The 115,343-nt window shown below is 38.8% G+C and carries 106 protein-coding genes and 1 pseudogene (2 of these 107 running past the window's edge); 38 read left to right on the top strand and 69 right to left on the bottom strand.

The window, feature by feature from the left end; genetic code table 11:
- Nucleotides 1-1,159: the 3' portion of a TonB-dependent receptor gene (locus AC07VK_RS21005; RefSeq protein ID WP_492962775.1), read on the top strand. The gene continues 893 nt to the left of window position 1, outside the view; only the last 1,159 of its 2,052 coding nucleotides appear in the window; its start codon lies off the left edge, out of view; its stop codon occupies nucleotides 1,157-1,159.
- A 54-nt stretch (nucleotides 1,160-1,213) separates the two neighbouring features.
- Here AC07VK_RS21005 and AC07VK_RS21000 read toward each other — a convergent pair whose 3' ends face one another.
- Entirely contained in the window at nucleotides 1,214-1,561 is a 348-nt protein-coding gene (locus AC07VK_RS21000) for a single-stranded DNA-binding protein (protein ID WP_492962777.1), read from the bottom strand.
- Between the two features lie 241 nt (nucleotides 1,562-1,802).
- Here AC07VK_RS21000 and AC07VK_RS20995 point away from each other — a divergent pair, with 241 nt between their 5' ends.
- The 6 genes from AC07VK_RS20995 to AC07VK_RS20970 all read left to right on the top strand — a co-directional run bounded on the left by AC07VK_RS20995 (nucleotide 1,803) and on the right by AC07VK_RS20970 (nucleotide 4,987).
- Nucleotides 1,803-2,168 carry a hypothetical protein gene (locus tag AC07VK_RS20995; protein ID WP_492962779.1) on the top strand — a complete coding sequence of 122 codons (366 nt, stop codon included), beginning with the start codon at nucleotides 1,803-1,805 and terminating at the stop codon, nucleotides 2,166-2,168.
- A 99-nt stretch (nucleotides 2,169-2,267) separates the two neighbouring features.
- Nucleotides 2,268-2,606, top strand: coding sequence for an avidin-fold protein (locus AC07VK_RS20990; protein WP_492962781.1), 339 nt, complete (start codon nucleotides 2,268-2,270; stop codon nucleotides 2,604-2,606).
- 88 nt (nucleotides 2,607-2,694) lie between these two features.
- Nucleotides 2,695-3,228: a MepB family protein gene (locus AC07VK_RS20985; protein ID WP_492962783.1), complete on the top strand. Its 534-nt coding sequence runs from the start codon at nucleotides 2,695-2,697 to the stop codon at nucleotides 3,226-3,228.
- Nucleotides 3,229-3,308: 80 nt separating this feature from the next.
- Nucleotides 3,309-4,148 carry a methylated-DNA--[protein]-cysteine S-methyltransferase gene (locus AC07VK_RS20980; RefSeq protein WP_492962785.1) on the top strand — a complete coding sequence of 280 codons (840 nt, stop codon included), beginning with the start codon at nucleotides 3,309-3,311 and terminating at the stop codon, nucleotides 4,146-4,148.
- Between the two features lie 6 nt (nucleotides 4,149-4,154).
- Entirely contained in the window at nucleotides 4,155-4,403 is a 249-nt protein-coding gene (locus AC07VK_RS20975) for an Ada metal-binding domain-containing protein (protein ID WP_492962787.1), read from the top strand.
- On the top strand, nucleotides 4,379-4,987 hold the full coding sequence (locus AC07VK_RS20970) for an alpha-ketoglutarate-dependent dioxygenase AlkB family protein (RefSeq protein WP_492962789.1): 609 nt from the start codon (nucleotides 4,379-4,381) through the stop codon (nucleotides 4,985-4,987). The genes AC07VK_RS20975 and AC07VK_RS20970 overlap by 25 nt, the downstream gene beginning before the upstream one ends.
- 20 nt (nucleotides 4,988-5,007) lie before the next feature.
- On the opposite strand, the gene AC07VK_RS20965 is transcribed toward AC07VK_RS20970, so the two are convergent.
- On the bottom strand, nucleotides 5,008-5,751 hold the full coding sequence (locus AC07VK_RS20965) for a hypothetical protein (protein WP_492962791.1): 744 nt from the start codon (nucleotides 5,749-5,751) through the stop codon (nucleotides 5,008-5,010).
- A gap of 32 nt (nucleotides 5,752-5,783) precedes the next feature.
- Entirely contained in the window at nucleotides 5,784-6,572 is a 789-nt protein-coding gene (locus AC07VK_RS20960; protein ID WP_492962793.1) for a hypothetical protein, read from the bottom strand.
- A gap of 259 nt (nucleotides 6,573-6,831) precedes the next feature.
- Here AC07VK_RS20960 and AC07VK_RS20955 point away from each other — a divergent pair, with 259 nt between their 5' ends.
- From AC07VK_RS20955 to AC07VK_RS20930, 6 genes are all read left to right on the top strand, one after another.
- Nucleotides 6,832-7,305, top strand: a complete 474-nt coding sequence (locus AC07VK_RS20955) for a response regulator transcription factor (RefSeq protein WP_492962795.1) — start codon at nucleotides 6,832-6,834, stop codon at nucleotides 7,303-7,305.
- Between the two features lie 257 nt (nucleotides 7,306-7,562).
- Nucleotides 7,563-8,105 carry a DUF4199 domain-containing protein gene (locus AC07VK_RS20950; RefSeq protein WP_492962797.1) on the top strand — a complete coding sequence of 181 codons (543 nt, stop codon included), beginning with the start codon at nucleotides 7,563-7,565 and terminating at the stop codon, nucleotides 8,103-8,105.
- A gap of 54 nt (nucleotides 8,106-8,159) precedes the next feature.
- Nucleotides 8,160-8,504 carry a DHCW motif cupin fold protein gene (locus tag AC07VK_RS20945; RefSeq protein ID WP_492962799.1) on the top strand — a complete coding sequence of 115 codons (345 nt, stop codon included), beginning with the start codon at nucleotides 8,160-8,162 and terminating at the stop codon, nucleotides 8,502-8,504.
- Nucleotides 8,504-9,028 carry a GNAT family N-acetyltransferase gene (locus tag AC07VK_RS20940; RefSeq protein WP_492962801.1) on the top strand — a complete coding sequence of 175 codons (525 nt, stop codon included), beginning with the start codon at nucleotides 8,504-8,506 and terminating at the stop codon, nucleotides 9,026-9,028. The genes AC07VK_RS20945 and AC07VK_RS20940 overlap by 1 nt, the downstream gene beginning before the upstream one ends.
- Before the next feature lie 75 nt (nucleotides 9,029-9,103).
- On the top strand, nucleotides 9,104-9,502 hold the full coding sequence (locus tag AC07VK_RS20935) for an META domain-containing protein (protein WP_492955395.1): 399 nt from the start codon (nucleotides 9,104-9,106) through the stop codon (nucleotides 9,500-9,502).
- A 75-nt stretch (nucleotides 9,503-9,577) separates the two neighbouring features.
- A complete protein-coding gene (locus AC07VK_RS20930) occupies nucleotides 9,578-10,501 on the top strand; it encodes a YihY/virulence factor BrkB family protein (RefSeq protein WP_492962803.1) in 924 nt (307 codons plus the stop codon).
- A gap of 31 nt (nucleotides 10,502-10,532) precedes the next feature.
- Here AC07VK_RS20930 and AC07VK_RS20925 read toward each other — a convergent pair whose 3' ends face one another.
- From AC07VK_RS20925 to AC07VK_RS20910, 4 genes are all read right to left on the bottom strand, one after another.
- On the bottom strand, nucleotides 10,533-10,967 hold the full coding sequence (locus AC07VK_RS20925) for a MarR family winged helix-turn-helix transcriptional regulator (RefSeq protein WP_057932573.1): 435 nt from the start codon (nucleotides 10,965-10,967) through the stop codon (nucleotides 10,533-10,535).
- A 132-nt stretch (nucleotides 10,968-11,099) separates the two neighbouring features.
- Nucleotides 11,100-11,519, bottom strand: a complete 420-nt coding sequence (locus AC07VK_RS20920) for an organic hydroperoxide resistance protein (protein WP_057932574.1) — start codon at nucleotides 11,517-11,519, stop codon at nucleotides 11,100-11,102.
- 171 nt (nucleotides 11,520-11,690) lie between these two features.
- Entirely contained in the window at nucleotides 11,691-12,281 is a 591-nt protein-coding gene (locus AC07VK_RS20915) for a porin family protein (RefSeq protein ID WP_492955397.1), read from the bottom strand.
- Nucleotides 12,282-12,293: 12 nt separating this feature from the next.
- The gene (locus AC07VK_RS20910) at nucleotides 12,294-12,590 is read right to left on the bottom strand and encodes a hypothetical protein (RefSeq protein WP_029277458.1); all 297 of its coding nucleotides are present in this window, start codon (nucleotides 12,588-12,590) and stop codon (nucleotides 12,294-12,296) included.
- A gap of 133 nt (nucleotides 12,591-12,723) precedes the next feature.
- On the opposite strand from AC07VK_RS20910, the gene AC07VK_RS20905 reads away from it, so the two are divergent.
- Nucleotides 12,724-13,878 carry a tetratricopeptide repeat protein gene (locus AC07VK_RS20905; RefSeq protein ID WP_492962806.1) on the top strand — a complete coding sequence of 385 codons (1,155 nt, stop codon included), beginning with the start codon at nucleotides 12,724-12,726 and terminating at the stop codon, nucleotides 13,876-13,878.
- On the opposite strand, the gene AC07VK_RS20900 is transcribed toward AC07VK_RS20905, so the two are convergent.
- From AC07VK_RS20900 to AC07VK_RS20875, 6 genes are all read right to left on the bottom strand, one after another.
- Nucleotides 13,875-14,336: a DUF4268 domain-containing protein gene (locus AC07VK_RS20900; protein WP_492955399.1), complete on the bottom strand. Its 462-nt coding sequence runs from the start codon at nucleotides 14,334-14,336 to the stop codon at nucleotides 13,875-13,877. The genes AC07VK_RS20905 and AC07VK_RS20900 overlap by 4 nt on opposite strands.
- A gap of 172 nt (nucleotides 14,337-14,508) precedes the next feature.
- Nucleotides 14,509-17,157, bottom strand: coding sequence for a family 78 glycoside hydrolase catalytic domain (locus AC07VK_RS20895; protein WP_492962808.1), 2,649 nt, complete (start codon nucleotides 17,155-17,157; stop codon nucleotides 14,509-14,511).
- A gap of 169 nt (nucleotides 17,158-17,326) precedes the next feature.
- The gene (locus AC07VK_RS20890) at nucleotides 17,327-17,911 is read right to left on the bottom strand and encodes a riboflavin synthase (protein WP_492962810.1); all 585 of its coding nucleotides are present in this window, start codon (nucleotides 17,909-17,911) and stop codon (nucleotides 17,327-17,329) included.
- Between the two features lie 133 nt (nucleotides 17,912-18,044).
- Nucleotides 18,045-19,550, bottom strand: a complete 1,506-nt coding sequence (gene accC, locus AC07VK_RS20885; RefSeq protein ID WP_492962812.1) for an acetyl-CoA carboxylase biotin carboxylase subunit — start codon at nucleotides 19,548-19,550, stop codon at nucleotides 18,045-18,047.
- 84 nt (nucleotides 19,551-19,634) lie between these two features.
- Nucleotides 19,635-20,333: a hypothetical protein gene (locus AC07VK_RS20880; RefSeq protein WP_492962814.1), complete on the bottom strand. Its 699-nt coding sequence runs from the start codon at nucleotides 20,331-20,333 to the stop codon at nucleotides 19,635-19,637.
- 48 nt (nucleotides 20,334-20,381) lie between these two features.
- Nucleotides 20,382-21,404, bottom strand: coding sequence for a threonine aldolase family protein (locus AC07VK_RS20875; protein WP_492962816.1), 1,023 nt, complete (start codon nucleotides 21,402-21,404; stop codon nucleotides 20,382-20,384).
- A 220-nt stretch (nucleotides 21,405-21,624) separates the two neighbouring features.
- Here AC07VK_RS20875 and AC07VK_RS20870 point away from each other — a divergent pair, with 220 nt between their 5' ends.
- The gene (locus tag AC07VK_RS20870; protein ID WP_167293179.1) at nucleotides 21,625-22,485 is read left to right on the top strand and encodes an N-acetylglucosamine kinase; all 861 of its coding nucleotides are present in this window, start codon (nucleotides 21,625-21,627) and stop codon (nucleotides 22,483-22,485) included.
- A 256-nt stretch (nucleotides 22,486-22,741) separates the two neighbouring features.
- On the opposite strand, the gene AC07VK_RS20865 is transcribed toward AC07VK_RS20870, so the two are convergent.
- Nucleotides 22,742-23,431, bottom strand: a complete 690-nt coding sequence (locus AC07VK_RS20865; RefSeq protein WP_051692040.1) for an NUDIX hydrolase — start codon at nucleotides 23,429-23,431, stop codon at nucleotides 22,742-22,744.
- 111 nt (nucleotides 23,432-23,542) lie between these two features.
- Between AC07VK_RS20865 and pfkA the strand changes: the two genes are divergently transcribed.
- The 3 genes from pfkA to gap (AC07VK_RS20850) are packed head-to-tail and all read left to right on the top strand — an operon-like array spanning nucleotide 23,543 to nucleotide 26,379.
- On the top strand, nucleotides 23,543-24,529 hold the full coding sequence (gene pfkA / locus AC07VK_RS20860; RefSeq protein ID WP_057932582.1) for a 6-phosphofructokinase: 987 nt from the start codon (nucleotides 23,543-23,545) through the stop codon (nucleotides 24,527-24,529).
- A gap of 1 nt (nucleotide 24,530) precedes the next feature.
- Entirely contained in the window at nucleotides 24,531-25,373 is an 843-nt protein-coding gene (locus AC07VK_RS20855) for a hypothetical protein (RefSeq protein WP_492955405.1), read from the top strand.
- 7 nt (nucleotides 25,374-25,380) lie between these two features.
- Nucleotides 25,381-26,379: a type I glyceraldehyde-3-phosphate dehydrogenase gene (gap, locus tag AC07VK_RS20850; RefSeq protein WP_029280245.1), complete on the top strand. Its 999-nt coding sequence runs from the start codon at nucleotides 25,381-25,383 to the stop codon at nucleotides 26,377-26,379.
- 604 nt (nucleotides 26,380-26,983) lie between these two features.
- Here the strand turns inward: gap (AC07VK_RS20850) and AC07VK_RS20845 are convergent.
- From AC07VK_RS20845 to AC07VK_RS20825, 5 genes are read right to left on the bottom strand one after another with little or no spacing between them, the layout of a single operon-like run.
- Nucleotides 26,984-27,499, bottom strand: a complete 516-nt coding sequence (locus AC07VK_RS20845; protein ID WP_492962818.1) for a hypothetical protein — start codon at nucleotides 27,497-27,499, stop codon at nucleotides 26,984-26,986.
- A 41-nt stretch (nucleotides 27,500-27,540) separates the two neighbouring features.
- Complete coding sequence (locus AC07VK_RS20840; RefSeq protein ID WP_492962820.1) at nucleotides 27,541-28,287, bottom strand: metallophosphoesterase; 747 nt, start codon at nucleotides 28,285-28,287, stop codon at nucleotides 27,541-27,543.
- A gap of 9 nt (nucleotides 28,288-28,296) precedes the next feature.
- On the bottom strand, nucleotides 28,297-28,857 hold the full coding sequence (locus AC07VK_RS20835; protein ID WP_492962822.1) for a hypothetical protein: 561 nt from the start codon (nucleotides 28,855-28,857) through the stop codon (nucleotides 28,297-28,299).
- Nucleotides 28,858-28,916: 59 nt separating this feature from the next.
- Nucleotides 28,917-29,339 (bottom strand): hypothetical protein, encoded by a 423-nt coding sequence (locus tag AC07VK_RS20830; RefSeq protein ID WP_492962824.1) that lies wholly within the window; start codon nucleotides 29,337-29,339, stop codon nucleotides 28,917-28,919.
- A 23-nt stretch (nucleotides 29,340-29,362) separates the two neighbouring features.
- Nucleotides 29,363-30,142 (bottom strand): DeoR/GlpR family DNA-binding transcription regulator, encoded by a 780-nt coding sequence (locus AC07VK_RS20825; RefSeq protein WP_492962826.1) that lies wholly within the window; start codon nucleotides 30,140-30,142, stop codon nucleotides 29,363-29,365.
- Nucleotides 30,143-30,208: 66 nt separating this feature from the next.
- Here AC07VK_RS20825 and AC07VK_RS20820 point away from each other — a divergent pair, with 66 nt between their 5' ends.
- Complete coding sequence (locus AC07VK_RS20820; protein ID WP_492955410.1) at nucleotides 30,209-30,760, top strand: 5' nucleotidase, NT5C type; 552 nt, start codon at nucleotides 30,209-30,211, stop codon at nucleotides 30,758-30,760.
- A 187-nt stretch (nucleotides 30,761-30,947) separates the two neighbouring features.
- On the opposite strand, the gene AC07VK_RS20815 is transcribed toward AC07VK_RS20820, so the two are convergent.
- From AC07VK_RS20815 to AC07VK_RS20775, 9 genes are all read right to left on the bottom strand, one after another.
- Complete coding sequence (locus tag AC07VK_RS20815) at nucleotides 30,948-32,303, bottom strand: glycine-rich domain-containing protein (protein ID WP_492962828.1); 1,356 nt, start codon at nucleotides 32,301-32,303, stop codon at nucleotides 30,948-30,950.
- A gap of 416 nt (nucleotides 32,304-32,719) precedes the next feature.
- Nucleotides 32,720-33,328, bottom strand: a complete 609-nt coding sequence (locus AC07VK_RS20810) for a Crp/Fnr family transcriptional regulator (RefSeq protein ID WP_494939823.1) — start codon at nucleotides 33,326-33,328, stop codon at nucleotides 32,720-32,722.
- A gap of 366 nt (nucleotides 33,329-33,694) precedes the next feature.
- Nucleotides 33,695-34,666, bottom strand: a complete 972-nt coding sequence (locus AC07VK_RS20805) for a PorP/SprF family type IX secretion system membrane protein (protein WP_492962831.1) — start codon at nucleotides 34,664-34,666, stop codon at nucleotides 33,695-33,697.
- A gap of 40 nt (nucleotides 34,667-34,706) precedes the next feature.
- Complete coding sequence (locus AC07VK_RS20800) at nucleotides 34,707-35,642, bottom strand: T9SS type B sorting domain-containing protein (protein WP_492962833.1); 936 nt, start codon at nucleotides 35,640-35,642, stop codon at nucleotides 34,707-34,709.
- Between the two features lie 32 nt (nucleotides 35,643-35,674).
- On the bottom strand, nucleotides 35,675-36,394 hold the full coding sequence (locus tag AC07VK_RS20795; RefSeq protein ID WP_492962835.1) for a hypothetical protein: 720 nt from the start codon (nucleotides 36,392-36,394) through the stop codon (nucleotides 35,675-35,677).
- A gap of 38 nt (nucleotides 36,395-36,432) precedes the next feature.
- Nucleotides 36,433-38,658, bottom strand: a complete 2,226-nt coding sequence (locus tag AC07VK_RS20790) for an Ig-like domain-containing protein (protein WP_492962837.1) — start codon at nucleotides 38,656-38,658, stop codon at nucleotides 36,433-36,435.
- A 436-nt stretch (nucleotides 38,659-39,094) separates the two neighbouring features.
- The gene (locus AC07VK_RS20785; protein WP_492962839.1) at nucleotides 39,095-40,531 is read right to left on the bottom strand and encodes an AAA family ATPase; all 1,437 of its coding nucleotides are present in this window, start codon (nucleotides 40,529-40,531) and stop codon (nucleotides 39,095-39,097) included.
- 179 nt (nucleotides 40,532-40,710) lie between these two features.
- Nucleotides 40,711-42,675 (bottom strand): 1,4-alpha-glucan branching protein GlgB, encoded by a 1,965-nt coding sequence (gene glgB, locus AC07VK_RS20780; RefSeq protein WP_492962841.1) that lies wholly within the window; start codon nucleotides 42,673-42,675, stop codon nucleotides 40,711-40,713.
- Between the two features lie 60 nt (nucleotides 42,676-42,735).
- Nucleotides 42,736-45,198: a glycoside hydrolase family 31 protein gene (locus tag AC07VK_RS20775; protein ID WP_492962843.1), complete on the bottom strand. Its 2,463-nt coding sequence runs from the start codon at nucleotides 45,196-45,198 to the stop codon at nucleotides 42,736-42,738.
- A 339-nt stretch (nucleotides 45,199-45,537) separates the two neighbouring features.
- Here AC07VK_RS20775 and AC07VK_RS20770 point away from each other — a divergent pair, with 339 nt between their 5' ends.
- Nucleotides 45,538-46,665, top strand: coding sequence for a TlpA family protein disulfide reductase (locus AC07VK_RS20770; RefSeq protein WP_492962845.1), 1,128 nt, complete (start codon nucleotides 45,538-45,540; stop codon nucleotides 46,663-46,665).
- Nucleotides 46,666-46,801: 136 nt separating this feature from the next.
- Here AC07VK_RS20770 and AC07VK_RS20765 read toward each other — a convergent pair whose 3' ends face one another.
- Nucleotides 46,802-49,726 (bottom strand): TonB-dependent receptor domain-containing protein, encoded by a 2,925-nt coding sequence (locus AC07VK_RS20765; RefSeq protein ID WP_492962847.1) that lies wholly within the window; start codon nucleotides 49,724-49,726, stop codon nucleotides 46,802-46,804.
- A gap of 196 nt (nucleotides 49,727-49,922) precedes the next feature.
- Here AC07VK_RS20765 and AC07VK_RS20760 point away from each other — a divergent pair, with 196 nt between their 5' ends.
- Genes AC07VK_RS20760 through AC07VK_RS20750 form a run of 3 tightly spaced genes read left to right on the top strand, consistent with a single transcriptional unit; the run spans nucleotide 49,923 to nucleotide 53,721 of the window.
- Nucleotides 49,923-52,352, top strand: a complete 2,430-nt coding sequence (locus tag AC07VK_RS20760) for a penicillin acylase family protein (RefSeq protein ID WP_492962849.1) — start codon at nucleotides 49,923-49,925, stop codon at nucleotides 52,350-52,352.
- A gap of 6 nt (nucleotides 52,353-52,358) precedes the next feature.
- The gene (locus tag AC07VK_RS20755; RefSeq protein ID WP_138820517.1) at nucleotides 52,359-52,718 is read left to right on the top strand and encodes a hypothetical protein; all 360 of its coding nucleotides are present in this window, start codon (nucleotides 52,359-52,361) and stop codon (nucleotides 52,716-52,718) included.
- Nucleotides 52,719-52,737: 19 nt separating this feature from the next.
- On the top strand, nucleotides 52,738-53,721 hold the full coding sequence (locus tag AC07VK_RS20750) for a LuxE/PaaK family acyltransferase (RefSeq protein ID WP_492962851.1): 984 nt from the start codon (nucleotides 52,738-52,740) through the stop codon (nucleotides 53,719-53,721).
- A 3-nt stretch (nucleotides 53,722-53,724) separates the two neighbouring features.
- Here AC07VK_RS20750 and AC07VK_RS20745 read toward each other — a convergent pair whose 3' ends face one another.
- Genes AC07VK_RS20745 through AC07VK_RS20710 form a run of 8 tightly spaced genes read right to left on the bottom strand, consistent with a single transcriptional unit; the run spans nucleotide 53,725 to nucleotide 57,934 of the window.
- Complete coding sequence (locus AC07VK_RS20745) at nucleotides 53,725-54,162, bottom strand: Fur family transcriptional regulator (protein WP_492962853.1); 438 nt, start codon at nucleotides 54,160-54,162, stop codon at nucleotides 53,725-53,727.
- A 20-nt stretch (nucleotides 54,163-54,182) separates the two neighbouring features.
- Complete coding sequence (locus AC07VK_RS20740; protein WP_492962855.1) at nucleotides 54,183-54,632, bottom strand: hypothetical protein; 450 nt, start codon at nucleotides 54,630-54,632, stop codon at nucleotides 54,183-54,185.
- Complete coding sequence (locus tag AC07VK_RS20735; protein WP_492962857.1) at nucleotides 54,629-55,066, bottom strand: hypothetical protein; 438 nt, start codon at nucleotides 55,064-55,066, stop codon at nucleotides 54,629-54,631. Before AC07VK_RS20735 ends, AC07VK_RS20740 begins: the two co-directional genes overlap by 4 nt.
- Nucleotides 55,063-55,503 (bottom strand): hypothetical protein, encoded by a 441-nt coding sequence (locus AC07VK_RS20730; protein WP_492962859.1) that lies wholly within the window; start codon nucleotides 55,501-55,503, stop codon nucleotides 55,063-55,065. Before AC07VK_RS20730 ends, AC07VK_RS20735 begins: the two co-directional genes overlap by 4 nt.
- 16 nt (nucleotides 55,504-55,519) lie before the next feature.
- Nucleotides 55,520-56,734 (bottom strand): ABC transporter permease, encoded by a 1,215-nt coding sequence (locus AC07VK_RS20725; RefSeq protein WP_492962861.1) that lies wholly within the window; start codon nucleotides 56,732-56,734, stop codon nucleotides 55,520-55,522.
- Nucleotides 56,734-57,360: an ABC transporter ATP-binding protein gene (locus AC07VK_RS20720; RefSeq protein ID WP_492962863.1), complete on the bottom strand. Its 627-nt coding sequence runs from the start codon at nucleotides 57,358-57,360 to the stop codon at nucleotides 56,734-56,736. Before AC07VK_RS20720 ends, AC07VK_RS20725 begins: the two co-directional genes overlap by 1 nt.
- Complete coding sequence (locus AC07VK_RS20715; protein WP_492955430.1) at nucleotides 57,353-57,511, bottom strand: hypothetical protein; 159 nt, start codon at nucleotides 57,509-57,511, stop codon at nucleotides 57,353-57,355. The genes AC07VK_RS20720 and AC07VK_RS20715 overlap by 8 nt, the downstream gene beginning before the upstream one ends.
- A gap of 27 nt (nucleotides 57,512-57,538) precedes the next feature.
- Nucleotides 57,539-57,934: a MerC domain-containing protein gene (locus AC07VK_RS20710; RefSeq protein WP_492962865.1), complete on the bottom strand. Its 396-nt coding sequence runs from the start codon at nucleotides 57,932-57,934 to the stop codon at nucleotides 57,539-57,541.
- A gap of 86 nt (nucleotides 57,935-58,020) precedes the next feature.
- On the opposite strand from AC07VK_RS20710, the gene AC07VK_RS20705 reads away from it, so the two are divergent.
- Complete coding sequence (locus AC07VK_RS20705) at nucleotides 58,021-59,223, top strand: GTP-binding protein (protein ID WP_492962867.1); 1,203 nt, start codon at nucleotides 58,021-58,023, stop codon at nucleotides 59,221-59,223.
- 365 nt (nucleotides 59,224-59,588) lie between these two features.
- On the opposite strand, the gene AC07VK_RS20700 is transcribed toward AC07VK_RS20705, so the two are convergent.
- Both AC07VK_RS20700 and AC07VK_RS20695 read right to left on the bottom strand, forming a co-directional pair.
- The gene (locus AC07VK_RS20700; RefSeq protein ID WP_492962869.1) at nucleotides 59,589-60,305 is read right to left on the bottom strand and encodes a LytR/AlgR family response regulator transcription factor; all 717 of its coding nucleotides are present in this window, start codon (nucleotides 60,303-60,305) and stop codon (nucleotides 59,589-59,591) included.
- Nucleotides 60,280-61,395, bottom strand: a complete 1,116-nt coding sequence (locus AC07VK_RS20695) for a sensor histidine kinase (RefSeq protein WP_492962871.1) — start codon at nucleotides 61,393-61,395, stop codon at nucleotides 60,280-60,282. The genes AC07VK_RS20700 and AC07VK_RS20695 overlap by 26 nt, the downstream gene beginning before the upstream one ends.
- Nucleotides 61,396-61,597: 202 nt before the next feature.
- Between AC07VK_RS20695 and AC07VK_RS20690 the strand changes: the two genes are divergently transcribed.
- A complete protein-coding gene (locus AC07VK_RS20690; RefSeq protein WP_492962873.1) occupies nucleotides 61,598-63,958 on the top strand; it encodes a TonB-dependent receptor in 2,361 nt (786 codons plus the stop codon).
- A gap of 1 nt (nucleotide 63,959) precedes the next feature.
- Here AC07VK_RS20690 and AC07VK_RS20685 read toward each other — a convergent pair whose 3' ends face one another.
- Both AC07VK_RS20685 and tyrS read right to left on the bottom strand, forming a co-directional pair.
- Nucleotides 63,960-64,337 carry a hypothetical protein gene (locus AC07VK_RS20685; protein WP_492962875.1) on the bottom strand — a complete coding sequence of 126 codons (378 nt, stop codon included), beginning with the start codon at nucleotides 64,335-64,337 and terminating at the stop codon, nucleotides 63,960-63,962.
- Nucleotides 64,338-64,351: 14 nt separating this feature from the next.
- Entirely contained in the window at nucleotides 64,352-65,638 is a 1,287-nt protein-coding gene (gene tyrS, locus AC07VK_RS20680) for a tyrosine--tRNA ligase (RefSeq protein ID WP_492962877.1), read from the bottom strand.
- Nucleotides 65,639-65,809: 171 nt separating this feature from the next.
- Here tyrS and AC07VK_RS20675 point away from each other — a divergent pair, with 171 nt between their 5' ends.
- The 6 genes and pseudogenes from AC07VK_RS20675 (at nucleotide 65,810) to AC07VK_RS20650 (ending at nucleotide 72,002) form a co-directional block, all read left to right on the top strand.
- Nucleotides 65,810-66,484 carry an ACP phosphodiesterase gene (locus tag AC07VK_RS20675; protein ID WP_492955438.1) on the top strand — a complete coding sequence of 225 codons (675 nt, stop codon included), beginning with the start codon at nucleotides 65,810-65,812 and terminating at the stop codon, nucleotides 66,482-66,484.
- A gap of 35 nt (nucleotides 66,485-66,519) precedes the next feature.
- Complete coding sequence (locus AC07VK_RS20670; RefSeq protein ID WP_492955439.1) at nucleotides 66,520-68,022, top strand: hypothetical protein; 1,503 nt, start codon at nucleotides 66,520-66,522, stop codon at nucleotides 68,020-68,022.
- 30 nt (nucleotides 68,023-68,052) lie between these two features.
- Nucleotides 68,053-70,068, top strand: coding sequence for an NAD-dependent DNA ligase LigA (gene ligA / locus AC07VK_RS20665; RefSeq protein ID WP_492955440.1), 2,016 nt, complete (start codon nucleotides 68,053-68,055; stop codon nucleotides 70,066-70,068).
- Nucleotides 70,069-70,155: 87 nt separating this feature from the next.
- Nucleotides 70,156-70,536 (top strand): annotated as a pseudogene (locus tag AC07VK_RS20660) (GxxExxY protein).
- Nucleotides 70,537-70,600: 64 nt separating this feature from the next.
- Nucleotides 70,601-71,488, top strand: coding sequence for a 4-hydroxy-tetrahydrodipicolinate synthase (gene dapA, locus AC07VK_RS20655; protein ID WP_492962879.1), 888 nt, complete (start codon nucleotides 70,601-70,603; stop codon nucleotides 71,486-71,488).
- A 223-nt stretch (nucleotides 71,489-71,711) separates the two neighbouring features.
- A complete protein-coding gene (locus AC07VK_RS20650; RefSeq protein WP_492962881.1) occupies nucleotides 71,712-72,002 on the top strand; it encodes a hypothetical protein in 291 nt (96 codons plus the stop codon).
- A 137-nt stretch (nucleotides 72,003-72,139) separates the two neighbouring features.
- Here AC07VK_RS20650 and AC07VK_RS20645 read toward each other — a convergent pair whose 3' ends face one another.
- The 17 genes from AC07VK_RS20645 to mraZ all read right to left on the bottom strand — a co-directional run bounded on the left by AC07VK_RS20645 (nucleotide 72,140) and on the right by mraZ (nucleotide 92,480).
- Nucleotides 72,140-72,622, bottom strand: a complete 483-nt coding sequence (locus tag AC07VK_RS20645) for a GNAT family N-acetyltransferase (protein WP_492962883.1) — start codon at nucleotides 72,620-72,622, stop codon at nucleotides 72,140-72,142.
- Between the two features lie 188 nt (nucleotides 72,623-72,810).
- A complete protein-coding gene (locus AC07VK_RS20640) occupies nucleotides 72,811-73,794 on the bottom strand; it encodes a helix-turn-helix domain-containing protein (protein ID WP_492962885.1) in 984 nt (327 codons plus the stop codon).
- A 302-nt stretch (nucleotides 73,795-74,096) separates the two neighbouring features.
- On the bottom strand, nucleotides 74,097-74,273 hold the full coding sequence (locus AC07VK_RS20635) for a BF3379 family histone-like protein (protein ID WP_492962887.1): 177 nt from the start codon (nucleotides 74,271-74,273) through the stop codon (nucleotides 74,097-74,099).
- Nucleotides 74,274-74,533: 260 nt separating this feature from the next.
- Nucleotides 74,534-75,775 carry an aminotransferase class I/II-fold pyridoxal phosphate-dependent enzyme gene (locus tag AC07VK_RS20630; protein ID WP_492955445.1) on the bottom strand — a complete coding sequence of 414 codons (1,242 nt, stop codon included), beginning with the start codon at nucleotides 75,773-75,775 and terminating at the stop codon, nucleotides 74,534-74,536.
- Nucleotides 75,776-75,940: 165 nt separating this feature from the next.
- Nucleotides 75,941-77,572, bottom strand: coding sequence for a cell division protein FtsZ (gene ftsZ, locus AC07VK_RS20625; protein WP_492963152.1), 1,632 nt, complete (start codon nucleotides 77,570-77,572; stop codon nucleotides 75,941-75,943).
- A 130-nt stretch (nucleotides 77,573-77,702) separates the two neighbouring features.
- Nucleotides 77,703-79,061 (bottom strand): cell division protein FtsA, encoded by a 1,359-nt coding sequence (gene ftsA / locus AC07VK_RS20620; RefSeq protein ID WP_055915204.1) that lies wholly within the window; start codon nucleotides 79,059-79,061, stop codon nucleotides 77,703-77,705.
- Nucleotides 79,062-79,066: 5 nt separating this feature from the next.
- Nucleotides 79,067-80,317, bottom strand: a complete 1,251-nt coding sequence (locus AC07VK_RS20615) for a cell division protein FtsQ/DivIB (RefSeq protein WP_492962889.1) — start codon at nucleotides 80,315-80,317, stop codon at nucleotides 79,067-79,069.
- Nucleotides 80,310-81,665 (bottom strand): UDP-N-acetylmuramate--L-alanine ligase, encoded by a 1,356-nt coding sequence (gene murC, locus AC07VK_RS20610; RefSeq protein ID WP_492962891.1) that lies wholly within the window; start codon nucleotides 81,663-81,665, stop codon nucleotides 80,310-80,312. Before murC ends, AC07VK_RS20615 begins: the two co-directional genes overlap by 8 nt.
- A 147-nt stretch (nucleotides 81,666-81,812) precedes the next feature.
- Nucleotides 81,813-82,916, bottom strand: coding sequence for an undecaprenyldiphospho-muramoylpentapeptide beta-N-acetylglucosaminyltransferase (gene murG, locus AC07VK_RS20605; RefSeq protein WP_492955448.1), 1,104 nt, complete (start codon nucleotides 82,914-82,916; stop codon nucleotides 81,813-81,815).
- A 107-nt stretch (nucleotides 82,917-83,023) separates the two neighbouring features.
- Nucleotides 83,024-84,217 (bottom strand): FtsW/RodA/SpoVE family cell cycle protein, encoded by a 1,194-nt coding sequence (locus AC07VK_RS20600; RefSeq protein WP_492962893.1) that lies wholly within the window; start codon nucleotides 84,215-84,217, stop codon nucleotides 83,024-83,026.
- A 15-nt stretch (nucleotides 84,218-84,232) separates the two neighbouring features.
- Nucleotides 84,233-85,621, bottom strand: a complete 1,389-nt coding sequence (murD, locus tag AC07VK_RS20595) for a UDP-N-acetylmuramoyl-L-alanine--D-glutamate ligase (RefSeq protein WP_492962895.1) — start codon at nucleotides 85,619-85,621, stop codon at nucleotides 84,233-84,235.
- A gap of 153 nt (nucleotides 85,622-85,774) precedes the next feature.
- The gene (mraY, locus tag AC07VK_RS20590) at nucleotides 85,775-87,022 is read right to left on the bottom strand and encodes a phospho-N-acetylmuramoyl-pentapeptide-transferase (protein ID WP_492955451.1); all 1,248 of its coding nucleotides are present in this window, start codon (nucleotides 87,020-87,022) and stop codon (nucleotides 85,775-85,777) included.
- Complete coding sequence (locus AC07VK_RS20585) at nucleotides 87,022-88,479, bottom strand: UDP-N-acetylmuramoyl-L-alanyl-D-glutamate--2,6-diaminopimelate ligase (protein ID WP_492962897.1); 1,458 nt, start codon at nucleotides 88,477-88,479, stop codon at nucleotides 87,022-87,024. Before AC07VK_RS20585 ends, mraY begins: the two co-directional genes overlap by 1 nt.
- Before the next feature lie 130 nt (nucleotides 88,480-88,609).
- Entirely contained in the window at nucleotides 88,610-90,709 is a 2,100-nt protein-coding gene (locus AC07VK_RS20580; RefSeq protein WP_492962899.1) for a penicillin-binding protein, read from the bottom strand.
- Complete coding sequence (locus AC07VK_RS20575) at nucleotides 90,699-91,121, bottom strand: FtsL-like putative cell division protein (protein WP_108199761.1); 423 nt, start codon at nucleotides 91,119-91,121, stop codon at nucleotides 90,699-90,701. Before AC07VK_RS20575 ends, AC07VK_RS20580 begins: the two co-directional genes overlap by 11 nt.
- A complete protein-coding gene (rsmH, locus tag AC07VK_RS20570; protein ID WP_492962901.1) occupies nucleotides 91,118-92,023 on the bottom strand; it encodes a 16S rRNA (cytosine(1402)-N(4))-methyltransferase RsmH in 906 nt (301 codons plus the stop codon). Before rsmH ends, AC07VK_RS20575 begins: the two co-directional genes overlap by 4 nt.
- Nucleotides 92,013-92,480 (bottom strand): division/cell wall cluster transcriptional repressor MraZ, encoded by a 468-nt coding sequence (gene mraZ, locus AC07VK_RS20565; protein ID WP_492962903.1) that lies wholly within the window; start codon nucleotides 92,478-92,480, stop codon nucleotides 92,013-92,015. Before mraZ ends, rsmH begins: the two co-directional genes overlap by 11 nt.
- Before the next feature lie 544 nt (nucleotides 92,481-93,024).
- On the opposite strand from mraZ, the gene AC07VK_RS20560 reads away from it, so the two are divergent.
- Complete coding sequence (locus tag AC07VK_RS20560) at nucleotides 93,025-94,596, top strand: PepSY-associated TM helix domain-containing protein (protein ID WP_492962905.1); 1,572 nt, start codon at nucleotides 93,025-93,027, stop codon at nucleotides 94,594-94,596.
- Between the two features lie 307 nt (nucleotides 94,597-94,903).
- Here AC07VK_RS20560 and AC07VK_RS20555 read toward each other — a convergent pair whose 3' ends face one another.
- The 5 genes from AC07VK_RS20555 to AC07VK_RS20535 form a co-directional block, all read right to left on the bottom strand.
- Nucleotides 94,904-95,878, bottom strand: coding sequence for a 3-keto-disaccharide hydrolase (locus AC07VK_RS20555; RefSeq protein WP_492962907.1), 975 nt, complete (start codon nucleotides 95,876-95,878; stop codon nucleotides 94,904-94,906).
- A 266-nt stretch (nucleotides 95,879-96,144) separates the two neighbouring features.
- Nucleotides 96,145-97,338, bottom strand: coding sequence for a phosphoglycerate kinase (locus AC07VK_RS20550; RefSeq protein ID WP_492962909.1), 1,194 nt, complete (start codon nucleotides 97,336-97,338; stop codon nucleotides 96,145-96,147).
- Between the two features lie 6 nt (nucleotides 97,339-97,344).
- Entirely contained in the window at nucleotides 97,345-97,782 is a 438-nt protein-coding gene (locus AC07VK_RS20545) for a GNAT family N-acetyltransferase (RefSeq protein ID WP_492955459.1), read from the bottom strand.
- A gap of 372 nt (nucleotides 97,783-98,154) precedes the next feature.
- Nucleotides 98,155-99,492: a paraquat-inducible protein A gene (locus AC07VK_RS20540; protein WP_492962911.1), complete on the bottom strand. Its 1,338-nt coding sequence runs from the start codon at nucleotides 99,490-99,492 to the stop codon at nucleotides 98,155-98,157.
- A gap of 28 nt (nucleotides 99,493-99,520) precedes the next feature.
- The gene (locus AC07VK_RS20535; RefSeq protein WP_494939822.1) at nucleotides 99,521-100,771 is read right to left on the bottom strand and encodes a paraquat-inducible protein A; all 1,251 of its coding nucleotides are present in this window, start codon (nucleotides 100,769-100,771) and stop codon (nucleotides 99,521-99,523) included.
- Nucleotides 100,772-101,125: 354 nt separating this feature from the next.
- Between AC07VK_RS20535 and AC07VK_RS20530 the strand changes: the two genes are divergently transcribed.
- Nucleotides 101,126-101,569, top strand: a complete 444-nt coding sequence (locus tag AC07VK_RS20530; protein ID WP_494939821.1) for a DoxX family protein — start codon at nucleotides 101,126-101,128, stop codon at nucleotides 101,567-101,569.
- Here the strand turns inward: AC07VK_RS20530 and gap (AC07VK_RS20525) are convergent.
- The 6 genes from gap (AC07VK_RS20525) to AC07VK_RS20500 all read right to left on the bottom strand — a co-directional run bounded on the left by gap (AC07VK_RS20525) (nucleotide 101,559) and on the right by AC07VK_RS20500 (nucleotide 108,256).
- The gene (gene gap, locus AC07VK_RS20525; RefSeq protein WP_492962917.1) at nucleotides 101,559-102,554 is read right to left on the bottom strand and encodes a type I glyceraldehyde-3-phosphate dehydrogenase; all 996 of its coding nucleotides are present in this window, start codon (nucleotides 102,552-102,554) and stop codon (nucleotides 101,559-101,561) included. The genes AC07VK_RS20530 and gap (AC07VK_RS20525) overlap by 11 nt on opposite strands.
- Before the next feature lie 711 nt (nucleotides 102,555-103,265).
- Nucleotides 103,266-104,345 carry an MraY family glycosyltransferase gene (locus tag AC07VK_RS20520; protein WP_492962919.1) on the bottom strand — a complete coding sequence of 360 codons (1,080 nt, stop codon included), beginning with the start codon at nucleotides 104,343-104,345 and terminating at the stop codon, nucleotides 103,266-103,268.
- Nucleotides 104,346-104,524: 179 nt separating this feature from the next.
- Nucleotides 104,525-105,265 carry a glycosyltransferase family 2 protein gene (locus tag AC07VK_RS20515; RefSeq protein WP_492962922.1) on the bottom strand — a complete coding sequence of 247 codons (741 nt, stop codon included), beginning with the start codon at nucleotides 105,263-105,265 and terminating at the stop codon, nucleotides 104,525-104,527.
- A 664-nt stretch (nucleotides 105,266-105,929) separates the two neighbouring features.
- On the bottom strand, nucleotides 105,930-106,502 hold the full coding sequence (locus AC07VK_RS20510) for a hypothetical protein (protein ID WP_492962925.1): 573 nt from the start codon (nucleotides 106,500-106,502) through the stop codon (nucleotides 105,930-105,932).
- Nucleotides 106,503-106,853: 351 nt separating this feature from the next.
- Nucleotides 106,854-107,300: a hypothetical protein gene (locus AC07VK_RS20505; RefSeq protein ID WP_492955467.1), complete on the bottom strand. Its 447-nt coding sequence runs from the start codon at nucleotides 107,298-107,300 to the stop codon at nucleotides 106,854-106,856.
- Between the two features lie 578 nt (nucleotides 107,301-107,878).
- Nucleotides 107,879-108,256 (bottom strand): hypothetical protein, encoded by a 378-nt coding sequence (locus AC07VK_RS20500; protein WP_492962929.1) that lies wholly within the window; start codon nucleotides 108,254-108,256, stop codon nucleotides 107,879-107,881.
- Nucleotides 108,257-108,648: 392 nt separating this feature from the next.
- On the opposite strand from AC07VK_RS20500, the gene AC07VK_RS20495 reads away from it, so the two are divergent.
- From AC07VK_RS20495 to AC07VK_RS20475, 5 genes are all read left to right on the top strand, one after another.
- Nucleotides 108,649-109,464: a polysaccharide biosynthesis/export family protein gene (locus AC07VK_RS20495; protein ID WP_492955469.1), complete on the top strand. Its 816-nt coding sequence runs from the start codon at nucleotides 108,649-108,651 to the stop codon at nucleotides 109,462-109,464.
- Entirely contained in the window at nucleotides 109,464-111,869 is a 2,406-nt protein-coding gene (locus AC07VK_RS20490; RefSeq protein ID WP_492962931.1) for a GumC family protein, read from the top strand. The genes AC07VK_RS20495 and AC07VK_RS20490 overlap by 1 nt, the downstream gene beginning before the upstream one ends.
- A 120-nt stretch (nucleotides 111,870-111,989) precedes the next feature.
- Nucleotides 111,990-112,493 (top strand): UpxY family transcription antiterminator, encoded by a 504-nt coding sequence (locus AC07VK_RS20485; RefSeq protein ID WP_492955471.1) that lies wholly within the window; start codon nucleotides 111,990-111,992, stop codon nucleotides 112,491-112,493.
- A 160-nt stretch (nucleotides 112,494-112,653) separates the two neighbouring features.
- Nucleotides 112,654-114,441, top strand: a complete 1,788-nt coding sequence (gene asnB / locus AC07VK_RS20480) for an asparagine synthase (glutamine-hydrolyzing) (protein WP_492962933.1) — start codon at nucleotides 112,654-112,656, stop codon at nucleotides 114,439-114,441.
- A protein-coding gene (locus AC07VK_RS20475; protein ID WP_492962935.1) for a glycosyltransferase family 4 protein crosses the window boundary here: on the top strand, nucleotides 114,431-115,343 show its 5' portion. Its footprint extends 275 nt past the window's final position; only the first 913 of its 1,188 coding nucleotides appear in the window; its start codon is at nucleotides 114,431-114,433; its stop codon lies beyond the right edge, outside the window. The genes asnB and AC07VK_RS20475 overlap by 11 nt, the downstream gene beginning before the upstream one ends.

Here is a 115,343-nt window from a genome sequence, read left to right as displayed (position 1 = left end):
TTTGTTTACCTCGTATACCGACTTCAAGAACCCGTTTATAACTAATTACGAACAGCGCTACGAAAGTACGCTTGGGTTAAGAACATTTTTAGAATACGCTCAGGCAAATGAAGACATTAAATTTAATGCCCAGATAGGACTAGAAAGTTCTGCTACCAAAAGTCAGATTAAAAACTTTAATAACAATAGTGGGGAAGCTACCTCAATGCAAGCTTCAGACCGCTTAAAAGCTGGTCAGGATTTTGCTTACTTCAGATTAAACTTCGACATCAACAATAAATTTCTGATCGAACTTGCATCGAGTTTAAACATTTTTAGCTACAACTATGAAAGCTACTTCCCTGTAACAATTGCAACAAGAGCGCGCAAGTTTAACGCCCAATTTATGCCAAAGGCTGCGTTATCTTACTTAATTGCAAATGACCTCTCTGTCAGGGCTTCTGTAAGTAAAGGTTATTCAACGCCTACTATTGCAGAAGTGAGGTCGTCTGATAACATCATCAACAATAACCTGCAAGCAGAGTCAGGCTGGAATTATGAACTGGGCTTAAGGTATAAAACGGGGAATAACCGTTTTTACGCCAACGGAAATGTATTCCATTACGAGTTAAAAAATGCTATTGTTAGAAGGCTAAATCAAAATGATGCTGAATATTTCATAAATGCAGGTGGAACAAAACAGGAAGGTATTGAATTGGAAACAGCCTTGTGGGTTATCAAAAACAATACTTCATGGTTAACAGGATTACAACTAAGAAGCAATTATACCTGGAGCCAATTTAAATTTGAAGATTTTGTAAGCGGCACTAATAATTACGCGGGTAACCAACTTACTGGCGTTCCAAAAAATATATGGGTTAATAGTATCGAATTTAACTTTAAAAAAGAACTTTACTTCTTTGCTCAACACAACTACACGTCAGCTATTCCGCTAAATGATGCCAATACCACCTTTTCTAAAAGGTACCATCTGCTTGAAGTAAAAGCCGGAATAAAAAACCTAAGGTTAAGCCGAACCCATCTTGATTTATTTGCAGGCTTAAACAATCTGCTAAATGTTGATTACAGCTTAGGCAATGATTTAAACGCCGCAAATGGGAGGTATTTTAACCCAGCCCCAGGAATTAATTTTTATACTGGCCTTTCTATTAGATTGTAATCTTTAAATCGCATCATATAAATCAAATATTTACATGATGCGATTATTCACAGGCTAAAAAGCATCCTGTTTTTCATTTTCTCTAATTACGACGTCACTAACTACTACATCTACTCCATAACGCTTTTTCCCGTCATGACCATCGTAACTATTAGCCTGTAACCTGCCCTCTACCCTTAAGCCTGTACCCTTTTTAACCTGAGCTTCGGCAATGTCGGCTTTTGCATTCCAGAAAGTTAAATTGAACCATTGTACTTTTTTTACGTCCTCGCCTGAAGCATTCCTATAGCTTTCGTTTATGGCCAGGTTAACCCTTGCTAATTTTTGATTTCCAAAAGTTTTAATCTCTGCATCTGCTCCTGCAAATCCGCTCAATACTACTTTGTTAATTGCACTTTCCATGATCTTTAAATTTTAAGTTTCTAAATGTTTAACGAACAGTCATCACCTCGATAACCGACAGGACAAAAGTGCCAAGATGATCAAAAATTAGTCGGATTGTAAACATTTATAGTCGGTTATAAACGTTTATACACGGAAAACATGCATTTAAAGCTTCAAGAGGATGTTTTATATTTTTTTTTATTCCACCATTTTATTTTATAAATTAGGTCATCATCCCATAATAAAAAAAGAAATTATTATGGAACGTTTATGTTTAGACTGCGGAACCCTGATTAGAGGAAGGGCCGATAAAAAATACTGCGATGATTCTTGTCGCAACAATTACAACAATCGTTTAAAGATTGAGAATAATCTCGTGATTAAAAGGGTAAATAGCATACTCAGAAAGAATCGTGCTATCCTTGCTGCGCTTAATCCAAATGGTAAAACCAAGGTTACCGGTAAAAAGCTAATTTCGGCAGGCTTTAATTTTGAATACCATACTTATAGTTATAAAACCCAGAACAGTAACACATACATTTTCTGCTATGAATACGGTTATTTAATTTTAGGTGATGACAGGTACCTGCTGGTAAAAAGGGAGGAAAAGCTTTGGTTGGCCTAGGTTAAAACGCTTTGGTTTGCTAGGTTAAACACCTAAAATTGTAGAAGGCTCATCCTATGATTTTTTTATTCTGGAAGAGATGATTAGTTTTATCATCTTATGATAAACTATAACAACAAGCTTTTTAAACCGATCAATAATACAGAAAATGGTGAAACATCAAATGAAACCGTTTTTAGCTATAAACAAACCGGAAATATCCTTACTGCTGAATATACAGGCGGAAAAATTATTTCCGGTCATTTAATTGGCTTAGTTGATGAAAACGGCAACATCGAAATGCGCTATCACCAGGTAAATAATCAAGGGGAACTCATGACCGGGATTTGCCATTCAAAGCCAGAACAATTAGCAAATGGCAAAATCAGGCTTCATGAAACCTGGCAGTGGACATCAGGAGATAAATCGAAAGGAAAATCGATCATCGAAGAGCAATAAGCGCTGGGCTATTTAAACAGCTAAGATCAATCAGATAAAAACGTCTTATTTTCGTTCAGTTTCTTTCACCCCCTATTTTTTAACTAACATGTCGATAACTAAATTACCCTTGATATTACAAACTGCATCAAATTTAGTTTACCACCCGTTAGGCTATCAAATAAATAATCTGCAAACAGAAAGTGAAAGTTGGGAATATGTGGCCTGTACTTTTGAATTAAACAGGTTAAAAATCAAACATCGCCTTTCTAAAATCACCCCAACTAAAACCGGGCAATTTGTAACCATATGGAAGCGGAATGAAGCAGGAATTACTACACCCTTTAATGATCAGGATGAATTCGACCTATTAATAATATCTGCCAGTAGTGTTGACCGATCTGGCCAGTTTATTTTTCCAAAAGACATATTGATACAACATAAAATTATTACCAAAAATGGAATAGAAGGTAAAAGAGGGATTAGGGTTTATCCGCCCTGGGATACGGTAACAAATAAACAGGCAGAGAAAACCCAACAGTGGCAAGCGCCTTATTTTCTTCAGATTGATATCAATGGAAATATCGATCTTGCAAGGGCGGAGAAATTAATCAGCAACGAAATTAAACAAACAGGATTTTAAAATCCCGGTTCAACTTAGCAAGTTTCGGGTAGTTTACCGTTTCTTTCCAAACTACTTTTGGATATAAATTATTCAAGACCATGAAAGCACAAGAAGAAATCAATTTCAATCGCATAGCCGATGCCATTGGCTATATCAAGGCGAATTTTAAAACACAGCCTGGTTTGGAAGAAATTGCAGAAAAAGTAAATTTAAGCCCTTTTCATTTCCAACGATTATTTAGCGAATGGGCGGGCACTACGCCTAAGCGTTTTTTGCAATACATTAGCATTGGTTATGCCAAAGAAATGCTGAAAGAAAACCAAAGTTTATTCGATACTGCATTAGAAACCGGTTTATCGGGAACCAGCAGACTGCACGATCTTTTTGTAAACATTGAAGGCATGACGCCCGGAGAATATAAAAACGGTGGCGAAAACCTCCACATCAATTATAGTTTTGCAGAAAGTCCGTTTGGCAACATTATTGTAGCCAGTACCACAAAAGGAATCTGCCATATCGCTTTTTATGACGACGAAAATATTGCTTTGGCGAATTTGCAACGCCAATTCCCAGCGGCTCAATATCAGCAGATATTAGATAAAGAACAACAGAACGCATTATTTATTTTCAGTCACGATTGGAACAAATTGCACCAGATTAAACTGCATTTAAAAGGTACTGATTTCCAGTTAAAAGTTTGGGAAGCTTTGTTAAAAATCCCTATGGGTAAATTGGCCACTTATGGTAACATTGCCAAAAAATTAAAAAATCCTAATGCATCCAGAGCAGTGGGCACTGCAATTGGCGATAATCCGGTTGCGTTTCTCATTCCTTGTCACAGGGTAATACAATCGAGTGGTGCCTTGGGCGGCTACCATTGGGGAGTAAACCGAAAAACAGCCATGATTGGCTGGGAGGCTGCAAAAACTAATGCTTAATGCCGTATGATCAAACATGCAGATATTTCAACGGAGGAACTCAAAAAACATTTAAAAAACAAAGATATTTGCCTTGGTGGAAATGCCAGATTGAAGATTTACGAATCACTTAGATGTACATCAGGAAAGCGGATGAAGAAAGAAAACCGTGTATTTTTCCGTTCTGTAGATGAAGCACTTCAACATGGCTACCGCCCTTGCGGGCATTGCTTAAAAACAGTATATAAACAATGGATTTATTCAACACCACAATAGATGTTAATCAAAATCTGCTCCCATACGGCGGAACAGTAAATTATTACGGCAAATTATTCCAGGTATCCGAAGCCGATCATTATTTTGATGTACTGATGAATACCATTGAATGGAAAAATGATGAGGCTTTTATTATGGGCAAACACATCATTACCAAAAGAAAAGTTGCCTGGTACGGAGATGAAGCCTATTCTTATACCTACTCCAATAAATCGAAAATGGCCTTACCATGGACAAAGGAGTTACTGGATTTAAAAAAAATTTCAGAGGAGCAAACAGGTACCACTTTTAACTCTTGCTTACTTAATTTATACCACAACGGTGATGAAGGAATGGCTTACCACAGTGACGACGAGAAAGCCTTAGCTGAAGATTCTGCCATTGCATCATTAAGTTTCGGTGCAGAACGAAGGTTTCTTTTTAAACATAAAAAAACTAAAGAAACGGTAACTTTATTTTTAGAAAATGGAAGTTTATTGGTGATGAAAGATGAAACACAAACCAATTGGCTACACCGCCTTCCACCAACCAAAAAAGTAAATAAACCAAGGATAAACCTCACCTTTAGAACAATGGTGGTTTAACCTTGCCTAGTTAAAATGTCTTATATTTTCTGCATTTGAGGCTTTACTTTACAAAAGAATTCCTGAAATACCTTATTATCAGCATAAGGCATACCTGGAAATCCACAACTCTCAAAACAGATTCTCAAATAGTTGATAAATGTTGTGTCATTAGGTTCATTTAAAAACTTACTATCAATACTTCTTTCTTTATTTAACTGCAATGCATAGGGAGGACCACCGCTAACATTATCCTTATGAAGATCGTCAGCAGATAGATCCAGAAATGCAAAGCCAAAATCAGCATCCTGAATGTATTCTTCCATTTCTTCCAGCCAGTATTCATCGGTTACCTGCGAAACACAGTCGGTTAAAGGTGTTACCTGAATAGGATCTGCCATCTCCCATAGAATATCTGGATCATCTTGGTAATTCCACGCAAAATTGCACGAGCCAACAATTTGGTAAAACATTTTCATCGACACTGGTAGTTTACCTACCAGTTCTATGTTCTGCTCTAATATATTAAGTAGTTCGTCAGTATTAGAGAAGGGCATCAATAATGCTTCGTCATTTCCCGTATCATCTGCCCAGAAAACGTAATCAATATTCTTAAGTTCTTTGTAGATAATCTCAAGATTGAACCTAACCCGTTGGAAAGTCTCAATCAATACTTTTTCAACATCAGGATAGTAACTTGGAGAAAATGCCTCTTCTCCTAATTTTTCAATATCAGCATAAACACTATGCGATTCTCCGTTTTTATACCTGTCGTAAAAATTCATTATCTACACCCAAATGGAATAAGCAATATAGACTAGTGTTTAAACTCCTTAATATCTACAATGCGGTCATCATCAGCGTTTTTCTTTAAGAAAGATGTTCCATTTGCATTCGCTACCAAAGTATAATCTCTTTGAATATTTCCGACAAGAGTTTCAGGTTCATTTATTAATGCTGCTGGCAATGGCAGGTTAAAAGTTTCGCCTGTTGCCGTATTAACCTGGTACAAAGAATTAGCAGTTAAAAAAACCAGTGTGGTTTTATCACTAGAATACATAAAAAATTTCCCCTGGATACGTTCGTCAGGATTTTGTCTTTTAATAGGGTAAACTCTCGAATTTATAGTCGTAATAAAAAAATCGTTATTCACCAAAATATTACTACGTGTTAATTCTTCTAAACCGTTTGTATATTTTTTATCTTCGGCACCTTTTGATGGTTTATTCAAGCTCACCACTTCGGTTTTTCCATCATTAACAGAAATGATGTAAAACGGAGCCATTTTCCCTGTTTCATTAGCTACCTGTACTAATACAGCTGTTTTTTGTGTATTGATGAATGATGCAACAATAAATTTCTGCGCAGCGGCGTTTGGAGCATCGTCAACAATAATAGTGGTATCTTTATATTGAATGGCAAAGCGATCGGCTGCTGCCACAGTGCCAGAATCTGTTTTTAGGATAGTAAGTACATTTTTCTTCGATTTCGGGAAAACATTAAAATCGTCACTAACAGCAAATGGTCTTGCCTTGCAGGTTTTTTCAGATTTACCGCAGCCAAATAAAACAACGGAAAGTAAGAGTGCATAAAGCGTAATTTTCATAGATATGATTATTTTTTTTTTGCTAATTTATAATCTTTATTGCGCTTATTTTATCAAAGTCACCATAAAATTACCGCATCTGCTTAAAAAGCACAACAGATCGTGTTTTATACCGGTATCCCAATATCTGTTAATCATAAAAACCACATCCGCTTGCATTTGCATCTCCGTCAGATTCAAACGACTTAGCTTCTGTATTTAGAGGGCAGAATTTGACTACTTCAGACTAAATTCCTTATTTTTGATTAACAGATAACCGATGGCAAACACACCGAATTTTCTCGCTAAAAATAAAAGCGTAATCTTATATGGGGTTTTCCTGGCTGTACTACTGTTTTTGCTGAAGTGGCTTGAACTTCGTTTTATTATCATCGACCATGCCTTCGAAATTTATGCCGGTTCGATAGCCGTTATTTTTACCGCTTTAGGCATTTGGCTCGCGCTTAAATTAACCAGGCCCAAAACCATACTGATCGAAAAAGAAGTTTTTACGGAGAGACCTGAAACATTTATCCTCAACGAAAAAGAACTGACCAAACTCAACATCAGCAAAAGAGAGCTGGAGGTTTTGCAGCTCATGTCTTCGGGTTTAAGCAATCAGGAAATTGCGTTAAAGTTATTTGTATCTTTAAATACCATAAAAACACACAACGCCAGACTTTTCGAAAAACTGGAAGTTAAACGCAGAACTCAGGCCATAGAAACAGCCAAAAGACTCAGTATTATCCCTTAACGAACTAATACAGTGGTATTAAAAGGCTACCGATCTGAAAAATCACCCTAAAGTATGATGGTTAAAAAAAATAATCGAAGCAATTTTGTGGTGTAAACCTCTTAAAATTATAAACAGATGAAACCATCATGAGCAAACGCTCACAGACAGAGATGAACCGAGCCTGTGAGCTCTTGAACACAAAAAATCAAATAGAGACTGGTGAAAAATATTGCTCATGATAGTTTCATCACAATTAAAAAACAAACTATATACTGATGAAAAAGAACGTAATTGTATTCGGATTAATCGCCGGCTTAATTGTATCAACATTAATGGTGCTCTCTATGGCGAGATGTTATAGCGACCCGAACCTTGAGCATAGCATGCTTATAGGCTATGCCTCAATGGTATTGGCTTTTTCATTTATTTTTGTCGGCATAAAAAACTATCGCGATAAATACAACGATGGGTTAATCACTTTCGGCAAAGCTTTTAAAATCGGTGCATTGATCAGCTTAGTAGCTTCTACCATATATGTTATTGTGTGGTTGATTGATTATTATGTATTTATGCCTGATTTTATGGATAAATATGTTGCTCAGGCACTTAGAGAAGCCAAAGCAGATGGCGCATCCGCAGCTGAGCTGGCAACTAAGACAAAAGAACTGGCTTCCAGTCAGGAAATGTACAAAAACCCAATCATGGTGGTTCTATTTACCTATATGGAAATTCTGCCTGTAGGGATACTGATCTCGTTGGTAGCAGCACTCATCCTTAAAAGAAAACCAGACACTCCATTAAATGTAAAAACCACTTAAGATACCTGCTTATCTGATTTCCTTTTATTAATTATAAGCCATTAAAAAACAACTATGTATACGATACCCTTTACCAATATAGATTGGAGTCAGATAGAAAAAGTAGAATACCCTGGCGAAACAGGTATGGCAACCTGGCAAACCTTAAACCTGGATGGCTTAAGGATCAGGATTGTTACCTACTCTGCGGGCTACCTTGCCGATCATTGGTGCCAAAAAGGCCACATTGTACATTGTTTGGCGGGTAGCTTTGTAAGCGAAATGGAGAATGGAGCAACATTCGTGCTTAGCACGGGGATGACCTATGTGGTTTCTGACGATTTAAGTTCACACCGGTCGGTATCGCAGGAAAGCGTGAAACTTTTAATCATTGATGGCAATTTTTTAAAACCAAGTTAATGAAAATATTTATCGAAACCGAACGTTTAATTTTACGCGAATTGCTACCTACTGATGCTGAGGGCATGTTTGAAATGGACGGTGATCCTGAAGTGCACCTTTACCTGGGCAATAAGCCTGCAAAATCAATCGAACAGAGTATCGCAGAAATAGAATTTATCAGAAAACAATATATCGAAAACGGTATTGGCAGATGGGCTGTTATCGAAAAAGCAACGGGGAATTTTGTAGGTTGGTCGGGCTTAAAACTAATTAAAGAATCTACCAATAGCCATATCAATTATTACGATCTGGGCTATCGGTTCAGTAAACGGTTTTGGGGCAAAGGCTACGCTACAGAAACTGCAATGGCGGCACGGGACTATGGTTTTAATGAACTCAATCTAAATGAGATCATTGGCATAGCAGACATCGATAACCTGGGGTCTATTCATGTTCTGGAAAAAGTGGGCTTAAAACGGATCTCTATTTTCGATTACCGCGGCATAAAACACCACTGGATGAAGATTGAAAAACCAATTTAGCGTTTTCAAAAAGCAATTTTATCTTTATGGTTTAGTTTTTGATGTTAAAAAGGAAAATCATTTAAACCTTACATTATGAAACACCTTATGTTCTGCGGAATGCTGATCTTATTATTGAGTTCTTGTAAAGAAAAATTAGATCCGGCGAGCTTTACCAATACCAAATGGGAGTTAACAGCGCTGCCAGGTTTAACCTTACCTACAACAGCAAAAGCAACGCTAAACTTTGCCGACAGCCTTAAAATCAGTGGAAAATCGTTTTGTAACAATTACGGCGGCCAGGGAGAAATTGCAGATAATAAAATAACCGTTAAAAATGTTTTTGGCACAAAAATGTTCTGTCAGGAAACTGATGCAGCCGAACGTGCTTACTTACATGCCCTTAATCAGGTTAATGGAGCTAAAATAACTGATAATAAGCTACATTTGCTGAATGGCGATAAAACCTTACTGGTTTTCACCAAAACAAACTAGAATCTTTACATGCATAGAAAAGGCTGAATAAAGTATTTTTACTATTTTCGGCCTTTTGAGTTTAACGCAGGAGTGATGCCATCGATAACAGAAGATCTGAAGTTTTTTTTCTCGACAATAAGAAAAGCATTTAATTTATTTCAGCAGAATGATCCCTTACGTCTGGCCGGTGCTACTGCTTTTTTTACCAATTTTGCCTTACCCCCAATATTAATTATCCTCATCAGGCTGTTTGGTATGTTTACCGATAGGCGCTTATTGGCTACACACCTTTTCGAACGTTTGGCCAGTATTCTTGACGATGAGAGTATTTTACAGATCAGAACTACATTGCGAAACATCCGGGGTATCGATCAGGCCTGGTATGTTACATTCTTTAGTTTTATATTTTTCCTTTTTGTAGCTACCACCCTATTTAATGTGATTAAAAACTCTTTAGAGCAGATTTGGAATATCGGCCAAAAAGATAAAAAAGGGATTGTTAATACCCTTAAATCAAGAGCTGTATCCGTTACGATTATCTTATTTGCCGGCATATTATTTTTTATAGGCTTGCTGGCCGATAGTGTGCAGGCATATATTGGTGCCTATCTAAAAAACGGTTCTCCTTCTTTCGGATTGGTCTTAACTTCAATCATCAACCAATTGGTTTTTGTGATCATCGTAACCACCTGGTTTACCATACTTTTCAGGTATTTAACAAACGGGCGTCCTACCTGGCGGGCAGCTATTTCAGGAGGTCTGTTAACCGGATGCCTTTTTACCGCAGGAAAGTATATTTTAAGGATTTTATTGCCGTTGAGCAACATCAGCAATATTTATGGGTCAGCGGGATCGATTATCGTCATTATGCTTTTCGTATTCTACTCTTCGTTGATATTTTATTTTGGTGCATCTTTCATTAAAGCGCTCAGCATTGGCAGGGCAACACCTATTATACCCAAAAACGGATCGTTTGCTTACGAACTTACTGAGGTTGAAACGGGAAAAGAGGATTAATTCCGATTGGAACGAGCGTATACCAAATTACTTATTTGTTCAGGTTGAAAATTAACTTATCAAGAAGGCTTTTTAACTGGTTAATTTCTTCAAGGCTCACACCGAGGTTATCGCTCAGCTGAGCACGCAATACAGGGGCCTTTTCTTTTAAAGCACTGCCTTTTTCTGTCAGGGATATTACAATACTCCTTTCATCTTTTAAAGACCTAACGCGTTCAACCAGTCCGGTTTCCTGCATCCGCTTAAGCAACGGGGTCAAAGTATTCGATTGTAACATCAGTTTTTGTGAAAGTACCGTTAAACTAACCGAATCAGTTTCCCAAAGCACCATTAGCACAAGATACTGCGGATAGGTAATTCCCAAACTATCAAGTACCGGCTGATAACATTTAGTTACCAACCTGGAAGCAGCATAAAGCGGGAAGCACAATTGATTTTCGAGTTTAATAGCATCATTTATTTCCATCACAACTTTCTTTACTAATAATAACAAAATATTCAGCTAAGTAAATAATTTTTAACTGAAATTTTCTATCACGGGCCTAATCATTGAAATCGTTATTGCAGGATGCACAATAACGATTTCATTTTGATTCTATTAAATTACTTCCAGCTTAACATCGATGTTTCCGCGGGTGGCGTTAGAGTATGGACAAATTGTATGGGCTTTTTCTACCAGTTGCTGGGCTTGCGCCGCCTCAACTCCTGGTATATGTACCTGTAGCGATACACCAAGGACAAAACCTCCCTGCCCATTCGAATGAAGAGCAACATTTGCTTTAACCGTAGAAGGTTCTTCAGGTTTAACTTTTGCCTGGCCCATAACTAAATTAAGTGCACTATCAAAGCAAGCTGCATAGCCTGCAGCAAAAAGTTGTTCGGGGTTGGTATAGCCTTGCTCGCTTCCACCCAATTCTTTTGGCATTCTAACTTCTAATTCCAATGCACCATTTTCACTTGTTATTTTTCCATTACGGCCACCGGTTACGGTAGCACTAGTTTCATACAACGTTTTCATATTATGTCTATTTTTTTAAATCGCAAACGATTATATCGTTTGCGATACAAATATAAATATCTATTTATTAAAAACAAATTTTATTGCTAAAACTTATTTCTTTAAAATATTGGACACAAAAAAAGGTGTCCATTAGTTAATGAACACCTTTTAAATTTTTAATAAGTAGGCTTAAAAAATCCGGTAACCTAAGCCAACTGTAAATAAGTTTAACTTAGTTCCAGGATAACCTGCTTTATTAATTTTAGATAAGCCAAGTTCGTAACGTGCATCGAAGCTTAATTTTTTAAGGTCTAAACCTGCTCCAAACTGCCAGGCCAAAGCCTGATTTTTAAAGTCGGCCCTGAAAACGCTCCCAGCAGCCTGACCAAAACTTTGATTTTCATCTAATATCAATGAAAACATTGGTCCGGTGTTTAAACGGAGTCCAATACCAGCGGCACCAAACTTAGTACCTACCAATAATGGCACATCTAAACTTGTGAAACGTACTTTATTTACCTCTCCCGTTGACTCACTTACCAAATCTGCTTTCTTTCCCGACACATAAAGTTCAGGTTGGAAGTAAACGCCTGCCGCACCTACCCTGGCCCAAAGGCCACCGTAAAAACCAGCGCGGTTGTTACTGTTAAAAGTGTTCTCACTATCAAATTTCGAAAAATTTGCCCCAGCTTTAATGCCCAGCTGGAAAGATGGCAGTACCTGTGCGCTGGCGAATAAGCCAACAAGCAAAAAGGCAACGGTTAAAGATAAAAATTTCATATGCGATTAATTTTAGCTGGTGGCGTTGTTAATGGCTTCCTGTTCTTTTAAAGCATCAACATTGTTTTTATCACCAAAGTTTTGTGTTTTACCTGCAAAGTAATCTAAAATTCCCGAAATAGTATCTAAGTTATCAGCTAAATTTTGATGAATATCCGGTAAATCTTTTTCCAGGCGGTTATCGCCCAATTCGATATTATCGACTTCAATTTTACCAATTTTTTGAATAAGTGCCTGCTGAGAGTTTTGCAAATCTTCCAATTCACGCACGATCTTTTCCATTAATTCAAACTTCTTTAAAGTATTCATAGGTTCTTATTTTTAGTTAAACTATTCCTTATAAACCCCTTAGCGCTGGTTTTGTTTTATTTAGCCAATCTTTTAACAAAACAGATTTGGAAATACCGAAAACAACTAATAAATTAGTTTAAAATTATTTGTTATGAAAAACCTCCTTACACTATTGGTCTTATTTGGTTTAGGTTTAGCTGGTTACGCACAAAATATCAGCGCTGTAGATAAGGAGAAACTTTTCGATTTCTATCAGACCCAGCGTTACGGCGATGCCGCTCAATACCTCAAAGGTATTTATGGAGAGGATGTGAATGATTTTAAAAACCTCAGCCAGATTGGTTATTGTTTTTTAATGGCGGGCAATAATGTAGAAGCCGAAAAATTTTATGCCAAGGCCTATTCACTACAACCGCAGAACCTGCCTATTCTTTTCAGCCTCGGCAGTATTAATACAAAAAGGGGTAATACCGAAAAGGCTAAACTGTATTACAGTGAAATTGTAAAAATAGACAGCAATAATTTTAATGTGTATAAGCTGCTAGCCAATTTGTACACTTCTCCAAAAGATGATTCGCTCAAACTCGTTTACCTCTTAAAGGCTAGCCTGATCAATCCACTGGAAGGCGACGTTGCTGCTGATCTCGCGGAGATCCATTCTGCTTATCAACAATATGAAAAAGCTTATCACGTACTCGATGTTGCCATTAAGGGAGACAGTGATAACCTGGTGCTGCAAAGGGCGAAACTTCCCATTGCCAACCAGCTTAAAAAGTATAGTGAAGTGATCGCTTCAGGCGAGAAACTATTGAAAGATGGTTCCGATGCCGGAGTAATCAAGGATGTAGCCAAAGCTTATTATTATACTAAGAAATATCAGAAAGCAATCGATCTTTTTAAACAACTGGAGGCAGCAGCGATGGAAAATGAGGCGACCTTATATTATACTTCTCTCAGCTATAGGGCCTTAAAAAACTATCCGCAGGCAGCTATTTATACCAGAAAGACCATCGATGAGGCCATCTCACCCAATACTTCTAGTTATTATTCTTTATTGGGCTTGGTTTACGAAGAAAACAATCAACTGGCTTTGGCAAGCGCAGCCTACAAAAAAGGCCTGCAATTTAAAGCAACAGCAACTTTATATTATCGTTTAGCCGTATTTTACGATACCCGCTTAAAGCAGGGAAAAAATGCACTAAAATATTATAACCTTTATCTAAAAAGCAAACCGAGTTTAACAGATGATAAAGAAGAAATTAAATTTTCGAAGGATAGGATTGCTCAACTAAACCTGGCCGATTAAACCAGATCTTCGAAAACAGGTTTGACATTATCCCAAAATTCATCTAAGGCAATTATTCTGGGTTTAAAAAAGGAGATTAATGTAGACCAGTGCTGTTGATTAAAAATGCTCACTCCGGAAATGCTGATCGAAATCTGAGATACTGTTTTACCGAAATCATCGGTTGCATCTTTAATCCAATCCCATTCTTCGTTTACGGTATTGGTAAATAAGAGTTTAAATTCTTCAAACTGTTCGAAAATAAGGTGTCTGATATCAGTATCTGGATGTGATAACTGAATGCTGATAAAGGCCTTTTTACCATCAACATCCATTTTAAAGAAGATGTTCTTCACCCCCGTTTTGTAGTTCGTCCAGTTTACGGTAGAACCACTCGCCGAAGGGACGGGTTTCATGTATTGCCCGAAACTGATCCAAAACTGTTGGCGCAAGCGTGCTGCTTCTTCTTTACTGTACATTTAATATTTAAAATCGATAAGAGCTATATCATAAAGTTAATTTCAATTCGAATTGTCACGTTGAGCCTGTCGAAACGCCTACCATACATTATGCTGGTCCTTCGACAGGCTCAGGATGACAAATCTATAATATTTATATAATCTCTTTTAACGAAGCTGCAATTATAAGCGATTAATATTTATATTCAAAATGATAGCTACCTGAGCCTATTTCTTCCTTTTTATCGTTTTTTGGTAATATCACTGTAGCGGTTGCATTGGCAGGAACGGTTACATCGAGTTTAAAAACACCATCTGCAATCGTCCATGATGACTTAACAGTACCATACACCGTTTCCAGTTCTGCGGATGCGCTGGTTAATTTCCCGCCCGGTCTTGGTGCAATTAAAATGGTTTTGTAACCTGGTTGCGCAGATACCGGATTAATACCGGCAATATTTTTATACATCCAATCGCCGATAGCTCCGTAGGCATAATGGTTAAAAGAATTCATATCAGCCGTTTGGAAAGATCCATCTTGTTTAATACCGTCCCAACGCTCCCAGATGGTGGTTGCTCCCATTTTAACCGGATATAACCACGAAGGATAATTTTCCTGCAGTAACAGACTGTAAGCTACATCTTCATGTCCAAAGCGGCTCAATACGTGGCACAGGTATGGCGTGCCCAAAAAACCTGTCGTCAGGTGGTTTCCGTAATCTTTTACATTATCTACCAATCTTTGTGCAGCCTGTGCACGTAAGCTTTCAGGCAACATATCAAACTGTAAGGCCAAAACATATGCGGTTTGGGTGTTAGAGATCAGTTTGCCATTGGGCGTCATATTTTCCTTGATATAAGCCGCTTTAATCTGCTCCAATAGTGCAGTATATTTGGTTACATCATCTGTTTTGCCCAATACCTTTGCTGCATTTATAAGCAACTGTGTAGAATGCGCATAAAATGTTTGGGCAATCATATACTTATCTGTTACCGCGGCACGGCCATCATTATCATCATTAGGACGGTAAAACAACCAATCGCCAAAGTGGAAACCCGTGTTCCAAAGATTGTTCTTTGTTACCGAAGAAATATAATCGACCCACTTTTTCATGCTACCATATTGTGCTTCCAATATGCCTTTATCGCCGTACGAAACATACATATCCCAGGGGATAATAGTGGCAACATCAGCCCAACCAGCAGAACCGGCGTCATTTTGATTGAGCACATTCGGAACAACAAAAGGAACGCTGCCGTTTGGAAGCTGATCTGCAGAAACATCTTTTAGCCATTTGGTAAAAAAGCCCGATACATCCATATTATATGCTGCTGTTGTGGCAAATGCCTGTGCATCGCCTGTCCAGCCTAAACGTTCGTCCCTTTGCGGGCAATCTGTCGGCACATCAACAAAATTCCCTTTCTGTCCCCATGAAATGTTATGCTGCAATTGATTGAGCAAAGGATTTGAAGTCGTAAATTTTCCGCTTGTTTTCATATCCGAATAAACAGCTACCGCGCTAAGGTTTTCCAGTTTCAGTTCGCCAGGGTATCCATCTATTTTGACGTATCTAAACCCCTGAAAAGAAAAATGAGGTTCGAATACCTGTTCGGTTCCGCCTTTTAAAATATAATTGTTCTGTTGCTTGGCCGACCGGAGGTTAGTGGTATAAAAATTCCCTTCTTTGGTTAATACTTCAGCATGGCTAATGGTAATTTTGGTACCTGCTGCACCTTTGGCTTTTAACATTACCCAGCCCACTAAGTTCTGCCCAAAATCAACCACGGTTTCACCTTTTGGGGTTTTAAATATTTTTAAGGCTTTAAACGTTTCATGTTTGCTTACCTGCGGTCCGCTCATCCCAACCAGTTTTTCAGGGCCCTTGGCGAGTTCCGTCACGGGTTTCCAGGAAGTGTTTTCTTTAAAACCAATATTATTCCAGCCTTTGGACTCTAATCGGGCATCGTAGGTTTCTCCGTCATAAATATTAGAGGCAAGTATTGGCCCATAACCTGTTTTCCAACTGTTATCGCTTATAATGGTTTCTGTGGTTCCATCAGTATATTCCACTTCCAGTTGCAGCAATAAAGCCCTGGTATCGCCGTAAAATTGTTTTTGGTTACTAAACCCGATACGTCCCTTGTACCAGCCATCGCCTAACGAAACGCCAATTACATTGGCCCCTTTCTTTAGCGATTGCTTAACATCGTAAACCTGATACTGAATATGATCTTTATAACTTGTCCACCCTGGTGCAAAATAAGCATCGCTAACACGCCCGCCGTTAATATTGGCCTCATACAAACCCTTAGCCGTAATGTAAGCCATTGCAGACCTTACATTTTTTTTCAAGTTAAATTCTTTCCTGAACAAAGGACTGGCCAGGGAGGTATCTGTTCCTGCTACCGAAATCCATTTTGCACTCCAGTCTTCAGGTTTTAAACCCGTTTGAAAAAACTGAACAGGCGACCATGCAGATGCATTTCCGTGGTTGTCTTTTACCCTAACCTGCCAGTAATATTTAGTTTTTGAGGATAGCCCGGGGCCATCGTAGGCAATCAATACCGATTGATCATCTTTTACCGCCGCTTTCCATAAAACTTTGTTAATATTTGCTGTTGTACCCAGCCTGATTTCGTAATTGCGCTGTTTGGTATTTTTTAGATCCGAAACGATTTTCCAGCTAAATCTGGGTTTTGGATTATCAATACTAAAAGGATTTACTAAATGCTCAACAGTTAAATCTTTTACAGAGATTTTCTGTGCTAAAACATTCGTCGTAAATATAAGCAATAAGGTAAGGGTAGCTATTGTGCCTGAGTAACGGGAATTCTTGTTCATATTGGTTAGCGTTAATTTTTTAATCTTAACTGTACGATAATCAGAAATATTATTTATCCAACCATCCTGTACTGTTATGAAAAATTAAGCGTTAGCACAACGACAATAATTAACAAAATACTATTTATCAACCACTTACAAACACAAACTAATATTAAAAGAATATAGCTTATCGGTTCATTAACCGCGCAACATATTTGCCGATAATATCGAACTCTAAATTTACGGTATCGCCAACTTCAACTTCCTGTAAATTGGTATGTTCGAAGGTATAAGGGATGATAAATACCGAAAACTCATCTGGCACGGAATTTACGACAGTGAGGCTGATACCGTTTACACATGCAGAACCTTTTTCTACGGTTACATTTCCGGCCGAAGCATCGTATTTAAAGCGGTATTCCCAGCTTCCGCCCAATTCTTCGCGTTTTATACAAACGGCAGTCTGGTCTACGTGGCCCTGCACAATATGACCATCTAAACGGGCATTCATCTGCATGCAACGCTCAAGATTAACTTTACTGCCTATTTTTAAACCATCGAGATTGGTTTTACTTAGCGTTTCATCTATAGCGGTAACGGTATGTGTTCCATCATTTAAGGCCACCACTGTCAGGCACACTCCATTATGGGCTACACTCTGATCGATTTTCAGCTCATGGCTAATTGCAGAAGAGATGGTAAAGTGGATATTGGTATGGTCGTTTTTAATGGCAGTAACTTCGCCAAGTGTTTCTATAATTCCTGTGAACATTTTATATTTATTTACAATAAGGTCGTCATTTCGACTGGAGTGCAGCGAAATGGAGAAATCTATATTATTTTAACTTATAGATTTCTCCACTACGGTCGAAATGACGATCCCACACAATGACGATTCATTTATTCTAATATTTCAATCTATTTTTTCTCCAATCTGAGCCATTTTTAACCAAGCTATCACCCAACTTCACCTCTTTCTTTTCAAACAGCTTTGCTGCAATTACCGCAGCAATCAGGGCTTCAGTTTCATCATGTACCTTTAAGCTTTCTGGCTTAAAGTATTTACCTACAAAATGCGTGTCGAAATTACCTGATTTAAAAGCTTCATGCTGCATCACAAATTTACCAAAACCCAAAGTAGTTTCTATCCCGGTAATATCATATTCTTCAATAGCCCTCACCATTCGCTCAATCGCTTCTTCCCTATCCTTCCCATAAGTGATGAGTTTGGCAATCATCGGATCATAATAAATCGGGATTTCCATGCCCTGCTCAAAGCCATCATCAACCCTTACGCCATTGCCTTTGGGCATACTGTAAGTCTGCAAAGTGCCAATATCAGGCAGGAAATTATTGGCTGGGTCTTCCGCATAAACGCGAAGTTCTATGGCATGTCCATTGATTTTCAAATCCTCCTGACTAAAGCTCAGTTTTTCGCCAGAGGCAATTTTTAACTGCTCTTTTACCAGATCTATACCTGTGATGAGTTCGGTTACCGGATGTTCTACCTGTAAGCGGGTATTCATTTCCAGGAAAAAGAAATCGAGGTTCTCATCCAAAATAAACTCAACGGTACCTGCGCCGGTATAATTAACCGAACGGGCCACATCTACCGCACATTTACCCATCTGTTGCCTGATTTCCTCGGTTAAAACCGATGAAGGCGCTTCTTCCACCACTTTCTGGTGACGGCGCTGTACAGAGCATTCCCGTTCAAAAAGATGAACAATATTGCCATGGGCATCGCCCAAAACCTGTATTTCGATGTGCCTTGGTGAGGTAACATAACGTTCGATAAAAACGGCCCCATCACCAAATGCCGAGGTAGCTTCACTCACGGCAAGCTGCATCTGTTCTTCAAAATCTTCAGCCTGCTCTACAATACGCATTCCTTTACCTCCCCCGCCTGCAGCTGCTTTGATCAAAATCGGAAAACCAACTTCAATAGCACGTTGTTTTGCTTCGTTTACATCCTGTATCGCTTCTTCCGTTCCCGGTACCATAGGGATGTTATATTTTAAAGCGGCTGCCTTTGCCGAGAGTTTATTACCCATCGTTTCCATCGCTGCCGGTGAAGGACCAACCAAAATCAGCCCTGCATCTGCAACCATTTGTGCAAAACCAGCATTTTCTGATAAAAATCCATAACCAGGGTGAATGGCTTCTGCACCCGTTAATTTACAGGCATCAATAATCTTCTCTCCTACCAGATAACTTTGGTTAGATGGTGCTGGCCCGATGCAAACCGCCTCATCGGCATAACGTACATGCAGTGCATTACGGTCAGCTTCAGAAAAAACGGCAACTGTTTTTACACCCATTTCTTTCGCCGAGCGCATGATACGCAAAGCAATTTCGCCACGGTTAGCGACGAGGAGTTTGGAGATTGGCTTGTTGGTTTGCTGACTCATTCGTTTGGCATTTTTCGTTGTTTCTTTTTTCTAATTGCACCATTTAAATAATGTATGGACTTTTTAAAACATCCATTTTATTTACTATTTTGACCAAAATTGCCACCAGGGCCGTTTAGCTTTTAATTCTTCTACTCTCGTATTAGCGCTATTATCAATATTTCCGATCTGAAAGGTGATAGGTACTGATGAGGAATCTGTACTTGTACTAAAACTGAGTTCATATTTTGTAATGCCACTATCCGCTACTATTTGTTTTGCAATTTTATGATCAGGCAGTATTTCTTTGAGTTGAAATACACATGTTGTTTTGTTATTTTGAGAAAATCCTGCAAAATTCTCTTTGATAAAATTGAGCACATAGAATGTATGCTGTTCAATCAAAGCCAGGTAACCTAAAAATGATAAGGCAGCTCCACTTTCAGTTTCATCAGCACTATAAATCTTACTAGCAGCATAGTGCAAGTTTTCGTGGGTGAATAATTTACCAATTGATATGCATAATTGTGAAGGCATTGGAAGCGGGTTCTCATTTTCTGATAAAAATCGTTGACAGTAAATAAAAATGTCAGTTACTTGATTCAGATTTTCGTTTTTAAATCGATTACGCAAGCTGGCGACCGCTTCTTTTCGAACATCTTCGTCCTTTGTTCCTTCAATAAGCTCAGTAGTGTTAACAATATCATCATACAAAGCCATATTAATATTTTCAATTGACTTTTCATGCTGTTGTTTTAAAATTCCTAGAAATCCATCCAAAGGTGATTGATTGTTTTCACTCATAATAATGATGTTTACATTTGGTTATAGCGACAAAATATAAGTTTCTGATTAAAGGTGCAAAATTATTTCGATAGCCTGATCGATCATTTCAGTACTAAGATCCAGGTGTGTAACCAAACGGATCGTACTTGCACTGGTGGTATTGCAATGCAGTCCTTTTTCTTTCAATTGGTGTACAATTTTCTCTGCCGCTCCCTTTTCTACTTCAAAAATAACAATATTGGTCTCAACAGGCATGACCGATTTTACATATTTTGCCCTGGCCAGTGCATTTGCCAAAGCCTGCGCATGGGCATGATCGTCTTTTAAGCGTGTTACATGATGGTCTAAGGCATAAATGCCAGCAGCTGCCAAAAAACCTGCCTGGCGCATACCTCCGCCAAAAGCTTTTCTAATTTTCCTGGCTTTATGGATCATTTGTTTGCTGCCCAATAGCACAGAGCCAACTGGTGCACCAAGTCCTTTAGATAGGCAGACCGAAATCCCATCAAAATATTTCCCGTACGCTCCCGCCTCGTCGCCTGTAGCCACAAGTGCATTAAAAATACGCGCACCGTCTAAATGCAGTTTCAATCCTTTTATGTTACAGAGGTGATGGATTGGGGCAATCTGTGATAAGGTATAACAGCTTCCGCCACCTTTATTTACCGTATTTTCTAAAACAACCAAACTGGAGTTGGGATAGTGGATATTATCTTCGTTGATTTCAGGTTCAATCAACTCTGGTGTCAAAATTCCGTGCTCGCCATACAACAACCTTACCGATGCGCCAGAGTGATAGGCAATGCCTCCAATTTCGTAGCGGTAAACATGTGCGGTCTGATCGCAGATCACCTCGTCCATGGGCTGGGTAAAACATTTGATTGCAATCTGGTTGGTCATTGTTCCAGATGGACAAAATAATCCGGCTTCCATGTTAAAGGTAGAAGCCAGTTTTGTCTCTAACGCGTGCACCGTTTCGTCTTCACCAAAAACGTCGTCGCCCACTTTTGCATTCATCATGGCATCCAACATTCCGGCAGTAGGTTTGGTTACCGTGTCACTCCTGAAATCTAAAAATCTGTTATTCATTTCGCTATCTGGTTGTAAAATATTGTTGATGTTCAAAAAAAAGACCAATGCCTTTTCTGGTATAATTTTAAGGTTTTTAGGCGATTAAACACCCTATATAGTGTATTTTTTACACACTTAATTTTCGACAACAACAAATTGTTAAAAAATTATTAAAAAAAAGGATACAAAATATAAGACTTTTTATACTTTTATCGTGCTAAAACCAAAAATAAATAAAATGATAGTAATTGCAGACGGCGGATCTACCAAAACAAATTGGTGTTTGATTAACGAGGCCGGCAGAAAAATTTACTTTAACACCGAAGGTTACAATCCATATTTTTCAAAAGGAGAGTACATTGTAAAGTCTTTGAATGAGACTCTTCCAGACCACTTGGAAAGAGAGAAATTAACAGCAGTTTATTACTACGGTGCCGGCTGTTCTACACCTGCAAATGTTAAGATTGTGGCCGATGCCATGCAACTGATCTTTACCAATGCAACCATTTTTGTAGGCCATGATTTACTTGCTTCATCTAGAGCACTCCTTGGAAACGAGCCAGGATTTGCTGCTATTTTAGGTACAGGTACAAATTCATGCCTTTATGATGGATCTGAAATTACCATGAATATCGATTCATTGGGTTATTTCCTGGGTGATGAAGGTAGCGGATCGTACATCGGTAAACGCATTTTAAGCGATTACATGAAAGGTTACATGCCGAAAGGGCTACGTGAAGCTTTTTACGATAACTATGCTTTAACCAACGAAGATATTTTCGACAACATTTACAATAAGCCATTGCCAAACCGTTTCTGCGCAAGCTTTAGTAAATTCTTATACGATTTTAAAGATAACTATGAGGATTATGCCTTTGCTACCATTGATTATGCTTTTACTGCATTTTTCGAAGCTTTGGTCATCCACTACCCTAACTACAAAGACCACAAATTGAACTGTGTGGGTTCAGTAGGTTATAGTTTCCGTGATATTTTAAGTATTGTAGCCGACCGTTACGAAATGGGCGTGGGCAAGATTATCCGCTCACCTATAGATGATCTGGTACATTACCACCTGGAGCTAGCGCCTAAGGCTTAGTTTTCAGTTTGGAGTTTCCAGTTCTGATCCCAAATTCAGAGTCTTAAGTCTTAAGTCTTGAGTCTTTAGTCCGGAGTCAAATACGAGTTACAATAAAAATCCCCGATTTGAAATTCAAACCGGGGATTTTTTTGTTTATAATTGATTCAGTTACTTTGGTCTTTAAGCGCTCCGCTATCTCACGTCTCAAATCCATTATCTCACTTCTAACTTTACTTTAGCGCTATGCCCTCCGCTCAACGCCAAACGCGCTCCGCTAGAACGAAATCTCCTTACCAAAAAGCTTCGCGTACTTACGCTTATCAAAACGGTATAAAGTAGCCGCCCGGTAAGAAACACCTTTTTGTTTTTCATCAAGCTCTTTCAGCACACCAAAACTCACAATCTTCTTTCTAAAGTTCCTTTTATCGAGTTTTTTACCCAAAACCAGCTCATAAACATGCTGCAATTGTGTTAAGGTAAACTTCTCTGGCAAGAGTTCGAAAGCAATGGGTTGGTGTTTAATCCGGCGTTTTATTTTTTCTAATCCTTTATCGTAAATTTTCTGGTGATCGAACGCCAGTTTAGGCAGGTCGGTAATCGGCAGCCAATTGGCGCGTTTGGCATAAGTACTGATCGGGCGTAGCTCTTTATCTCCACCCAAACGGATCAAAGCATAATAAGCCAAAGTAATTACCCTTCCTTGCGGGTGCCTGTGCGGATCGCCAAAAGCATAATACTGCTCCATATAAATACCGCGCAAACCAGTAAGTTCGTACAAAATGCGGGAGGCTGATTGATCTAAACTTTCATCAGGGCCAACAATGTTACCGGGCAATGCCCACCAATCTTTAAACGGTTCTTCATTCCTTTCAATTAGTAGGATTTTTAATTCCTTACCATCAAATCCAAACAAAACGCAATCTATCGAGAATACAGAATCTAAATGAGGTAAAATTTGTTCCAAAGTAAAATTTAGTTATTTTAAGCAGATAAAGGTATGACTTTCAATATTAAGTAAAAAAAATAAAATAAATTACTTAGTGTAAAAAATACACACTATATTCGTGTTATAAAGATGGAGCCAAATATAAAAAATATAGCTGTATTAACTTCTGGAGGCGATGCCCCAGGAATGAATGCTGCAATCAGAGCTGTTGTACGTACCGGAATTTACCATGGCATTAACATGTTTGGTGTAATGCAAGGTTACCAGGGTTTAATTACCGACAACATAAAACCAATGGACGCCCGTTCTGTAAGTAATATTTTACACTTGGGCGGTACCATATTAAAAACTGCACGCTGTTTAGAGTTTAAAACAGACGAAGGTCAACAGATTGCCTACAATAACTTAAAGAAAAACGATATTGATGGACTAGTGGTAATCGGAGGTGACGGAACATTCACCGGAGCGAAACGCTTTTCAGAAACTTTTGGCGTTAAGGTAATCGGTATACCGGGTACAATTGATAATGACTTAGTTGGATCTGATTTTACCCTGGGTTACGATACTGCTATTAATACAGTAATCGAAGCGATCGATAAAATCAGGGATACTGCCGATGCCCACGACCGTTTATTCTTTATAGAAGTAATGGGCCGCGATTCGGGATGTATTGCACTAAGAAGCTCGATTGCAAGTGGTGCCGAAGCGGTTTTGTTACCTGAAAAGGAAACCAGCGTTAACGAATTGATTAATAAACTGGCCTTAGGCGCAGCTACAAAAAAATCATCGAGTATTGTTATTGTGGCCGAAGGCCATAAACAAGGTGGCGCTTATGATATTGCCAAAAAGGTAAAAGAAACTTTTGATCATTACGACACCAAAGTAACTATACTTGGCCACCTTCAACGCGGCGGTAGCCCAAGCAGTTTCGACAGAATTTTGGGCAGTCGTTTAGGTTTTGCCGCGGTAAATGCGTTAATTGCAGGCGAAACGGAGCAAATGGTAGGCTTAAAAGGAAACGAAATAAAATTAACCAGCATAAGAGAGGCTTTAACCGCTCATTCTTTTAAACTCGAGCCCGATTTAATGGAAATGACAGAGGTACTTTCAATATAATATGATAGCAGTTGTTTATAGCGGATCGAAAACAGCATTTTGGAAAATAACACAAAATGGACAGGTAGTGGCACATTGCAACACTACCGGCTTAAACCCCTGCTTTGTTGATCCAAAAACGATCTTACAGATCTTAAACAAAAAAGTTGCTTTGGTTAACAATGCAGAAAACATCAAGAAAATTTATTTTTTTGCAGCCGGAGCATCATCAGCAGACAGAAAAGAGGAATTGGCCAAAACCCTTGCATCATTTTTTAAATACAGCAAAATTGTTGTAGAGAATGATTTATTCGGTGCCGCCAAAGCCGCCTGTTATGATCAGCCAGGTATTGTTGGCATGCTGGGCAGTGGAGCACATTGCGCTTACTTTGATGGAAAAAAGCCAATAAACAATAACTTTGGATTAGGCTATATCTTGGGCGACGAAGGTTCTTCAAATTACTTTGGGAAAATACTCCTTAGGGAATTCTTGAGCCTTAAAATGCCTAAAGACATTGAAACCAAATTCACATTAACCTACAATCTAGACCGCCCCCAAATATTAGAACGTATTTACAATAAGCCACAGGCGAATATATTTTTAACTTCATTTTTCGATTTCTTTACCCAAAACAGTAAACACGAATATATCCGCAAGCTTATTGACGGAGGGTTTGAAAAATATATGGAAACTTATGTTTTACCGATGGCAGAAAAATACAACGACCGGGAAATACATATTGTAGGTAAGGTAGCTGCCGAGCTCGAAGACCGGTTAAGGCTGGTAGCAGACAGGTACGACATAAAAATTAAAAGCATTATCAAAGAACCAATACAAAATTTATTAAAACATTACATTAATTAACAGAACAATGAGCAAAATTGGAATAAACGGCTTTGGCCGTATTGGCCGACTGGTTTTCAGAGCCGCATTAAAAAGAGGATTAGATATTGTAGCGATCAACGATTTGATCGAGCCAGATTATATGGCCTACATGTTAAAATATGATACTACACATGGCAAATTTGATGGCACTATTGAAGTTGTTGATGGTAATTTAGTGGTTAATGGTAAAACAATCCGCGTAACCGCAGAAAGAAATCCAGCTGATTTAAAATGGGATGCTGTAGGAGTTGAAGTAGTAATCGAATCTACAGGTTTATTCTTAACCCGTGCTGATGCGGAGAAACACATCGCTGCCGGAGCTAAAAAAGTAGTTTTCTCTGCTCCTGCTAAAGATGGCGATATCCCTACTTACGTAATGGGCGTAAACCACCATAAATTAACTGCAGATCAAACTATTGTTTCTAATGCATCTTGTACTACAAACTGTTTAGCACCAATTGCTAAAGTGTTAAACGATAACTTCGGTATTGTTGAAGGTTTAATGAGCACAATCCATGCGGTAACTGCAACTCAAAAAACAGTTGATGGTCCTTCTGCTAAAGATTGGAGAGGTGGCCGTGGCGGTTTCTCTAACATTATCCCTTCTTCTACCGGCGCTGCTAAAGCAGTAGGTATGGTTTTACCTGAATTAAAAGGTAAATTAACCGGTATGTCTTTCCGTGTTCCTGTTGCTGACGTTTCTGTTGTGGATTTAACTGCACGTTTAGAAAAACCAGCTACTTATGAACAAATCAAAGCAGCTATGAAAGCAGCTTCAGAAGGTGAATTAAAAGGTGTGTTGGCCTATACTGAAGACGAAGTTGTTTCTTCTGACTTTATTGGTGATGACCACGCGTCTATTTTTGATGCAAAAGCAGGCATCTCACTGAACGATAATTTCGTTAAAGTGGTATCTTGGTATGATAACGAGTGGGGATATTCTTCTGCACTAGCTAAATTTGTAGAATATTACGCAAGTTTGTAACAAAAAAAGTGCTTTAAGCACTTTTAAAATATATATAAAAGGCAACATTATTCATTTAATGTTGCCTTTTTATTTTAAACACAATTTTCACCTATAAAATTCCATTCCAAAACTATATCGAAAATTTATTTTATTCAATTTTTACATCAAAAATTCACTTAATCACTTACAAAAACTAAAAAATCGCCAATAAATTTCAAAATAACCACTTTTAATCAGGAATTAAACAAACGTTTGCCTAAATCGTACCATAAATTGACAATATTTAACAATTACTTAACATATTTTTCTGCTATATTTGCAACACAGTCGTTTTAAACATCAAAATCTCCTACAAAAGGGTCGGTAAATAAAAAATGACAAAAAAAATACTTAAAATTTTCTTAGTGTATTTTTTACACTATCAAATTTTTTACTATATTTGTAGAGTAATAAACGGAACGATGTTTATCACCACAAAAAAAGATAAATCATTTTCTTGAAAAACCCCGGTTTAGATAGAAGATTAAAGACAAAGCCTGGCTCATAACAGGTTTATATTTGGTTAGAAAAAAGAGACAAGTCTGGATAGATTGTCTCTTTTCTTATTTAAGGGGAAATTGAATTAAGATTTATTTTTTAACCATTCATTAATTCTTACTTCATCAAACGCCAATCTATCTTTAAAATTTGTCAACATTAATAAGTAGTCTTTTTTATCGAAGTTTAGTTCTTCTATTTTATCAAACCATTCAACACTAGTACCAATCTTTTCAGGTTCCCATTCCTTTGTTTGATCTAAGCCTACTCTCTTCCATTGTACGAGGTTACCACAATTTCTAATCTCTGCGACAATTAAAGTACAGGAAAAATCATTATCATCAGGACACATTAAAACTGGACAGATGGTTGTTTGGTTTTCTTCTGGCAGTATCCGTTTCCAGACCACAGCTTTTTCTGTTTCGATCTCCATCCAATATACAAGTGTCGGAATGAGCCCTTTGTACATATTGTTAGGATATAGCTCATCGATTTTTTCATCTAACCAATAACCGTCAATAAAATAATTTATAAAATCCCAATGGCCTTCATAATCACTTTTATCTAATAGTCCTTCAATTCTGTTAATTAAACAATCCATAACATTTATTATTCTAATACGCACATGTCCTAATTGCAGTCCTATACTTCTATTATCAATTCTTTATCATAACCATTATATTTTTCACTAATATACCCATGAGGATTACAAATAATCTCAGTTTCACCAAGATTATACCTTACCGGGGTATGGATATGACCGTGAATCCAGTAAGCAGGTTTGTATTTGATGATGACATCTTCAAGATCTGACGCATAAGCTGAAGCAACCGGATCCTTTCTGTACCCCTCTGGCACAGATATTATACTTGGCGCATGATGGGTAATCACAACGTTTTTATATGCCTTTGATTCTTCAAGGCTTTTCTGCAACCATTTTTTAGAAATCTGATGGATTTTATAGGTATCGATTGTCCTTAATTTTGAGTACGAAGGATCCCTTCTAATCATCCGGTAATCATTCATTTTGCCCTGACAGATTATACCATATTCTACAGGATTTCCGAATAGTGAAAAATCTGTCCATAAAGTAGCCCCATGAAATCTTATCCCTTCGAGTTCAATACTATCATTCTCCAGCACGCTAACATTAGAACCTCTTGACGCATCTATTATTTTATTGAGCGTGTTGGGATATGTTCCTTTATAATATTCGTGGTTGCCTAAAACATAAATTACAGGTTTTTCTGGAATATTTTCTTTAATCCATTCAATACCTTTTGTACCTAAATTGATGTCGCCCGCCAGAATAACCAGATCAGCATTTCCGAAAGATAATTCAGAAACACCAAATTCTTGATGTAAATCACTTATAATCTGTATTTTCATTTATTCGGTTTATCTCCCAATTGTTTTGTGTCGCCAAACAGCAATCACGTTGGTATCAGCATGGTGTTCTTCAGGATTATTTTCCAATAGAAGCTTCTTTATTTCATATGCTTTTTTAAAGTCGCCAATAAGCCCTTTATCGTTTAAATCTGACGGTAGAAATGATTCATCAAAACCGCCGCAATTGGTTAAAGCACTAATATCAAATTCCTGATCCAACAGTTCATAACCTACAAATTCATACCCATCAACCAAGATATCGCTACATGCCCGATCTGGTTCTACAACAACAGTCAAGAGATTAAATTTATTTCTAGGAGCCATTCGTCTGAAAACATAATCGAGTGTTGTAAAAAAGTTAGTCTGATAAAATTCTACAACATGGATAAAATCCCAATCTGATTCATTATTATAATCCGGCTCAACTAAAACATCATTTAACATACCGTCCAGCGAAACAAGCTCTGTTAAATGTGGCAGCCTGGCCCATTCGATATAGCTACCCCAAGACATCCCATCCCCATCATAATCTTTATCGTAAGTCCCTCTTGCAGTATATAAAAAATCCATTGATAAATCGTTTTCGGTAAGACACATCTCTAAAACTATCTTTTAAGATATAAAGACCATCATTGCCACAAAAGGCAATTGACATTGTACACCCAAACACTTTTGATCGGCTTACCCTTAATAACTGGGGCTTTCCATCCTTCCATTGTTAATAACCTAGCCTTAACTTGTTCTCTTTCAGCGTTAGGAAGATTGAGCAATGGAAAGCCAACATCGTAAACTTTACCTTTTTCATCTATAAACAGACTTATTCTTAATTTTGATGGTGGACTTTGATTCTTATGCTCAGTTACATATCTGTCTACAATAGGCATTATCGCTTCATCCAAATCTTTGTGGAGCAAGGACATTTTTCCATCTTTATAAACTGGCAACCTATTTTCGAAAGCAATCGGCTTTGTGGGTACTTTTTTCGACTGGGCATAACTTCTAAGAGAGCAAAAAACCATAAGACATAAAAGAAATAGAGACGCGCTTTTCATCTCATGAAGATATAAAAAAATCACTAAAGCACTTCAATGCCCAATTGTTTGTAAGGCTCCAGGATCGCATTATCAGGACCTGTTTCAGTGATAATTACATCTACATCGGTAACCGGGCAAACATAGTAAGGCTCCACGGTATTTATTTTCTCAAGCGCGGATAGCGCAATGATTTTCTGCGCCTGGTTAATCATGATATTGTTCAGCTGGGCATCTTCATATATTATGGAGGTAATGCCCATGCTATAGTGCAAACTACAAATGCCAAGCATACAGACATCAGCCCTGACCTTTCTAAAAGTATCGATGGTTTCTTGTCCCATAGTGGTAAATGCCGTTTTATGCAATCTTCCGCCGGCAAATATCACTTCGGCATTGGGATGGTCTTCTAAAATATTGGCAACTGGAAAGCTGTTCGTAATAATGGTGATTTTTAAATCTTTAGGCAATGCGGCAGCCAGCGCCACTACCGAGGTACCGCCATCGAAAAATAGCACCTGACCATCTTTCAAAAAGCCTAAGGCTTTGTTTGCAATAACCTGCTTGTGCTGCTGATTGTACTTTTCCCTATCCCGGTAATGCTGTGGAATGGGCGAATGGGAAATTGCGCCACCCCTAACCGCTCTGAGTAGCCCTTGCATATCGAGCTCCTTAATATCACGGCGTACAGTATCTTCTGATACATTTAACAACGCACTCAATTCGTTCAGCCGTACTTTACTGTCCTTTTCCAGGGTATTAATAATGATCTGCAGACGCTCTTCTTTTACCATAACAATGCAATATGTTGCAAATATATACATTTATCAAGATTATAATTTGCAATATATTGCAATATTAAATATTTTTGCTGCAAAATATAGCAGATAATGAGAAAATCAATAGGCATTGATATGGATGGCGTTCTCGCCGACATAGAAGACCATATACTTCAGACCTACCAGGCAGAAACAGGCATTTCGCTTACCCGCAATGATATAAAAGGTAAATCGGAAGAAGAACTTTTTCCGGATAGGGCAATGGTCATGAAGATATGCAATAGAACAGGCTTTTTCAGAAACCTGCCTGTTATGGAAGGTGCTGTTGAAGCCGTAAAAAAACTAATGGAAGACTACGAGATCTATATCGTTTCAGCCGCTATGGAATTCCCTTTATCGCTCTTCGAAAAACGCGAGTGGCTTGCAGAGCACTTTCCTTTTATCAGCTGGAAGAATATCATCTTTTGTGGCGATAAGCGCATAATAGATACCGATTATTTAATTGACGACCATTGTAAAAACCTTGATTTCTGTAAGGGAAAAGCCTTAATGTTTACAGCATTTCACAATGTAGAAAAAGATCATCACCAAAGGATAAATCACTGGAATGAGGTATCATCATTATTGAAGGAACTTGAAGAGACAAATCTTGCAATCGTCTAGTTAACATTTAGCCCTCTCATATCATATGCCAGGAATAAAAAAAGGATGTAACCATTGGCTACATCCTCTATCTAAATTAACGCTCTCAACTAGAAGTTGATATAAGGCTCTCACCCCTTATGCCCACAATATTACGGCAGAAAGATTAAGATTTGATGAAGATTTTGTTTTAAAGCAAAAAAAATTATTAGTCGCCTCCACAACCACCGCAGCTACCGCAAGAACTTCCACAGGATGAACCACAAGAACTGGCTCCGCCGCCGTCTCCCCCTCTACTCCTTTCGTAACTTACCAATGGAACAAGAGTTGCAGTTAACACAGCCGATCCATATAAAAAGTAACTCCATCGCCAATCCTGTTCATCTTTTATTGCAGGCAAAATTGCCGATTTATACAAATCAGGTATGGTACGGATGCAAAACTGCTGATTGAGTGCATAAAGGTGTTTAACCATAAAAATCACCAAAAATCCTGTCAGAAGTGCAATCTCAAAAGTGGGTTTATCCCTTATAATACCTGTTATCAAGCGAATGAGCGGAAACATAGTAAGTGTTGCAAAAACTGCAAAATTCAAGTAAAACAGTCGTGCAAACTGTTTCGACTGGCTGAAATACCATTTAAACATGTTCATACTTTTGGCAGTATTTCTGAAAATCGCTCTTGTCTGCAATTGCCCTAGCAGTTCTGGGTAGAAGACTTCGCCTTTATCTTTTAATACCGAAACAACCTGGAGCTGCTCTCCTGAAAGGCTATCTACTTCTTTTGAAATATAAATACGGCGACGGGCATTTACATTTAGTACACCTGCATGAATAAGTTCGCTTATGGCCCCGTTTATTACCTCGGCAAGTTTCTGTCTTTTAAGATAAATCAGTTCAAATGGTTTAAGGTGGTAAACGAACGACTGCCGATCGAAATCGCGCGCAATCTGTTTAAATCTGTTTTTGGTATATAAACTGAGTATTACATAGGCGGGAAGCGCCAACCCGAGAAAACCCAAAATAAAATAAGGGTTATCAATATGGATATAAACAGGTTTAAGCAAATAATAAAATGGAACAGAAAGCAAGATGAAAACCAGTACACCGTATAAGATAAAAAAACCAGTCTTAAGTTTGGCCGATTCAAGCTTCAAGCCGGCCAACATGGTATCATATTCCCAAATAGCTTTGGGCTGTGCGCCAAAATGATCAAGGTAAACGCGCTTCGTCTGTTCTTTTGCCAGCCTAAACTGCTCTGCCTGCTCTTTTTGATGTGTAGAGGGCACATGCTGGATCTGCTTACCAACCAGCGCACAAAAATCCTGATAAGATTGTGTAAAAATGAGGTGCTGATGCCAAACCGTATCGACAATGGCTGAAGGGGAAACCATTACATCAGAAATGGCAGCCAAATACATAAATTTTTTATATTCTAGTATGGCTTTTTCGGTAAAGTCTTTTGTCCATTGGTTTTCACTAGCCAACCTGATCGAAAAGCTATATTCGCCCGGTGGATGATCGAAATCAAATTGCTGTATGCTTTTCCAGAGGGTATCATTCATATCCAGATGCCACTTACTTTTCAAATTCCAGCCACTTCCCTATCTTTTTCCAGGGAATGCCAAGTAACATAATTAATAATCCAACTACTACTTCCATATATAAATATACTACTAATCAGAAACATTAACAATATTGAGTAAAGGCTTAACGTGTATATAAGCACTGGCAGGCTGAAACAAAATAAGCCTCCCTTAAAAGAGAGGCTTACGAGTGTAATCTAAATCGTCCCGTTGATTTAATTTTTACTTACCCAAATTTAAACACAAATATGATGTTTGGTATATGCAATTTAAGGTTGTACATCAATATGTAAAAAGTGTATAATGTATGTAAACATAGCGTTTAAAATGCATATTCTTTCCGCACGGATTTATCTAACCTGTTATGACCGACCGGGAAATAGTTTTTTAGTTAACTACACCAGCTCTCTTACCAGCTTACTTCGTATACGGCTAAGTGTTTCCAAACGCATACCTAAATAACTGGCGATGCATCTTAATGGCACTCTAGATATATCAAAAGAGTTCATTTCCAAGAATTTTTCATAACGCCTTTCTGCCGAAGGAATTCGAGCTATTATAGCCCGCTCTGAGGCGGCATGATACTGGAGCGCTAAAATCTTTCTGCCAATAACATTCGTTTCCTGGTAACTGGCGTAAAGCTCATCAATCAATAAGTGTGGGATGGCAACCAATTCTGAATTTTCCAATGCCTGCAAATATTCAATTGAGGGTTGGGTGTTTGCATCGGGATGTTGAATCGCTCCAATAAATTCATTACCTAAACTGATCCAAGTGGTAATCTCTTTATTACCTTCTTTAATAAAACCTCTTACCATGCCTGATACTACAAAAAAAACATAATCATTATTATCAATAGGCGATAAAATGTATTTATTTTTCTTGATTAGCAGCGCATCTACATTTTTTTCTATTTCCTGGATAAATCCAGAGGTTATAGGGCATAAACTGCTGAAATAATTTAATACAGCGTTCACTAAAAATACCTTTCGGGATTCGAGCATACACAAATAGGGATAGACTTTAGACCCTTAATAATAGTATTTTTTAACGAAATATAAAAATAAAGTAGATTATTGAGCCAATTATGATGTTTAAATACCTCTATAATGAGAATTTCTTAATATTTTGAAGCACAAACTGATTTATTCTAGCAAAAAATGCTAAGCTTAATCTTAAAGAACCCGAATAGAGTAAACATAACAGAAGCTGACCATCTTAATGTAACAGGTAAAGTAAAATATTTTTGCAACATTCATTTCGTTCATTTTTTTTTACAAAAAACAATGCATGTAGCCCATGCAGAGATAATAGACGTTCAGTAAAAAAGAAAAGAAATAAAGAAAGTCCGGACAGAAAGCACCCGATTATTAAAAGTAACATTTTGGCCTTCTGCTTTTTGCAGTTTGCAGATAATACCCAATAGATATTTCGTGCGAACCATAATCATAGCTGCCGAATTTATTTAAACTATAATCGTAACCATAGCCAATCCGGAGGTTTTCGCGGACAAAGAACTCGGTAATCAATCCGATGGCACTCCTTGCCCTTAAATCGCTTTGTAATGCTGGCTTAGGATAAAATTTTACGGAGGTCCTATAGGCAGCACCTAACCAAATTTTTTCTTTGATCATTAAAAAAGCATTAAGATCCAATGAGGTCGGCCCGTTCAAATCATCTTTAATCAAAAAAGTAGGTTTGAACATAAAATCATTGTTCACTGGAAATACCATTCCCGCCGTTAAATAAAAATGCGGCTTAGAAGTAATACTTAAGAGATTATTATCCCTAAAAACAGGAAGGTATTGTGTAAGCAGGTTATTGGCAGAGAAACCGATAAAGAATTTTTCATTCGAATAATGTACACCGGCCCTAATATCCGGTACAATACGGCTTTCATATCCTGTTGGAATCTTGTTATCGCCAGTTTCATTTGGATCTAACAAACTCCCGTTTAGCCCCATTTGCATTACGCCCACTCCAACGCCAAAAGCAAGTACATTGGTTTCGGTACGGTCTAGCTTAATGCGGTAAGCAAAATTCCCTGATAGGTTTAATGAGTTCTGTGCGCCAATTTTATCTTTCGACACCAATAAACCCAAACCTAAACTTTCTTCCTTAACCGCTTCATCTACCGATATGGAAAGCGTTTGAGGAGCGCCCTGAATACCCGTCCATTGAGCCCGGATAAAAGCCTGCATATATAGTTCTTCTTTGTAGCCCGCATAAGCTGGGTTGATGTATAAACCATTGAACATATATTGTCCAAACTGGGCATTCTGCTGAGCGAACAGACAAAGGAAAATTAAATTAAATAATGCCGTTACAACAATCTTTTTCATCTGTATAATTTAGTTTCATACCCTCATATTTTAAATCCACTTATCTGATTACAGTAACATAACCTTTAAATTCCTGCCATTGAGCACTTGCAGTTTTCACTTTAAGCACATAGAAATACGTTCCATCTACCAAACCGTTAGCTGTCCAGTCATTTAAATAACTATCTTTTTCATAAACAGTACTTCCCCAGCGGTTAATAATGGTAAGCTGGTTTTCGCTATAGCGGTCTAAGCGTTCAATAAAAAAGGTTTCATTTTTTCCATCGCCATTTGGCGTAAACACATTAGGTATTTTAAGCCCTGTAATTTCTTTGGTATCAACTGATGTATTATTAGACGGATCGGGATCTATTTCGTTGATGGTAACCCTGGCACTATTAACAACATTACCAGGTTTCATTGCCCTTACATTAATGATCAGCTCAACAAAACTGCCGTTGGCAAGTGATGGGATCGCCCAGGAAACTGTCTTGGTTTGATCGTTATAACTTGCGGTACCAACAATTGTAGGATCGACACTTACAAAGGTTAAATTTTCTGGAAGGTCATCCTTTACCTGTATGTTGGTAGCTTCACCAAGTCCGTTATTGCGCACCAATAAATTGTATTTAAATACCTCAGTATTGATTACCTGTCTGGTTTCAGATCTTTTAACTATGGAAACATCTGCTGATATGGCTGTCTCCATCACCACTTCCATTTCTTCTGACAGATCAGAGCTACAGCCACCCAAACTAAAAGTAATAACGGTATATTTCCCTGCGGTATTTACAACATAATCTTGCTCGGTAGCCCCCAAAATGGCATCTCCATTTCTGAACCATTGATAAGAGGTAGCACCTGTACCATTGGCCCTCAGTTTAACAGTAACGCCTGGTTTAAGATTAAGCGTATTCGGATTGCCAGATTGCGCAAAGCATGCTGCTGCAGAAAGCAGCAGCACGCCGAACGCAATTATCCTTAACCTGTTAAACATCACGATAGTTAAACCTTATAAACAATAACACCTTATGGCGCTACAGTGATAGTTGCTTTACCTGGTTTAACGGTAACGGTAATGGCTTTACTCGCAGTTGCAGTACAAGTTGTTGCAGGTACAATCTGAACACCACCTGTAGCATAACTTCCAATAGCAGTGAAAACATACGCACCTGGAGCCACGCCAGCTTTAAGTGTAAAGGTATCTCCAGAACTAGATGCCGTACCTAAAGTTGTAATGTCTGCTACGGCAGTACCGCCTAGCGTTGCAGACCAAACATAAGTCATGGTTACACCAGTTGGCAATGTTATTGAGGCATCCTTACTCGCTGTAATTACCGTGGCCGCTGTTTGATCGGTACAATAAACACTTCCTGGAGCTGCAACAGCGATAATAGGCGCAGGTAATTTTTCTACAACGGTATTGTCAGAGGCATCACTGGGACAGAGATTCGCATCCGCTGGCTGAACCTGAACAGAGTAAGTATGGTTTCCGACAGCCAATCCTGCTGCGATCTGATAAAAAGCATTTGTTCCATCAAATACAACTGGAGCTTGCGCAGTTCCATCAACGGTCCATACAATTTTATCGCCGTTAACAGGTGTATAACCAGTGAAAGTTGGATTCAATTTTACAGTACCTGTTCCGCACAGGTATACATTTGGCGCTTGTGCAAAGGCACCCAGCGGCAATAAAAACATTAAAAATACAAAGATTCTTAGGTTGCGTTTTGTAGATTTTTTCGTCATGATGTTAATTTGTTAGGGATGAATAATTTATTTTCTTTTTAATTAATAGATACTGTGGGTTTATGTGGCACAAGCTTTACCCTAAAACTAAAAGGGATAGCCCGTTCGCAGCCATTTGCATTTTTAATGGTCAATACCCCTTGATATACTGCTACCGGTGTATTTGATGGAACGTTGATCGTAATTTCATTTGGTGGCAAGGCTTGATTTGAAACATTCGAAATTGGTCCAGCCACCCAGGTGATGCTGTAGCTAACAGGATTAAAAACCGGATTAGTGTAAGCCATTTTGGTTGTATTAAGTCCCTCACAAATACCTGGATTTGATTCCAGCGTTAAATTTGGCTGCGGATTTACGGTTAAATTAAAATCCACTTTCTTCCCACAATAGGTAACATCATCAGCAATAGTGTAACTAATTACGGCACCGCCAGCGGCAACAGCTGTAACTTTTCCTGTAACATCTATCGTTGCAATGGTGGCATCACTAGTACTCCAAATGCCAGAAGGATTATCATTGGTTAAAGTTGTGGTAGTTCCTGCACAGATGGTATTTACGCCAATAATCGGATTTACAACAGCAATAGGTTTAACATTTACCAATACTGCTTTACGCCCCCCGGCATTCTTACAGCCTGTTAATGTATTAATGGCTTCTACGTAGTAGGTAGTATTCGCATTAAGGGCAGGTGTTGTATAGGTTGCCCCAGTATTAAAGGGTGTAACTCCATTGGCAGTGGTGTACCAATTGTAGGTATATTGGGTGATATCGGAATTGCTGACCGCTAACGTAGCCGTTGCTCCGCTGCAGATTGTTGTGCCCGGAACATCGAGCGGAGGTAACGGATTAACCTTTAATTTTACACGGAGCCTTTCAGAAACCCCTGTTACGCAGTAGGTTCTGCTACCTTGTACATAATAACTATAATCTCCGGCAAGTAGGGAGGATGGAGGAGTATAATTTTCTCCGGTATGCAACAAATTGCCTCCTGTTTCAGCATCGTACCATTTATATTCTGTACAGGCCTGTGGATTGTTAACGGAAAAGGTGGTGGTTTCTCCCTGACAGATGGCCCTGGCATCTTCAGCAATAGGATCGATCAATGTGCGTGGTTTAGCCAATTTTCTTTTAATATCGTAAACCTGAAGTGAGCCCAGCACACCGGCCAATCCACCGGTAGTAATTTCTAAACGGTCGTAAACCTCGCTAATCGGAAAGGTTAATATATATTTATCTGTGGAACCCGGAAAAAGCCTAAGATTTAGAAAAGTCCCTGTATTATCGAAAGCATTCCCCGCTTTGACTCCATTTAAATAAGGTTGAATGATAAATCCCGTAAGTAAACTCAGATTAAGTAATCCGCCCCCTGGCTTACCTATTATAATGCTCACAGAATCTTTCGGCTGAGAAGGTTTATTAAATATTGCCGTAAGGTATATTTTGTTTAATACCGAGACCCCAACATCCATCAGCGCATAGCTATCTTTATCGCTATCTATTGAATTGAAAGGATCAGTTACCTTTCCTGTTGCATTTAACACCCCACCAATAACAGTAGGCTGTACTCCCGATAAAACATCAATTACTTCATCACAATCAATCTTATCAGTAGTCGTTTCCATAATGTAGGCATGGAAAAGCTTTGTAGACAATACTACCGAAAGTAAATTGCCCGATACCTTTACATAAATCCCGTTATATATCTGGTTGGGCGTGAGTGTAATCTCAACCTCTCCCGAACCGCTAATTACACCGGCTATATTGGTAGCGTTATAAATTGGAACAGTAGTTGCCTCATATCCCGCATCATGGCCTGGACCAAGCAATCCCAATAATGGCCAATCAGCAGCAACAGTATGCAAACCTGTAAATGTTCCTATCTCTACACCGCTTAGAACGCTTAACACTTCGGTGGGAAGTGAAATTTTAATTGTAACGGGAGTATTTGCAGGAATTGATCTGGGTGAACCTCCAGCAGCACTAAACTGTAAGAATTGTGTCGAAGATGCCAAGCCTGCCAAGCCAAGTCCAACGCCCAATGTTGATGCATCTTTAACCTGTCCGTTAACAGCATTTGCAGCATCTGAAATGGTACCCATAATTAAAGACCCGCCTAATACCTTAAATCCGTATTGGATCGATCCTTGAAAATCTGCGTAAGTACGCTTTGTATTTTCACACTGTGCTACAACCTGCGCACGCAAATACGTGGGCACAAGAAAAAGCACAAGCACCAAGAAAGATAGACAAGAGCGTCTTTTCAATTGCTTAAAGTAAAGGGAAAAATAAATAGTTTGTTTGCTCGTTGATACAAAAGTACAGCGGCGCAGAGGCAAATTTTCCGTTCACTTCATTCATTACCCCTCCCACAGCACTGTAAAAGCCTGTTTTATTGATATTTATCAACAAAACTAAAGAACTTAAAAATTACGGACATCCTTGTAGATGGTTAATGTTGAAAATATTCCAACAAGTGAGCATAACCGATATTTTTTTACTGGTAATGAAAGAACTTAAAATACCAATCGGCAGGAATAATTGATGGCTAAGAGACTGCCATATTTTTTTAGTAAATAATACTTGCAAGAAACAATGGTTATTGTATCTTTGCACCCTCTCTGGAAGCTTCCACTCCAGAGTTTAAGAAAGCCTTCCAGCAATGGGAGGCTTTTCTTATTTTAAATTGACTGATCAGTTTGGCTAATCATCAAACAGCACATCCATTGTAATCTCTTTTTGTACCAAACCTGGGTAGCGTCCGCTATTTGCGATTCCATAAGTTGTAATCATAGTCAAGAACAGTGCTTTTCTTGTTCTGGTTTGATATTGAAATACCTTTAGTTTGCTGGCTAATTCCTTTTCATAAGATTTAGTAATTTCAAAAGGCACAATAGAGAATTTAACTTCACATATATTTATACAAGAATCATTTCGATCAATAAGCAGATCAATCTGTACACCTTGTTCTTCTCTGTTTTTTGGCAAATAACGCCAAACAGATATTTCGGTATAAACATTATCTATCCCTATTGCTTTTTTAATCTGAGCGGTATGTTTCATGCAGATACTCTCAAAGGCATACCCGCTCCAGCTTTTCCATGATGTACCCGAATAAAATTTCAACCAGGTTCCAGCGCCCGTTGCTTTATTTCCGTCAATAAATTTGAGATAAAATATCGAATACTCATCAGTTAGTTTGTACAAAGAGTCTTTACTATTTTTACCAAAGGGAATATAAGGCGTAATAAAACCAGATTCTGCAAGTTCTGCAAGTAGCTGTGTAGCGTAACCGCCGCTGCTTAGCTTACAGGCATTAATAATTTCGGTACGTGTTAATCCTTTGCCTTTTTTTGCCAATGCCTGAACAATATCAATGTGATTTTCTGCCTTATCGAACAATGAATAATACAGGTTTTTAAATTCTTCAAGAAGCAGCCCATCTTTGGTAAAAAACAGCCTGTCTATAATCTGAGCCACACTCTCGCCAGGTTCTATTTCTTTAAGATACTGTGGTATGCCCCCCATAGCCATGTACACCTGCAAGAGCTGGTACTTATCGAGCTTTATTTTTCTGTATTTAAGGTATGCTGCGGTTTCGCCAACAGTAAAAGGAAGAAGTCTTATCCTCCTCGTTACACGGTTATGCAATCCTCCTCGGTTATTAATCACCTTATTGATCATCCAGGAAGCTGCAGAACCACAGATAACAACGATAAGTTTTTTTTGCCTTGAAGCCCAGCTGTTCCAAAAATTTTCAAATGCAGGCAAAAATCCTGAGCGGGGCGTATTAATCCAGGGAAATTCGTCAATAAAAATGACTGTTCTTTCTTTTTTTACTAAGGGCGTGAGGTATTGGACTAGCATTTCAAAAGCAGCTATCCAACTTTCTGGTTTGGCTAAAGGAAAACCACCTGTTACTTTTGTAAGTGCCAAACTAAAGTTTTCTAACTGCTGATTTAATGTTGCATGATGAATGCCAGAAAATTCAAATGCAATTTCTTTAGTAAAACCATTTCTAATTAAGTAAGTCTTTCCTACCCGTCTACGTCCATATACAGCAATCAATTCACTTTCACCAGATTTCTCGATCTTGCTTAACAGCAATTTTTCTTCAGTTCTTCCTACAACCTGTTCCATAAACATTTAATTTACAGTAACAAATATAACCAAAAATTGAGTTTTGGCGTAATATAAAAATACATATTACGCCAAAACCATGTTTTTATATGTAGTTTTGGCGTAATATAAAAATGTATATCACGCCAAAACTATGTTTTTACATGTGGTTTTGGCGTGATATAGGAACCAATAATATTTTACTTGCTCTTAAAAATTGTTACAGCCAAAGGTGGCAGATCGACAACGACCGAGTATTCCTGTCCGTTATAATTTTCCAGATCAGGGATGATATCCCCTCTATTATTAATGCCGCCTCCATAATAAACAATGTCATCGGTATTAAAAATTTCTGTCCATTTGGTTTTAAAAGGCACCCCAATTCTATAATTCTCACGCACTACCGGCGTTAAGTTTATTGCAATAACCAAAGTATCTTTTGCTTTTGGTCCTTTGCGCATAAATGTGAAGACAGATTCGTTTGCATTATCGGCATCGAGCCATTGGAAGCCTTCGTAACTAAAATTGAAATGATACAATGCGGGTTCTTTGCGGTACAGAAAGTTTAAAGCCTTAACCGTTTCCTGCATGCCCTTGTGCGGTGCGTATTGAAGCAAATGCCAATCTAGCGATTGCGTGAAGTTCCATTCGTTGGTTTCGCCAAACTCATTCCCCATAAAAAGCAGTTTTGCTCCCGGATGGGTGAACATATAACCATAAAGTGCCCTTAAATTCGCAAATTTCTGCCAGTCATCTCCAGGCATTTTATACAACATTGGCGATTTACCGTGTACGACTTCATCATGAGAGAAAGGCAACATGAAATTTTCGGTAAAGGCATAAGTCATGCTAAAGCTCAACTGATGGTGGTGGTGTTTCCGGCCTAGGGTTTCTACTTTGAAATACTTTAAGGTATCGTTCATCCAGCCCATCATCCATTTCATGCCAAAACCTAATCCGCCGGCATGTACCGGATGGGTTACACCAGGGTAAGTACTGCTTTCTTCAGCAATGGTCTGTACGCCCTCGAAATTTCCATATACGGCAACATTCAGATCCTGCAAAAACTGTATGGCCCCAAAGTTTTCACTTCCACCATATTCGTTTGTTGCGGCATCTCCATCTTCTCTGGAGAAATTGAAATATAACATTGATGCCACTGCATCTACTCGTAAGCCATCTGCGTGGTATTGGTCAATCCAAAACAAGGCATTACTAATCAGAAAAGAGCGTACCTCGTTTCGATCGTAATTGAAAATATATGATTTCCAGTCTGGATGAAAGCCTTTCCGCATATCGGCGTGTTCGTAAAGATGTGTTCCATCAAACTCATATAAACCATGCCTATCACCAGGAAAATGAGAAGGAACCCAATCCAATATTACTGCAATATCTGTTTTATGGAGCTCATCAATCAGATACATTAAATCCTGCGGAGAACCATAGCGTGAACTTGCGCCAAAATAACCTGTAATCTGATAACCCCAGCTCGGGAAATATGGAAACTCCATTACAGGCATCAGTTCTACGTGCGTAAAACCCATTTCCTTTACATAAGGCACTAGCCTGCCCGCAACTTCCCTGCAGGTTAAAACACGTTCCGGATTTTCCGGATCGCGCTCCCAAGAGCCCAGATGTATCTCATATACTGAGATGGGTTGATCCAAAGCATTTATTTTTGCTCTTTTCTTTAGCCAGGCTTTATCTTTCCAGGTGTAATCGGTATCCCAAACAATACAAGCTGTTTGTGGCGGATGTTCCCATCTTCTGGCATAAGGATCGCCTTTTAAATGCTCAGATTCATCAAAACCTTTAACAAAGTATTTATAAACTTCGCCCTTTGCAATTCCAGGGATAAAACCTTCCCAAATGCCCGATTTATCCCACCGTACGCTCAGCGGATGTGAAGCATTGTCCCAATCGTTAAAATTACCCACTACACTTACACGGATGGCATTGGGTGCCCAAACCGAAAAATAAGTTCCAGCGGTTCCATCAACGGTAATTAAATGTGAGCCCATTTTCTCGTAAAGCCTAAAATGCTTTCCTACAAGAAAAAGATCGATATCGTAATCGGTAAATAAACTGTGGACCCAAACGGATTTCTGTTGATCAGTTTTTGGTTGGGATGATTTTTTTACAGGAACTTTTTTTGCTGCTGGCATAGGTATTTTGGCTAGATAAATGAAGCCCCAAATACCAAACAGCATTTGGGGCTAAAAGATTTACAGACTTAAAATCTGTATATCGGTAAAGTTTTTATTGCATTTAAAATGCAGGATATTCTGATCATCGGTATAAAAATCTTTCACCTCTTTATTATCGATAATGATCTTTTTCACCTGAAATTTTACGCCGATCACATTGCAGACATAAAATTCATAATTAGGCGTATACAATCCTTCATTACGCTGGTTCACTTTAATGGTCTGGGTATCGCCTTTTACAGTGAATTTCTTTTCCAGATAAATATCCTGCTCGTAGGCAAACGTATCACCATGATCTTCGTACATGTACGAATTAACCTCATAATCGCTATGATAGATATTCAATACTACTTCGGTAATCGATTTTTCATCAACATACTGCATTACCGGATATTCTGGCAAAACTGTACCTGCCCTTACAAACATTGGCATACTGTCTATCTTCGCATCGACCGTATATTCGTTGCCGCCATCCAGGATTTCATTAGTCCAGAAATTATACCAGGTTCCTTTTGGAAGATAAACTTTTCTGGAAATTGCACCCTGCTCTAAAACCGGGCATATCAATAGTTTATCACCATAGCAAAATTCATCCTGACGGAAACTGTTGCTGATATTTTCTTGTTCAAGCATCACTAAAGGCCTTAAAATAGGAAAACCGTAACGGTGATGCTCCCAGAAAACTGAATACAGGTAAGGCATTAAGCGGTACCTTAATTCGATAAACTTACGGTTGATATCTTCGAAAAATTGGCCAAAACTCCAAGGTTCCCGTTCAGCGGTATCGCCGGCAGAGTGTGCGCGCATAAAGGGAGAAAATGTACCTAGCTGGATCCAACGGGTAAACAATTCGCCATCTGGCTCACCACTAAATCCGCCGATATCTGTTCCACAGAAAGGCACGCCAGAAACCGATAAACGCTGGCACTGGATATTCCCAATCTTTAAATGCTCCCATGTAGCAATATTATCGCCGGTCCAAACACTTGCATAACGCTGCATGCCCGAATAACCAGCCCTTGTGATCGTAAACGGACGTTTGTTGCGCATCAGTTTTTTTAACCCCTCATAGGTAGAACGCACCATCTGCATGCCATAAACATTGTGTGCCTTACGGTGCGAGCCGCGGTAACCATCATAATTATGGCGGACATCGTTAGGAAAAGTTCCTGAACCAAACACAGCTGGTTCGTTCATATCGTTCCAGAAACCTGCAACGCCCATATCTACCAGCTCCTTGTATAAATTACCCCACCAGCTCCGTACTTTTGGATTGGTAAAATCGGGAAACTGACAGCGCCCTGGCCAAACATGCCCTTCCATATAATAATCGTCGCTACGGCGACAGAAAAATCTTTTCTCTTTACCTTCTTTAAAAACCCAGTAATCGTCATCTACCTTAATTCCAGGATCGATCATCACCACGGTTTTGAAACCATCGTCAGATAGTTCTTTAATCATTCTCCGCGGATCCGGAAAGTATTTTTTGTTCCAGGTGAAACAACGGTAGCCATCCATGTAATCGATATCCAGATAAATGGCGTCGCAAGGGATTTTACGTTCCCTGAACTGTTTGGCTATTTCTTTAACTTTTGTTTCGGGGTAATAACTCCAGCGGCACTGCTGATAACCCAAAGTCCATTTTGGTGGCATCGGGTGTGTTCCCGTTAAAGTTGCATAACGTTTAACCACATCCATAATATGCGGACCATGGATATAATAGTATTGCAGTTCTCCGCCATCGGCCCAGAAACTGGTTTTATTTACATCTTCCGATCCGAAATCGAAATACGATTTAAAGGTATTATCGAAGAAGATGCCATAGGCAGCCTGATTGTGCAAACCGATATAAAAAGGTATAGTACGGTAAAGCGGGTCCTGGTTCCAACCGAAAGAGTAAGCATCGGTATTCCAGTTTTCGAAACGGCGCCCCCGCAGGTTAAAATTACCTGATTTATCCCCCAAACCGAAGAAATTTTCTTCAGGGTGGCATTTTTTGGTTGCATAGATATAATAACCGCCAAAATCTACATTTTCTTCCCAGTGCATAGAATTGGCCTCATCAACCATTACTACATTGGTAATATTATCGGAAAAAGAAATGTGGAAATTTGCTTTTTCTATTTTACAGGTTACCGCATGGGTAGAGATCGTGAAATGATCGTCGTGTTCCTGCATTTTAAAAACAGAAACTTTTTGATCTACTTCGGGTACGGCATAAGAAAAATCATCTAAGAAAACGCCATGAGGAGCCAGGCGAACGCGGATAATATCGTCACTTACCACCCGAACTTCTACTCTTGCATCGCCATCAGAAAAATAAAAACGGTTGCCCTCCTTTTTTACTTTTTTAACTGCACCAAGGTATTGTTTAACAATTGGCTTTACCGATATATCAACTGGATTGTTTAAATGCTGTATTTCTTGCTCCTTTTCGATCAGATCACTTGTCTCGTTAGGTTTGTCGTTTTGCGCTTCCATCCTTATTTATTCAAAATTTTAAATTCATGGTTCTTAAACCGGGATGTGCTTAAGAAAGTACTATAATACAAATATTTTACAAAAGGGGTGTAGCTTTTTTATGAAAAGATTGTTTTAATAGTGTGATTTTTACACTAAGTCTGTTGTTTCACAATTTTACCTGATGATTTAACCGAAGCAGTGGACAATCAACCTTAACCAAATTCTTTAGAACTTGGATTAAAAAAATCTGGTTCATTTTAACATAAGATAACATCTGTTCTGGCACAAAATTTTTCATTAATACTTATTATTGCATTTTAACAATGCTAATTAAGAGCTTTACCCAACTAGCCCTACATGAAAAAAATTGCCACAGCTTTAGTCCTTATCTCCTCACTTCCACTTTTTACCTTTGGGCAAACACAAAACTTGAAAACCTTTACCATTTCTGGAGAGGTAAATATTGATACCGGAACTGTTCAACTGCTCCCCAATGAATTAAACACAACGCTTTATCCAACCGGTTTTAAACCGGTAACGGCTAAAATACATAAAAGAAAGTTCAAATTTAATGGACAAGCGGACGGTCCAGTATGGATCTATTTTAAAATTGGAAACAAATATCAATCTGCGGGTACAGCCATAAGTGCAGGAGAGCAGCATATTTCTATTGATACTGCACTAAATTATGGAGAGCCCATAAATGATAATTTAATTATGAAGGATGCTAAAAATTATGACAAGGCATTTATTCAGGTAGAGGAACAGCGCAGGCAATACCGGTTACATTACGATAGTTTGTTCAATATTTATGGCAAAAAATTTCCCGAAGAACTTAATCTTAAATCGATGAAGGAGCTAAAAGCAACTTATGTGGTTCACGATGCTACTCTTTTGTCTTTTGTTAAAGAAAATCCAGACTCTTATTATGCGCTTTACAAACTATACTCCCTTTTAAATTTTGGCTATAATGCCACCCTGGGAAATACCTTTGAACGTTTTTCTACGCTGCTCAAAACATCAAGACTTGGCCAGGCAACTTTACAACGGATTTCATTGTCGAAACAAATAGCTGTTGGAGAAACACTTCCAAACTTTAAAGTTGCCGACTTAAGAGGAAAAAAAATGGCAGACGATCCATACAATTCCAATAAATTAACACTTATAGATATGTGGTATAGCCATTGCATGCCTTGTATCGCTCAGTTTGAAGACTTAAAAGCAATCAGAAACGAATTCCATGATAAGGGATTCGAGATAATTGGAATATCAACAGATAAGTCCAAGTATGTAGAAGACTGGAAACTTGCTATCAGCAAATACAGCCTTACATGGCCTCAATTTTTAGATTTGAACGGCATTGAAACCAGCAAATACGGTATCCACATTTTCCCAACAAGCTTACTGGTTAACCGACAGGGTAAAATTGTAGCTACGGGACTTTCTACTGTAGAATTAAAAGATTTTTTAAAAAACAATCTCTAGCACTTTCCAATTAAAGCGGATTAATCACCAGTATTTTGATATTTCTCTTCAAATATATCAAATGAATAAAAGCGTATTGCACAAAAAAGCCTTCTATACTTTTAGCATAGAAGGCCCTTAAAACTCAATTAACTGATTATGGATTAAAACTAATGGCAACGTAATAGATAGCGCCTGCCTGCGGGTTACCGTAAGAAGTAAAATAATATTTATTCAAAACGTTCGAACCACCCAGTTTAACAATTGATTGTACTGAAGGGATCCTCAAACTCACCTGCGCGTCTAAAGAGCTGTATGCAGGTACCTGACCTGAAGCAAAAGAAGAATTCCAGTAGAATTGGTCTTGCCAACGATATGCCAAATTAAAACCAAAGTTTTTAATAATTTCTTTATTGCCAAAACCCAGGTTGTAACGGATTTTTGGGGTGTTGAAATCGTTAATGTAATTAACTGGTAAATCGCCTATTTCGTTATAGGAAACGTTACCACTGATGCTATATTTACCCACTAAATAATCTAAACCTAACGCTGCACCATAAGAAGTTACCTTACCTTCTGCATTAACCGGAACACCGAATTTAACAAAACTTCCATTAACATTCTGGTAAACATCTACTGCAGTGATAAAATCTTTGTAAATGTTGTAATAACCATAAGCATCAACCAATAAATTTGGAAGAAGCAATCCTTTATAACCTAACTCATAAGATTGAACACTCTCTGGACGGACACCTTTTGAATCAAAAGTATATTGTTGCAATAATGCCGGATTAGGGGTACCTGTTGCAGCAGCCGAGGCTAAGAACGCGCGGTAACTCACGTCTGTATAGGGCTTGTTGGTATCAAGGTGGTATTTAGAAAACATAATTTCTGGCAAACCACCAATCAATCTTTGTGATCCCCCACCAACTGAAAGGTCGATGTACTGATTTTGTGTTGTTGGATTACGGTAACCTGTTTGATAAGAAACCCTGATGTTGTTATTTTTGGCAACAGTGAACACTCCAGTTATCCTTGGTGTAAACCGGCCTTCAAAATTCTGGCTTTTATCATAACGGCCTGCAAAAGTAAATTTAACTTTATCGTTAAAAAGTTTTTTACCGATCTGTGCGAATGCACCGTATTCTTTAATATCGATAGATTCATTTAGATCATTAAAAATTGTTCCGGCTGAATTTAAGTCATATAAACGATAAGATGCACCCACCTGAAACTCTAACACTTTATCAAAAAGATTGGTAAAATTGTACATCCCTTCGTAGTGATACAGATTTGACTTATCATCGAATTTCGCCCCGTAAACACTTTTTGAAGGATCCACAGAATTAATACTTGTTGCACTGATTGTGGTATTCATCACTTTATCTTTTGCAACTTCAAACTGCGGGCTACCTGGTTCGAAACGGCCTTGATTGGCAACTCCTCTTGCAAACGCGTGTGCGGCGGCATCATTTTGCCCTGCTGCTCTTGCACCAACATAATTGCCGATATACTGCGGAAACCAGCTTGTTGATGGTTTAGATATTTCGTTAATATAACTACCCAAAATAGAAGAAATATAAGAATCGCCCGAACGCTCTTGAGTAGTATAGGCTTTTACAAAAAAGTCTTCACCTTTTACTTCTAATTTATATTGGCCAATATTAAAGTTACGCAGAGAATAACGGTCGGAACCAGTATAAACTGAAGTTCCAGTACCCCAATTAGCCAACGCTACGGCTTGCACGGTACTGCTAATGTTGTAATACAATGCACCCGATGCTTTTAACGATTTGGTATTATAATCAACCAGGTTTTCTTCGTTATAACCTGTTCTGGAAATATTCTGATCAGGAATTAAACCAGCTTTCAAGCCCACGTAAAAAGGAAAATAATTTTGTACCGGAGCACGCAGTGCTGATGGTAAGCCGGCTAAAAACCCTGCCTGTTGTGCTGGATTTGGAATAGCGGCACCAAAAGTCCCGTCCATTAATGCTTTAATATTTGGTATCAAACCACCAGAGCCCGTATTGATTCCGGCGATAGTTGCATTTTGAACACTTAACGCTACATTACGCATATTCTGGCTCACCTCGTCACCATAGCTGTTTATTCCGTCGTAATTCGTATCGCTGTTTCTATCACCGCCTTTCACACTTCTGGAAACCCTGTCGAAGTTCGAGTAATTGTTACCAATCCAATCTTTGGCCTGCAGGAATGAAAATGCAGCTTTTACCCCAAATTTATTGTTCCATGATTTTGCCATGCGCACATCCAGCTGATTGAAAGGCTGCACGCTGCTGTTATCATCATTAACATGGTTTACCCCTGTTTTATACTGAAAACTTGCTCCGGGATATTTAAAAGGATCTTTGGAAGTCATTAACAAAGTACCGTTGATACCACCCGCACCGTAAAGGGCAGATGAAGCACCCGGTAAAAGTTCTACATTATCTACATCGAGTTCCGTTATACCCACAATATTACCTACAGAGAAATTCAGTCCTGGTGCCTGGTTATCCATTCCATCGATATATTGGTTAAAACGGGTATTACCATTTGAATTGAAACCACGTGTATTAATCGACTTGAAAGTTAAACTCTGCATGCTGCTTTCTACGCCTTTCATATTGTTCAGGGCATCGTAAAATGACGGCGCCGCGATTTCCCTGATGGACGCTGCACTCATCCGCTCGATAGAAACCGGCGATTCTAATATACGCTCAGGTGTACGTGATGCCGAAACAACCACATCACCTCCCAATACAACCGCAGTTTCCAGTTCCAGGTTAATACCCGAAGTACTTCCGGTAACCTGCTGTTCTACTGTACCATAACCTACATAAGACGCCACCAGCGTAAAGGGAACTTTAGCTGTTGTTGTAAATGTAAAACTACCGTTGCTTGTGGAGGCCGTACCGCCAGACTGTCCTTTGATGGTTAAACTAACTCCTGCTAGTCCTTCTTTCGATTGCTTATCTTTTACGGTTCCGCTCACCGTAATACTCTGTGCCTGTGCCGCCATATTGCCTGCGTACACAAATAATAACACATAAAAGATCTGTGTAAAAATTCTGCTCATAAACGATTGTTAATTTGGTTGTTTGTATTATTAGTTATATAAACTTAAATTCTTTTTTTGAATTAAACAAATTATGTAAGCATAATAATTTCAATTCAAATTATAATTTTGATTGATATACAGTTTGTTGTATTTTGCATTAAACATAAACCGTCATTTTGCCCTATCTTAGCAAAAGACTTGTTAGCTAGCCATTATGAATAAAATTAAAGCCCTGTTCTGCATCATCATTCCGATAGCATTAGCTTTTTTATTTAACACCAAATTAGGCAGTACGCCTCCCTTGTTAAAATTCCTAAATCCTTTTATGGGTTTCTGGCAAAATGCAGAAAACAATCATTTTATGTTCAACCATAAAGCGAAGATTAAAGGGGCAATAGATCAAATCGAAATCGTTTTTGACGACCGCATGATTCCACACATTTTTGCGCAAAATGATCACGATCTGTACCTGGCACAAGGCTATGTAACGGCCATGCACCGCCTTTGGCAAATGGATTTTCAAACCCGTTTTGCAGCCGGACGAATTAGTGAGGTGGTGGGTGATAAAGCCATCGAGGTAGACCGTTATCAGCGCCGGATGGGCATGGTTTATGGCGCAGAAAACTCGTTAAAAGGCATGATGGCCAATCCTAAAGCAAAAGAAATGATCTTAGCTTATACCGAAGGGATTAATGCCTACATTAAAACGCTTTCTAAAGCCAATTACCCATTAGAATACAAAATACTCGATTTTAAGCCCGAAAACTGGACGCCGGTAAAATGTGCTTTGCTCCTAAAACAGATGTCGGCAGTGCTGGCCATGGGTTCCGACGAATTTTACATGACCAACATCTTAAAAAAATTCGGGCCCGAGGTGACCAAAAATCTTTTTCCGGATTACCCATTCCGCGAAGACCCGATCATCCCTGTTGGCACAAAATGGGATTTTTCTCCCTTACCAAGCCCTAAAACACCAGAAAGCTTCACTCAGGCGCAAACCGGCGAGGTTAAAACAACCGAAAAGGTTGAAGGTATCGGTAGTAATAACTGGGCTTTATCTGGCGCTAAAACGGCATCAGGATATCCAATCTTAGCAAACGACCCACATTTGGATTTAACACTTCCTTCAATTTGGTACCAGATTCAGCTACATGCACCGGGTGTAAATACATATGGTGTTTCTTTACCCGGTGCGCCTGGGGTAATTATCGGCTTTAACCAGAAAATAGCATGGGGCGTAACCAATGTTGCTGCTGATGTGCTCGATTTTTACCAGATCAAGTTTAAGGATTCGAGCCATAATGAATATTGGTATAACAATAAATGGAAAGCCACAACCAAAAGATTAGAAACGATTAAAATCCGTGGCGGAAAAGATGAAATTGATACGGTTTACTATACCCATCACGGACCAGTGGTATATTTCCAAAAACCAAAATACGGCAGGGCTGATAATGTACCTGTTGGTGATGCTTTAAGATGGATTGCACATGATGAGTCGAACGAGCTCATGACTTTCTATTATTTGAACCGCGGTAAAAATTATAACGACTACCGCAAAGCTTTAACTTTTTATACCGCACCTGCACAGAACTTCGTTTTTGCCAGTGTAGATAATGATATTGCCATTACGCCAAATGGTAAATTCCCTTTAAAATGGAAAGATCAGGGCAAATTTATACTGGACGGTACCGACCCGGCTTACGATTGGCATGGCTGGATCCCGAATGCACAGAACCCAACAGTTAAGAATCCGCCACGCGGTTTTGTAAGTTCTGCTAACCAGTCTTCTACCGATACTACTTACCCATATTACATTAACTGGGAATTTGCACCTTACGAGCGGGGCAAAAGGATTAACGACCGCTTATCGGCCATGAACAAAGCTACCTTAGATAGTATCCGCTTGATGCAGACCGATAACTACAGCATTATGGCGCAGAACCTGGTTCCTGCTTTATTGCCCTTATTGAATAATGAGCAGCTAAACGCAACACAAAAAGAAGCATTGGCTTACCTGAACAAATGGAACAAACGTTATGATGCCCATGAAATTGCAGCCAGCGTATTCGAAATATGGACCAAACGCCTGTCTCATGATATCTGGGCGGACGAATTCGAGGTTAAAGGAATCCCGATGCGTTACCCTTCGAGAGACCGCACGGTGGAAATGATCCTGAAAGAACCCAATGCAACCTGGTATGATAATATCAATACCAGCAAAAAAGAAACATTATCTGACCTGGTAAACGAAGCTTTTAAATATAGCTGCGATAGTTTGGAAAGACGCTTTGGGCCGATAAACAAAGATTGGGACTGGGCAAATGTAAAACAGACCAATGTACCACACCTGGCTAAAATACCAGGATTTGGTTCGAAGGTTTTACAGATTGGTGGCGCGAAAACAGCGATTAATGCTTTGAGCGAAGCCAACGGACCTTCATGGCGGATGGTGATTGAACTGGGTAAAACGCCAAAAGGACACGGGGTTTATCCAGGCGGTCAATCAGGTAATCCCGGAAGCAAATTTTATGATAATATGATCGATACCTGGGCAAATGGTAAATTGTACGATCTATTTTATATGCAAAGTCCTGATGATAAATCGGGTACGGTTATTTCTCGTTTAAAAATTTCTAAATAGGCTAAAATGGTTTTCATTGTTATATTAATAATCTGTTTCCTTTTACAAATGATTGCCCCCTGGTGGATCATTATTGTGATTTCTTTTGCCACCTGTGGCATTATCGGCAAAACAGGAAAAATAGCCTTCTGGCAATCTTTCCTTGCTATTTTCTTACTTTGGATCGGCTATGCTTTATTTAAAAGCTTGCCTAACGATAATGTACTCGCTGGCCGTGTAGCGATCATGACAGGTATAAAACTGTGGTGGGCATTGTTATTGGTTACTGGTATTTTAAGCGGTTTGGTGGCAGGAATTAGCGGTTACTGTGGCTATCAGTTCCGCATGGCGATGCTGGCGAAAAAAACTGACGAGAAAATAGCATAATGCTTCGTACTTTTGCCCTGTGAATTTAACAGCTAACGATATATTTTCTGTAAAAAGTACCGATGCGTTTAACGCCCTTGCCTTAAGCATTTTTAAATTACAGGCTCAAAACTGCAATGTTTACCGCGAATATATCTTTCATTTAGGTGTTGATGCGGATGAGGTGAGCGAAATTGCACAGATCCCATTTTTACCCATCAGCTTTTTTAAAAGCCATTCTATTCTCAGCAGTATCGATCCTGTAGAAATTACTTTCAGCAGTTCTGGCACTACGGGTATGATACAGAGTAGCCATCATGTAACCAACGTTAAATTGTATGAGCAGAGCTATCTACAGGCTTTTGCCCAATTTTATGGAGACATCACCGAATATTGCTTTTTGGCCCTACTCCCATCCTATCAACAGCGAGCTGGTTCATCGCTGATTTACATGGTCAACGATCTGATCGAAAAAAGCAGGCATCCACAAAGTGGTTACTTTTTATACAACCATGACGAATTGCTGAAAACCCTCATAGATCTTAAATCAAAAAAACAAAAAACCGTTTTAATTGGTGTTACTTATGCCCTGCTAGATTTTATAGAACAATTTGAAATCGATTTCCCCGAGCTGATTGTAATGGAAACGGGAGGAATGAAAGGGAAACGTAAAGAAATGGTACGGGAAGAACTTCATGAACAATTGACCAAAGGGTTCGGGGTAAATGCGATCCATAGCGAATATGGAATGACCGAACTACTTTCTCAGGCTTATTCTTTGGGTGAAGGTATTTTCAACTGCCCCAGCTGGATGCAGGTTTTAATCCGCGACACCAATGATCCTTTAAGTTTAATCGAAAATGGCAGAACCGGGGGCATTAATGTAATCGACCTGGCCAATCTCAATTCCTGCTCATTTATTGCCACGCAGGACCTTGGCAGAATAAATCCTGATCAAAGTTTTGAAGTATTGGGCAGATTTGATAATGCCGATATCAGGGGATGTAATCTTTTGGTGCAATAAACGCTAATTTACCTTATCCGAACAGCTTGCGCATAAACCGGTAGCAATCAGGTTAAGGTGCGCTACCTTAAATCCTGCCGGAACTTTTAATGCCGGAATTTTAACGGTATCCAAACAGTAAATTTTATGGCAGTTATCGCAGTTAAAATGCACATGTTCATCATGGTGCTCGTGTGCACTGCAGCCATCAGAGCAGATGGCATAATTGGCGGTGCCCTGTTGATCTAAAACCTTATGGATAATCCCTTTTTCTTCAAAAGCCTGCAAAACACGGTATAAAGTAACTCGGTCTGCATCCTTGCCCATCACCTGCTCCAAATAAGGCTGAGATGTTGCAGAATCTCTTCCGCTCAAAATCTCCAGCACCTGCAAACGTGGGGCAGTTCTTTTTAGTCCATTTTTAACTAAAAGTTTTTCGAAACGCGCTGTTTTGTTTTCCATAGCAATACAAAAATAAGCAATTAATTAATCAGTTTGGCATTCTTGATGCTTATTGGCGGCGCATAGCTCGCATCCTTTTGCTCCAATTTCAAAATCCCTCTAACCCGGATAGGTTTTTCACTATACACTACGGCATTTTCCATCTCTATCATAATCATTACCGGAATACCATTCTGCCCACAAAAATAACATTGGTTAATGGGCAGCGTAGCCAAAAGAAATTTCTGTTGTTTCTGTCCACTTTTTATAGGGATCAGGTAACCTGTTAAATCGAACTCCCTATTCTCAAAACGTCTGATCGATTCAGTAAATAAGGGCAAAAGTTCATTCTTTTCGGTAAGTTCAAATTTCACCGAGCCGATTACATCCCAGTTTAAAGAACGCAACTGATCTTTTGAGCTGTGCTTTTGTGTTTGTGCGGTAACTGAGCAAACCGAAAACAGAAAGAAAATAAAATGCAAATGTCTCATCGTTTTATAGCATCTAAAAGAAAAAAAGTAGACCGGCTATCACCAGAATCGTTGATTATAAATTTGCCTTTTAGGGTAATCGGCTCATCGGTCCAGGTAATCGCTTTTAAAGTCTTCACTTCTATCATCGAAGGAATATCGCCCGTGCCACAATATGGGCAGGAAGCAAGGGGCACAATAGAAAACATAAACTCGCTGAAGCTATTGCCAACTTTAGTAGGGATAATATAGCCAGGAAGCTCGATTATCTTATTATGGATTGCCTTTAATGCAGGTGGAAAAACAGCCTGCCAAACCAATGGTTTTACCTGCTTATCGTACTTTAAGCCAATCAGGCTCCAGTTGGGCGTGCGCATATCGGTATGTACATTTACCTGCGCAACAGCCGTAAAAGAGTTCAATATCAATAAAACTGTTATATATTTTTTCATCATAACTGTTTTGCATTTAAGAGAAGAAACTCGCTCCTATCATCACCCGAATCATTAATAATGAATATCCCTTTCAGTTTGATCGGTTTTTCGGTAATGGGAATAGCCGTTAACATTTTCACCAGCACCATTGATGGAATATCGCCCGAGCCGCAGTATGGACAGGATGCAATGGGTACAATAGAGAGCATAAATTCGCTAAATTTGGAGCCTACTTTTGTTGGAATGATATAACCTGGCAGCTCGATAACCTTATTGTGTAATGCTTTTAATGCCGGTGGAAAAACGCTTCCCCATTTCTTTGGCGCAATTTCGGCATCATACCTTAAGCCGATTAGGTTCCAGGTAGGCGTGCGCATGTCGGTATGCACCTTAACCTGCGCCGCTACTACGTGGATAACTAAACATGAAACAACCAATAAAACCAATTTCTTCATCATATTAACCTCAACCAGCTTATCCGTTTTTGGTTAAAGTTTCGGCAATATCAACCTTGTAAATCTGCATAGCAGGGATAAGCGAGGCCAAAGCGCCGATAAACAGCCCGATCCAGATTAAATATACTTCCTGTGGAATTGCAATAAGCCCAGTTAATTTTGCCTGCGAAGATTCCTGGTAGGCTCCGATTACCTCAAGCGCAACATGGCCAATCAACAAACCCAAACAGGCACCGATAAACGTAACTAAAACCCCTTCAAACATGACCAGAAAAAACAGTTTCGATTTTGATGCGCCCAGACAGCGCATAATAGCCAGATCGTATTTACGCTCTTTCATGGCGTTATAAAGGCTGATAAAAATACTTAATGCGGCTATACCCATAATAAATATGGCAAACCATTGTAAGGTATCGATACCAACGCCGATCAGCGAAAACAACCTTGCACTTTCCATCGCCGGAGAGGCCGCCTGCATGTTTGTACTCTGGTTAACCATCCGCGGGAAAAGAATCACCGACATTGGGGATTTATACTGGATCAGCAAAGCTGTAATCTGTTTATCGTTAATCTCTCTGGCTTCTTCCCCAACGGCATGGCTATGGGCATGGGTATGCTTCTTTTCGTGCATTTTATACACACTGCCAATGTTAGTGAGGATCAGATTATCGGTTATATTTCCCTGTGGTTTTAAGATCCCTTTTACCTGGTAAGCATGTTGTTTATGAACATCCTCATTCCCGGTTAAACCATGTGCGCCAAAAAAAGAGTCGCCAATCTTGAGCCCCGATTTTAAGGCAACAGTGCTACCAAGGGTTACTTCTAAATCTTTATGCCAAAAACTGCCCTTTAGGATAGATAAACCGTAAAGATTTGAGAAAGTGCTATCAGTGCCAACAATCCGATAGCCATTATAATTATCGCCCAATGCCAACGGAACGGCCCTTTTAACCATAGGGCTATGCATTAATTTGTAAGCATCTTTAGCCTGAATATTTCCCGTTGGGTAATCGATATGGTAAACGCTGCTTAATATCAACTGTAACGGGCTTCCTTTTGCCCCCACAACCAGATCGATATCCCTGACATTTTTCTCCAGTTTGTTGCTAATCTGTGTAGAAGCCAAAAAAAGAATAGACAGGATGCCCACACCAAAGGCAACTAAAATAATATTCAAAATTGTGGTTAGCTTATTCCTGACGAGGTTTTTGCTACTGATTTTAAAGATATTCATTAGAGTAGATAGGTTTTAGTAATGTGGTCCAGAACCCTTCGATCGTGTGTGGCAATGATCAGTGCAGCTCCATTATCTTTAGCCTGGGCAGTCAGCATCTTGATTACCTGATTGGCATTTTTATCATCTAAGCTAGATGTAGGCTCATCAGCAATCAACAGATCGGGTTTGTTTACCAATGCACGCGCCACCGAAACCCTTTGCAACTGCCCCTGACTTAATTGATCAGGATAATTTTTAGCCAGCTCGGCAATACCCAGATCGTGCAAAAGTGAAAGATTCCGTTCATGATCTATAGAAAGCCCAGCCATTACCGCAGCAAGCGCTAAGTTATCGAGCACATCAAGTGAACGGATAAAATGTGGCCTTTGAAAAATGATACCGATATGTCTTCCCCTAAACCTATCCCGCTCTCTTGCAGGTAAAGTATATAAATCGGTTCCGTTAATTAAAACTTCACCCTGACTTGGCTCCAAAAGACCAGAAATAATGTTGAGCAGTGTGCTCTTTCCACTGCCGGATGCACCTAATAAAAGCCAATGCTCCATATCGGCAATTTCCCAGTATGGAAATTTTAATCTTCTCCCCTGCTCATAAACATGTGCCAGTGCACTGATCTTAATCATGATGTAATACCTTTTGCACTTTTTTAACGACCAGATTTTTGATGGCATAACGCCTGTACATTTCTATTCCATCATTTGTACCATGTTTACAGGCAGGGTTTAACATGGTGATAAACAACAATGCGGGGATAAATAAGATTTTATAATTCATTGACATATTGGTTAATAAGGATAAATTTCAGTGCTGATGATCTATGGGGCAAGACTTGAGCATTCTTAAATTAATGTAATGGGCAGCCGCAATGGTAAACCCACCAATCGGGATCAAAATCGGCTCTAACAACTCGATTCCCGAAAAATGCCCGAAAGCAATGCAGGCAAAGCCCGAAACAAGTACCAGGATTGGCATCATACGGTGATGTTGTTTCCGGTAGGCGACACTTAAGCTCCAGATACCGATAATCAATGAAACTGCAATCATCGTAATTTCAACCGCTTCATTGGCCAGGAAGCCCATATCCCACATCGGCAAAACAGTGATCAGGAATGGTAATGCGGCGCAATGTATGCCACAAAGTGTTGAGGCGGTAATGCCGATCCGGTCGAGGTTGATTTTATAACTCCGTAGTTTCATTAAAATAAATTTAGTCTGCAAATATAAAAGCAATATAGTTGCATTTAAAATAATCAAGACTATATTTGCAACATAATTGCATTAACATGATAAAGAAATTACCAGTAACCGTATTGAGCGGTTTCTTGGGCAGTGGTAAAACGACACTGCTCAACGCTATATTGAGGAATAAGCAAGATTTAAAAGTGGCCGTTATTGTGAACGATATGAGCGAGATAAATATCGACGCAGCAATGGTTAAAGATCAGCACACCTTATCTAAAACCGATGAAAAACTGGTAGAGATGAGCAATGGCTGCATCTGCTGTACGCTGCGGGAAGACCTGATGATCGAAGTGGAAAAACTGGCAAAAGAAAACCGCTTTGATTACCTTTTGATCGAAAGCACGGGGATATCTGAACCCATTCCTGTTGCACAAACATTTTCTTTTATTGATGAAGCTTCAGGTATTGACCTGAGTAGATTTAGCCGGTTAGATACCATGGTAACTGTTGTAGATGCTTATAATTTCTACAGGGATTTTGGTTCGGCAGATAAACTTGCCGACCGCAACATGGTTGATAATGTGGCTGATAAACGCACAATTGTAAACCTCCTTACCGACCAGATCGAATTTGCCAATGTAATTTTATTGAACAAAACAGACCTGGTAAGCGATACCGACCTTAAAGTACTAAAAGCATTAATTACAAGGCTGAACCCAAACGCCAAGATTTATCAGACGCTTTTTGGAGAAATAGATCCGGCTTTAATTTTAAACACAAGACTGTTCGATTTTGAATCCGCATCAGAAGGAGCAGGATGGAAAAAGGAGCTGGAAGAAATTCATCAGCCCGAAACTGAAGAATATGGGATAAGTTCAACCGTATTCCGCTCCAAAAAGCCTTTTCACCCTGAAAGATTATGGCATTACATCAATAAGGAATTTCCACCGAACATTATCCGATCAAAAGGCATATTCTATCTTGCTGCCATGCCAGAGCAAGCCATTAATTTTTCGCAGGCGGGCGGTTCCTTACGCATCGATCCGGCAGGGGTTTGGTGGGCAAGCATGCAACAGCATGAACGTGAACAATACTTGGATTACCTGGAAAACAGAACTGAAATTGATGCAGATTGGGATAGTGATTTTGGAGACCGTAAAAATGAACTTGTTTTTATTGGACAGGAAATAAATAACGATGAGCTAAAAAAATCGCTCGAATATTGTCTGTTAACTGATACAGAAGTGAAAAATTATAAAACAAAAAACACTTTTAGGAACCCTTTTGAACATATTTTACCTTAAAATGAAATAATAGTCGATGAAATGAACAAAAAGGTAGTTTTTCGATGATATTCTTAGGTTTTATTTTGCGTAAATTTGATTTACCCAACCAAACTTACGCTTATTATGGAACCCTCAGAAGAATTAACTTTAGTTAAAACCCGCTTATCTTGCCCGAAGTGTAAAAATTTCGAAACCTACAGGGTGCCAAGGGGGTTTCTCTTTAAAACGCTTATGCCATGGATTTCAGTTAAGAGATACAAATGTTATAAGTGTTTTAATAAGTTTTACGTATTTAATTAACATCTATAAGTTAACATCTCATTTGAGCCACTTTAGTGGCTTTTTTCGTTTCAGGATAAACTATTACTTTAAAAGCAGTCGCATTATTTAAGCGCGGCATGCTGCAGTTTTTTAAACACATATTCTTTATAACTTGCACCAATGGGCAATTCTTTTGTTCCAATTTCGATATCGTAAGCGGTAAAAGCAGTTATTTTTTTTAAGTTAACTATAAAGGAGCGGTGTATGCGCAAAAAAGCCTTGTCTTGAAGTTCAGTTTCCAAATCGCCGATTTTATATTTCGCTGTGATTTTTTTATCTGTACAATGAATTACGATGTAATCTTTTAAACTCTCTATGTATAATACCTCTTCTTTATTCAGGTTATGGAACTTGCCTCCCGCTTTTATGTAAATAAATTGCTGTGTGGTAACGGGTGATAATGCCTCAGATTTAACAATAGGGCTCCTTAATCTTAAATAACGGTCTACAGCTTTGAAAAAGCGGTCGAAAGTAATGGGTTTTAGCAGATAATCGATCAGATCAAGATCGTAGCCTTCTATTGCATATTCCCGGTAAGCCGTTGTAATAATTACAGCCGGTGGATTTTTTAAGGCTTTAAGAAAATCAATCCCGGTAATCTGGGGCATTTTAATATCCAGGAACATCAGATCAACCGGCACAGTCCTGAGTATCTCCAATGCTTTAATTGCATTTGAGCATGTACCCACAACCTCAAAAGTATCTAGCTGGTCAATGTGATTTTGGATCAACTGAATGGCCAGGGGCTCATCATCAACTAAAAGACACCTTATTTTCATAAATCTTATCTTTTTTACCTGTGTTGTTTTTTAGGTTAATATACAGTAAAACTACAAAGATATTATTGTGAGTAGTAATGCTCAGATCGTATTGTTTAGGATAAAGCAGCTGAAGCTGTTTGGTTATATTATTTATCCCGATCCTATTGTCATCTTTCTGCCTTTCCGGCATAAAACTATTTGAAACCATAAAACGGAAGCGGTTATTGATCAGCTTTAAATCTATATTGATTACAGGATCGCCAATATCTTCGCCGGCACCATGTTTAAAAGCATTTTCGACCAGGGAGAGCAAAATTAAGGGAGCAATAGTGGCATCATCGTCTGCCTCATGTGCAAAATTGACTTCTAAACGGCCACCATACCTTAGTTTTTCGAGTGCAATATAATTTTCAATCAGCGTAATTTCTGCCGATAAAGGCACATACATACCGTTGCACCTGTACAATACATGATCGAGAATTTCGGATAAACCTGCGATTGATTTTGAAGTAATTGGAGAGTTAACCAGCGAAAGCGAGTAAATGTTATTCAGCGTATTAAAAAGAAAGTGCGGATTTAATTGTGCCTTCAAAGCCTTTAACTCTGTTTCTGCCCTTTCCTTTTCTAAAGAAAGTTTATGCTGCTGTATAGCATATTGTTCTTTGATTAATTTAATAAAGGCAAAAATCCAGGCTGCAGAAAACGTTAACGGAAAGTAATGTGTAATAAGCTTGGGTACATCCATTGCAATTTCAAGGATAGTCTCCTGGCCAAATGGCGGTGTTCTTAAAAACGGTTCGAGCACATGCACCACCACTATTCTTGAACACAAACAGATGATGTAACTTCCTGCAAGAAAGTAAACGGCAACCACATAATAAGTTTTAGCCGTAATTAACCTGGGAATGATCAGGTAGGTTAGAAAATAGGAGGCGATAATGGTGAAGAAGATGTAGTAGGCGTGCCGAATCAGGATTTTATGAAAATCATTGTATTCATCAATGTCGTAACGGTTAAGAAACACAACAGAGGTAACCAGCCAAAAAACAATATGGCTAAGAAACCGGTGTGTGGAACTGAACTTGGCTATCCTCTCAATTAATGGCATCAACACAAATATACAATTCTTACCTATCCGAATTTGCACCGTCGATGAACGCAACAAAAATGCCTACCGATACATCCAAATGGGTGATGAAATAGGTTAAAGTCCAAAATACATCTTTTTGGATGCCATGCTTACCTATACGGCTTCAGACAGGTTTTGACTTTGTGTTAATATTCATATTGCAGGAAATTTAAAACAAACCATGAATCAGATTAAGCGATTGTGTTTCCTGCTCCTTTTATTACCGGCACTGAAAAGCTTTGCGCAAACCGAAGTTAAACTTACCGGAAGGGTTATAGATGAAAAAACCTCAAAACCGCTCGAAAATGCAGGAATTAAACTTTTATCGGTAACAGATCAAAAAAATTTAAAAAGTACTATTACAGATAGCAATGGCGAATTTACGCTCCTCACCCAGCCTGGCAGGTTTCACATTAAAATCGAATTTGTTGCCTACAAAACACAGCTGCTCGAAAACAGAGAAATAACCCAGGGCTTTAAACTTGCAGACATTATCCTGAAAGAAGATGTTCAGTTGTTGAAATCGGTCGATGTAACAGCAGAAAAAACTACGGTAGAATTAAGTTTAGACAAAAAAGTATTTAATGTAGGCAAAGACCTGATCTCTAAGGGAGGCTCTGCCAATGATATTTTAAACAATGTACCTTCAGTAAATGTAGATGCCAATGGCGCCATAAGTTTACGAGGTAATGGAAGTGTACAGGTACTCATCAATGGAAAGCCATCTATGCTGACCAATAACAATGGTCTAGAACAAATACCCGCCGGCAATATCGAAAAGGTAGAAGTAATTACCAATCCATCATCCAGGTACGAGGCCCAAGGTGGTGGCGGCATTATCAATATTGTATTAAAAAAGAATACTTTAAGTGGCTTTAACGGTTCAGTACAGGTAGGTGTAGGCGATCCGGCAAATTACAATGGTAATTTAAACCTGAGCTATAAAACCGAAAAAATCAATCTCTTTAGTAACATCGGTTATCGTTATCGGAACCTTTATGGATCGGAGCAACGATACCAAAGCGTTTTAAACAATGGGATACCGACCATACTAAGACAAAATAACGAGCAGGGAAGAAACGATGACCTTTATAATGTATACCTCGGAATGGATTATTACATCAATTCCAAAAACACTTTGACCGGAAGTTTTTATCATGATTTGCTGGTGAATAAAGACACCACGAATTACCGGTACAATTATTATAATAAAAACAATATGCTCGATAGTACAATTAACCGCTTCGAGAATTACAGAGAGCCGCAAAAATACAATCAGATCGAACTGAATTATGTAAAAACCTTTGATAACAAGGATCAAAAATGGAATACGAGTTTACAATATGTTTTCTGGAATGATGATGAAAACCAGGACATCTCCCAACAAAAAACTTTCCCAGCCACAAGTAATACCAGCCGTTTAACATCAAAGGATATTGAAAGCAGTGATGCGGTATTTATTCAGAGTGACTTTGTAGGCACTTTTTCTGGCAGTTCGAAATTTGAGGCTGGGATAAGGGCGAATATCAGATCCATCAGAAGTGACTATTGGGCCAAGGCAGATGATGTGTTGCTTCCGGCCTACAACAATAAGCTCAAGTACAACGAGAACATTTATGGCGCTTATTTTCAATACGAGAACAAATTCAAAAAGTTTAACTACCTGCTGGGCTTAAGGGCTGAATTGTCTGATATCGGCATTTCGGACCGACAGGGATCTTTTCAGGCTTCAAAAGATTATATCGATCTATTTCCTACCGCAAATATTACCTATAAACTGCAAAAGAGTACAGATCTGCGTTTAAGCTATAGCAGACGGATAAACAGGCCACAGTTTTGGCAGTTAAACCCGTTTTCAGGCTTATCCGATACGAGAAACTTAACCGTGGGCAACCCCGATTTAAACCCGATGTACACTAACTCATTTGAACTGGGCATCTTGCAAGGATGGGGAAAACTCACTTTAAATCCATCGATTTACTACAAACATGCCACCAATTATTTTGAATTTATACTCAAACAATCTGTTAATGGTTTTGTGAATACCCCTGTTAACCTCGATTATGAAGACCGTTACGGGCTGGAAATTTCAACGACCTACAATCCCCTATCCTGGTGGCGGTTATCGTGTGACTTTAACTATTATGCTTTTAAGCAACAGGGTACCTTTGAGAATAAAGAATATGGATCTGAAGACCATACCTGGTTTACACGCATCAATTCACGGATGAAGTTTCAGAAGAGTTTTTCGATAGAATACAGTTTTAACTACAGGGCCAAAAACACGGATATCCAATCGGTTAATAAAGCGCAGTACCGTGCTAACATCGCCCTTAGTAAAGACCTGTTTAAAGATAAAGTTTCAGTTACTTTAGCGGTAAACAATATTTTCGATTCGTTTATCGATAAGCAGATTACCTCAACAGATACCTATTATCTAGAATCGAATTTTAAAGGAATCGGGAGGCTAACCACCGCAACATTAGTTTACCGCTTTAACCGTAAAAAAGATGAAAAGGACAGGTTACCAGATCAGGAGTAGGTTATGGAGAGCATGAGTAGATTAAAATGTAATCAAACATATAATTAAGGGCAAAAAACATCCCAACCATAGCAAAAATCATCAAAATTGCCCCAGATACAGATACCGAAAACAGAAATTTTAGACTTTGCCTTTTGTTGGCCTTGATGATTTCGAAACTTCCGCTATCTACCCTATCCCAAAAGTAATATGTAGAAACAAGTTGGTCATTACTCCTTTCTTTAAACAGAATCTTTTCATGAGCCCCTTTAACTACTTCATAATCGAGCGCTTCCAACTCCCGGGTTATTCGATCGAATAGAATCTGATGCGAAAGATCAACTTCCTGTTCAATTTTAAATTCGAGCCCAATGAATAGATCTTTTATTTTCAGTTTCATTGGGCTTAAAAATATTATTCGGCGATTAAAAGGAAATAGTTTTTCTTTCCTTTCTGAACGACAATGAATTTGTCATTTATCAAATGATCTGCAGTAAAGATCTGAGCCATTTCAGCTACCTTCTCTTTGTTTACAGAAACGCCTCCTCCCTGAATGGTTTTCTTGGCCTCTCCTTTTGACGGAAATATAGCTGATTTTTCGGCAAGTAGGCTTGCTGCATCAATTCCAGCGCCAAGTTCTTCAATTAAAATCTTATATTGTGGTATACCATCAAATATATCAAACACCTCTTTATCAGATAAGCCTTTTAAAAACTCCAATGAACCGTTTCCGAACAAGAATTCTGAAGTTTTAATAGCCGTTTCTAAAGCTTCTACTGAATGGGTTTTTATGGTGATATCTTCAGCTAAAGCTTTTTGAAGGATACGTAAATGCGGTGCAGCATCATGCTCCTTTTCTAAGGCCTCTATTTCTTCTTTATTTTTAAGGGTAAAAATGCGTATCCATTTTTTCACATCATCATCTGATGCATTTAACCAAAACTGGTAGAATTTATATGGTGAGGTTTTCTCAGGATCTAACCAAACTGCCCCACTTTCGGTTTTACCGAATTTGGTTCCGTCTGCTTTTTTAATCAACTGCGTAGTAATGGCATAAGCTGTACCAGCGTCTTTTCTTCTGATCAGTTCCGTACCGGTAACAATATTGCCCCATTGATCCGAACCGCCCATCTGTACCAAGCAGTTTTCGTTTTTCCATAAATGATAAAAATCGTAACCCTGAATCAGTTGGTAACAGAACTCGGTAAAAGATAAACCGGAATCGCCTTCCAAGCGTCTTTTAACGCTATCTTTTGCCATCATGTAGTTCACAGTAATGTGTTTACCTACATCCCTGATGAAAGTGAAAAGGTTCATATCCTTAAACCAATCGGCATTGTTAACCATTACTGCGCCATTTCCACCTTCTTCAAATTTTAAGAATTTAGATAATTGCTTTTTCATCCCTTTCAGGTTATGCTCAATCATTTCAGGGGTTTGAAGATTACGTTCATCAGATTTCCCTGATGGGTCGCCTACCATACCCGTAGCACCACCAACCAAAGCAAACGGCTTGTGACCGGCATTTTGAAAATGAATCAGTGTCATGATCTGCGTTAAGTGCCCAACGTGCAACGAATCTGCAGTAGGGTCGAAACCGATATAACCAGAAGTCATACCCTCGTTTAACTTTTCCTCAGTATTCGGCATAATATCATGCAGCATGCCACGCCATCTTAACTCTTCAACAAAATTCGTCATTGTACAAACACTTTAATAATGTGCGTGCAAAGATAAAATTTTAGCTTAGTTTAAAGCAAATTAGTTGGTTTTGTAAACGAGTTATCGCAATTGTGCTTTGCAGTCCTGTATCCTTACCAATATTTTACCATTGGCGCTTTACAACCATATCAGAAAACATTACCTTGCAAGATGAACTTTTTATCCCATTATTATTTCGACCGGACAAGTAATGATGCCAATGTGGTAATGGGAACGGTTTTGCCAGATCTGATTAAAAATGCTGCAAAAGAGGCAAATTTATACCCACAGAAGAATGAATTCCTGTTTAAAGGAAATCCTGATGAAGAAAACCTGCTTTTTGGCTGGAAAAGACATTTAGCGGTCGACCTGCTCTTTCATTCCTCTAATTTTTTCCTCGAGAAAACCACCGAACTTAAACAGCTCATTAAGCCCATTGTAGAAAATACTGCGGTCCGCCCATCATTTCTCGCTCATATTGGCTTAGAACTTTTATTGGATCATTTATTGGTAACGCACAATCTGGTTCAGGTGAATCATTTTTATGATAAACTCGAAGCGGTAAAAAAAGAATCATTAAGCGATTTTCTGGAGCACTGTAACCTGAAATATCCAGAAGTATTTTTCAACTTCCTAGAAAAGTTCATCAGCAGTAAATACCTGTTGAGTTACCAAAAACTCGAAAATATCAGTTATGCTCTTAACAGGATTTGTATGCGTTTGTGGCCTGAAACGTTAAATGAAAAACAGTTGCAGCAGCTGACTTTTGAACTTGGGATTTTTAAAACCGTTCTAGAAAAAGATTACATGGATATTTTTGAGGAGATTGAGAAAAAACTGGTTTGATTATTTTGATATATTTGGGAAAACCAAACAACTAGATGAAAATTAAACTAATTCTCTCCTTATCAATCATTTTTTTGCAGTTCAACACCTTTGCTCAGCAGCAGATTAATGTTATCAAAAAACCAATGTGGAACATCAGGGCCTCTTATGACAGCAGGTACGGCACAAAGGTAGATTTATCCGGTAACGCCATCGCCATGATTGTCGACGTGCCCAAAGCCGATTTTGCAGTGGTTACCGTTGATGATAAGCTCAGTCAGAGATGGCTTACAACACTTACTGGTTTTCCAATGGCCATTGGAAAGTTTAAAAGCAACATTATGGTTGTGGCCTCTACAGACCGTAGCTACTTTAAAAGTTTTGCTAATCAATTTGTCGCCTATCTGCTGGAAGAAAAAACAGGCAAAATACTTTCGCAGAAGATAATTTATGATGGCAGCAAAGATTTCATTGAAGCACCGGAATTCTTTTTCTCTAATGATGGTTCCTATTTCAAAATGGCTAGCAGGTTAACGGGGGCAAAACGTAAAGTACATGTTGGATTACCAGTGGTTGGTATTTTAACTGCTCTTAAAATAGAGAAGGACTTTAATGAATCGCAAAGCTACACCGTAATCGATTTTAATGATAAGCTGGAGCAGATCCAGAAAATGGAACCCGACATGCCAGATGGAGATACCTGGAAGGCATCTTGTGGCGATGATGGAAGCTTTATCATCAGTACAGTAGATGCTCAGAAAGGAAAATGTAATGTGGCCATTTATTTGAGCAGTAATCCCAGCCCACTAAAAACAGTCAGCATTCCTTTGGATGCTTTTAACCAGGATGAGATATCGTCGATAAGCTTTGCAAGCAGTAAAAAGCCCCTGGTAAATTACATTGGTATATTCTACAAAAATGCGAACAAGGAACGCTCTACATTAATTGCAAGAATCGATTTCAATAATGGCACCTATACCTCAACAAAGGAAGTTTTTGATAAAGCGCACGTTAAAGAACTGCAAAAATCTTTTGTACCGGTTAATAAAAAATTCAACGATCTGACTTTTTCAGACATTAAATACATGAATATCAGACATATTGCAGAGTACAATAATACACTTCTGGTTACTATTTCCCCAAGGTTCTCTATTACGAGCAGTCATGGTTCTATTACATCTGAGGGATCGCTTCTGATGAATGCCTATGATGTTCAAATGAAACCGCTTTATCACCAATTCTTGCCCCGTGATTATACAAGTAGTATTGCCGGAGAGGGATCAGAGGTTTCGTTCAACCAGACAGAGAAAACCCTTCGGATCTTAGCCAATCAAAAAGATGGTCTTACTGCAGTTGCTACCGTATATGCTGAAATGAATCTGGAATCGGGCGCAATAAACAAAATCAATCTGATATCTAAGGACGACATCAAAAATTCTTATTATGCCAATACAGAATCGATCAGCTGGCTAAATAATAGCTTTGTTATTCCGTTTGTTGAGCGTATGGGCATTTTTAGCAAGAAAGTAGATTTACAGCTTTTACAACTAAAATATTAATCACTCTGCTCCTTTTTCTATATTTGTCTTATGTCGCTAACTGCAATAAAAGAAGAAATGGACGCCCTGGTGGCCGAATTAAACCAGCACAATTATAACTATTATGTGCTGGCTATGCCTACCATTGGCGATTATGAGTTTGATAAAAAATTAAAGCACCTCGCCGAGCTCGAAAAAGCAAATCCTGATTTCGCCGATCCAAATTCGCCTACGCAGCGTGTTGGTGGCGATATTACCAAAAACTTCATTACCGTAAACCACAAATACCCCATGTTATCGTTGGGGAATACCTATAATGAACAAGATCTCCGCGATTTTGATGAACGTATCCGTAAAGCCATTGGCGATAATTTCGAATATGTTTGTGAATTGAAATTTGACGGTTTATCGATTAGCCTCACTTACGAAAACGGCAAACTTTTAAGGGCAGTTACCCGAGGCGATGGCACCAAAGGTGATGATGTAACCAATAACGTAAAAACTATTCATACCATCCCACATCAAATCAAATCAGCTGTAGCACCTGAACATTTTGAAATCCGTGGAGAGATTTTTATGCACAAAGCGGCCTTTTTACGCTTAAATGCTGCCCGTGAAGAACTTGGTGAGATCCCTTATGCAAACCCTAGAAATTTTGCTTCGGGCACTATTAAAATGCAAGACAGCAAAGAAGTTGCCAAACGGCCCTTAGATGGTTTTATTTATTTCTTATACACCGATAAAAATGAATTTAAAACCCATTGGGAAAGTTTAAATGCCGTAAAAGATTGGGGTTTCCATGTTTGCGAACATAACCAACTAGTTTCTAACATCGATGCAGTATTGGAATTTATCCACCATTGGGAAAACGAACGTTTTAAACTAAGTTATGACATTGATGGCATTGTAATTAAGGTGAACAGTTATGCCCAACAGCAAGAATTGGGGTTCACCTCCAAATCTCCACGTTGGGCCATTTCATATAAATACAAAGCGGCAGAGGTTGAAACTATTTTAGAAAAAGTAACTTATCAGGTAGGCAGAACAGGTGCAGTTACTCCGGTTGCCAATTTAAAACCCGTTTTATTGGCCGGTACCACAGTTAAACGCGCTACATTGCACAATGCGAACGAAATAGATCGTTTGGATTTACATGAAGGCGATACTGTTTATGTCGAAAAAGGTGGTGAGATTATTCCAAAAATTATCAAGGTAAATTTAGATAAGCGATTGCCTGGCGCTACAAAGGTTCAATATTTACACAATTGCCCCGAATGTGGAACAGAATTAATCAGAAGAGAAGGAGAAGCAGTTCATTATTGCCTTAACGATGAGGGCTGCCCGCCACAGATTGTTGGAAAAATTCAACATTTCATTTCGCGCAAGGCCATGAACATTGATGGACTTGGTGATGAAACCATCGAAACCTTTTATAAACATGGTTTGATAAATCATATTAGCGATTTATATACCCTGTACCAAAAATCCGATCAGTTAAAAACCTTAGACCGTTTCGGAGAACGATCGATCGAGAACATGCTTGCAGGAATTGAAAAGTCGAAGGAAATGCCTTTTGAGAAAGTACTTTTTGGCTTAGGTATCCGATATGTTGGTGAAACAGTTGCAAAGAAAACTGCCGCTGGCGTAAAGAATATCGACAACCTTTGTAAAGCTACTGTAGAGGAATTAACTGCCATTGATGAGATCGGTCAGCGAATTGCAGAGAGTATTGTTGAGTATTTTGGAAAATCTGAGCATTTACAGCAGATAGAATTATTAAAATCTGCAGGATTACAGTTTGAAATTGAAGAAAAGATAATTACGCTTGATAGTGATAGGCTTATTGGAAAAACATTCGTAATTTCGGGCGTTTTTGAAAACTTTAGCCGCGATGAGCTAAAAGATATGATTGAGGCCAATGGAGGCAAGATGCTGAGCAGTATTTCCGGCAAATTAAATTACCTGGTAGCAGGCGACAATATGGGTCCATCGAAACTGGAAAAAGCGAATAAACTAAACGTTCCGATCATCAGCGATGCCGAACTTTTAGAGATGATAGGTGGGTAGTTTACCACAAAGACACTAAGAACACAAAGTTGATTGATTAAAAGCATCCCTATTGCTTAAAAATAAACTATTTTAATACATTAAGGGATGACTGAAAATGAAATTGCTAAATTAATTGTTAATGCTGCCTGTCAGGTTCATGTTGAACTAGGCCCAGGATTATTAGAGTCGGCGTATTAAGCTTGCCTAATTTACGAATTGGTTAATGCTGGATTGCAGGTTTCCAATCAAATAGATCTTCCTGTTTATTACAAGAACACAAAGCTTTATTGTAATTACAGAATAGATATTTTGGTTGAAGAAAAAGTGATTATGGAAGTGAAAGCCGTAAGCATCCTCAAAGATGTTCACTTGGCACAAACAATAACGTACCTAAAACTTTCGAACTGTAAGTTAGGGTTACTCATTAATTTTAATGAGACGAAGATAAAGGATGGAATAAAAAGAGTTATAAATGGCTATTTATAACCAAAAAAATAAAAACCTTGGTGCCCTTTGTGGCTCTGTGGTAAAACAAAAAGTAAATTATATAATGAACAAATTTCAGGGTACTGGTGTAGCATTAGTTACACCTTTCAACACAGATGGATCAGTTGATTATAACGGCTTAAAAAACCTGATTAATCATTTGGTAGACGGAGGGATAGATTACCTCGTTTCTTTAGGTACAACCGGCGAAACCGCTACAATGACCAAGGACGAGAAGAAGAAGGTGTGGGCCTATACTGCTGAAATTAACAACAACAGATTACCTTTAGTTGCCGGTATTGGTGGCAATAACACTTTGGCCGTTGCTGAAGACATTAAATCTTTTGATACTGCCGGATATAGTGCAATTTTATCCGTTAGTCCGTATTACAATAAACCTACGCAGGAAGGAATTTACCAGCACTATAAATATTTAGCCGAAATTTCTCCTTTAGATTTGATTTTATATAATGTACCAGGCCGTACTGGAAGCAATATGAGTGCTGAAACCACCTGCAGACTGGCGCATGATTTTAAAAACATCATCGCTACTAAAGAAGCTTCAGGAAGTTTCGATCAGTTTAACCAGATTATGCGAGATAAACCTGCAGATTTTCTTTTAATCTCTGGTGATGACCCCGTTACTTTGCCGATGATCGCTTTAGGTGCCGCAGGGATTATTTCGGTAATCGGGAATGCTTTACCTAAGCAATTTTCTGATATGGTGAAGCTTTGTTTAGCTGGCGATTATAAAATGGCCTTGCCTGCTCATTTAAGCTTAATAGAATTTACGCGTTTGGCTTTTGCGGAGGGCAATCCGGCAGGAATAAAAGCGGCTTTAAAACATTTAGGTGTTTGTGGCGATACGGTAAGGTTGCCATTGGTTAAAGCTTCTGAATCACTAGAAAAATCGATTATTGCAGAGATAGAAAAACTAAGCGAGGTGGCTTAAACGCTATCCTATTAATATTTTTTAGAACAGATTGTTTGATTTTGCTAAAAGGCAAATGAAGACAATCTGTTTTTTTGTGTGTAAATAAAAAATTACGCAAACAAACCAACTGAAAATCAACACCTTAAAACCACCCAAAAAAACTATGATGCTACAAAAGTTTTAGGCCTATTAAAGGCATCATTATTGAATTGGCTTCGATACACACAAATAAACACACACAATGAAAAAATTAGTATTAATTGCCCTGATGGCGATAATGGCTATGGGCTGCAAAAGCAGGTCGTATGTTGAATCTTCAATAGCAATTGGGATGCCCGAAAGTGATTTTAAAAAGGCTAATCGTTCTGCAGAATTGATGTTGGCCAATAATGATGGCACAAATGTTTACCGCATGATCTCAAATTCATTTATCCCAAAACCAGAACCTTTTACTTTCTTTTATTTTTATCAGGGTAAGCTCACACGCTTTGTGAAGTCAGACCGTTTAGATGACTATAAATTTATCCATTAGTAAAAAGAGATTGAATACAATATAGATTTGTCATCCTGAGCTTGTCGAAGGACTTGTTCAATGGTGTTTCGACGGGCTCAACATGACAGAATCTGAAGAGAAATTGTCTTTATAATACAAATACTTTTTTTAGGGTGCTAAGCAATCAATTTATTTCTTCTTTCCATCAGCAGGTTATCCTGCCAAACGCCTTTTGCCTTCCCTATTTTTTCGCGATAGCCAACAACCCTGAAGCCTGCTTTTTCATAGATTTTCAATATCGCAGAATTTTGCAAAAATATCCCGGCCTGAAGCATCCAAATGCCTTTCTTTTCACTTTCTTTAACCAGGGCATCTAACAATAAAGAACCTATTCCCTGGCCTTTATAACCATGTTTAACATACACTTCTGTCTCACCGACCCTGCCAATATCATAATTTGCTGATACTGGCAAAAGCGCGCTCCAACCTATAATTTCTTTACCTTTGCAGGCCACAAACCTACAAGCCTTAAGGTGTGATGAATCCCAGTCTACCCAGGAAATATCAGGGGTCCTAAAACTCGCGGTACCAGTATCGATTCCTTCCTGATAAATGGTACTAACCTCACCCCAGTCTTCAGCACGCATTATTCTTATCATAGTTTTAATCAATTATGGCTAAAAAAAAGCCAGTGAAAGCTATATCGTTAATGTTAATTGAACGAAATTAGCCAATCAGGCTCCTTCTAACGAAGATAACAGGCCCGAGTTTGTCCTGTATTATAAATCAATACAACTCGCCTGCAAAAAGCAGCTTAAAGAGCCGTTTCCGTAACAAAAACGTTAAACTAAGGTTCCTCCTTTACAATGTTCTTTGAATACTCAAGAGGGCTCATTCCTACCAATTTTTTAAAAGAATTATAGAAAGCACTCCTGGACGAAAAACCTGCACTATAGGCCAATGCCTCTAGTGTGAAATTTTGCATAATCTCAGGATTACGGATACTGTCCTTAATCCAATTTACCCGATATTGATTAATATAATCAATAAAACTTTTATTGAAATAGCTGTTTAATACCACAGAAAGTATATGACTGCTTATACCGATTTTTTGAGCGAGAGAATGGAGCCTGATGTCTTTTTGCCTGAACAATTGATGTTTGTTCACGTAGAGCTCCAATTTTCGTCCACATTCTGCGAGGTCTCGGCTTCGTTCTTTAGGTTTCGAAAAGTCTTTCTTGATGGATAGAAGTGTAGAGGCTTTAACATTCAACAAAGAGGCTACCAGCTCTAAAGGCAAACGGTCTAAATAACCTGGATTAGTTTTAGCAAAATACAGATACCTTTCTTTTGCATTCCCTACACGTATAATATGTGCTCTGTGCTGGGCATCTTTATAATATTTTTCTAAAACAACCCTAAAGATATAATTGAGCTCGAAGTGATGTGCAAAAAGCCTATTCAGTTCATTATTATGGATGGCCAACAGATCTGTATCTTCAACAGCCACCACATATTCTTCCGAATAACCCGATCCATGAAGACCTGATATGGAACTAACAAAATCGTTTTCGACTGAGATATAAGTTGTTATTTTTTGTTTATTATGGGTGGTGCAACCCATTACAGCGCCTTTAACAATGAAATAGATATACTCACATACTTCGTTCTCATTGAACAGTATCTGGTCTTTTTTAATACTTAACGTTAAAAGGTGTTGCTCAAATTCTTCTTTCAATTTAGTGTCTACAGGATGCACGCTACCCAGCACATTCAGCACATACCCTACATCCTTACTTTCTGCTTTATTGTATTGCAAATGTTTTGACACCTTATATTGTTAATCATGTTAGCACTTCATACCATAATTGGTATATTTTGGACGCTATTTATTTACCTTAACACCAAGCTTCAAATAAATAGTAAAATAGAAGTTTCATCTTAATGTTTGCAACGCAAATAGACTATCCAGTAAATAAAAAGGAAGCTAACGAAACTTAAGCAACGAAAGACAATTTGTCTTATATATTTTACAATAATAGAAAATATTTAATAATGGATAAGGCAGAAATATCGCATAAAAAAAAGCCTCAGAAGATCTCTGAAGCTTTTCATTACAATATCTTTGATCGCTTAAGCTTTGTTTTTAGTTTCCTGAACTTCCAAACGGATGGCCTGAGCTAAGTTTTTCAAATCCTGCATACCTTTACGTATACGGGTTCCAGCAGCGCTGTTACCTTTGTTATAAAATTTGTCTGCATCAGCTTCTAAAGCTGCCACTAGACTTTTTACTTCTTCGTATTTTTTCATTTTTAATTACTCCTATGGTTCTTTAAGGGTTTAGTTTTTAATTATCTACTCTAATTTAAAGGGTTTGATGAAATAAAAAAATTTTTAGAACAATAAAAAACAGCCTTCTACACCGTTTTTTTCCACATTCTATGCATTTATAAACAATTACCTTAAAAACACGCACAACAAGTGACTGAAATACAGGTTTTTACAAAAACAACCTTAACAAAAAAGCCCTTTAAACGTATTTAAAGGGCCTTGTAAAATTTTTATAAATCTTAAACAGTAGCGAAAAGATTCTCTTTATAATACCCGTTCTCTAATTTTTCAGCAACTTCGCTAAAAGCGTCTAAAGTACGTTGTACATCTTCCAGTGTGTGAACTGCTGTAGGAATTAAACGAAGTTCGATCATACCTTTTGGAATTACCGGATAAACAACGATTGAGCAAAAGATACTATAGTTCTCGCGTAAATCGTAAGTAATTGCAGTGGCATCAGAAAGTTCACCTTTTAAGAAAACCGGCGTAACTACTGAATCGGTAACCCCTAAATCGAATCCGCGTTCGCGTAATCCTTTTTGCAGGGTCATTGCAATTTCCCAAAGTTTATCTTTTAACTCAGGCTTGCTTTTTAGCAATTCTAAGCGCTTTAACAAGCCGATTACCATTGGCATAGGTAATGCCTTAGCAAAAGTCTGAGAACGCATGTTATACCTTAAGAAATTGGTAATCTGTTCTGTTGAAGCAACAAAAGCACCAATACCCGCCATAGATTTGGCGAAGGTTCCAAAATAAACATCAATTCCATCAATACAATCTTGTGCTTCGTGTGTACCTGCACCGGTTTTACCCATAGTACCGAAACCATGTGCATCATCAACCAGAATACGGAAGTTGAAATCTTTTTTAAGATCAACAATTTCCTTTAATTTACCCTGAGCACCGCTCATTCCAAAAACACCTTCAGTAATTAAAAGAATACCACCTCCAGTTTCTTCAACCAGTTTGGTAGCACGCTCTAACTGCTTACGGGCACTTTCAATATCGTTATGTTTGTAAACAAATCGTTTACCCATGTGCAAACGTAACCCATCTACAATACAGGCATGCGATTCTGCATCATACACCACAACATCATTCCTGTCAACCAAAGTATCGATAATGGATACCATACCCTGGTAACCGTAGTTTAATAAAAATGCATCTGGTTTGCCCACAAATGCTGCAAGTTCTTGCTCCAGCTGTTCATGATAGTTTGAGTTACCGCTCATCATACGGGCACCCATAGGGTAAGCCATACCAAATTTTGCAGCTGCTTCTTCATCTGCCTTTCTAACTTCCGGGTGATTGGCTAAGCCTAAGTAGTTGTTTAAACTCCAAACCAAATGCTCTTTTCCACGAAACTGCATGTGAGGTGCAATTTCTCCCTCTAATTTTGGAAATGAGAAATACCCATGAGACCATTTCTGGTGTTGCCCAAGTGGCCCCATGTGCTTTGCTATCTTATCAAATATATCCAATGTATTATGTGTTTTTTATAATAAAATTTTGCGAATTTAAGCTTTATTCGTCTTAAAATCAACCTAATGATCTTTTAGGTGTTAATTAAGATTTTTAACGCTCCAATTTTATGCCAAAAAAGCCCCGAAATAAAATCGGGGCTTTAAAATTATATTTGGTTTGTTTTAATCAACGTTATCGTGCAAGAAAGAATTATTAGGCCTGATCTCAGTACCACCGTCTTGATCGTTGCTTAAAGTAAACCTACTCACCTGCGATTCAGAAGAATGCTGAACTTGTTGCAACTGCATTTGTTTGCGTTTATAAGCAGGTTCGTTTTCCAATTCCTGTAAACCATTGGTGGTGCGCAATTTCATGCTTAAATCTTTTAAACGTAAGATACGTTCTTTAGATTTTTTCAATTGCTCTTCCATCGATTCATCACTTTTGTCATCGTCTAAACCTACAACCGGCATTTCGATTTCTGGTTCAGGCTCTGGCATTGGCGGCATTTGGGCAGCTGGTGTTTCGAACACAAAATTAGTTTCTGCTAATTTCACTTCAAACTCAAAACCAGTTTCCTGTGCCTCCTCTACCCGAGGTTCTTCCTCCATCAAAGTATGGCGAACCACATTATTTTCTGGCTCCTGAACTTTTTGAGGTTCCGATTTATTGAACATACCACCAAAAAGATCTGCCTGCGAAACTTCTTCCTTCGTTTTTAAAACAGGCTCGTAAGATGGCGTTGTTTTAGGCTGAATGAAAGAGTTTACTGGTTCAACGGGACGAACTAGCGGCGCTTCTTCAGGTGTTAAAAGTGATATTTTCTTTTTATTTTTTTCTTCGTTTACGCGTTCTTCTGATGTTTGGAAACCTGTAGCAATAATGGTTACTGAAAGTTTATCACTTAAAGATTCGTCGGTACAGTTACCCCAGATCAAATCAGCCGACAAACCAGCTTTCTCCTGGATGTAATCGGTAATGATCGAAACCTCATCCATGGTTACCTCGCGCAGACCAGAGCTGATATTCAATAAAATATAACGGGCTCCTTCGATTTCATTATCTTTTAACAATGGAGAAGCCAAGGCACCTTCAACAGCCTGTAACGCACGGTCTTCGCCCTCAGCGGCAAAACTACCCATAATGGCTACGCCACTATCTTTCATTACAGTACGCACATCCTTAAAATCCACGTTAATATAACCTGGCACTGTAATAATCTCTGCAATACCTTTTGCTGCCGTTGTTAAAATATCGTCGGCCTGACCAAAGGCAGAGCCCAGGGTTAGGTTTCCGAAGATTTCGCGCAGGCGGTCATTTGAGATAACCAGATAAGAATCTACGTATTTCTTCAACTCTTCCATTCCCTCGTCGGCCTGCAGTCTACGTCTTTTTCCTTCGAAAGAAAATGGTGTAGTAATAATGGCAACAGTTAAAATGTCAAGCTCTTTAGCTGCTTTCGCAATAATTGGAGAAGCCCCTGTTCCGGTACCACCACCCATTCCTGCTGTAATAAAAAGCATTTTGGTTGTACTACCTAACATGGCCTTAATATCATCTATATTCTCTATCGCTGAGTTTTTACCAACCTCAGGGATAGAACCAGCCCCCATTCCTTCGGTTAAGCTAGCACCTAATTGTACCTTGTTAGGTATTGGGCTAGATTCCAAAGCCTGGGCATCTGTATTACAAATAATAAAATCCACACCAGTAATACCAGACAGGTACATATGGTTCACTGCGTTGCCGCCACCGCCTCCAACACCAATTACCTTGATGATTGAAGACTTATCTTTTAACATTTCGAACTGCATATCTTTATGAATCAGTTGTTTAAAAATTTTTAAATTCTGTTCATTACTCAATGTAATATTAACACTTTTTCAACAGACGTTTTCCACAACTGTTGATAATGTGGAAAACTCATCTTTTGTGGAAAAATAATTAACTTTTTAAGTAATCTTCATCGCTTACATTCATATCGTCCTGAATGAAAGTTCTCGTTTTTGCCAGTAATTTATCAAACAAACCTGGTCCGCGTTTCTCTTTTTCTTTGGCTGTTTTTGGTTTTTCTACAAAAACACCAGGTTGTTTCATTTCTTCAATTAACTCTTCTGCTTTTTGGATTCCTTTGATCAGCAGACCTACACTGGTTGCATACATCGGGCTTTTCAGATCATCATAAATGGTTTTAGGCATATCTTCATATTTAGATAAATGCTCGTTCGGGTAACCAATACGACAATCTAAACCAGTTACATATTCAACTGCCTGAGATAAGTGTTTTAATAAAGCACCACCACCGGTAATTACAATACCACCGATCAGTTTTTTCTCATATCCGGAAGATTTGATCTCGTAATACACGTGCTCAATAATTTCTTCCATGCGTGCCTGGATAACGTAAGCCAGGTTTTTAACAGAAATTTCTTTTGGTTCGCGGCCGCGTAAGCCCGGAACACAAATAATTTCGTTTTCTTTATTCTCTTCTGCCAATGCAGAACCAAAACGCGTTTTTAATAACTCAGCCTGGTTACGCATTACAGAGCAGCCTTCTCTGATATCTTCGGTAACACTATTGCCACCAAAAGGGATAACTGCCGTGTGACGGATAATACCTTCGTGGAAAATAGCAATATCTGTAGTGCCACCACCAATATCAACCAATGCAATACCAGCTTCTTTTTCTTCCTCGCTCAACACCGATTCAGAAGAAGCCAATGGCTCAAGAATTAAATCCTGAGTTTGCAAACCTGCATTATTTACACATTTGATGATATTTTTTACTGCCGTAACCTGACCAGAAATGATATGGAAGTTAGCTTCAAGGCGAACCCCTGCCATACCGATCGGATCTTTGATTCCCGGCTCGTTATCGATGGTAAATTCCTGTGGCAATACATGGATGATTTCCTCACCCGGCGGCATGACCAGTTTAAACATATCATCAATCAGCTTATCGATATCTTTTTTACCGATTTCGTTGTTTAATTCTCTTCTTGTTAAAATTCCTCTGTGCTGTAAGCTCTTAATGTGCTGACCAGCAATACCCACATTTACCACCTGTATCTCTACATTGGATTGTCCGCTTGCTACTTCAACTGCTTGAGCAATACCCTGCACGGTTTTTTGAATGTTAGAAACCACTCCACGTGTTACACCCGCCGATTCTGCCTTGCCTATTCCTAAGATTTCTATCTTACCGTGTTGTGTTCTACGACCAACGATAACACAAATTTTTGTAGTACCGATATCCAATCCTACTACGATGGGCGACTGACTGGTAAATTTTGCCTTGTCCATATTCGTTAATTTTGCTGAGTTTTATACTGTTTTTCCAGGGCCCTGATTTCTTTCTCTTTTGCTTCTTTCTCTTTCTTCAGTTGGGCCTCAGATTTTGCCGGCTTTGGCTGTGTTGTTACCGTTTGCTTCGGTTTTTCTTTTTTATCCGCCGGTTTTGTTTCCTTCGGTTTGGCGGCCTGCGCAAGCGCTGGCTTTTTTACTTCTTTTTTAACTGGTGCTGTTTTTTTAGTTGCTTCCTTTTTCACTTCCGTTTTTTTCGGCTCGGGCTTTTTGGCTTCAACCTTCGGTACCTCTACCTTTTTAGGCTCAGTTTTTTTTGTTTCGTTTTTTTTGGACTCTTCCTTTTCAACTGTCTCTGCCTCTGGCCGGTCATCCATCGCCGCAACAATTGTGCTGTTGATCAGTGAATCGGTTACGTTTCGCTGTATCCTCAAACTATCTGCTGCAGAAATTGTTTTTACTTTTTTTCCTAATTCTGTCGAATCTCTCTTTTCGCAAACAATCTGGTTGGTGTATTTAATATTAATGGTTTTATATGTATCCCAACCTACCTGCGGCATGGCCTTTTTATAGAACAGCAACAGGTTTTTCATTTTCTTTTCAAGCGAATCGGCATTTCCCAAAACAATACGTTGATTACCTACTCTTGGTATCAGTTCGATGTCGTTTTTCTGATCAACCACAATCTGTTCTATCTGAGCATCCCAAAGAGTATCTTTCTTAATGTACTGCGCAGTTTTATATAAATCTCTGGCCAATTGTGTATGCAAAGTATCAACCCTGCTCCCAAAAACCTCTGTAATATGCCCTGTCGCTACAAGCACGTTCGCAGTGAAGTTTGATGAAATAGGCATTTTCAGTCCATCATTATCAATGTAAAAATCCTGTCCGTTCTCGTTCAATATGCGGAGGATAGGTTGGCGCTGTTTTACTTCAATGTGCAGTACGCCATCCATATCTACATATACTTTAGCAAAACCGATGTAAGGGTTAGACTGCAGCTTCTTTTCAATCTTATGAATGTTTATATTCTCGAGGTTACGACCTAAAAGCACACCTTGATCTTCTTTTAAAATGGCATCGATTTCTTCCCGCTCAATGAAGTTATCAGCTCCGGGAATCAGGATCTTAACATCCGTGCATTTAACAGTCTGTTTCTTCACATTGATAAAACTCAAAAGCACCACCACCCCTGCCAAGCTGATCAGCCAGGCAAAGCCAGTAAAAATTGCGCTCCAGTTTATCCTTTTAAGCATTGTTTAAAGTATTTTTAAGGGGTTCGATGATCGTGTCGATATCTCCCGCACCTACTGTTAAAATTAATTCAGGTTTTGAGTCCTTAACATACTGAACCACAAAATCTTTTCCACATATTTTTTTATCTGCTAAAGTTATTTTATCCAATAAAAACTGTGCATTTATCCCTTCAAGCGGCAATTCTCTTGCCGGATAAATTTCCAACAGCATCAGTTCGTCAGCCGTGCTTAAAACTTTTGCAAATTCATCAGCAAAATCCCTTGTCCGCGTGAAGAGGTGCGGCTGAAAAATCACCGTTAGCTTTTTATCCGGATACAACTGCCTTACCGCATCAAAACAAGCCCTCAGTTCTTCGGGATGATGTGCATAATCATCAATATAAATCTGATTGCCATTATTCACAATATATTCGAAGCGGCGTTTAACACCCTTAAAATTGGCAACCGCCTGTTTTACCTTTTCAGCATCGATACCCAATTGCAGTGCAATGGCGATGGCAACCGTTGTATTTTCGACATTATGCTTACCGGGAAGCATTAAACGAATGTCTTTGATACTTTGTGTACTGTCGGTATAATCGAAAACAAATTTCGATCCTTCGACCCTTAAATTTTCTGCCTTTGCAGTTGCTGTTGAACTTGCCGCATAACTGATGCTTTTTTCAAGTGGCAGTCCTTCGTGCGCATAAAGTGTACCTTCTGCTTTAAGCTGGCCTGCAAACAAACGGAAAGATTCTTCGAGGTGACTTTTATCTCCGTAAATATCCAAATGATCGGCATCCATTGAGGTGACAACGGCCACATCAGGGTGCAAGGTTAGGAAAGAACGATCGTATTCATCGGCCTCTACCACTACAACATTGTTTTTACCGAAAAGCACATTACTATTATAGTTACTGGTTATCCCACCTAAAAAAGCAGTACAATCGTAGCCGGTATCTTTTAAAATATGCGCAACAATAGATGATGTTGTGGTTTTGCCGTGCGTACCTGCAACCGCAATACAGAACATTCCTTTACTGATGATCCCTAAAACCTCAGAACGTTTTTTAAGTGCAAAGCCTTTATTTATAAAATGGTTTAAAATTTTCGAATCTTTCGGAATTGCAGGCGTATAAACCACCAGTGTATCGTCATGATTATCCAAAAATGCGCAAGGCAATGAAGAGGCTTCATCAAGATACGTAATGAGAATGCCTTCCTGCTCTAAGGTTTCGGTCAGCTTAGTCCTGGTTTTGTCGTAACCACAAACTACTTGTCCGCGTTTAGCAAAATAACGGGCAAGCGCACTCATGCCGATACCACCGATACCTACAAAGAAAACCCTATTTATTTTACTTAGTTCCATTTTTTTAAGCTGAAAGTTGAAAGACCAAAGCTTAAAGCTTGCCTTTCTATTGTTTTATTTTTTATTTTCTATCGCATTAAGATTGTGCTTCGGACCTTGCAATAACGATCTGTCTTTACTTTGGTCTTTATGCTTTAGTCTTCAAGCTTATTTTATCAATTTCAGTACTTCGTTCGCTATAATTTCATCTGCCGCTGGCAATGCCATTTTGCCCAGGTTTTCAGAAAGTTTTTCGCTCTGTTCTTTGTTATTTAATAATGCCAATGCCTCTTTAACCAAGGTATCTTCTGCAGAACGGTCGTTAATTAATATTGCTGCACCGTTTTTCACCAGCGCCATTGCATTTTTAGTTTGATGGTCTTCTGCTACATTTGGCGAAGGCACCAAAATCACTGGCTTTTTAATTAAACAAAGTTCAGCTATAGTCCCTGCTCCCGCCCGGCTGATAATAACATCTGCAGCCGCATAGGCCAGATCCATTTTATTCAAAAATTCCAGGATGCGAACATTGGGGTGGTATTCCAAACCCAATCTCTCCAAAATTCCTTTATAGTAATATTTACCTGTTTGCCAAATTACCTGCACATCTTGTGCAAGGATATCGGGTAAATGTTTTTCAATTGCTTTATTCAAAGTACCGGCGCCTAAACTTCCACCAGTAACCATAATGGTCTTTTTCAATGGATCTAATTTTAGTAGTTCGGCACCCTGAAAATGTTTTCCTTTAATATCAACTACTTCCTGGCGGACAGGATTCCCTGTTTTTAAAATCCTATCAGCTGGAAAAAACTGATCCATATCATCAAAGGCGACACAGATTTTTGAAGCCTTTTTACCTAACCATTTATTGGTTATTCCGGCATAAGAATTCTGTTCCTGGATGAGGTAAGGAATTCCTTTCAAAGAGGCTGCATACAATAGTGGGCCTGAGGCATAGCCACCAACACCTACTACGGCATCGGGCTTAAAATCACTAATAATCTGCATGGCTTTGCGCACACTACCGATTACCTTGAACGGAAGCGCCAGATTTTTAATAATCGAGCCACGTTGCATTCCACTAATATTTAATCCTATAATTTTATATCCGGCTGCAGGAACTTTTTCCATTTCCATGCGGCCTATTGCACCCACAAACAAAATCTCACAGGTTGGCACCATGCGTTTTAGCGCATTGGCTATGGCCACGGCGGGAAAAATATGCCCGCCGGTGCCACCACCTGATATGATAATTTTTGGGGAATTATTCATTTTAATTATTATTTACCGCAAAGAGCGCTGAGTTTTTCGCAAAGTACGCTAAGCTTTCTATTATTATTCTAATTGAGTTATTGGTTAGATCTCCACGCCCTAACCTGTTAAGCTATTGCTGGTATTTCACCTACTATTATTTTATTTTTTACTTTCTCTTTTTCTTCTTTTGTTAATGCATTTGCATTTTCTTCTACATCACGGCTTACGCTGAGTATAATCCCGAAGGCCACACTGGTAAAGATCATTGATGTACCGCCCATACTTACCAATGGCAGCGGAACCCCTGTTACCGGGCCCAAGCCTACGGCTACGGCCATGTTTGCAAAGGCCTGTATGGTCAGACTGAAACTCAGTCCAGCCGCAAGCAATGCACCGAATGCCTTGGGTGCCCGCGTTACGATCTTGATACATCGGTATAAAAGCACCAGGTATAGTATCATGATTACAATTCCTCCCACAGTTCCCCATTCTTCAATAATAATGGCGAAAATAAAATCGGAATACGGATGTGGTAGGAAATTGCGTTGTGTACTATTACCTGGTCCTTTACCAAAAACACCACCAGTAGCCAAAGCAATTTTTGCCTGATCTGCCTGGAAAGTTTTATCTGAATGCTGCATTTCAGGATGTATAAACGTATTGATACGCGACATGTATGTTTTTCTCCTTGGACCCAAAAAGAAAACAAACAATAACAGTACGAAACCACCTGCACAAACAATCGCGATCTGTTTAATACTGATCCTACCGATAATTAACAGCAAAATACTTACACCAAACAGCATTAATGCTGTAGATAGGTTAGCCAGTGCTATTAAAACAAACACCACACAAACAGAGCCCATAATTGGTATAAATGACTCTTTAACATTTTTAATATTTTCTTGCTTTTTGGTTAGCATCCTGGCCAAAAAGGTAATCAATGCGAGTTTAGCCAAATCGGAAGTTTGAAAAGTTAATCCGATTACCGGTATTTTAACCCACCGAGATGCATCGTTCAAATTCGTTCCGAATATTAATGTATAGAACAGCAACGGAATGGTAACGATCATCAATATTTTCGAAATACCGGCATAATAGCGATAATCGAGCAGGTGGGCAATATAGATCATCCCGATACCCATCAGCACAAAAATCAAATGTTTGGTGAGCAAAAGCTTTTCTACCGTTTCTCCTTTTTTATATGCCAAGGTACCTGTTGCACTGTATACCGCCATTACGGATATAAGCGAAAGCAGGATGATGATCAACCAGATCCATCTATCGCCTTTTGTTTTATTAAGTAGTGCTTGGAACATATATTGTACCTCCTATTATAATTCTCTAACTGCCGCTTTAAACTGGTTACCGCGGTCTTCGTAATTTTTGAACAGATCGAAACTGGCACAAGCTGGTGATAACAATACTACATCACCACGTTTAGCCAAATGGAAAGCAATCTGGGCTGCTTCATCTGCCGAAAAAGTATTTACAATTACTTCTACATCATCCTCGAAAGCATCGTGGATACGTTTGTTATCCTTACCCAAACAAACGATAGCCTTAACCTTACTTTTAACCAGATCTTTAAGCATGTTGTAATCGTTTCCTTTATCAACACCGCCCATAATCAGCACTACATCGCTGGTCATACTCTCTAAAGCATACCAGGTAGAGTTTACATTGGTGGCTTTACTGTCGTTGATAAAATCGATCCCCGAAATTTTGGCCACATGCTCTAACCTGTGCTCAATATTTTTGAAATTGCCCATGCTCTCGCGGATGGTCTCATTTCTTAATTCTAAAACTTTAGACACAATGCCCGAGGCCATAGAATTGTAAATGTTGTGCTTGCCCTGTAAGGCTAAATCTGAAATAGACATGGTTAGTTGGTTATTTGGTTCTGTAAGGATATGTATAGTAATTTCTTCTAAATAAGCACCCAGTTCTACTTTTTTAGTAATTGAAAAGGGAAAGGCTTTCGCCACAGGCTTAATCAGCGCGATGGCTTTTAGGCTCTCTTCGTCATCTGCACAATAAATGAAAACATCTTCTGCTGTCTGGTTTTGAACAATCCGCATTTTAGATGCAGCATAATTCTCCAGTTTATAATCGTAACGGTCTAAATGATCTGGCGTGATGTTGAGCAAAACAGCGATATCTGCTTTAAACGCAAACATATCATCAAGCATGAAGCTTGAAATTTCCAGCACATAATATTCGTAATCTTCTGTAGCCACCTGTGCTGCAAAACTCTGTCCGATATTACCAGCCAGGCCGACGTTTAACCCAGCATTTTTTAGAATGTGATAGGTTAATAAACTCGTAGTCGACTTACCGTTTGAACCCGTAATGCAGATGGTTTTTGCATTGGTATATCTTTTGGCAAATTCAATTTCCGAAACCACAGGAATCCCTTTTCCTACCAATTTTTTAATAATTGGGGCCGTAGGAGGAATACCCGGACTTTTAATTACCTCTGTTGCATTTAAGATCAGTTCTTCGGTGTGCTTTTCAGATTCGAACGGAATAGAAAGTTTTTCTAATGCAGCGCTATATTTATCGGTAATTACCCCATAATCGGAAACAAAAACATCGAAACCTTTTGCCTGGGCCAATTTTGCAGCGCCAACCCCACTTTCGCCGGCACCAAGAATAACTACACGGCCCTGCCCGGTCATCGCTGACTTAGTATTGCTTGATGTGCTATTATTCGTGCTCATTTTTTTAGTATCAAGTAATGGGTATCGAGTATCAAGACACGAATACCATCACATTTTAATTTTTTACCTTATTTTTTATTTACCACTAAGGGTATTTTATTTATTATTCTCTCTTTTACCTTTAGTCTTTCAGCTTTTCCCTTCAACCTCAACCTACCTTAACTTCAATGTTACAATGGTCATAATTGCAAGCATGATTCCAATAATCCAGAAACGCGTTACAATTTTGGCTTCATGATATCCCTTTTTCTGATAATGGTGATGTAAAGGCGACATCAGGAAAATCCTGCGGCCTTCGCCAAATTTCTTCTTGGTATATTTAAAATAAGATACCTGCATAATTACCGACACCAGTTCTACCAGGAATATTCCACATAAAATCGGAATCAGCAGCTCCTTGCGGATCATGATGGCAAATGAGGCAATGATTCCGCCAATGGCCAAACTTCCGGTATCGCCCATAAAAATCTGCGCCGGGTAAGAATTGTACCACAGAAAACCTACGCAGGACCCCACAAATGCACCTGCAAAAATCATCAGCTCTGCAGAGTTTGGGATATACATAATATTGAGGTAATCGGCCATAATGGTATTACCCGATACATAAGCCAAAATGCCTAACGTAATCCCGATTACTGCCGAAGTTCCCGTAGCTAAACCATCAATCCCATCGGTAATGTTTGCCCCGTTCGAAACCGCGGTGATGATAAATACCGTTACAATCAGGAAGATAAAAAATGCATATTTCTGGTAATCGGCACCCAAAAACTTCAATACCTTTGCATAATCGAACTCATTGTTCTTATAAAAAGGCATATTGGTTTTAGTCGATTTTACATCTTGTGTATAATAAAAGGTTTCTCCTTTTTGGCGCAATACCATCGGAACCGTAGAAGTACTTTTCACATCGTCCTGTACAGTTTCCCTTACTACAATATTTGGATGGAAGTACATGGTGCAACCTACAATTAAGCCTAAACCAACCTGACCAACTACTTTAAAACGACCTGCTAAACCTTCTTTATTCTTTTTGAAAACTTTGATATAATCATCTAAAAAGCCTACTACCCCCATCCAGATTGTGGTGATGATCATTAAAATCACATAGATATTGGAGATATTGGCAAATAACAAGGTTGGAATAAGAATGCCCAGCAAAATAATGATACCACCCATTGTTGGTGTACCTTGTTTTTGCATCTGTCCTTCTAAACCTAAATTTCTTACGGTTTCTCCAACCTGTTTCTTATGCAGATAATCAATTAACCTACGTCCGTAAACGGTGGTAATTACCAATGATAAAATAATAGAGATAGATGCACGGAAAGTGATGTACTGAAACAACCTTAACCCAGGTATATCATAATGCTTATGCAGGTATTCGAATAATAAATATAACATTAGCTGATTGGTTTTAATTGTTCAAGTAAAATTTCTTTATCATCAAAATGGTTCCTTACGCCATTAATTTCCTGGTATTTCTCATGCCCTTTACCAGCAACAAGAATAATGTCTCCTGGTTGCGCTAAATGGCAGGCTGTTTTTATAGCTTCTTTTCTATCTAAAATAGATAGGGTTTTACGCTTATTGGTCGGTGAAACACCTGCTTCCATTTCGCTGATAATCGCCTGTGGATCTTCCGTTCTGGGATTGTCGGAGGTCAGGATCACTTTATCGCTCCAATCGCATGCTACCTGAGCCATAATAGGGCGTTTGGTTTTATCTCTATCCCCGCCACAGCCCAGCACTGTTATTACTTGTTCAGTCCCTTTGCGGATATTGGCGATGGTGCTCAACACATTCTGAACAGCATCTGGCGTATGCGCATAATCTACAATGCCTATAATCTTATCTGCAGAGGTGATGTAATCAAATCTTCCTTCAGCGCCTGATAAACGGCTCAACAAAGTCAGCACCTTTAATTTATCCTGCTCCAACAAAATGGCTGTTCCATACACGGCCAATAAATTGTAGGCATTAAAAGACCCTACAAGTTTGAAGTAAACGTCTTCGTTATCGATATCTAAATGCAGGCCACTGAACTGGTTCTCAATAATTTTTGCTTTAAAATCGGCCAGTTGTTTAAGCGCATAGGTTTTTTTATGTGCTTTAGTGTTCTGCAGCATTACCACACCGTTTTTATCGTCGATATTGGTGAGTGCAAATGCCGATTTAGGCAGCACATCAAAAAATGCCTTTTTAGCTTTCAGGTAAGCGTCAAAAGTTTTATGAAAATCTAAATGATCGTGTGTTAAATTCGAAAATACACCACCTGAGAAAGTCAAGCCTTCAATCCGGTGCTGAGAAACCGCGTGTGAGCTTACTTCCATAAAACAGTAATCGCAACCTGCATCGACCATTTCTCTTAAGAGTTGATTTAATGCGATCGGGTTTGGTGTGGTATGTGTTGCGGCCACTACCGTATCATTAATATAATTCTCTACCGTTGATAAAAGCCCGGTTTTGTAACCTAAATCCTTAAATAACTTAAAAAGAATAGTGGCTATAGTAGTTTTTCCGTTGGTTCCTGTTATGCCGATCAGTTTCAGATCTGCCGATGGATTTCCAAAATAATTCCCGGCAATGATACCCAAAGCCACAGCAGTGTTTTCTACTTTAATATAAGTAACCGTAAAATCATCGATCTCTGGCAAATTCTCGCAGATAATTACTCCTGCCCCTTGCTGAATAGTCTGCTCAATAAACTGGTGTCCATCTGCCACAGTACCTACTACAGCAAAAAAGATATCATCTTTACTTACTTTACGCGAATCGAAATTCAGCGCATTGATTTCCCTATCGGTTTTACCAACCAATTCTTTAATCGTTACGCCATAAAGTAAATCCTGTAATTGCATTTTTTTATTCTTTTAGTATCGAGTAGTAAGTATCAAGTAGCAAGATCTTAAACCTTTCTACCCTCAACCTTCTACCTTTGTTTAGTATCGGTTAGCAAGACCTTAAACCCTACACCTTTTACCTTACACCTTAATTCAACTCTATCTGTACACCCAATCCTTTACCCACCTTTGTTCCGGCGATGATGGATTGACTCACCACTTTTCCAGAACCCGAAACCTTTGTTTTCAAACCTGCATTCCCTAAAAGGTACAATGCATCTTTCAGTCCCATTCCCGCCACATTTGGCATCACACCTTTACGCTCGTTATTTTCCTGAAAAACTGTTCCTGCACTGGTATCAATAATATTGTAATACTCAGATTTCGAAGCAAAAAGTGGCTTAAAACCAAATGCTTTATACACTTTCTGAGTTGCTTTACTCTGTCCTGCTTTTGTTGGCGGATTACCCGTGTTACCTACCAAACGGGTCGGCATATCGTTATACATCTGCATATCACTGGCATAAATACGGTCAGCCACTTCCCTAAAAACAGGTCCGGAAACCAAAGCGCCGTAATACCCTCCTTTGGGATCATTAATTACCACAATCATTGAATATTTTGGCTTATCTGCAGGAAAGTACCCCACAAACGAAGCCTGGTATTGTCTTTTAGCCTTATACCCTTTATTTGCATCAGCTACCTGAGCGGTACCTGTTTTACCGGCAATTTTATAAAGTGGGTTGTGAACGTATTGTTTACCGCTTCCTTCAGTAACCACCCCTTCTAGCATGTTTTTGATTTTACTCAAAGTAACATCTGAACAGATCTTATCTTTAATCACCCTGGCTTTAAACTGCTCTATAGGGTTACCCAGCCTTCTGATCTCTTTTACAAAAATTGGCGCAATATACTTTCCATTATTTGCAACCGCATTATAAAATGACAACATCTTCAATGGGGTCAACTGCATCTCGTACCCATAGGCCATTTGTGGCAAAGTCATGTTTTTGTTCCAACTTTTATTTGATGGATTTTTTACTACAGGCTTTGCTTCACCTGGTATTTGTAAATCCATACTTTCGTTCAGGTGCCAATTATATAAATGATCGGTAAACTTTTTAGGATTAGCACCATATTTACTATTCACAAGATAAGACACAGCTGCATTTGATGATTGTTCGAATGCTTTTTTAACAGTTACCACACCAATACTGCCGTGTGAATCCTTAATCATATGACCGGGTATTTTATAATTACCTGTGCCTACCATTGTATTGGTATCTACCAGTTCATCTTCAAGTAAAGCCATATAAGAGGCTAATTTGAAAGTTGAACCTGGATCCTGATTACCCGCAATCGCGTAATTAAATTTTTCTTTGTAAACACCCTCTTCCACTTTTGAGTAATTGGCTACTGCCCTGATTTCGCCAGTAGCAACCTCCATTACAATTACCGCTCCGTGGTCGGCATCGTACTTAATCAACTGCTTCTCTAAGGCACTTTGTGCCAGATCCTGCATATTGATATCGATGGTTGAAATAATATCAGCACCATCTTTCGGAGCCACCTCAGCTTCTTCATTAACAGGAATATAAACCCCACCAGCAATTCGCTGCATTAATCTTTTTCCGGTTTCGCCGTTGATATATTCCTTATAAGCTCCTTCTAAACCAACACCGTTTTTAACATTCTCATTTTTATAACCAATGGTACGGGCAGCCAAAGCCTGAAAAGGAAGAATCCGTTTGTTCTGCTGAACAGCAATTAAACCGCCACTAAACTTCCCGATGTTATATAACGGAAAAGTCCTGATGGTTTTAAGATCAGCATAACTTACTTTTCGGTGAATCAGCAAATAGCGCGAGCTGTCCTGACGGCCTTTACGCAGCATCCGGGCATATTCTTTTGCTGTTTTATCTTGAAAAATCTGCGAGAGTTTATAACCTAAAGAATCAACTTTTTCATTGAACACATCTTTATCAGCAATGCCACCGGCGAACATATCCATGCGCAGTTCGTATTCCGGTATCGAAGTAGCCAGTAAACTGCCATCATTAGAATAAATATTCCCACGGGTAGCCTCCACATTTACATATCGTGTAGAAAGACTATCTGCCATAGCTTTCCATTTTTTCCCTTGCACATACTGTACCTGACCGAGGCGCAAAAACACCGCGAAAGCAAAAAGCACAATTAAGCCAAATGCCAGATATACACGAAGCAAGATGTTTGCTCTAATATTCATCGCTTTTAACAATTATTTTTTTTGGTGGTTCAATCAGTTCTTTTATCCCAAGGGTATCTACCTTTTTGGCAACCTCTGTCAGTTTACTTTTAAACATCAGGTCGGCCTTAAGGGATTTATACTCCCATCTTAATTCTTTTACTTCTTTATTTAATTTATCAATCCGGCGAACATTGTTTACCGCAAAGTGGCTATTGGCAATGTAAATCATTCCCAAGAGTGCCAGAAAACACAAATAAGGCAAAGCATCAGTTGCCGCCTCTTTACTCACTAATCCATCATTAAAAAGCTTGCTGATAAATGAATTGCTATCCATTTTTTCTTCAGCAGTTTTTGGCCTTTTGGGCGCAGCTTTCAGCTCTGGTTCGGGCCCAACTTCTTCCTCTTCTATCTCTTCCCTAAACCTGTTCATATCTTTTCCGCAATTCTTAGTTTCGCACTGCGGGCCCTATTGTTTTGGGCAATCTCCTCATCAGTGGCAATTATCGCTTTTCGTGTAATTACATTAAATGGTTTTTGCTGGTTTCCGAAGAAATCCTTTTCTACTTCACCCTGAAATTTACCTTTCGCCATAAAGTTTTTAACTGGCCTGTCTTCTAAAGAATGGTAAGACATCACCACTAAATGACCGCCAGGCTTCAATACATCAGCTGCCTGCAGCAGAAAATCTTCAAGCACTTGTATTTCAGCATTCACCTCTATGCGCAGCGCCTGAAACACCTGCGCCAGATATTTATTCTCTTTTCCTTTCGGGATATAATCAGCAATTGCCGACTTCAAACTGTCGATATCGGTAAAAGGCTGCTCCAAACGCGAAGTCACGATGGCACGAGCCAATGATTTAGCATTTTTCACTTCTCCATAAATCCCAAAGATTTTATGCAGTTTATCCTCCGTATAGGTATTCAATATTTCAGCAGCCGTTAAATCACGGTGCTGATCCATACGCATATCCAGATCGGCATTATGACGGATAGAGAAGCCACGTTGCGGCACATCAAACTGATGCGAGGAAACCCCAAGATCAGCCAGAATACCGTCAACCTGCTTAAAACCTTTTAAGCGGAGATTATTTTTTAAAAAACCAAAGTTCTGGTCGATAAAAATAAAACGATCGTCAACAGGAACATTCGCCTGAGCATCAGGATCCTGATCAAAAGCAATCAATTTCCCTTTTGGCCCAAGATGTTTCAAAATCTCTCTCGAATGACCACCGCCACCAAAAGTAACATCCACATACACACCGTCAGGTTTAATATTCAAACCATCAATGCAAGGCTGCAACATTACAGGAACATGGTAATTATTCGCCATCCACCCCTCCTTTCTTATCACCCATTACTTTCTGGGCAAGGCTTGCAAAATTGGCCGGAACATCATCAAAAATATCTTCGTATGATTTTTTATCCCATACTTCGATACGATCCAACTGGCAGGCCAGCACAAGATCGCTACCGATACCCGCATATTCTACCAAAGATTTCGGTAAAAGCACACGGCCGGCAGCATCAAGCGAAAGCTCGGTTGCCCCGCGCGTAAACGCCCTAACAAATGCGCGGTTTTCCTGATCGTAAATATTAAGCTTGGAAAGGTCGGCCACAACGGCATCCCATACATTTTTAGGATAGATCACCAGGTTTTTCTCAAAACCACGGTTAATAATGAGCCCATCATTCTCGGCATTAGGCAATTGTTTCTTAAGCGCAGCAGGTACCATAAGGCGGCCCTTTGCGTCAAGTTTACAATCGAATTCTCCTAAAAGTTGGGTCATAGTGGTATCTACACTTTTTATCTAGTGTAAAAGTAAATAGTTCTACCACTTTTTACCACTTTTTACCACAAAAAAGTTTTCCACATCCTTTTTGTTACAATTATGGCGACACAAGATAAACAGAATAACTTGTTAAGCATACTAAGAAACACATTAACCGCTGATAATTAGCCTTTTAAAATATTTTAGCATAAAGTGTCAGCCTGGCCCATTTTTTAATCAGATTTCTATAATTTGATAAAAAACGCTCATTTACAGTGATTAATCGGTGGGTGATCCGCCCAATTTTAGAAGACATCTTATTTGAAAGTAACAAGAAGCAAGGAGAAAATTGCCTTAACAAAACGCTTTAATTAATAAATCCATCCTTAATATTGTCTTTTTTATTTAGCGGCGACTGCTATTTTAGGCATTGTAAAATTGATTTGCATAAAGCGCATTTATTATTTAGACTGATTAAGAATAATTTGGATTGGAGCGATTAAAACGATTTCTTTGTAAGACAAAATATTTTTAACAGGAACTAAAGCATAGATGCGCTAAAATGAAGTCAGAACACAAACCTAAAAGTATAAACTGGGCAAAACACCAAAAAAGATGGTTTGGCAAGTGGCATCTTTATGTTGGCATAATTGCAGGTGCAATTGTTGCTTTTATTGGTGTAACGGGAAGTATTTTGGTTTTTCAGGACGAAATTGACAGGGCGTTAAATCCTGATTTGTTTCAAGTTATTGCACAAAAGAAGAAAATGTCTGTTGAGGAAATTGTGCCAATCATTAAAAAGAACTACCCCGGGTTAAAAATCGACTACCTCATGCTGAATAACTTCAAAAACCCCAATGAAGCATATAGCGTGATGAACTTAAAAAGTGAGGAAGAAACATTTATCAACCCATATACCGGGCTTACAAGTGGTAAAAGAATCCATACCAGTTCTTTTATCCATGTGGTTACGGAACTGCACCGAACATTGCTGATTCCAGTTGCCGGCCGTTACATTTGTGGCTTGGCATCTCTGTGTCTTTTGATTTTAACCATTTCGGGTTTGCGTTTATGGATCCCAAAGAAATGGAAACAGCTAAAATCGGCGCTTAGCGTAAGGTTTAGTGGCTCATTTAAACGCCAGAATTACGATTGGCACAATTCGCTGGGTTTTTACTCGTCGCCTATTGTGGCGATACTAAGCCTCACGGGTTTTTCCATTACTTTCTCTACCCTGGTAATCCCTTTCCTTTTTTTATTAAGCGGAAAATCGCCGCAAGGCGTAGCCCAATTATTAGGCGCTAAATCGGCTTGGCATGCGCAGGCCGTGCCACTGCCGCTTGAAGCCATTACAGCAGCGGCCAAACAAAAAATGCCCAATGCCCATATTGGAGGAATCGCTTTTCCGGCTGATAAAACCGGTACTTACCGTTTAGATATGCTAAGCGGAAACCTGCCTAAAGTGGGAAAGCGGGAAATGCTCATTGTTGATCAGTATACAGGTAAAGTACTACTGAACAGCCGCCAAGATTTTCCTAATGTAGGTAATGCTTACCTCAGTTGGCTAACACCAATCCATTATGGGAGTTTTGGCGGCAGGCCTACACAAATTATTGCCATTATTGCCGGCTTAATGCCGCTTGCGCTTTTTATTACCGGATTCATTATCTGGTGGCCACGCTATAAGAAACAAAAGAGAGGCAAAAAACAAAAAACAGATGAAGCAACCTTGGATGAGGCATTGGGAATTCCGACGGTTGAAAAAGAACCAAAGCCGGCAAAAATCGAAATACCACTACCAAAATTGGGCAGATATTTCCTGATCCAGTTTAAATCGGGCTTTAAATATGCCATTGTTATTCTGTTGATCAGTTTTATGATGGGTGCACTCTATGGCCTTCCTTCAGGAATAATTATCCAGCCGGCCATTTTTGTTGTGGCGTTTAGCTGCGTAATGGTCTGTTTGAATTTTATATGCGCATTGTTATCCGAAACATTCAATATCCTTTTTCTGCTGCCTTTTAAAAGGGGAAGTCATAGGGTAACCAGGTATTTTGCACTATCATCAGCTTTTTTAGTATGTTATTTGGTCGTTTATATGGTATTGCTTAATACCGGTTTAGCAATTTTCTAGCATGAACGCTTCTAAAAGATATCTTTTACGCTTTTCACTGATAGGCTCAATAAAAATAACCAGATTAAGAATCGTTTGATTTTCATGTATAAACCTTTTTAAACAGTGAATACTTCTACAAGGCCCGGGCATTTAACATAACCAATAGGAGGCTGTATTACAACCAGTGATCCATTCGAACTTATCATGTTGAGCTTCTCGAAACGTTTTGTGAAACATTTAAACAGTCCCTTCAACAGGTCTATCTAGTCCTTTGGATAGGATAACAATTTCTATATTGTGATACAGCCTCCTTTATTAGAGATACTTATTTCGCCGGTGTAATTACAATTTTCCGGTATTCGATCGGTTCGTGATCTCCCTGAAGATAAATAGGTCCGGGCTCTCCCTCATTACTATCCAATGCTCCTCCGGTAATGCCCGGAATTTCCTGGTTACTGATGATGGTTTTACCATTGGCTACCACGGTTACTAAACGGCCAACAAGGGTAATATCGTAAGTTTGCCATTCATCGGGGCCGAGCGTAACCATTTCATTAGCGGTTAAAAATCCATAAATACCACCGAAGAGTACACTGTTAGGATGCGCATCTTTTTTGCTATCTTCAATCTGCACCTCGTAACGGCCTCTTAAATATACCCCACTGTTTCCCCCTTTGGTGTATTTAAATTCAACGTGGAGCTTAAAATCATTATACTTCTGCTCGGTAATAAGATTTGAACCTGCTTTCGGACTGGTTAAAACACCGTTTTTCACGATCCATTGGTTTTGTCCACTAGCTTTCCATCCAGATAGATCTTTGCCGTTAAACAAATTAACAGGTTTACCCCATACCGGCGCAACAGCCCTTTTCAGGTAAGGTGCTTTAACACCTTTCCAGCTATATTGTTTACCGTCGCAATTGGTCATTGTCCCCTGGAGCCCTGCATCGGCAACCGTGCCATCGATAACCAGATTCGAGGTGCCGCTTTCCCATTGTGGCGGGATTTCGAACCTAAACTTTCCATTATCAAACTTTACTTCCGATACCGGACGCGCGCTACCGGCAGTAGATACAAAGTAGCCCACTAAAGTTTTATAACCCGATAGTTTTACTTCCAGCCAGGCAGGTGCCAGTTTCCCGTTTACATCAACGGTAATGTCCCAGCGGCCGATCAGCGCAGCAGGCTCAACAGCCAGTTGAATGTTATCAGATACCGCTACTGTTGCAGCCAATGTTTTTTGACACAGACCTGCAAGCAGCAGACAGCTTATACTAAACAAAAAGATTTTTTTTCTCATATTATAATTTGATGTTTTATACCCAAAACCAATAAATTACAGGCCAAGGTAAATTACCAGTAAGGTATGATTTATTTGTTTTAAGCACAAGTAGTGCTTCACTCCTGCACAGCATCGTTACAAGACCACTGTACCGTTATAACAATAAGTCTTAATAAACACGTGTGCTAACCCATGTACAAAACAGCGTGAGTTGAAAATCATCTAAAAGCAAAGGCCCTTGCAAGTTGATCTGCAAGGGCCTCGTTTATGTTAAGATTGATGTTTTATCCATTAATGGCTTTAACACCTGGCAATTCTTTACCTTCCATATATTCAAGCAAAGCACCACCACCGGTAGAAACATAACTTACTTCATCTTCCATACCGAATTTTGCAATTGCCGCAGCAGAGTCGCCACCACCAATTAACGAGAATGCGCCGTTATCTTTAGTTGCAGCTACAACTGCCTCTGCAACAGCTTTAGTTCCTACCTGGAAACTTTCCATTTCGAAAACCCCCATCGGGCCGTTCCACAATAAGGTTTTAGAATTTTTAATTACATCCTGAAACAAGGCAACCGATTTTGGACCGATATCCAGTCCCATCCAATCTGCAGGAATCTGACCAGAGTCTACATCTTTTTTATCTGCATCGTTTGCAAATTTATCAGCAATTACCGTATCTACTGGTAAAATCAGGTTTACACCTTTCGCTTTTGCTTTTTCGATCAACTCTAAAGAAAGTGCTTGTTTATCGGCTTCTAATAATGAGGTACCAATTTCGCCACCTTGTGCTTTAGCAAAAGTGTAAGCCATACCACCGCCAATAATCAGGTTGTCTACCTTATCCAGCAATTTCTCGATCAAAAGAATTTTATCTGATACCTTAGCACCACCCATAATTGCAGTAAAAGGTCTTTCTGCATGGTTTAATATTTTCTCTGCATTTTCTACTTCTGAGGCCATTAAATAGCCAAAGTATTTTGCATCTGGAAAAAACTGGGCAATAATTGAAGTTGAAGCATGTGCACGGTGAGCAGTACCAAAGGCATCATTTACATAAACATCGCCTAATTTTGATAATTTCTCTGCAAAGGCAACATCACCTTTTTCTTCTTCTTTGTAAAAACGAAGATTTTCTAACAATAAAACTTCACCCGGTTTTAAATCGGCTGCCTGCTTTACGGCACTTTCACCAATACAATCATCAGCAAACTTAACTTCAACACCAACAAGGGCAGACAGATCTGATAGGATATGTTTTAAAGAAAATTTATCAATTGGGCCATCTTTCGGGCGGCCTAAGTGAGACATTAAAATAACCGCACCACCATCTTTTAAGATTTTAGAAATGGTTGGCAAAGCCGCCCTGATTCTTTTATCGTCTGTAATTTTAAATTCATCATCTAAAGGCACATTAAAATCTACCCTGATTAATGCTTTTTTATCTTTAAAGTCAAACTGGTCAATTGTATTCATGTTTAATTATTTTTGATTTAAGTTTAATTTCATTTCGTAATGGAAACCGATGCCAGGGATATCGAACTCCGGCGATTCGGTAGTGAAGCCGATTTTCTTGTAAAAAGCGGCCGCCGTTGAACGGGCATTACACCATAAATAATCGGTTTTATATTCTTTTAGGTATTCAATGGCAAAAGTAACCAGTGCAGCACCATAACCATTTCCAACGGCATCGGGATGAGTGGCCATGCCCCTAAGCTGATAGCCCTCCCCTTCTTCCGGAAAAAAATCGTTCCGCATAAAGGTCGCAATTGATTTTATTTCCCCGTCTTTTAAAAAACCAAGATGAAAGGTATCGTAGGCCAGATCGCCTTCAAAAATGCATGCTTCGAATGGTTTGCCGTTGCGCAAAACCAGGCTTCTTAAAGGCAGTACTTCTTCTGGAAGAATAAATTTGACCATATTTTTAGTATCAGCTAGCTTACATCTGGTGTGAAGACATTGCTATTGGATGCGCTGCAAACGTTTGCAAAGTTAATAAAGCAATTGAAACCCGATAATAATATCGGCCAGAATTTTTAACATTTTAGATACTCACTGGGCAGGTATCAAAAATAAGTTGAAAATAACGGCTGTTCTATCTTTATACTTGAAAGAAAGAAATTAGGCGTTTTGTATTTTCTTGCAGTACCAAGGTGTTTAGCCCTGGGCGTAGCGGCATCCCCAGAGCGCAGCGCAGGGATATAGCGAAGAACGGGAGCAAACTTTAATAACGGTAAGGGCCCTGCGCTCCTAAAAAAGGAATATTTTTATTAATGCAGCATATTTCCTGTTCTATTGCTCACATGAACCATTTCTCTCATCAATACGCTTAACTATAAAAGAAAGCACCTTTGCATAGGCCACATAAGCTACAAACACAAAGAATCCAAGTTGCAGTGCCGAATTGTTGGCCGTAACAGTAGTTAGCGTATCGTTTTTGATATTTAAGCCGGAGAGCTGGCTTTTAAGTATTCCGTTTAGGCCGATATAGGTCATTGCGATACCCACTACCATTACATCTGCCATATCCCATTTGCCGAGATCGAATGCCATAAACCGCAATACTTTCTGGCTACCGAAAAGATGTCCGCAGGATACGTGTACTCCCCTTGCCACAATACGGAGCAGCGGCAATATCACAACAAATAAGAGCAACAATGCACCAACGAGTACGGCATCTGGTTTAGGCTGCTCAATTAATGTCCCTATAATTCCCAATATGCTTTTGCTCTGGAAAAAAAGCACTTGATTACTAAAAGCAATTTTATCGCCTAAAAGGCCAAATTCGAGTGACTGGATGCGCGCATCAACTTCTATAATCGGCGAGGTAACGCCAACAGTAAGCAAAATCACCGCAAACAACAGCGACATGATAAATAGTGGTACATGCAACTGTACCGATTTTCTTAAAAAAAGCCATAATATGAGTGCAATAGCTACGCAGCCCAGCATCCCCAACCCACATTGATAAGTCTCTTTTTTGATCTGTGCAAGCCTTGAGTTTACTAAACGGTCATACGCGGTTGCATTAGCAACATGATACTTATGGTAGATATTCTGCTCTACAGTGGTAATGGTGGTATCGGTACTGTCGTAGGTCTGATTTTCCAGCTCATCTAACTTACTCGTTGCTACATTTTTAAGCCTTTTCAGGCTTGTTGGACTGGTAATTTTAGACACAATAGTTTTCGCAAAAGAAGGAACCTGGGCATGAAGCTCATCAACATCAACAAAACTGTTAAAGGCCAATTTTTTCAGTTTACCGCCAAGGGTTTTCTGAGGCTTGGTAACCTCTGAAACTGCCTTGTTTACCAATCCATGCAGCTCTTTTTCAACCTCCTTGCGCATGTCTTTTTTCTGCTTTGCAGTTAAGTTGAATCCTTTTACCCTTCTGTCAACAACTGCCGAAATTTTTTCTCCCCACCGGTCAACCGAGAATATTCCAAAAGTAATATTGTTCGACAAGCTGTAATCTTCTTTGATCCGTTTCTGTTCGTAAGAAAGTGAATGGAAGCGATAGCCAAAATAGGCCTCGCCCAGCAAAAGGATGCTGAGGCCAACGATCAGTGCAAGTGGTGCAACCCAGTTCTTTTTTATGTGGATATTTTTAGGGGTATGTGTTGTTGCCATAATAAATCAGTCAGCTTTAGTAAACGGGTTAGTGAGCATCATGTGGGGTAATAAACTTCAATATTGTAGAAAGAATGAGGCCATAAAGTACAAAACTGATGAATATGATGTATCCGGGCTGCAATGCCGTATTATTGGTGGTTAAGATGGTAAGTGAATCGTTTTTGATATTGAGTGCCTGGAGCTGACCTTCGAGCAGGCCGTTTAGTCCGATGTAAGCCATTAGGATAGCGATTACAATTACATCGGCCATACTCCACTTGCCCGATTGGAAAGCGAAGTACTTAACAATCCCATTTTCAGCCAAACGTTTACTGCCCAAAAGATGCACCCCTGTTGAGCTCAGTTTAACTACCGGGAAAAGGATGCTAAATACCAATATCAGCACCCCGACCAAAATAGAATCGATGCCAGGCTGACTGATGAGTACCCTTACCACATCCATGATACTTTTGCTCTGAAAAAACAGCACCTGATCTTTAAAAACCACATGCTCGCCAAGCAGCACAAAATCCAGCGAACGGATACGGGCATCAACCTCTATCATTGATGCGGTGAGGCCAACAGCCAGGAGGATAAATGCAAAGAGCAAAGACATGACAAAGAGTGTGGTATGCAAATCACGGCGTTTGCGGAGTCCCCACCAAAAACCCAGCACCACCACCACGCAAGCCAGCATACCAAATGAATAACTGTAGGTTTTACTACGAATTTCGGATAGCGTTTGAACGAGGTTTTTATTCAGTGCATCAGTAGAGGTTACATTGTACTTTTTGTATAGTGCCCTTACAGAAGCCCCGTTGGCGACAAATGCACTGTCGAGCTTTTCCTCGTTGGCCAATTCGTTAAACTCGCCCATGGCCATTTTACTTAATTGCCTCTTGTTCTTAGGATTATCCACCTCGGCAATAATTTTCCTGGCAAAACCGGGCACCTGCGCCCGTATGCTATCAGCGTTCACAAAATTACGGATCGCAAATTTCTGGATCTTTCCGCTTAAAGTCTTTTTTGGTTTGTTCACTAAGGCTTCTGCCTCATTAATGAGCGCAAGCAGCACCTGCTCTACCTCTGTTTGTAATATTTTTTTTTGTTTTCTGGTCATCTTCAGGTTGCGGACCTGGTGATGCACAATCCTGGATACATTGTTCTTCCATTGCTGCACCGAAAACAGCCCATAGGTAATGTTGTTGATATCAGCATAATCTTCCTTAATGCGCTCCTGCTGATCAGAAAGCTCGTGCAGCCTAAATCCGAAATAAGCCTCCGTGCCAAGGAGCATGGAAAGGAAGAGGATGAGCAGAAATTTGGGCAGCAGGGACTTTCGACGCCCTGTATTTTTTTTATGTGTTTCCAAGCCTATTGGTTTACGCGGTTTATATCAATTTCTATCTGTTTCCCCTGCCCAAACCAATAGCAGCACTTTAATATGCGCTTACCGATCGGAATATCGGGCCTAATATTGGCAGATAAAACCAACAACACACAAAAAAAGTTTTTGAAAGGTGAAAATATAGCCCAGCAGTTGTTTGAAGGCTGTATTAAATCATTTCATATTAGAATCCCTGTATTTAAACATCCGCCCAGTTAGGTAAATTTCATGAGCTAAATTAATTCAAACAGATTTACTGATCGCTTGTTAAATGATATATCTCATTTTGATCTGATCCGCAATATTATGAAAGAGGAAAATATAAAAAAAGCTGCCAGGATATTGTTGGGCGTAGGTTTGATTACTGCCGGAATTGGCCATTTAACTTTTGCGCGTAAACCTTTCCAGGCGCAGGTACCGGATTGGGTTCCTTTAAAAAAAGATGATACAGTAGTATATTCGGGTTTTGTCGAAATTGCATTGGGCGCGGCCTTAGTGCTAGCGCCCAAAAAATATGAAGATTTAGTAGGTAAGGTATCCGCAGGATTATTTGTTGGCGTATTCCCTGGGAATATTTCACAGTACACTCATAAACGCAGCGCCTTCGGCCTTAATACTGATAGTAAACGTTTTTTACGCTTATTTTTTCAACCAGTATTGGTTTATTGGGCATTAAAATCTACACAAAAATCTAAAATCAGCCTTTAGTAAGCATGTCTATTTTTTTCACCACATCGATCAAACGGCTGCTGTAACCAAATTCGTTATCGTACCAGCCCACTACTTTAACCAGATCGCCAACGATAGAGGTTAATAGCGAATCGAAAATACAGGAATGTGGATTGTCAATAATATCGACGGATACAATTGGATCTTCAGTATACTCTATAAGACCTTTCAATTCGTTTTGTGCAGCGTATTTAAAAGCTGCATTAATTTCTTCAATACTTGTCTTCTTCTTTAGCAAACAGGTAAAATCGGTTAACGATCCGTTTAAAACCGGAACCCTGATTCCTGCCCCACCTAAACGGCCATCCAGTTCAGGAAAAATATGGGTAATGGCTTTTGCTGCTCCTGTTGTAGTTGGAATAATGGAAGATGAAGCTGCCCTTGCACGGCGCAGGTCCTTATGGTTCGCATCGTGCAGATTCTGATCGCCTGTCATCGAATGGATGGTCGTAATATAACCTTCTTCTACCCCCCAGTTATCGTTCAAAATCTTAATCATCGGGGCAATATTATTCGTTGTACAACTGGCATTTGATAGTACTGTGCTCTTTAGATCGATCTGATGGTCGTTTACACCCAATACGACCATCGGAATATCATCTGCCGCCGGGGCTGAGATGAGCACCTGTTTTGCGCCTGATGTAATGTGTTTTTCGGCCAATGACTTGGTTAAATTTTTACCTGTGCAATCGATAACCAGATCCACCCTAAGTGCAGACCAAGGCAATTCATCGGCATCTTTGATCGCGAAAACCGGAATAGAAAGCTGATTGATGACCAATGCATCAGGTTTTGCAGAAACATTACCTGCGAAAACACCATGAACAGTATCGTACTTAAATAAATGAGCCATCGTTTTGGCATCTGCCAGGTCGTTAATCGCTACTACTTCAAATCCCTCAGCCAATGCTAAGCGTAAAAATGTTCTTCCTATTCTACCAAAACCATTTATTGCCAGCCTCATTATTATAAAAATTAGAGCGCAAAATTAGTATTTATTTATCAAAGCAAAGACCTCATTATATAAGATGGAAAAGGGATGATGAAACCTTATTATAGCGGTTATACTTTTTCTTAAAAAGTCAATTTTGCTTCTTTGTTTAAGGCAATCGCCATGTTGAATTTATTTCAGCATCTATCATGTTATTAAATATTCTGCTTGGCACCACAAAAGATAGAAGGGAAAAGAAAGATCACAGCAACCGTAAGCCTACAATGCTTTACTAAAAAAGTAAAATTAACTTTAAGCGTGCAAAGTTTCCTACTTTTTTAAATAATAAGGTTCTTTTTTAGGAGCGCAAAGCCTGTACAGCTATTAATGTTTGTTCCCGTTCTTCGCTATATCCCTATGCTGCGCTCCGGGGATGCCGCTGCGATCGGGGCTGGTTACTTCTAATCTGCAAGGAAACCGATACAAAGCTGCCCATGATTTTGTGATACAGACCCTGGTTAAATAAACCTTATTGTAGCGGCTATCCTTTTTGTTGCAGCAACAACAACATCCTGCTAACCACCACAAAAAGATAGGAGCGGAAAAAAGGACTGCCCAAACCAATACGCATTATACGTGCTTTACTAAAAAAGTAAAATTTAATTTTCTGGAGCGCAAAATTACCTGCTTTTATAATCAGGTTCTTTTTTTGGAGCGCAAAGCCTGTACAGCTATGAATACTTATTACCTGCCTCTCTTTTTAAGCAGGCTTAAGGTGAGCAAGCAATTAAATGCGATGCAGAGACCGATAATGAGCAAAATCAATACAAAATTTCCAAGACGCTGAAGGAAAATGGTGGCCGCTATTGTAGCCAGATTAAACCCCGCAGTAGAAATTACGATCCAGCTGGGCTTAAATCCTAACTGCTCTAAACGGTGGTGGATGTGGTTCCGGTCTCCCTTAAACGGAGAACTTCCTTTTAAAATACGGATGGTAAAAACTCTTAATGAGTCGAAAATGGGTACAATCAGTATGGCTACTGCTATTGCTGGCGCAGAATAAAAAGCAGGTTTATTTTCACCTGTAAACTTATTGAGTTCTATAAACTTAATGGCCAGGGCAGCAGAAATAAGCCCGATGATCAGTGCGCCTGTATCGCCCATAAATATTTTAGCAGGAAACCAATTGTATTTTAAAAAGCCTGCGATCGCACCCGCAAGGGCAAAGGCTATAAATGCATACGGTATTTGTCCCATCAAAGAAAACAAAATACCGAAAGCCAGGCTTGTTAAAATGCCGATTCCACCTGCCAATCCGTCAATGCCATCTATTAAATTGAATGCATTATTCAGGAAAATAATTAATGCAATCGAAAAAAGGCTTCCCCATAAGGGCGGCATATCTGCTATACCCAATACACCGTACAAACTTGTTAAACGAAAGGCACCAAAAAAAACCAGGATAAAGGCTACTACGATCTGCAGAACAAATTTTGTACTGGTATTGGTGCCATAAACATCGTCTTTTAAACCAAGTGCCGCAAGGATAATGCACGATGCGATTAAAAAATTAGCTTCCTTAAAGTTAATAATGGCCGAAAAAAGCAAGATACATACGGTAAAACTTCCTACAATGGCCAAGCCACCTAAACGTGAAATATTGCGTTTATGATTTTTACGGTACAAGTCGTTCTTATCAAAAAGGCCATATTTTAACGAAGTATAGATTATACTTGGAATACTGATAATTACGATTGAAAAAGCCAAAATAAATATGGCTATAGAGAAATAGTCAGGGCTGGTATTCAGAATATCTTTTAGCAAAACTTATAGGGACTTGCAAGCAAATATAACTATACTTAGCTAAACAAAATTGAGCTATAAAATGTTTGACATGACATATATCAAAATAATCAATTTACGTCATAATAAACAGACAAAAAAAAGCTCCAAACCTTAAACCGACAAACAACAAGTAAGTGCTAAAGTACTGTTTATTAACACTAAAACTGACTGAGTTTGCTTATCTTTTTCTGCAACAATACCAAAAAAGGCAAGGGCATCTTATTCCTTTTTAAAGCTTTATAATCATTAACAAAGGCAGAGACCCTGCTCATCACAGATTGGTTACTTACCCCTCCAATACGCATATTCACCATTAAGATAGGCAGGTAAACCGCTTCTATTTTATGGGTATAAAAGTAACGTAGTATTAATTCGTAATCGGCAGCAGTACCCAGATCTAAGGCATAATCGCCGTTTTTTTCAAACAAAGATCTTTTCAAATACAGTGTAGGGTGTGCGGGCATCCAGCCTTTTTTAAGATCCTGAAAAGTGTTTTGCCGTGACTTCCAGGTCCTGATTGTTTTAAATGTTGTGGCATGGATATAATTGAGGTCGCCATAAAGCCCATCTATCTTCGGCTGATCGATAAAAGTTTTGGCAACTGAAGCCAATACATCAGGACTGGCAAACAGATCATCTGCATTTAAGATTCCGATCACCTCGCCTGTTGCCCTCTGGATCCCTTTATTAATGGCATCGTATAAACCTTTATCTTTTTCTGAAACAAAATAATCAATCGCAGATTGGTTCTCCTGAATAATATTCAACGTTCGGTCTGTCGATCCCCCGTCAATCACCAGGTATTCTACATCAGGATAAGTTTGCGCCATTACAGAATTAAAGCATTCCTGTAAAAATGCTTCACCATTGTAAACGACAGTAATAAGGGATATCTTCATGGTTACCAAACGGGGTTTTCGGCTTTTTTAAGCTGAAAATGTGGTAAAGATAAAGAATAGCTTTACATATACCGAATGGTCCCCTATTCGAGTTAACAAAGATGATTTATGGTTTATTTCTTCTTCTGATTATGAACACACCGAAGAGACCTGCGGCGGCGCCAAGGGTCCAGGAGTAGTCGTCGAGGTTGCATTCTACCATGGTATATGTGCCAACATATCCCTGAAGCATCGCTCCAGATTGACACCCATTTACAAGACCTAAAAAAAATGTATAATTTGTACATACCCCACAATTGAAAGATCCAGTAGGTGTAGGTGTCCAGGAGCAGTAATTGCTACTTAAAGCAGCTCCAGATGTATAAAGATAAGAATCATTCCCTCCTAACAGTAGCTTCAAAATATCATTCACCAAAGCATTTTCCTTAGTTTGGTAAACGACATTTGTAGATGGGACTAAACAACCAGTAGCTGATCCCTGAGCAAGTGCACCAACAGTATTTAAGAAAAACAAGAATATAATAGCTAGTAAGCGCCCCTTCATTTCATATCGATACTGATTCGATATAAAATTAGTCAGCTTTCATTGGGGATTCGTTGTTCCTTTTGTTCAATACTGTATGTTACCGACGACAAAAAACAACAAGAGTAATTGCTTATAGTACTATATATGAATTGATCTTTTTTTACGAATTATGATGAAACCAAAAACTCCAGAAGAGCATATGATAAATGGCATGTAATCATCAATGGGTAAATTATTTGGCTGGCTGGCACAGGGATAACTTGGATCTGCATCGGAATAATATGCGGGATCGTTATACCTATAATCGACCTCAGTTCCTTCATTTCCGCTGCCGCTAATAAAGTTTGGAGAATAAGAAGTGGCAGTTGCACACCTTGTACTGTAGGTTGCAGTAATTTCATTTGCTGCGTTATAGGATACGGTAGAATTTGTAGCAGATACATATCTGGTACCTGCTGGATATACATTTATATAGCCACATCTATATCCGCTGTAGCCATTACCTGTAATTATGGGTACAATAGGAGCATTGGCTTGATAAATGCGAACAGATTGACTAGGGTCACTATTGTAAATAGCAGTTCCTAAAAATTGCGTTGCTACAGAACTTCCCAGATTGCAGCCCCGCCCAGTGACTTGACAAAATGATGGTGACATAAATAAGAAAAACAAAACTGTAGACAAGACGGTTAAAGAGAGATATTTCGACATTATTGTTTGGTACTAATGGGTGCACATACGTAACTCCCACCATTTGAGATGTTCTGCGACATTTTTTATAATAATAGACAACTAAAGTTTGGAGATAAGTGATGATATAAACCAAACACAAAACTCCAATAATCGTAAGATTAATATTACAAAATTAACCAAAAAAGTATAATTAAACTACCAATGGAATGAATATGACACGCTCATTCCACGCTATAATTGGTGAAAAATGGCCCCAGGAAGCACTAAAACAAAGAAAAAGTAAGAATTCGCTTGAAAAATAATCAGAAATCCTTGACAATTGTCATGAACAAAATGAATAAGACAAGTTCAATATTGGTTAAAAACGATTTAAGACAAGCTATAATTACTTGCCCAACATACCGCTTGTTTTCTGATTACAAAAAAGCCTAAGGCGGCCAGAGCCAATATCATATAGGGTATATAATCATCTATGGGGCACTGATAAAAGTTTTGAGCTAACACCCCCCCATACCATTGAGTAGAAGTACCCCTTACAACACATTGTCTTGTTGAATTGGGTATCGGATCTCTGTAACAGGAGTAACTGACAGCTACACTAGCACCCAAACCATCATAAACAGGAAGCCCCTGAATATCAGCACTCTCTGTTGTAGGTACCGAATAACTTGTAAGCGTTGTGTAAACGTTCGGGAATGAAGCAACCGCCCCATAAGGGAATACAATTATACATCCTGCTGGATTAGTCTGCGCAATAGCCGAAAAGGACGATAGTACAAAAATGAAAAGCACTAAATTCTTAGCTTTAAATAACATAGATGGGGACGACGCTGGATGATTCCGTACTACAAACATAAACAAAATAAAGTTAATAATACTAACAAATCTATTTAATCATACAAATTAAACTATCCATATACTTATTAATAAGTAATGAAAAGATTTTTTTAATAAAAAATTATTCAAATGGAGGTATTATGTTGTAATCGGTGAGCCATCGACCATGGAGGAGGTTTTTACACAAATGTACCTGATTTAGCAAAAAAGCTAGGCAGAATTAGAATGAATTAAGAAATTTTTACTGGAGCAACCAGTAGATATCGGCATCATTGAATAAATGTTTTCTGTTTCGAATGAATATACGCCAAGTAATCTCATTGAGAACATTAAGGACCAAGCGTAACCGTCTATCTGACAATCTACAGCGTAATTATATTCTGTATAGGTAGGGATAATACAAACAAAAAAGAAAATTGCACCGCCGCGTTGGTAGTAATTGATTCTCCAGAAGCACAGTAAAAATTTAAAAAATCTCGACCACGAGTATAAGACGCGTATTTTCCGGTCGTTTAAATTATTTTAATTTAACGCAAAAAATAAATAAGGGGTATAAGCTAACCAATCAAACCAAGTAACATTCTGTTTCTTACAAAACCTGCTCCTAAACAGCTTGCGAGTAAAACAAAAAAAGGTAAATAGGTATCAATAGGACATTGAATGTGGTTCTGCAGTAATAATCCACCATAAACAGTGCCTATAGTACATTCTCTTGTTAAAGTACTTGCTGGCTCGGTGGGCCAGCACCCAAAAGGTAAACTGACAGGGGTTCCGCCATAATTTGGACCAAACGTTCCCGTTCCACCTAAAGGTGTAGGATAATAAACTGCATCAAAACCTGGCCCATAATATTTTATGCAACCAGTTTGAGCTCTTGCTGTTGTAGAAGAGACAAGGCATAAAATAGATGCAAAAAGCACCAGTATTTTTTTCATAATAGGGATAGAGACATAATTTTAAAATCATCACAAACCTAGTTAAAATCGTAGTAGTAAAACTACAACAACAAACAATATTGTTGATATTTATCAATGCAAAAATAATGCGTAAAAAACTAACTCCATTTTTTATTGTTTGCCGATTTTAAACAAATGGCGTTAAAAAACGTTGTTAATTAGGTATTAACTAATAACATTGATAATAATGGACAATGAAACTATACCTTATTCATCGCCTCCTTAAAAGACAATAAGTAAATCTTACTTTTCAGTTTATTTTTTTTTAAGCATCTTTAGCCATATTTTAAGCATCTTTAACCATATTTTAAGCATCTTTAACCATATTTTGCGTGTAAGCCATTGCGCAAACCTATTTCCTCATCCAAATTATGATCCCAACAAAAGCAATATTAAAATCTGTCTGTATTTTATTCATTTGCTCAATTTTTTTAGGTTGTGCTGCCCGAAAGGAACATAGCTTGTTTAATGCACCAAGCGATATTGTTACCGACACCATTAAACAGGTATATGTAGTAAACGATCAGGGCATTAGTGATGCTTACTACAAAATAAAGGTTAATGATCAATTGGCCATCCGAAATGTGCAAAACAAAGAGTTTGGCGCTTCAGCTTCTTCTAGCAACCCAAGTGGTAACCAAAATGTAGTAGCTGGCAGTATCAATGGTACCTTATCTTATCTGGTCGATCTGGATGGTAAAGTAAATTTACCGGCTATCGGAAAAGTTGAGGTAGTGGGACTGAGCAGAAGGGATGCTGCCATTAAAATACAGGATTTATATGCAAAGCAATTGTTGCGCGATCCAATTATTGAGTTGAGTGTAGTAAATTTAAAAGTTACTCTACTTGGCGAATTTAGTAGGCAGGGCAATTTTTTGCTTGAGCGGGAAAATACTACACTGATTGACATTATTGGAGAGGCAGGCGGCATTAACAAAAGTGCAGATCCTAAAACCCTTAAAATTATCCGTGGGGATCGGAGCCATCCAGAAATTATCTACGTTAACTTAAACGATATTAACAGCTTGGCCAGTAAAAAGCTGATTCTTCAGAACAATGACATTATTGTACTTCAACAAACCAAGAGCTCGGCGCTGACCGAAAAACTAACAAGCGTAAACAACATCGTGCAGCCACTGCTTGTTGTAGTTAATTTAGCTGTATTAATCTTTACCCTTACACGCTAATGGAGAATACGACATCAACCGAAAGCAAAAAATTAGCCAGCCAAACCATAAACTACTGGAAAATAGCCTTAATTTTTTTAAGTAGGTGGTATTGGGTTGCAGGAACTGTATTGATTAGTTTTGTTATGGCTTGGCTTTATGTTAGAAGCATCACGCCTATTTATATTACTTCAGCATCATTAAAACTAGATAGCGACCAGCAACAGCAAATGTCGGCTTTGCCAACTTCGCCTGTAAACTACCGTCCTTTTAACCAAAACCAGATTCAAACCGAAGGTATTATCATGCGTTCGGAAGATGTAATCTTAAATGCAATAAAAAATCTTGATTATAAAATAAGTTACTATTTAGAGGGAAGGGTAAGGGTGACTGAGCTTTATCCGAAAAAACCTTTTTTAGTTGATATTTTAACGCAGGATTCTGTTAATTTCAGTAGGTCAACCTACTCAGTTAAACCTGTTGATAACCGCACATTTGAACTATCAAGTAGCGACGACAATAACAAAACCGTAAAAAAATATAACTATGGCCAGGCCATCAATTTAGGGAATATGGTTTTTACAGTTAAAACTGAGATTCCGCAGGCAGGTAATTATAGTTTTAAATTTAATGGTGCAAGAGATTTATATGGACGCGCTGTTGGTGGACTGAATGTATTTGAACAGGAAAAAAACACCAATATCATGGGTGTAACCCATACTGATAGCAACCCTGTTTTTTCGGCTGACATACTTAATGAAATCATTAAACAATATGTAAAAAATGATGCCCAGCTAAAGAAAAGATCGGCCAAACAAACCATCGATTACCTGGATAGCCAGATTGCATTTTTAGATGCACAGGTAAGCAAATCGGGCAACAAGCTTTCGAGTTTTCAAAGCGATAATAAATTAATCGATCCGGCCAGCGACCGTCAGCTTGGAAATTCAAAGCTTATTAATTTACAAAATCAGATTGCAGAATTGCAATTACAGGAACTCGGCATTCAACAGTTAGAAACACAGGTAAAAAACAATAAAGAGCGGATTCAGCTTAATCTAAATCTCGAAGGGACAAATAGCACATTATTAACTGGTTTAATTACCCAGCTTAACGGCCTGATCATAACCAGGGAGAACAAATTACAGAATTTCAACGCCGATGCCCAACCGATCAAGGATATTAACCGGCAGATTAACGAGGTAAAACAAGCCATTGTGACCAATATCCGCTTATTGCATGAGCGAAATCAAAAAACCATCAGTTATATTAACGGGCAAATTAGCCAGGCGAACCAGGCACTTGGCAGCATCCCAGCCAAACAAAATGATTTTGCCAAACTGCAAAGTAACTTCGATATTAATCAACGCATGTTTTCAATGCTGTTTGAGCGGAAATTGTCGGCACAGATCAGCTCGGCAGCAGTAATTTCAGGTGCTACAATTATTAGCGCAGCACAGCCTTCATTTTATCCAATCTCCCCTATTCCAAAAAAAATATACTCTTCGTATTTATTTATGGGACTGTTTTCGGGCCTTGGATTAATTTTACTTGTAAGGATATTAAACCCTTACCTTTACGACATAGAAACCATCGAAGGATTAACCACAACCCCGATAATTGGTGTAATTCTAAAATATCCTAAAAAAGTTGAGCTTGGAGAAAGTGTTTTATCAATAGAAAAGCCAAAATCCATATTTGCAGAATCAGTTAGATCTGTTCGTACCAACCTGAGCTTTATGGCCAGTGACCAGCCAAACAAAGTAATCTGTATTACTTCTGAAGTTTCTGGCGAAGGCAAATCATTTGTAAGCTTAAACCTGGCCGGAACATTATCAATTATTGATAAAAAAGTAATTCTTATTGCGGCAGATTTACGAAAATCCAAATTGCATCATGCCTTTGGTTCTGACAACCACCTTGGTTTGAGTAATTATTTATCAAAACAGGCTGATTTAACCGAAATTATCTTTTCAGATGAGAAACACGGGATTGATTATATCACTTCGGGTCCGGTTCCGCCAAACCCTTCAGAGCTGCTGCATAATAAAGCAATGGAAACGCTCATCGAAAAACTTAGGGAAAAGTATGAATATATTATCGTTGATACTGCGCCCGTAGGTTTGGTATCGGATTCGATACCGCTCATTAGAAAGGCCGATATCAATCTTTTTATTATTCGCTCGGGCGTTTCTAAGTTCAGGGCAGCAACCATTCCTGATCGTTTGTCAAAAGAATACGGCCTTAACAATATTGCCATCATATTAAACTCTTTTGGGGATGAGAAACTGCATGCAAATATTTACACCACCAATTATGCCCATGGTAATACCGGAACTTATTATTACTCTAATTATACCGGCTACGGAAAAAGTGGTTATTATGATAATGAAAGGAGTTGGTGGGAATTTTGGAAGAAAAAATAGATGGGAAACGGCAATGAATAGAGCAGAAATAAACAGGTGTTAATTGATTAATTATTGAAAGCAGCTAGTTGTTATAATTAATGAATGGAAAGCAGTTACCCAGCTTATACTATTAACTAAATGATAGATCAAAATTACAGGTGGTATCCGGTTTATACACGTTCGAGAGCAGAAAAAAAGGCGAATGAAGAATTGAACAGGAAAGGAATCCAAACTTATTTACCTCTTAAAAAGGCCGTTAAGCAATGGAGCGACCGTAAAAAAATCGTCGAAGAGCCCTTGATTAAATCTTATCTATTTGCGTATATTTCGGCCAGAGAATATGCAGAAGTTTTGATGACCAATGGTGTTGCCAAATTTATTTATTTCTCCAGCCAAATCGCTTCTATTCCTGATCAACAAATCCATGACCTTAAGCTCTTGCTCGCTACAGATGCCGATCTGGAACTCATTGATTATGACATTAAACCAGGTGAAAGCGTATTGATTAAAGCCGGACCTTTTAAAGGCATAATTGCCGAATTGGTATCAGTGCAGAACAAACAGCGTATTATTTTACGTTTACAAAATATGGGTTATTCGATTAATATTAATACATCGATAGCATTTGTAGAACCACTTTAGGGAGTCGTGAGATTTGAGACCTGAGATGGGAGATTTGAGAGAGGGCTCAGCAAGATATATAAAAAAATAATCAGTTCATTTTGAAAATAAGATGTGACTGAGGGGGCGAAGCTGTATCCGGTGCAGAATAAATAGTCCAAATTTTGCTCAATAAATAACAATGTGTCGCATAGCAGGCATTATCAATAGCAAGAATTCTTTCGAAAAGGTTAATCAACAGGTTAAAGCCATGTGCGATAGTATGCAACATGGCGGGCCAGATGATCATGGTATTTATGCTCCTGAAAAAGCGCCCCTATGTTTAGGTAACCGCAGGCTGGCTATTTTAGATTTGAGTTCAAATGGACATCAACCGATGGTAAGCCATAAAGAAGACCTTGTGATCACTTATAATGGTGAAATTTATAATTATAAGCAGATTAGGACTGAATTAATTAATTTAGGCTATATTTTTAAAACACAAACAGATACAGAGGTAATCCTTTACGCCTATCAGCATTGGCGAGAAAAAGCTTTCGAAAAACTAGATGGCATTTTTGCATGCTGCATTTTTGATAAACGGGAACAATGTGTGTACCTGGTCCGGGATCAAAACGGAATAAAACCGCTTTATTATCATTTTGCTAACCAAACTTTAACCTTTGCCTCAGAAGTAAAGGCATTCAAACATGCTGATATCTATCAGGAAAATGATAATTGGCGAATCTACTATCTTGCATTTGGCCATATCCCCGAACCTTATACTACACTTAAAAATGTATGTAGCCTGGGCAAAGGCTGCTTTCTGAAATACAACATCAGAAGCGCTGAACATCTCATTCAATCGTACCATGAGTTTGAAAGTACATCTTATATCAGTAACGAAAGCTACGCTATAGAAAGAATCCGCGAACAACTTAGCCATTCTATCAAACAGCAGATGATTTCTGATGTTGATATAGGTGTACTATTCAGTGGTGGCCTCGATTCGAGCATCATTACGATACTGGCCAATCAATATAATAACAAACGGTTATCCAGTATTTCTGCCAATTTTAATGAAATAGATTTTTCCGAAAAAAAACAGCGGAATAGCCTGCTTCAAAAAATAAATATTCAAAAAATTGAACAGCTTATTACTTATCGCGATTTCGCACAGAATTTCGAAACCGTTTTAGCTGATATGGATCAACCTACAAATGATGGTATTAATACCTGGTTTGTGTGTAAAACAGCAAAAGAGCAAGGTATAAAAGTGTTACTATCGGGTTTAGGTGCCGATGAGCTTTTTGGGGGATACCCCTCTTTTGATCGGATCCATAAAATACAAAACCTAAATTGGCTGAGTAAAAGCGTTTTACGGAACATGCGTTTCTCCAACAACACCAAATTTAAACGGCTATATTACCTTAGCTTAAACTCACCAATTGGCGAATACCTCTGCCTCCGGGGCGTTTACTCGCCTGATGTAATTGCAGAACTATTAGAAATCGATATGAAAACGGTTATCAATTGCCTGGAAGATATCCCGCTTCACCCCGGGATAAAAAAAACCAGTAACGAAACAAGAGCGAGCTGGTTTGAATTTAACATGTACATGCAAAATCAGTTGTTAAAGGATACCGATTTTATGAGCATGAGTCATGGTGTTGAAGTAAGAGTTCCGTTTCTAGACCGTAATTTTGTCGATCTGGTTCTTTCCATCTCAACAGACATAAAGTTTAATTACGAACAGAAAAAAAAACTCCTGGTCGAAGCATACAAAGAAGATCTGCCTGTAGAAACCTGGAAAAGACGGAAAATGGGTTTTACTTTTCCATTTCAGGAATGGATGAGAAAAAGCTGCGATATTGCCGATCCATCACGATATGCAAATAAACGTGCAAAATCGCTCATAAAAAACTTTGGAGAAAACAAATTGCACTGGAGTTCTGCCCTAGCCTTATACAGAATATATCATGCCGATTAAGGTTTTATTTTTAACCCTTAAAACTTTTAGTTTTACTGGTGGCATTGAAAAGGTTTGCAGAAGTTTATCCCGTGTGTTATACGATTTAAGCGAGGAAGAGCTTGTTCAATCGACAGTATATTCCATGTATGATAAAAATACCGACCGCGATTCCAGGTACTTGAGCAAACACCAGTTTCAAGGTTTTAATGGAAACAAAGAACGCTTTGTGATTCAATCTTTTTTAAGCGGATTAAAAGCAGACGTAATTTTGTTAAGCCATATCCATTTGATCAACATTGTCTATTTCATCAAAAAAATACATCCCCATAAAAGAATCTATTTATTGGCACATGGTATAGAAATTTGGAAAAAGCTATCCGATTCCAAGCTCAAAATGTTAAACCAGTTGGATAAGATTATTTGTGTAAGTCATTTTACTGCCGATAAAATTATGGAAATGCATCACATTCCTGCAGATCACATTGAAGTATTAAACAATTGTCTTGACCCCTTTTATTATCTGCCTGCCCAGTTCGAAAAACCACAGCGTTTATTGGATCGCTACCATTTAAATCGCGAAAACTTAGTGCTATTTTCGCTGTCCCGCTTATCTTCTTCAGAGAAGTACAAAGGATACGACCACACCATTGAGCTATTGCCACAACTCTTGGAGAAATACCCAAATCTGATTTACCTATTGGGTGGAAAATGGGATACTGTGGAAAAGAAACGGCTAGAAGATTTAATTGCAAAGAACCAACTTCAAGATCATATCAGAATGATCGGTTTTATTGATGAAGCTGAACTTACCGAACATTTCTTATTGTCTGATCTTTTTATTTTACCCAGTAAAAAAGAAGGTTTCGGCATTGTATTCATCGAAGCCCTGGCCAGTGGCCTCAGGGTAATTGCCGGCAATA

The sequence above is a fragment of the Pedobacter sp. GW821-FHT01D05 genome, from assembly GCF_059422505.1.
This window is presented reverse-complemented; position numbering and strand designations above follow the sequence as displayed.

Bases quoted from the DNA above. Each gene is read 5' to 3' on its own strand.
- AC07VK_RS21000 (WP_492962777.1), bottom strand. From the start codon at position 1,561: ATGGAAAGTGCAATTAACAAAGTAGTATTGAGCGGATTTGCAGGAGCA.
- AC07VK_RS20995 (WP_492962779.1), top strand. From the start codon at position 1,803: ATGGAACGTTTATGTTTAGACTGCGGAACCCTGATTAGAGGAAGGGCC.
- AC07VK_RS20990 (WP_492962781.1), top strand. From the start codon at position 2,268: ATGATAAACTATAACAACAAGCTTTTTAAACCGATCAATAATACAGAA.
- AC07VK_RS20985 (WP_492962783.1), top strand. From the start codon at position 2,695: ATGTCGATAACTAAATTACCCTTGATATTACAAACTGCATCAAATTTA.
- AC07VK_RS20980 (WP_492962785.1), top strand. From the start codon at position 3,309: ATGAAAGCACAAGAAGAAATCAATTTCAATCGCATAGCCGATGCCATT.
- AC07VK_RS20975 (WP_492962787.1), top strand. From the start codon at position 4,155: ATGATCAAACATGCAGATATTTCAACGGAGGAACTCAAAAAACATTTA.
- AC07VK_RS20970 (WP_492962789.1), top strand. From the start codon at position 4,379: ATGGATTTATTCAACACCACAATAGATGTTAATCAAAATCTGCTCCCA.
- AC07VK_RS20965 (WP_492962791.1), bottom strand. From the start codon at position 5,751: ATGAATTTTTACGACAGGTATAAAAACGGAGAATCGCATAGTGTTTAT.
- AC07VK_RS20960 (WP_492962793.1), bottom strand. From the start codon at position 6,572: ATGAAAATTACGCTTTATGCACTCTTACTTTCCGTTGTTTTATTTGGC.
- AC07VK_RS20955 (WP_492962795.1), top strand. From the start codon at position 6,832: ATGGCAAACACACCGAATTTTCTCGCTAAAAATAAAAGCGTAATCTTA.
- AC07VK_RS20950 (WP_492962797.1), top strand. From the start codon at position 7,563: ATGAAAAAGAACGTAATTGTATTCGGATTAATCGCCGGCTTAATTGTA.
- AC07VK_RS20945 (WP_492962799.1), top strand. From the start codon at position 8,160: ATGTATACGATACCCTTTACCAATATAGATTGGAGTCAGATAGAAAAA.
- AC07VK_RS20940 (WP_492962801.1), top strand. From the start codon at position 8,504: ATGAAAATATTTATCGAAACCGAACGTTTAATTTTACGCGAATTGCTA.
- AC07VK_RS20935 (WP_492955395.1), top strand. From the start codon at position 9,104: ATGAAACACCTTATGTTCTGCGGAATGCTGATCTTATTATTGAGTTCT.
- AC07VK_RS20930 (WP_492962803.1), top strand. From the start codon at position 9,578: ATGCCATCGATAACAGAAGATCTGAAGTTTTTTTTCTCGACAATAAGA.
- AC07VK_RS20925 (WP_057932573.1), bottom strand. From the start codon at position 10,967: ATGGAAATAAATGATGCTATTAAACTCGAAAATCAATTGTGCTTCCCG.
- AC07VK_RS20920 (WP_057932574.1), bottom strand. From the start codon at position 11,519: ATGAAAACGTTGTATGAAACTAGTGCTACCGTAACCGGTGGCCGTAAT.
- AC07VK_RS20915 (WP_492955397.1), bottom strand. From the start codon at position 12,281: ATGAAATTTTTATCTTTAACCGTTGCCTTTTTGCTTGTTGGCTTATTC.
- AC07VK_RS20910 (WP_029277458.1), bottom strand. From the start codon at position 12,590: ATGAATACTTTAAAGAAGTTTGAATTAATGGAAAAGATCGTGCGTGAA.
- AC07VK_RS20905 (WP_492962806.1), top strand. From the start codon at position 12,724: ATGAAAAACCTCCTTACACTATTGGTCTTATTTGGTTTAGGTTTAGCT.
- AC07VK_RS20900 (WP_492955399.1), bottom strand. From the start codon at position 14,336: ATGTACAGTAAAGAAGAAGCAGCACGCTTGCGCCAACAGTTTTGGATC.
- AC07VK_RS20895 (WP_492962808.1), bottom strand. From the start codon at position 17,157: ATGAACAAGAATTCCCGTTACTCAGGCACAATAGCTACCCTTACCTTA.
- AC07VK_RS20890 (WP_492962810.1), bottom strand. From the start codon at position 17,911: ATGTTCACAGGAATTATAGAAACACTTGGCGAAGTTACTGCCATTAAA.
- accC (WP_492962812.1), bottom strand. From the start codon at position 19,550: ATGAGTCAGCAAACCAACAAGCCAATCTCCAAACTCCTCGTCGCTAAC.
- AC07VK_RS20880 (WP_492962814.1), bottom strand. From the start codon at position 20,333: ATGAGTGAAAACAATCAATCACCTTTGGATGGATTTCTAGGAATTTTA.
- AC07VK_RS20875 (WP_492962816.1), bottom strand. From the start codon at position 21,404: ATGAATAACAGATTTTTAGATTTCAGGAGTGACACGGTAACCAAACCT.
- AC07VK_RS20870 (WP_167293179.1), top strand. From the start codon at position 21,625: ATGATAGTAATTGCAGACGGCGGATCTACCAAAACAAATTGGTGTTTG.
- pfkA (WP_057932582.1), top strand. From the start codon at position 23,543: ATGGAGCCAAATATAAAAAATATAGCTGTATTAACTTCTGGAGGCGAT.
- AC07VK_RS20855 (WP_492955405.1), top strand. From the start codon at position 24,531: ATGATAGCAGTTGTTTATAGCGGATCGAAAACAGCATTTTGGAAAATA.
- gap (WP_029280245.1), top strand. From the start codon at position 25,381: ATGAGCAAAATTGGAATAAACGGCTTTGGCCGTATTGGCCGACTGGTT.
- AC07VK_RS20845 (WP_492962818.1), bottom strand. From the start codon at position 27,499: ATGGATTGTTTAATTAACAGAATTGAAGGACTATTAGATAAAAGTGAT.
- AC07VK_RS20840 (WP_492962820.1), bottom strand. From the start codon at position 28,287: ATGAAAATACAGATTATAAGTGATTTACATCAAGAATTTGGTGTTTCT.
- AC07VK_RS20835 (WP_492962822.1), bottom strand. From the start codon at position 28,857: ATGGATTTTTTATATACTGCAAGAGGGACTTACGATAAAGATTATGAT.
- AC07VK_RS20830 (WP_492962824.1), bottom strand. From the start codon at position 29,339: ATGAAAAGCGCGTCTCTATTTCTTTTATGTCTTATGGTTTTTTGCTCT.
- AC07VK_RS20825 (WP_492962826.1), bottom strand. From the start codon at position 30,142: ATGTATATATTTGCAACATATTGCATTGTTATGGTAAAAGAAGAGCGT.
- AC07VK_RS20820 (WP_492955410.1), top strand. From the start codon at position 30,209: ATGAGAAAATCAATAGGCATTGATATGGATGGCGTTCTCGCCGACATA.
- AC07VK_RS20815 (WP_492962828.1), bottom strand. From the start codon at position 32,303: ATGAATGATACCCTCTGGAAAAGCATACAGCAATTTGATTTCGATCAT.
- AC07VK_RS20810 (WP_494939823.1), bottom strand. From the start codon at position 33,328: ATGCTCGAATCCCGAAAGGTATTTTTAGTGAACGCTGTATTAAATTAT.
- AC07VK_RS20805 (WP_492962831.1), bottom strand. From the start codon at position 34,666: ATGAAAAAGATTGTTGTAACGGCATTATTTAATTTAATTTTCCTTTGT.
- AC07VK_RS20800 (WP_492962833.1), bottom strand. From the start codon at position 35,642: ATGTTTAACAGGTTAAGGATAATTGCGTTCGGCGTGCTGCTGCTTTCT.
- AC07VK_RS20795 (WP_492962835.1), bottom strand. From the start codon at position 36,394: ATGACGAAAAAATCTACAAAACGCAACCTAAGAATCTTTGTATTTTTA.
- AC07VK_RS20785 (WP_492962839.1), bottom strand. From the start codon at position 40,531: ATGGAACAGGTTGTAGGAAGAACTGAAGAAAAATTGCTGTTAAGCAAG.
- glgB (WP_492962841.1), bottom strand. From the start codon at position 42,675: ATGCCAGCAGCAAAAAAAGTTCCTGTAAAAAAATCATCCCAACCAAAA.
- AC07VK_RS20775 (WP_492962843.1), bottom strand. From the start codon at position 45,198: ATGGAAGCGCAAAACGACAAACCTAACGAGACAAGTGATCTGATCGAA.
- AC07VK_RS20770 (WP_492962845.1), top strand. From the start codon at position 45,538: ATGAAAAAAATTGCCACAGCTTTAGTCCTTATCTCCTCACTTCCACTT.
- AC07VK_RS20765 (WP_492962847.1), bottom strand. From the start codon at position 49,726: ATGAGCAGAATTTTTACACAGATCTTTTATGTGTTATTATTTGTGTAC.
- AC07VK_RS20760 (WP_492962849.1), top strand. From the start codon at position 49,923: ATGAATAAAATTAAAGCCCTGTTCTGCATCATCATTCCGATAGCATTA.
- AC07VK_RS20755 (WP_138820517.1), top strand. From the start codon at position 52,359: ATGGTTTTCATTGTTATATTAATAATCTGTTTCCTTTTACAAATGATT.
- AC07VK_RS20745 (WP_492962853.1), bottom strand. From the start codon at position 54,162: ATGGAAAACAAAACAGCGCGTTTCGAAAAACTTTTAGTTAAAAATGGA.
- AC07VK_RS20740 (WP_492962855.1), bottom strand. From the start codon at position 54,632: ATGAGACATTTGCATTTTATTTTCTTTCTGTTTTCGGTTTGCTCAGTT.
- AC07VK_RS20735 (WP_492962857.1), bottom strand. From the start codon at position 55,066: ATGATGAAAAAATATATAACAGTTTTATTGATATTGAACTCTTTTACG.
- AC07VK_RS20730 (WP_492962859.1), bottom strand. From the start codon at position 55,503: ATGATGAAGAAATTGGTTTTATTGGTTGTTTCATGTTTAGTTATCCAC.
- AC07VK_RS20725 (WP_492962861.1), bottom strand. From the start codon at position 56,734: ATGAATATCTTTAAAATCAGTAGCAAAAACCTCGTCAGGAATAAGCTA.
- AC07VK_RS20720 (WP_492962863.1), bottom strand. From the start codon at position 57,360: ATGATTAAGATCAGTGCACTGGCACATGTTTATGAGCAGGGGAGAAGA.
- AC07VK_RS20715 (WP_492955430.1), bottom strand. From the start codon at position 57,511: ATGAATTATAAAATCTTATTTATCCCCGCATTGTTGTTTATCACCATG.
- AC07VK_RS20710 (WP_492962865.1), bottom strand. From the start codon at position 57,934: ATGAAACTACGGAGTTATAAAATCAACCTCGACCGGATCGGCATTACC.
- AC07VK_RS20705 (WP_492962867.1), top strand. From the start codon at position 58,021: ATGATAAAGAAATTACCAGTAACCGTATTGAGCGGTTTCTTGGGCAGT.
- AC07VK_RS20700 (WP_492962869.1), bottom strand. From the start codon at position 60,305: ATGAAAATAAGGTGTCTTTTAGTTGATGATGAGCCCCTGGCCATTCAG.
- AC07VK_RS20695 (WP_492962871.1), bottom strand. From the start codon at position 61,395: ATGCCATTAATTGAGAGGATAGCCAAGTTCAGTTCCACACACCGGTTT.
- AC07VK_RS20690 (WP_492962873.1), top strand. From the start codon at position 61,598: ATGAATCAGATTAAGCGATTGTGTTTCCTGCTCCTTTTATTACCGGCA.
- AC07VK_RS20685 (WP_492962875.1), bottom strand. From the start codon at position 64,337: ATGAAACTGAAAATAAAAGATCTATTCATTGGGCTCGAATTTAAAATT.
- tyrS (WP_492962877.1), bottom strand. From the start codon at position 65,638: ATGACGAATTTTGTTGAAGAGTTAAGATGGCGTGGCATGCTGCATGAT.
- AC07VK_RS20675 (WP_492955438.1), top strand. From the start codon at position 65,810: ATGAACTTTTTATCCCATTATTATTTCGACCGGACAAGTAATGATGCC.
- AC07VK_RS20670 (WP_492955439.1), top strand. From the start codon at position 66,520: ATGAAAATTAAACTAATTCTCTCCTTATCAATCATTTTTTTGCAGTTC.
- ligA (WP_492955440.1), top strand. From the start codon at position 68,053: ATGTCGCTAACTGCAATAAAAGAAGAAATGGACGCCCTGGTGGCCGAA.
- dapA (WP_492962879.1), top strand. From the start codon at position 70,601: ATGAACAAATTTCAGGGTACTGGTGTAGCATTAGTTACACCTTTCAAC.
- AC07VK_RS20650 (WP_492962881.1), top strand. From the start codon at position 71,712: ATGAAAAAATTAGTATTAATTGCCCTGATGGCGATAATGGCTATGGGC.
- AC07VK_RS20645 (WP_492962883.1), bottom strand. From the start codon at position 72,622: ATGATAAGAATAATGCGTGCTGAAGACTGGGGTGAGGTTAGTACCATT.
- AC07VK_RS20635 (WP_492962887.1), bottom strand. From the start codon at position 74,273: ATGAAAAAATACGAAGAAGTAAAAAGTCTAGTGGCAGCTTTAGAAGCT.
- ftsZ (WP_492963152.1), bottom strand. From the start codon at position 77,572: ATGCAGTTCGAAATGTTAAAAGATAAGTCTTCAATCATCAAGGTAATT.
- ftsA (WP_055915204.1), bottom strand. From the start codon at position 79,061: ATGGACAAGGCAAAATTTACCAGTCAGTCGCCCATCGTAGTAGGATTG.
- AC07VK_RS20615 (WP_492962889.1), bottom strand. From the start codon at position 80,317: ATGCTTAAAAGGATAAACTGGAGCGCAATTTTTACTGGCTTTGCCTGG.
- murC (WP_492962891.1), bottom strand. From the start codon at position 81,665: ATGGAACTAAGTAAAATAAATAGGGTTTTCTTTGTAGGTATCGGTGGT.
- murG (WP_492955448.1), bottom strand. From the start codon at position 82,916: ATGAATAATTCCCCAAAAATTATCATATCAGGTGGTGGCACCGGCGGG.
- AC07VK_RS20600 (WP_492962893.1), bottom strand. From the start codon at position 84,217: ATGTTCCAAGCACTACTTAATAAAACAAAAGGCGATAGATGGATCTGG.
- murD (WP_492962895.1), bottom strand. From the start codon at position 85,621: ATGAGCACGAATAATAGCACATCAAGCAATACTAAGTCAGCGATGACC.
- mraY (WP_492955451.1), bottom strand. From the start codon at position 87,022: ATGTTATATTTATTATTCGAATACCTGCATAAGCATTATGATATACCT.
- AC07VK_RS20585 (WP_492962897.1), bottom strand. From the start codon at position 88,479: ATGCAATTACAGGATTTACTTTATGGCGTAACGATTAAAGAATTGGTT.
- AC07VK_RS20580 (WP_492962899.1), bottom strand. From the start codon at position 90,709: ATGAATATTAGAGCAAACATCTTGCTTCGTGTATATCTGGCATTTGGC.
- AC07VK_RS20575 (WP_108199761.1), bottom strand. From the start codon at position 91,121: ATGAACAGGTTTAGGGAAGAGATAGAAGAGGAAGAAGTTGGGCCCGAA.
- rsmH (WP_492962901.1), bottom strand. From the start codon at position 92,023: ATGGCGAATAATTACCATGTTCCTGTAATGTTGCAGCCTTGCATTGAT.
- mraZ (WP_492962903.1), bottom strand. From the start codon at position 92,480: ATGACCCAACTTTTAGGAGAATTCGATTGTAAACTTGACGCAAAGGGC.
- AC07VK_RS20560 (WP_492962905.1), top strand. From the start codon at position 93,025: ATGAAGTCAGAACACAAACCTAAAAGTATAAACTGGGCAAAACACCAA.
- AC07VK_RS20555 (WP_492962907.1), bottom strand. From the start codon at position 95,878: ATGAGAAAAAAAATCTTTTTGTTTAGTATAAGCTGTCTGCTGCTTGCA.
- AC07VK_RS20550 (WP_492962909.1), bottom strand. From the start codon at position 97,338: ATGAATACAATTGACCAGTTTGACTTTAAAGATAAAAAAGCATTAATC.
- AC07VK_RS20545 (WP_492955459.1), bottom strand. From the start codon at position 97,782: ATGGTCAAATTTATTCTTCCAGAAGAAGTACTGCCTTTAAGAAGCCTG.
- AC07VK_RS20540 (WP_492962911.1), bottom strand. From the start codon at position 99,492: ATGGCAACAACACATACCCCTAAAAATATCCACATAAAAAAGAACTGG.
- AC07VK_RS20535 (WP_494939822.1), bottom strand. From the start codon at position 100,771: ATGCTCCTTGGCACGGAGGCTTATTTCGGATTTAGGCTGCACGAGCTT.
- gap (WP_492962917.1), bottom strand. From the start codon at position 102,554: ATGAGGCTGGCAATAAATGGTTTTGGTAGAATAGGAAGAACATTTTTA.
- AC07VK_RS20515 (WP_492962922.1), bottom strand. From the start codon at position 105,265: ATGAAGATATCCCTTATTACTGTCGTTTACAATGGTGAAGCATTTTTA.
- AC07VK_RS20510 (WP_492962925.1), bottom strand. From the start codon at position 106,502: ATGTCGAAATATCTCTCTTTAACCGTCTTGTCTACAGTTTTGTTTTTC.
- AC07VK_RS20505 (WP_492955467.1), bottom strand. From the start codon at position 107,300: ATGTTATTTAAAGCTAAGAATTTAGTGCTTTTCATTTTTGTACTATCG.
- AC07VK_RS20500 (WP_492962929.1), bottom strand. From the start codon at position 108,256: ATGAAAAAAATACTGGTGCTTTTTGCATCTATTTTATGCCTTGTCTCT.
- AC07VK_RS20495 (WP_492955469.1), top strand. From the start codon at position 108,649: ATGATCCCAACAAAAGCAATATTAAAATCTGTCTGTATTTTATTCATT.
- AC07VK_RS20490 (WP_492962931.1), top strand. From the start codon at position 109,464: ATGGAGAATACGACATCAACCGAAAGCAAAAAATTAGCCAGCCAAACC.
- AC07VK_RS20485 (WP_492955471.1), top strand. From the start codon at position 111,990: ATGATAGATCAAAATTACAGGTGGTATCCGGTTTATACACGTTCGAGA.
- asnB (WP_492962933.1), top strand. From the start codon at position 112,654: ATGTGTCGCATAGCAGGCATTATCAATAGCAAGAATTCTTTCGAAAAG.